Source organism: Terrabacter sp. 2TAF16 (genome assembly GCF_052115065.1).
GTDB lineage: Bacteria > Actinomycetota > Actinomycetes > Actinomycetales > Dermatophilaceae > Terrabacter.
The window spans coordinates 1-112,257 of sequence record NZ_JBFRFZ010000010.1; the positions used below are offsets into that span (position 1 = coordinate 1).

109 protein-coding genes and 2 pseudogenes (1 of these 111 only partly in view) are annotated in these 112,257 nt (G+C 72.6%); 45 read left to right on the plus strand and 66 right to left on the minus strand.

The genetic code is table 11. From position 1 onward, the window contains the following. From AB4Z14_RS15725 to AB4Z14_RS15735, 3 genes are all read left to right on the plus strand, one after another. A partial coding sequence (locus AB4Z14_RS15725; protein WP_442276004.1) for a hypothetical protein occupies positions 1-300 on the plus strand: 300 nt, incomplete at its 5' end. Positions 301-411: 111 nt separating this feature from the next. Beyond that, positions 412-2,181, plus strand: coding sequence for an alpha-amylase family glycosyl hydrolase (locus AB4Z14_RS15730; RefSeq protein ID WP_442276005.1), 1,770 nt, complete (start codon positions 412-414; stop codon positions 2,179-2,181). Positions 2,182-2,274: 93 nt separating this feature from the next. Beyond that, on the plus strand, positions 2,275-2,826 hold the full coding sequence (locus AB4Z14_RS15735; RefSeq protein ID WP_442276006.1) for a DM13 domain-containing protein: 552 nt from the start codon (positions 2,275-2,277) through the stop codon (positions 2,824-2,826). Positions 2,827-2,995: 169 nt separating this feature from the next. Here AB4Z14_RS15735 and AB4Z14_RS15740 read toward each other — a convergent pair whose 3' ends face one another. Continuing rightward, complete coding sequence (locus tag AB4Z14_RS15740) at positions 2,996-4,264, minus strand: NAD(P)/FAD-dependent oxidoreductase (RefSeq protein WP_442276007.1); 1,269 nt, start codon at positions 4,262-4,264, stop codon at positions 2,996-2,998. Between the two features lie 140 nt (positions 4,265-4,404). Between AB4Z14_RS15740 and AB4Z14_RS15745 the strand changes: the two genes are divergently transcribed. Both AB4Z14_RS15745 and AB4Z14_RS15750 read left to right on the plus strand, forming a co-directional pair. After that, complete coding sequence (locus AB4Z14_RS15745) at positions 4,405-6,039, plus strand: PucR family transcriptional regulator (RefSeq protein WP_442276008.1); 1,635 nt, start codon at positions 4,405-4,407, stop codon at positions 6,037-6,039. A 28-nt stretch (positions 6,040-6,067) separates the two neighbouring features. Further along, positions 6,068-6,751, plus strand: coding sequence for a nucleotidyltransferase domain-containing protein (locus AB4Z14_RS15750; protein ID WP_442276009.1), 684 nt, complete (start codon positions 6,068-6,070; stop codon positions 6,749-6,751). Here the strand turns inward: AB4Z14_RS15750 and AB4Z14_RS15755 are convergent. Continuing rightward, entirely contained in the window at positions 6,748-7,191 is a 444-nt protein-coding gene (locus AB4Z14_RS15755; RefSeq protein ID WP_056771939.1) for a VOC family protein, read from the minus strand. The genes AB4Z14_RS15750 and AB4Z14_RS15755 overlap by 4 nt on opposite strands. Before the next feature lie 137 nt (positions 7,192-7,328). Here AB4Z14_RS15755 and AB4Z14_RS15760 point away from each other — a divergent pair, with 137 nt between their 5' ends. Next, positions 7,329-7,796 (plus strand): hypothetical protein, encoded by a 468-nt coding sequence (locus AB4Z14_RS15760; RefSeq protein ID WP_442276010.1) that lies wholly within the window; start codon positions 7,329-7,331, stop codon positions 7,794-7,796. Positions 7,797-7,894: 98 nt separating this feature from the next. On the opposite strand, the gene AB4Z14_RS15765 is transcribed toward AB4Z14_RS15760, so the two are convergent. Next, a complete protein-coding gene (locus tag AB4Z14_RS15765; protein WP_045191048.1) occupies positions 7,895-8,086 on the minus strand; it encodes a BldC family transcriptional regulator in 192 nt (63 codons plus the stop codon). A 431-nt stretch (positions 8,087-8,517) separates the two neighbouring features. Between AB4Z14_RS15765 and AB4Z14_RS15770 the strand changes: the two genes are divergently transcribed. Then, on the plus strand, positions 8,518-8,712 hold the full coding sequence (locus AB4Z14_RS15770; protein ID WP_020142456.1) for a DUF3073 domain-containing protein: 195 nt from the start codon (positions 8,518-8,520) through the stop codon (positions 8,710-8,712). A 180-nt stretch (positions 8,713-8,892) separates the two neighbouring features. On the opposite strand, the gene purM is transcribed toward AB4Z14_RS15770, so the two are convergent. Beyond that, a complete protein-coding gene (gene purM / locus AB4Z14_RS15775; RefSeq protein WP_442276011.1) occupies positions 8,893-10,023 on the minus strand; it encodes a phosphoribosylformylglycinamidine cyclo-ligase in 1,131 nt (376 codons plus the stop codon). Between the two features lie 191 nt (positions 10,024-10,214). On the opposite strand from purM, the gene AB4Z14_RS15780 reads away from it, so the two are divergent. Further along, positions 10,215-11,153: a hypothetical protein gene (locus AB4Z14_RS15780; protein WP_442276012.1), complete on the plus strand. Its 939-nt coding sequence runs from the start codon at positions 10,215-10,217 to the stop codon at positions 11,151-11,153. A 25-nt stretch (positions 11,154-11,178) separates the two neighbouring features. On the opposite strand, the gene purF is transcribed toward AB4Z14_RS15780, so the two are convergent. Genes purF through AB4Z14_RS15810 form a run of 6 tightly spaced genes read right to left on the minus strand, consistent with a single transcriptional unit; the run spans position 11,179 to position 16,090 of the window. After that, a complete protein-coding gene (gene purF / locus AB4Z14_RS15785) occupies positions 11,179-12,741 on the minus strand; it encodes an amidophosphoribosyltransferase (protein ID WP_442276013.1) in 1,563 nt (520 codons plus the stop codon). A 42-nt stretch (positions 12,742-12,783) separates the two neighbouring features. Beyond that, positions 12,784-13,344 (minus strand): RNA 2',3'-cyclic phosphodiesterase, encoded by a 561-nt coding sequence (thpR, locus tag AB4Z14_RS15790; protein WP_442276014.1) that lies wholly within the window; start codon positions 13,342-13,344, stop codon positions 12,784-12,786. Continuing rightward, positions 13,341-14,513, minus strand: a complete 1,173-nt coding sequence (locus AB4Z14_RS15795) for a CaiB/BaiF CoA transferase family protein (RefSeq protein ID WP_442276015.1) — start codon at positions 14,511-14,513, stop codon at positions 13,341-13,343. The genes thpR and AB4Z14_RS15795 overlap by 4 nt, the downstream gene beginning before the upstream one ends. A 26-nt stretch (positions 14,514-14,539) precedes the next feature. Next, complete coding sequence (locus AB4Z14_RS15800; RefSeq protein ID WP_056771955.1) at positions 14,540-14,788, minus strand: hypothetical protein; 249 nt, start codon at positions 14,786-14,788, stop codon at positions 14,540-14,542. After that, the gene (locus AB4Z14_RS15805; RefSeq protein WP_442276016.1) at positions 14,785-15,165 is read right to left on the minus strand and encodes a sterol carrier family protein; all 381 of its coding nucleotides are present in this window, start codon (positions 15,163-15,165) and stop codon (positions 14,785-14,787) included. Before AB4Z14_RS15805 ends, AB4Z14_RS15800 begins: the two co-directional genes overlap by 4 nt. A 43-nt stretch (positions 15,166-15,208) precedes the next feature. Beyond that, a complete protein-coding gene (locus AB4Z14_RS15810; RefSeq protein WP_442276017.1) occupies positions 15,209-16,090 on the minus strand; it encodes an LLM class flavin-dependent oxidoreductase in 882 nt (293 codons plus the stop codon). A gap of 88 nt (positions 16,091-16,178) precedes the next feature. Between AB4Z14_RS15810 and AB4Z14_RS15815 the strand changes: the two genes are divergently transcribed. From AB4Z14_RS15815 to AB4Z14_RS15825, 3 genes are read left to right on the plus strand one after another with little or no spacing between them, the layout of a single operon-like run. Beyond that, a complete protein-coding gene (locus AB4Z14_RS15815) occupies positions 16,179-16,607 on the plus strand; it encodes a VOC family protein (protein WP_442276018.1) in 429 nt (142 codons plus the stop codon). Then, a complete protein-coding gene (locus AB4Z14_RS15820; RefSeq protein ID WP_442276019.1) occupies positions 16,600-17,415 on the plus strand; it encodes a GNAT family N-acetyltransferase in 816 nt (271 codons plus the stop codon). The genes AB4Z14_RS15815 and AB4Z14_RS15820 overlap by 8 nt, the downstream gene beginning before the upstream one ends. Next, a complete protein-coding gene (locus AB4Z14_RS15825) occupies positions 17,412-18,230 on the plus strand; it encodes a spermidine synthase (protein WP_442276020.1) in 819 nt (272 codons plus the stop codon). Before AB4Z14_RS15820 ends, AB4Z14_RS15825 begins: the two co-directional genes overlap by 4 nt. Positions 18,231-18,248: 18 nt before the next feature. Here the strand turns inward: AB4Z14_RS15825 and purL are convergent, their stop codons facing one another. The 4 genes and pseudogenes from purL to AB4Z14_RS15845 form a co-directional block, all read right to left on the minus strand. Further along, positions 18,249-20,549: a phosphoribosylformylglycinamidine synthase subunit PurL gene (gene purL / locus AB4Z14_RS15830; RefSeq protein WP_442276021.1), complete on the minus strand. Its 2,301-nt coding sequence runs from the start codon at positions 20,547-20,549 to the stop codon at positions 18,249-18,251. Then, a complete protein-coding gene (purQ, locus tag AB4Z14_RS15835; RefSeq protein ID WP_442276022.1) occupies positions 20,546-21,241 on the minus strand; it encodes a phosphoribosylformylglycinamidine synthase subunit PurQ in 696 nt (231 codons plus the stop codon). The genes purL and purQ overlap by 4 nt, the downstream gene beginning before the upstream one ends. 104 nt (positions 21,242-21,345) lie before the next feature. After that, positions 21,346-21,594, minus strand: a pseudogene (gene purS, locus AB4Z14_RS15840) (phosphoribosylformylglycinamidine synthase subunit PurS); the annotation flags it as partial. A gap of 94 nt (positions 21,595-21,688) precedes the next feature. Continuing rightward, a complete protein-coding gene (locus tag AB4Z14_RS15845; RefSeq protein ID WP_442276023.1) occupies positions 21,689-22,318 on the minus strand; it encodes a hypothetical protein in 630 nt (209 codons plus the stop codon). A gap of 390 nt (positions 22,319-22,708) precedes the next feature. Here AB4Z14_RS15845 and AB4Z14_RS15850 point away from each other — a divergent pair, with 390 nt between their 5' ends. Further along, complete coding sequence (locus AB4Z14_RS15850; RefSeq protein ID WP_442276024.1) at positions 22,709-24,451, plus strand: HNH endonuclease; 1,743 nt, start codon at positions 22,709-22,711, stop codon at positions 24,449-24,451. Positions 24,452-24,454: 3 nt separating this feature from the next. Here AB4Z14_RS15850 and AB4Z14_RS15855 read toward each other — a convergent pair whose 3' ends face one another. Genes AB4Z14_RS15855 through purD form a run of 4 tightly spaced genes read right to left on the minus strand, consistent with a single transcriptional unit; the run spans position 24,455 to position 27,875 of the window. Then, positions 24,455-24,940, minus strand: a complete 486-nt coding sequence (locus AB4Z14_RS15855; protein ID WP_442276025.1) for a GNAT family N-acetyltransferase — start codon at positions 24,938-24,940, stop codon at positions 24,455-24,457. A gap of 23 nt (positions 24,941-24,963) precedes the next feature. Then, positions 24,964-25,869 (minus strand): phosphoribosylaminoimidazolesuccinocarboxamide synthase, encoded by a 906-nt coding sequence (locus AB4Z14_RS15860; RefSeq protein ID WP_442276155.1) that lies wholly within the window; start codon positions 25,867-25,869, stop codon positions 24,964-24,966. A 56-nt stretch (positions 25,870-25,925) separates the two neighbouring features. After that, a complete protein-coding gene (locus tag AB4Z14_RS15865) occupies positions 25,926-26,561 on the minus strand; it encodes an RNA polymerase sigma factor (RefSeq protein WP_442276026.1) in 636 nt (211 codons plus the stop codon). Between the two features lie 36 nt (positions 26,562-26,597). Beyond that, positions 26,598-27,875, minus strand: coding sequence for a phosphoribosylamine--glycine ligase (gene purD, locus AB4Z14_RS15870; RefSeq protein WP_442276027.1), 1,278 nt, complete (start codon positions 27,873-27,875; stop codon positions 26,598-26,600). Here purD and AB4Z14_RS15875 point away from each other — a divergent pair. Both AB4Z14_RS15875 and AB4Z14_RS15880 read left to right on the plus strand, forming a co-directional pair. Then, positions 27,837-28,046, plus strand: a pseudogene (locus AB4Z14_RS15875) (hypothetical protein); the annotation flags it as partial. The gene purD and the pseudogene AB4Z14_RS15875 overlap by 39 nt on opposite strands. Further along, on the plus strand, positions 27,955-28,530 hold the full coding sequence (locus tag AB4Z14_RS15880; RefSeq protein ID WP_442276028.1) for a mycothiol transferase: 576 nt from the start codon (positions 27,955-27,957) through the stop codon (positions 28,528-28,530). The pseudogene AB4Z14_RS15875 and the gene AB4Z14_RS15880, both read left to right, overlap by 92 nt. On the opposite strand, the gene AB4Z14_RS15885 is transcribed toward AB4Z14_RS15880, so the two are convergent. Beyond that, positions 28,415-29,047: a GNAT family N-acetyltransferase gene (locus AB4Z14_RS15885; protein ID WP_442276029.1), complete on the minus strand. Its 633-nt coding sequence runs from the start codon at positions 29,045-29,047 to the stop codon at positions 28,415-28,417. The two genes, AB4Z14_RS15880 and AB4Z14_RS15885, sit on opposite strands and share 116 nt — an antisense overlap. A gap of 59 nt (positions 29,048-29,106) precedes the next feature. On the opposite strand from AB4Z14_RS15885, the gene AB4Z14_RS15890 reads away from it, so the two are divergent. Both AB4Z14_RS15890 and AB4Z14_RS15895 read left to right on the plus strand, forming a co-directional pair. After that, positions 29,107-31,425, plus strand: coding sequence for a HelD family protein (locus AB4Z14_RS15890; RefSeq protein ID WP_442276030.1), 2,319 nt, complete (start codon positions 29,107-29,109; stop codon positions 31,423-31,425). A gap of 582 nt (positions 31,426-32,007) precedes the next feature. Next, positions 32,008-33,585, plus strand: a complete 1,578-nt coding sequence (locus AB4Z14_RS15895) for a M4 family metallopeptidase (RefSeq protein WP_442276031.1) — start codon at positions 32,008-32,010, stop codon at positions 33,583-33,585. Positions 33,586-33,650: 65 nt separating this feature from the next. Here the strand turns inward: AB4Z14_RS15895 and lysS are convergent, their stop codons facing one another. The 7 genes from lysS to AB4Z14_RS15930 form a co-directional block, all read right to left on the minus strand. Next, positions 33,651-35,435 (minus strand): lysine--tRNA ligase, encoded by a 1,785-nt coding sequence (gene lysS, locus AB4Z14_RS15900; RefSeq protein WP_442276032.1) that lies wholly within the window; start codon positions 35,433-35,435, stop codon positions 33,651-33,653. A gap of 59 nt (positions 35,436-35,494) precedes the next feature. After that, complete coding sequence (locus AB4Z14_RS15905; RefSeq protein WP_442276033.1) at positions 35,495-36,805, minus strand: adenylosuccinate synthase; 1,311 nt, start codon at positions 36,803-36,805, stop codon at positions 35,495-35,497. Positions 36,806-37,076: 271 nt separating this feature from the next. After that, positions 37,077-37,880, minus strand: coding sequence for a Cof-type HAD-IIB family hydrolase (locus AB4Z14_RS15910; RefSeq protein WP_442276034.1), 804 nt, complete (start codon positions 37,878-37,880; stop codon positions 37,077-37,079). A gap of 25 nt (positions 37,881-37,905) precedes the next feature. After that, a complete protein-coding gene (locus AB4Z14_RS15915) occupies positions 37,906-38,313 on the minus strand; it encodes a DUF3151 domain-containing protein (protein ID WP_056751827.1) in 408 nt (135 codons plus the stop codon). Further along, positions 38,310-39,338, minus strand: coding sequence for a class II fructose-bisphosphate aldolase (gene fbaA, locus AB4Z14_RS15920; RefSeq protein WP_442276035.1), 1,029 nt, complete (start codon positions 39,336-39,338; stop codon positions 38,310-38,312). The genes AB4Z14_RS15915 and fbaA overlap by 4 nt, the downstream gene beginning before the upstream one ends. 102 nt (positions 39,339-39,440) lie before the next feature. Then, positions 39,441-40,229, minus strand: a complete 789-nt coding sequence (locus AB4Z14_RS15925; protein ID WP_442276036.1) for a hypothetical protein — start codon at positions 40,227-40,229, stop codon at positions 39,441-39,443. 13 nt (positions 40,230-40,242) lie between these two features. Continuing rightward, on the minus strand, positions 40,243-41,088 hold the full coding sequence (locus tag AB4Z14_RS15930) for a GNAT family N-acetyltransferase (RefSeq protein WP_442276037.1): 846 nt from the start codon (positions 41,086-41,088) through the stop codon (positions 40,243-40,245). Positions 41,089-41,117: 29 nt separating this feature from the next. On the opposite strand from AB4Z14_RS15930, the gene AB4Z14_RS15935 reads away from it, so the two are divergent. Further along, positions 41,118-42,530, plus strand: coding sequence for an NAD(P)/FAD-dependent oxidoreductase (locus AB4Z14_RS15935; protein WP_442276038.1), 1,413 nt, complete (start codon positions 41,118-41,120; stop codon positions 42,528-42,530). Positions 42,531-42,605: 75 nt separating this feature from the next. Here AB4Z14_RS15935 and AB4Z14_RS15940 read toward each other — a convergent pair whose 3' ends face one another. Beyond that, on the minus strand, positions 42,606-43,733 hold the full coding sequence (locus tag AB4Z14_RS15940) for a M24 family metallopeptidase (RefSeq protein ID WP_442276039.1): 1,128 nt from the start codon (positions 43,731-43,733) through the stop codon (positions 42,606-42,608). A gap of 78 nt (positions 43,734-43,811) precedes the next feature. Here AB4Z14_RS15940 and AB4Z14_RS15945 point away from each other — a divergent pair, with 78 nt between their 5' ends. Genes AB4Z14_RS15945 through AB4Z14_RS15960 form a run of 4 tightly spaced genes read left to right on the plus strand, consistent with a single transcriptional unit; the run spans position 43,812 to position 48,110 of the window. Continuing rightward, positions 43,812-45,200, plus strand: a complete 1,389-nt coding sequence (locus tag AB4Z14_RS15945; RefSeq protein WP_442276040.1) for a sensor histidine kinase — start codon at positions 43,812-43,814, stop codon at positions 45,198-45,200. Further along, positions 45,197-45,901, plus strand: a complete 705-nt coding sequence (locus tag AB4Z14_RS15950) for a response regulator transcription factor (protein WP_442276041.1) — start codon at positions 45,197-45,199, stop codon at positions 45,899-45,901. The genes AB4Z14_RS15945 and AB4Z14_RS15950 overlap by 4 nt, the downstream gene beginning before the upstream one ends. Positions 45,902-45,936: 35 nt before the next feature. Further along, on the plus strand, positions 45,937-46,863 hold the full coding sequence (locus AB4Z14_RS15955) for an ABC transporter ATP-binding protein (RefSeq protein WP_442276042.1): 927 nt from the start codon (positions 45,937-45,939) through the stop codon (positions 46,861-46,863). Continuing rightward, positions 46,860-48,110 (plus strand): ABC transporter permease, encoded by a 1,251-nt coding sequence (locus AB4Z14_RS15960; RefSeq protein WP_442276043.1) that lies wholly within the window; start codon positions 46,860-46,862, stop codon positions 48,108-48,110. The genes AB4Z14_RS15955 and AB4Z14_RS15960 overlap by 4 nt, the downstream gene beginning before the upstream one ends. 2 nt (positions 48,111-48,112) lie before the next feature. Here the strand turns inward: AB4Z14_RS15960 and AB4Z14_RS15965 are convergent, their stop codons facing one another. Continuing rightward, the gene (locus AB4Z14_RS15965) at positions 48,113-49,393 is read right to left on the minus strand and encodes an MFS transporter (protein WP_442276044.1); all 1,281 of its coding nucleotides are present in this window, start codon (positions 49,391-49,393) and stop codon (positions 48,113-48,115) included. Between the two features lie 213 nt (positions 49,394-49,606). Then, a complete protein-coding gene (locus tag AB4Z14_RS15970; protein WP_442276045.1) occupies positions 49,607-50,779 on the minus strand; it encodes a citrate/2-methylcitrate synthase in 1,173 nt (390 codons plus the stop codon). 118 nt (positions 50,780-50,897) lie between these two features. Between AB4Z14_RS15970 and AB4Z14_RS15975 the strand changes: the two genes are divergently transcribed. Continuing rightward, on the plus strand, positions 50,898-52,076 hold the full coding sequence (locus tag AB4Z14_RS15975) for a citrate/2-methylcitrate synthase (protein WP_442276046.1): 1,179 nt from the start codon (positions 50,898-50,900) through the stop codon (positions 52,074-52,076). A gap of 1 nt (position 52,077) precedes the next feature. Here AB4Z14_RS15975 and AB4Z14_RS15980 read toward each other — a convergent pair whose 3' ends face one another. Continuing rightward, the gene (locus AB4Z14_RS15980) at positions 52,078-52,746 is read right to left on the minus strand and encodes a TrmH family RNA methyltransferase (RefSeq protein ID WP_442276047.1); all 669 of its coding nucleotides are present in this window, start codon (positions 52,744-52,746) and stop codon (positions 52,078-52,080) included. A 177-nt stretch (positions 52,747-52,923) separates the two neighbouring features. Between AB4Z14_RS15980 and AB4Z14_RS15985 the strand changes: the two genes are divergently transcribed. The 4 genes from AB4Z14_RS15985 to AB4Z14_RS16000 all read left to right on the plus strand — a co-directional run bounded on the left by AB4Z14_RS15985 (position 52,924) and on the right by AB4Z14_RS16000 (position 56,490). Continuing rightward, positions 52,924-53,838 carry an SPFH domain-containing protein gene (locus AB4Z14_RS15985; protein WP_442276048.1) on the plus strand — a complete coding sequence of 305 codons (915 nt, stop codon included), beginning with the start codon at positions 52,924-52,926 and terminating at the stop codon, positions 53,836-53,838. Beyond that, positions 53,835-54,461: a hypothetical protein gene (locus tag AB4Z14_RS15990; protein WP_442276049.1), complete on the plus strand. Its 627-nt coding sequence runs from the start codon at positions 53,835-53,837 to the stop codon at positions 54,459-54,461. The genes AB4Z14_RS15985 and AB4Z14_RS15990 overlap by 4 nt, the downstream gene beginning before the upstream one ends. Before the next feature lie 258 nt (positions 54,462-54,719). Then, positions 54,720-55,448, plus strand: coding sequence for a DedA family protein (locus AB4Z14_RS15995; RefSeq protein ID WP_442276050.1), 729 nt, complete (start codon positions 54,720-54,722; stop codon positions 55,446-55,448). Between the two features lie 91 nt (positions 55,449-55,539). Then, positions 55,540-56,490, plus strand: a complete 951-nt coding sequence (locus AB4Z14_RS16000; protein ID WP_442276051.1) for a TIGR03086 family metal-binding protein — start codon at positions 55,540-55,542, stop codon at positions 56,488-56,490. Between the two features lie 18 nt (positions 56,491-56,508). On the opposite strand, the gene AB4Z14_RS16005 is transcribed toward AB4Z14_RS16000, so the two are convergent. Then, positions 56,509-57,249, minus strand: coding sequence for a LemA family protein (locus tag AB4Z14_RS16005; protein WP_442276052.1), 741 nt, complete (start codon positions 57,247-57,249; stop codon positions 56,509-56,511). A gap of 143 nt (positions 57,250-57,392) precedes the next feature. On the opposite strand from AB4Z14_RS16005, the gene AB4Z14_RS16010 reads away from it, so the two are divergent. Beyond that, positions 57,393-57,686, plus strand: a complete 294-nt coding sequence (locus AB4Z14_RS16010) for a DUF1905 domain-containing protein (RefSeq protein ID WP_056772051.1) — start codon at positions 57,393-57,395, stop codon at positions 57,684-57,686. Beyond that, entirely contained in the window at positions 57,683-58,363 is a 681-nt protein-coding gene (locus AB4Z14_RS16015; RefSeq protein ID WP_442276053.1) for a hypothetical protein, read from the plus strand. The genes AB4Z14_RS16010 and AB4Z14_RS16015 overlap by 4 nt, the downstream gene beginning before the upstream one ends. Here AB4Z14_RS16015 and pyrE read toward each other — a convergent pair. Beyond that, the gene (gene pyrE / locus AB4Z14_RS16020) at positions 58,327-58,890 is read right to left on the minus strand and encodes an orotate phosphoribosyltransferase (RefSeq protein WP_442276054.1); all 564 of its coding nucleotides are present in this window, start codon (positions 58,888-58,890) and stop codon (positions 58,327-58,329) included. The genes AB4Z14_RS16015 and pyrE overlap by 37 nt on opposite strands. A gap of 81 nt (positions 58,891-58,971) precedes the next feature. On the opposite strand from pyrE, the gene AB4Z14_RS16025 reads away from it, so the two are divergent. From AB4Z14_RS16025 to AB4Z14_RS16040, 4 genes are all read left to right on the plus strand, one after another. Next, positions 58,972-59,745, plus strand: coding sequence for a maleylpyruvate isomerase N-terminal domain-containing protein (locus AB4Z14_RS16025; protein WP_442276055.1), 774 nt, complete (start codon positions 58,972-58,974; stop codon positions 59,743-59,745). A 121-nt stretch (positions 59,746-59,866) separates the two neighbouring features. Then, positions 59,867-61,327 (plus strand): right-handed parallel beta-helix repeat-containing protein, encoded by a 1,461-nt coding sequence (locus AB4Z14_RS16030; RefSeq protein WP_442276056.1) that lies wholly within the window; start codon positions 59,867-59,869, stop codon positions 61,325-61,327. Further along, on the plus strand, positions 61,324-61,794 hold the full coding sequence (locus AB4Z14_RS16035; protein WP_442276057.1) for a hypothetical protein: 471 nt from the start codon (positions 61,324-61,326) through the stop codon (positions 61,792-61,794). The genes AB4Z14_RS16030 and AB4Z14_RS16035 overlap by 4 nt, the downstream gene beginning before the upstream one ends. A gap of 77 nt (positions 61,795-61,871) precedes the next feature. Further along, positions 61,872-63,461 carry a Rieske 2Fe-2S domain-containing protein gene (locus tag AB4Z14_RS16040; RefSeq protein WP_442276058.1) on the plus strand — a complete coding sequence of 530 codons (1,590 nt, stop codon included), beginning with the start codon at positions 61,872-61,874 and terminating at the stop codon, positions 63,459-63,461. 42 nt (positions 63,462-63,503) lie between these two features. On the opposite strand, the gene AB4Z14_RS16045 is transcribed toward AB4Z14_RS16040, so the two are convergent. The 16 genes from AB4Z14_RS16045 to AB4Z14_RS16120 form a co-directional block, all read right to left on the minus strand. Further along, entirely contained in the window at positions 63,504-64,148 is a 645-nt protein-coding gene (locus tag AB4Z14_RS16045; RefSeq protein ID WP_442276156.1) for a sugar transferase, read from the minus strand. Beyond that, positions 64,145-65,155, minus strand: coding sequence for a hypothetical protein (locus AB4Z14_RS16050; protein WP_442276059.1), 1,011 nt, complete (start codon positions 65,153-65,155; stop codon positions 64,145-64,147). The genes AB4Z14_RS16045 and AB4Z14_RS16050 overlap by 4 nt, the downstream gene beginning before the upstream one ends. Then, on the minus strand, positions 65,152-66,438 hold the full coding sequence (locus AB4Z14_RS16055) for a lipopolysaccharide biosynthesis protein (protein ID WP_442276060.1): 1,287 nt from the start codon (positions 66,436-66,438) through the stop codon (positions 65,152-65,154). The genes AB4Z14_RS16050 and AB4Z14_RS16055 overlap by 4 nt, the downstream gene beginning before the upstream one ends. Before the next feature lies 1 nt (position 66,439). After that, a complete protein-coding gene (locus AB4Z14_RS16060; protein WP_442276061.1) occupies positions 66,440-67,831 on the minus strand; it encodes an O-antigen ligase family protein in 1,392 nt (463 codons plus the stop codon). Beyond that, positions 67,828-68,829 carry a phosphotransferase family protein gene (locus AB4Z14_RS16065; protein WP_442276062.1) on the minus strand — a complete coding sequence of 334 codons (1,002 nt, stop codon included), beginning with the start codon at positions 68,827-68,829 and terminating at the stop codon, positions 67,828-67,830. The genes AB4Z14_RS16060 and AB4Z14_RS16065 overlap by 4 nt, the downstream gene beginning before the upstream one ends. Beyond that, a complete protein-coding gene (locus tag AB4Z14_RS16070) occupies positions 68,826-69,248 on the minus strand; it encodes a hypothetical protein (RefSeq protein WP_442276063.1) in 423 nt (140 codons plus the stop codon). Before AB4Z14_RS16070 ends, AB4Z14_RS16065 begins: the two co-directional genes overlap by 4 nt. After that, complete coding sequence (locus AB4Z14_RS16075) at positions 69,245-70,420, minus strand: glycosyltransferase (RefSeq protein WP_442276064.1); 1,176 nt, start codon at positions 70,418-70,420, stop codon at positions 69,245-69,247. Before AB4Z14_RS16075 ends, AB4Z14_RS16070 begins: the two co-directional genes overlap by 4 nt. Continuing rightward, positions 70,417-71,475: a hypothetical protein gene (locus AB4Z14_RS16080; RefSeq protein ID WP_442276065.1), complete on the minus strand. Its 1,059-nt coding sequence runs from the start codon at positions 71,473-71,475 to the stop codon at positions 70,417-70,419. The genes AB4Z14_RS16075 and AB4Z14_RS16080 overlap by 4 nt, the downstream gene beginning before the upstream one ends. Beyond that, on the minus strand, positions 71,472-72,824 hold the full coding sequence (locus AB4Z14_RS16085; RefSeq protein ID WP_442276066.1) for a hypothetical protein: 1,353 nt from the start codon (positions 72,822-72,824) through the stop codon (positions 71,472-71,474). Before AB4Z14_RS16085 ends, AB4Z14_RS16080 begins: the two co-directional genes overlap by 4 nt. 28 nt (positions 72,825-72,852) lie before the next feature. Further along, on the minus strand, positions 72,853-74,316 hold the full coding sequence (locus AB4Z14_RS16090) for an RtcB family protein (protein ID WP_442276067.1): 1,464 nt from the start codon (positions 74,314-74,316) through the stop codon (positions 72,853-72,855). A 34-nt stretch (positions 74,317-74,350) separates the two neighbouring features. Beyond that, positions 74,351-75,844 carry a polysaccharide biosynthesis protein gene (locus tag AB4Z14_RS16095; protein WP_442276068.1) on the minus strand — a complete coding sequence of 498 codons (1,494 nt, stop codon included), beginning with the start codon at positions 75,842-75,844 and terminating at the stop codon, positions 74,351-74,353. Further along, positions 75,841-77,028 (minus strand): DegT/DnrJ/EryC1/StrS family aminotransferase, encoded by a 1,188-nt coding sequence (locus AB4Z14_RS16100; RefSeq protein ID WP_442276069.1) that lies wholly within the window; start codon positions 77,026-77,028, stop codon positions 75,841-75,843. Before AB4Z14_RS16100 ends, AB4Z14_RS16095 begins: the two co-directional genes overlap by 4 nt. Before the next feature lie 92 nt (positions 77,029-77,120). Beyond that, positions 77,121-77,828: a response regulator transcription factor gene (locus AB4Z14_RS16105; protein ID WP_442276070.1), complete on the minus strand. Its 708-nt coding sequence runs from the start codon at positions 77,826-77,828 to the stop codon at positions 77,121-77,123. Between the two features lie 85 nt (positions 77,829-77,913). Further along, on the minus strand, positions 77,914-78,564 hold the full coding sequence (locus AB4Z14_RS16110; protein WP_442276071.1) for a response regulator: 651 nt from the start codon (positions 78,562-78,564) through the stop codon (positions 77,914-77,916). Then, positions 78,561-79,241, minus strand: a complete 681-nt coding sequence (locus tag AB4Z14_RS16115) for a sensor histidine kinase (protein ID WP_442276072.1) — start codon at positions 79,239-79,241, stop codon at positions 78,561-78,563. Before AB4Z14_RS16115 ends, AB4Z14_RS16110 begins: the two co-directional genes overlap by 4 nt. Positions 79,242-79,686: 445 nt before the next feature. Continuing rightward, a complete protein-coding gene (locus AB4Z14_RS16120) occupies positions 79,687-80,463 on the minus strand; it encodes an SDR family NAD(P)-dependent oxidoreductase (protein ID WP_442276073.1) in 777 nt (258 codons plus the stop codon). Between the two features lie 52 nt (positions 80,464-80,515). On the opposite strand from AB4Z14_RS16120, the gene AB4Z14_RS16125 reads away from it, so the two are divergent. Next, positions 80,516-81,340 carry an exodeoxyribonuclease III gene (locus AB4Z14_RS16125; RefSeq protein ID WP_442276074.1) on the plus strand — a complete coding sequence of 275 codons (825 nt, stop codon included), beginning with the start codon at positions 80,516-80,518 and terminating at the stop codon, positions 81,338-81,340. A gap of 51 nt (positions 81,341-81,391) precedes the next feature. Further along, positions 81,392-82,228: an alpha/beta fold hydrolase gene (locus AB4Z14_RS16130; RefSeq protein WP_442276075.1), complete on the plus strand. Its 837-nt coding sequence runs from the start codon at positions 81,392-81,394 to the stop codon at positions 82,226-82,228. Positions 82,229-82,259: 31 nt separating this feature from the next. On the opposite strand, the gene AB4Z14_RS16135 is transcribed toward AB4Z14_RS16130, so the two are convergent. After that, positions 82,260-84,011, minus strand: coding sequence for an MFS transporter (locus tag AB4Z14_RS16135; RefSeq protein ID WP_442276076.1), 1,752 nt, complete (start codon positions 84,009-84,011; stop codon positions 82,260-82,262). Between the two features lie 7 nt (positions 84,012-84,018). Beyond that, the gene (locus AB4Z14_RS16140; protein ID WP_442276077.1) at positions 84,019-84,729 is read right to left on the minus strand and encodes an LppX_LprAFG lipoprotein; all 711 of its coding nucleotides are present in this window, start codon (positions 84,727-84,729) and stop codon (positions 84,019-84,021) included. 120 nt (positions 84,730-84,849) lie between these two features. Here AB4Z14_RS16140 and AB4Z14_RS16145 point away from each other — a divergent pair, with 120 nt between their 5' ends. Both AB4Z14_RS16145 and AB4Z14_RS16150 read left to right on the plus strand, forming a co-directional pair. After that, positions 84,850-85,509 carry a hypothetical protein gene (locus tag AB4Z14_RS16145; RefSeq protein ID WP_442276078.1) on the plus strand — a complete coding sequence of 220 codons (660 nt, stop codon included), beginning with the start codon at positions 84,850-84,852 and terminating at the stop codon, positions 85,507-85,509. Continuing rightward, positions 85,506-86,102, plus strand: a complete 597-nt coding sequence (locus AB4Z14_RS16150; protein WP_442276079.1) for an HAD family hydrolase — start codon at positions 85,506-85,508, stop codon at positions 86,100-86,102. Before AB4Z14_RS16145 ends, AB4Z14_RS16150 begins: the two co-directional genes overlap by 4 nt. A gap of 10 nt (positions 86,103-86,112) precedes the next feature. Here the strand turns inward: AB4Z14_RS16150 and clpB are convergent, their stop codons facing one another. The 10 genes from clpB to AB4Z14_RS16200 form a co-directional block, all read right to left on the minus strand. Next, entirely contained in the window at positions 86,113-88,674 is a 2,562-nt protein-coding gene (gene clpB / locus AB4Z14_RS16155; RefSeq protein WP_442276080.1) for an ATP-dependent chaperone ClpB, read from the minus strand. Positions 88,675-88,772: 98 nt separating this feature from the next. Next, positions 88,773-89,204, minus strand: coding sequence for a VOC family protein (locus tag AB4Z14_RS16160; RefSeq protein ID WP_442276081.1), 432 nt, complete (start codon positions 89,202-89,204; stop codon positions 88,773-88,775). Between the two features lie 9 nt (positions 89,205-89,213). Further along, positions 89,214-89,471: a hypothetical protein gene (locus AB4Z14_RS16165; RefSeq protein ID WP_442276082.1), complete on the minus strand. Its 258-nt coding sequence runs from the start codon at positions 89,469-89,471 to the stop codon at positions 89,214-89,216. Between the two features lie 9 nt (positions 89,472-89,480). After that, a complete protein-coding gene (locus tag AB4Z14_RS16170) occupies positions 89,481-90,170 on the minus strand; it encodes an ANTAR domain-containing protein (RefSeq protein ID WP_442276083.1) in 690 nt (229 codons plus the stop codon). Positions 90,171-90,367: 197 nt separating this feature from the next. Beyond that, entirely contained in the window at positions 90,368-93,514 is a 3,147-nt protein-coding gene (locus AB4Z14_RS16175) for an ATP-binding protein (protein ID WP_442276084.1), read from the minus strand. 117 nt (positions 93,515-93,631) lie between these two features. After that, entirely contained in the window at positions 93,632-94,084 is a 453-nt protein-coding gene (locus AB4Z14_RS16180; RefSeq protein ID WP_442276085.1) for a heat shock protein transcriptional repressor HspR, read from the minus strand. 17 nt (positions 94,085-94,101) lie between these two features. Continuing rightward, positions 94,102-95,112, minus strand: a complete 1,011-nt coding sequence (locus AB4Z14_RS16185) for a DnaJ C-terminal domain-containing protein (protein ID WP_442276086.1) — start codon at positions 95,110-95,112, stop codon at positions 94,102-94,104. Positions 95,113-95,201: 89 nt separating this feature from the next. Next, positions 95,202-95,897, minus strand: a complete 696-nt coding sequence (locus AB4Z14_RS16190) for a nucleotide exchange factor GrpE (RefSeq protein WP_442276087.1) — start codon at positions 95,895-95,897, stop codon at positions 95,202-95,204. Beyond that, positions 95,894-97,807 (minus strand): molecular chaperone DnaK, encoded by a 1,914-nt coding sequence (gene dnaK, locus AB4Z14_RS16195; protein WP_442276088.1) that lies wholly within the window; start codon positions 97,805-97,807, stop codon positions 95,894-95,896. The genes AB4Z14_RS16190 and dnaK overlap by 4 nt, the downstream gene beginning before the upstream one ends. Before the next feature lie 181 nt (positions 97,808-97,988). After that, positions 97,989-98,339 (minus strand): hypothetical protein, encoded by a 351-nt coding sequence (locus AB4Z14_RS16200; RefSeq protein ID WP_442276089.1) that lies wholly within the window; start codon positions 98,337-98,339, stop codon positions 97,989-97,991. Between AB4Z14_RS16200 and AB4Z14_RS16205 the strand changes: the two genes are divergently transcribed. From AB4Z14_RS16205 to AB4Z14_RS16215, 3 genes are all read left to right on the plus strand, one after another. Further along, entirely contained in the window at positions 98,317-99,315 is a 999-nt protein-coding gene (locus AB4Z14_RS16205) for a PQQ-dependent sugar dehydrogenase (protein WP_442276090.1), read from the plus strand. The genes AB4Z14_RS16200 and AB4Z14_RS16205 overlap by 23 nt on opposite strands. Before the next feature lie 61 nt (positions 99,316-99,376). Then, positions 99,377-99,832, plus strand: a complete 456-nt coding sequence (locus tag AB4Z14_RS16210; RefSeq protein WP_442276091.1) for a MarR family winged helix-turn-helix transcriptional regulator — start codon at positions 99,377-99,379, stop codon at positions 99,830-99,832. Next, complete coding sequence (locus AB4Z14_RS16215; RefSeq protein WP_442276092.1) at positions 99,829-101,262, plus strand: MFS transporter; 1,434 nt, start codon at positions 99,829-99,831, stop codon at positions 101,260-101,262. The genes AB4Z14_RS16210 and AB4Z14_RS16215 overlap by 4 nt, the downstream gene beginning before the upstream one ends. A gap of 20 nt (positions 101,263-101,282) precedes the next feature. Here AB4Z14_RS16215 and AB4Z14_RS16220 read toward each other — a convergent pair whose 3' ends face one another. From AB4Z14_RS16220 to AB4Z14_RS16230, 3 genes are read right to left on the minus strand one after another with little or no spacing between them, the layout of a single operon-like run. Further along, the gene (locus AB4Z14_RS16220) at positions 101,283-102,125 is read right to left on the minus strand and encodes a hypothetical protein (protein WP_442276093.1); all 843 of its coding nucleotides are present in this window, start codon (positions 102,123-102,125) and stop codon (positions 101,283-101,285) included. 4 nt (positions 102,126-102,129) lie between these two features. Continuing rightward, complete coding sequence (locus AB4Z14_RS16225; protein WP_442276094.1) at positions 102,130-103,815, minus strand: alkaline phosphatase D family protein; 1,686 nt, start codon at positions 103,813-103,815, stop codon at positions 102,130-102,132. Next, positions 103,812-104,552, minus strand: coding sequence for a dienelactone hydrolase family protein (locus tag AB4Z14_RS16230; RefSeq protein WP_442276095.1), 741 nt, complete (start codon positions 104,550-104,552; stop codon positions 103,812-103,814). Before AB4Z14_RS16230 ends, AB4Z14_RS16225 begins: the two co-directional genes overlap by 4 nt. A gap of 49 nt (positions 104,553-104,601) precedes the next feature. On the opposite strand from AB4Z14_RS16230, the gene AB4Z14_RS16235 reads away from it, so the two are divergent. After that, positions 104,602-105,438: a DUF3626 domain-containing protein gene (locus AB4Z14_RS16235; protein WP_442276096.1), complete on the plus strand. Its 837-nt coding sequence runs from the start codon at positions 104,602-104,604 to the stop codon at positions 105,436-105,438. On the opposite strand, the gene AB4Z14_RS16240 is transcribed toward AB4Z14_RS16235, so the two are convergent. Next, positions 105,405-106,055: a hypothetical protein gene (locus AB4Z14_RS16240; protein WP_442276097.1), complete on the minus strand. Its 651-nt coding sequence runs from the start codon at positions 106,053-106,055 to the stop codon at positions 105,405-105,407. The two genes, AB4Z14_RS16235 and AB4Z14_RS16240, sit on opposite strands and share 34 nt — an antisense overlap. A 32-nt stretch (positions 106,056-106,087) precedes the next feature. Further along, positions 106,088-107,788, minus strand: coding sequence for an alpha/beta hydrolase (locus AB4Z14_RS16245; protein ID WP_442276098.1), 1,701 nt, complete (start codon positions 107,786-107,788; stop codon positions 106,088-106,090). Between the two features lie 127 nt (positions 107,789-107,915). On the opposite strand from AB4Z14_RS16245, the gene AB4Z14_RS16250 reads away from it, so the two are divergent. The 5 genes from AB4Z14_RS16250 to AB4Z14_RS16270 all read left to right on the plus strand — a co-directional run bounded on the left by AB4Z14_RS16250 (position 107,916) and on the right by AB4Z14_RS16270 (position 111,703). Further along, on the plus strand, positions 107,916-108,755 hold the full coding sequence (locus AB4Z14_RS16250) for an alpha/beta fold hydrolase (RefSeq protein ID WP_442276099.1): 840 nt from the start codon (positions 107,916-107,918) through the stop codon (positions 108,753-108,755). 85 nt (positions 108,756-108,840) lie between these two features. After that, positions 108,841-109,557, plus strand: coding sequence for a DsbA family oxidoreductase (locus AB4Z14_RS16255; protein ID WP_442276100.1), 717 nt, complete (start codon positions 108,841-108,843; stop codon positions 109,555-109,557). A gap of 38 nt (positions 109,558-109,595) precedes the next feature. Further along, entirely contained in the window at positions 109,596-110,003 is a 408-nt protein-coding gene (locus tag AB4Z14_RS16260) for an MmcQ/YjbR family DNA-binding protein (protein ID WP_442276101.1), read from the plus strand. A 75-nt stretch (positions 110,004-110,078) separates the two neighbouring features. Then, complete coding sequence (locus AB4Z14_RS16265) at positions 110,079-110,861, plus strand: CAP domain-containing protein (protein WP_442276102.1); 783 nt, start codon at positions 110,079-110,081, stop codon at positions 110,859-110,861. Between the two features lie 20 nt (positions 110,862-110,881). Beyond that, positions 110,882-111,703, plus strand: coding sequence for a 2-phosphosulfolactate phosphatase (locus tag AB4Z14_RS16270; RefSeq protein WP_442276103.1), 822 nt, complete (start codon positions 110,882-110,884; stop codon positions 111,701-111,703). Positions 111,704-111,749: 46 nt separating this feature from the next. Here the strand turns inward: AB4Z14_RS16270 and AB4Z14_RS16275 are convergent, their stop codons facing one another. Next, positions 111,750-112,257 carry the 3' end of an NAD(P)/FAD-dependent oxidoreductase gene (locus tag AB4Z14_RS16275; RefSeq protein ID WP_442276104.1) on the minus strand. Its footprint extends 875 nt past the window's final position, so only the last 508 of its 1,383 coding nucleotides appear in the window; its start codon lies off the right edge, out of view; it ends in the stop codon at positions 111,750-111,752.

Below are 112,257 nucleotides of genomic sequence, written 5' to 3' on the forward strand. Positions count from 1 at the left end.
ACCGCGATCGCCGCCGGCGCCTCGCTCACCATCAAGGTCGCCGGCGTCACCGGGTCACCCGTCCCAGCCGGGGCCACCGCCGCCGCGATCAACCTCACCGCCACCTCACCCCGGGCGGCCGGCTTCCTCAGCGCCGACTCGACCGCCACCACCGGCAGCTCCACCGCCAACTTCGCCGCCGGCCAGACCGTCGCCAACCTCCTCGTCGGCCGGCTCACCACCTCCGGCACGCTGACGATCGTCAACCACTCCGCCGGCACCGTGCAGGTCATCGCCGACGTCACCGGCTACCTGCGCTGACGCGGCGAGTCGACCGAGCGAGCCGGGCAGGCCGATCGGGTACGTCACGGGTCGGTTCGAGCAGCCAGGTCTACGCTCGGGCTGCCCCCTCACGACCCGACTGGAGCCCGCATGTCCGAGCACGACGCCCACCGCCCCGGACTCGGGTCGATGCCCCACGAGGGCGGGACCGCCTTCCGTGTCTGGGCCCCGAACGCCGACGCCGTCGCGGTGACGGGCGGCTTCACCGACTGGTCGGGTGACGGCCACGCGATGGTCTCCGAGGACAACGGTCACTGGTACGCCGACGTCGAGGGCGCGAGGCCCGGCGACGAGTACCAGTTCGTCATCACGAACGGCGACCAGCGCCTCATGCGGATCGACCCGCGCGCTCGCGTCGTCACGAACTCGTCCGGCAACGCCGTCGTCTACGACCGCGACGCCTTCGACTGGGGCGGTGACACGTTCGGCTGCCCGCCGCACGACGAGCTCGTCATCTACGAGACCCACATCGGATCCTTCGTCGCCACCGAGGGTGACGTCGGTGACCTCGGTGGCCTGGCGGGCAAGCTCGGCTACCTCGCCGAGCTCGGCATCAACGCCATCGAGCTGATGCCGGTCGCCGAGTTCGCCGGTGACTACTCCTGGGGCTACAACCCCTCCGACCCCTTCGCCGTCGAGAGCGGCTACGGCGGCGCCGACGCCCTCAAGGCCTTCGTCAAGGAGTCCCACCGGCACGGCATCGCCGTCATCCTCGACGTCGTCATCAACCACTACGGCCCGAGCGACCTCTCCCTCTGGCAGTTCGACGGCTGGAGCGAGGACGGCAAGGGTGGCATCTACTTCTACAACGACGAGCGCTCGTCGACCCCGTGGGGTGACACCCGCCCCGACTACGGCCGCGAGGAGGTGCGCGCCTACCTCCTCGACAACGCCCTCATGTGGCTCGAGGAGTTCCACCTCGACGGGCTCCGGTTCGACGCGACCCTCTACGTGCGCACCATCGACGGTCTCGGCAGCGGCGACCTCCCCGAGGGCTGGGACCTCATGCGCTCGATCACGACGACGATCCGTGAGCGGCACCCCGACAAGATCCTCATCGCCGAGGACCTCCAGTCCGACCCGGCGATCACCTCTTCCGACGAAGGCGGCGCGGGCTTCCACGCCCAGTGGGACACGAGCTTCGTCCACCCGGTGAGGGGGCTGCTGACCGCCGTCGACGACGCGGAGCGCTCGATGACCGAGCTCGCGGACGCCCTGCGTGGCAACGACGAGCCGTTCCGGCGGATCGTCTACACCGAGAGCCACGACGAGGTGGCCAACGGCAAGCTCCGGGTCCCCCACGAGGTCGACGGGGGTGACCCGAGCGGCTGGGCGGCGCAGAAGCGCGCGACCCTCGGCTTCGCCATCGCGCTGACGACGCCCGGCATCCCGATGCTCTTCCAGGGCCAGGAGTTCCTCGAGGACGAGTGGTTCCGCGACGACGTGCCGCTCGACTGGGAGCGGGCCGAGCAGTTCCGCGACATCGTGCGGCTCGGCCGTGACCTCATCCACCTGCGCCGCGACGTCGACGGCGTCTCACGTGGCCTGCGCGGGGAGGGCTTCGAGGTGCTCCACCTCGACGACGAGGCCAAGGCCCTCGCCTGGGCACGGCGCTCCGGCGACGACGTCGCCGTGGTCGTCGTCAACGCGAGCGCCGAGGCGCGCGACATCACGACGGGTATGCCGTCCGCCGGGCCGTGGGTGGTCCGCTTCAACTCCGACGCGGCGACCTACAGCGCCCTCTTCGCGGGCCACGAGACCCATGACGTGGACGCGGTGGACGAGCCCCTCGACGACCAGCCCGCCAGCGGCACCGTCTCGGTGGGGGCGTACACCCTCGTCGTGCTCACCCCCGCCTGACGCACGCGTCCCGGGGCGTGGCCCGTGGGGACGTCAGCACCTCGTAAGGCTCTCGTCATGGTCGGGACATCCCGGACCCGGTGGACTGGAGCCATGACACGACGTCCCTGGATCGCCGCCACCGTCGTGCTCGGGCTCGTCGCGCTGGCCGTCGGTCTCGTGCTCTTCCAGCCCTGGCGCCTGCTCACCCGCAGCGTCGTCGACGAACCGATCCCCGTGGCCGTCGCGACCGCCACGACGGTCGGCGGGGGCACGGGGCCGACCACCCGGCATACGCCCCCGGTCGCGCCAGCGGCTCCGCGCGTCGTCGGGCAGGGGCGCTTCGTCGACGGGGAGCACGCCATCTCCGGCACGGCCCGGGTGCTCGAGCTGGCCGACGGCACGACGGTCCTGCGGCTCGAGGGCTTCTCGACGAGCGACGGGCCGGACGTCGTCGTGTGGCTGACCGACCAGCCTGCGGGAGGGGACGACTGGCATCGCTACGACGACGGCCGGTTCGTCCCGCTCGGCGACCTCAAGGCCACGGACGGCAACCAGAACTACGCCGTCCCGGTGGGTACGGACCTCTCGGGTCTGACCTCGGTCGTCATCTGGTGCGACCGGTTCGACGTCGCCTTCGGATCGGCACCAATCCGGTCCGCATGACGGCTCCGAACCACGGTTGACGGCTGCCGCCGCACTGAGGGGTCCGGCGGCAGCCGCCTCCGGCGCGCGCTGACGCGCCGCCGATGCGCGGGGGGACGCGCACGGAGGCCCACCTGACGAGTGTCGTCAGGTGGGCCTTGTCCGTGTCTCCCGGCGCTGCCGGGGGCGCTCAGCGGAGCGGGTTGAAGGGCGCGAGCTGCTCGGGCGCGCGGCCCGTGACCATCTGCTCGGCGAGCAGGCGGCCGGTGACCGGGCCGAGGGTGATGCCCCACATGCCGTGGCCGCCGGCGACGAAGACCTTGGGGTTCTTCGAGGCGCCGATGAGCGGGAGCCCGTCGATGGTGCAGGGACGCGAGCCCACCCACTCGTCCTGGCGGTGGTCGAGGTCGGCTCCCTGGAGCAGCGGGCGCGCCGACTCGACGATGGCCTTGATGCGGCGCGGGTCGAGCGCGGCCTCCGGCTGGCGGAACTCCATCATGCCGGCGACGCGGAGGCGGTCACCGACGGGCGTGCAGGCGACGCGCGCAGCCGGGAAGTAGACGGGGCCGTTGGGCAGGTCGTCGACGGCGACGCTGAAGGAGTAGCCGCGGCCGGCCTGGACCACACGCTTGACGCCGAACTCCCGCGCGAGCTTGCCGAGCCACGCGCCGGTCGCGACGACGACCGCGTCGTAGTGCTCGGCCTGGCCGAAGTCGTTCGTCACGAGCACGCCGGTCGGGGTGTCGGTGATGCGCGAGACGGCACTGCCGGTGACGATCTTGCCGCCGCGGGCGGTGACCGAGTCGGCGAGCGCGGCGACGTAGGCGCCCGGGTTGATGAAGCGCTGACCGTGCAGCACGATCGCGGCGCCGATCTCGTCGGACAGGGCCGGCTCGATGGCGCGGGCCTCGTCGCCGCTCAGGACGTCGAAGGTGATGTCCCCGCCGGAGGCGTGGATGTGCTCGATCTCCTCGAGGAGGGTCTGGCGCTCCTCGGCCGTGCGGTAGGCGGCGGTGAAGGACTTCGCCTCGTAGGTGTCGGCGTCGACCCCGCCGGCCTTGAGGAGGTCGAAGCTCTGCAGCGACAGGTCGTTGACGGGCACGAGCGCACCCATGGCCTTCTTCCACGCCGTCATGGTGCTGTGGCGCGTGAAGCCGGTGACGAAGCGGAGGAAGTCCGGGCGCGCGCTCGGCGGCACGTAGACCGGCGAGCTCGGGCTGAGGACGGCGCGCAGGCCGTACTTGAGCACGGCGGGCTCGGGCAGCGGCGTCGCGATGCCGGGCGTCAGCCAGCCCGCGTTGCCCCAGGACGCACCGGCGGCCACGCCGTCGCGGTCGATGACGGTGACCTCGACGCCACGCTCCTGGAGGAACCAGGCGGTGGCGAGACCGACCATGCCGGCGCCGACGACGGCGACGCGCTCGGGGACGGGGGTACCGGCGGGGGTCACAGCGGCCATGCGATCGACTCCTGGGTCTGGTGCTCGGGTGGTGCCTTGCCTCCATGGTGGGGCCGCGCGTGAGCGGTCCCATGGTGCTGCGCTGCCAGTGTTTGCGCTCCTCGTTGTGCTGCGAGCACCACACGGGCCACAATGGTCGTATGCCGTCCGCCCCGTCCCGCTCGACCCGACGGTCCGCGACCCGCACCTCGTCGACGACCCCGGTCGGCCTGCCCATCGCACAGCTCGTCGGCACCCTCGGCGGCGGCCTGCTCACGGTGGTCGTCGACGTCGGAGGTCCGACCGTCGACGACGTCACGCTCGCCGAGCCCGGCTCGGGCGTCTTCGGTCAGGCCGGCGACCTGCTCCTCGGCGTCGGGGTCGAGCGGCCGGCCGAGGCGGCCGCCCTGCTCGAGGGCGCGGCGGCCGTCGACTGCGGCGCCGTCGTGCTGCGGCGGGCCGCGGCCCGCAACCAGCAGGTGCGCGCCGCGGCGGCCCGCTTCCGCGTCAGCCTCGTCGAGCTCGCCGACCACGCGTCGTGGGCGCACGTCGTGTGGCTGCTGCGCGGTGTCCTCGACCGCGCGGCGAGCGGACCGGCGGTGCGCGCGGAGGGCCCGGTGCTCGACGAGCTCTTCGCCCTTGCCGACGCGTGCGCGGCCCTCGTCGCGGCTCCCATCACCATCGAGGACACCCAGTCGCGGGTGCTCGCCTACTCCTCGACCCAGGACGTCGCCGACCCGGCGCGCGTCTCGACCATCGTCGGCCGGCGGGTGCCCGACGAGGTCATCGCCAACCTCCGCGGGCGCGGGGTGTTCCGTCGGCTCGCGCGCTCCGACGAGCCCTTCTTCGTCCCGGCCGGGCGCGGCCTGCGGGCCCGCGTCGTCGTGCCGGTGCGGGCCGGCACCGAGTGGCTGGGCTCGATCTGGGCCGTCGTCGACGAGGAGCCACCCGAGCAGGTCATGGGCTCGCTCGCGCAGACGGCGTCGGTCGTGGCCCTGCACCTGCTGCGCCTGCGGTCGCAGGCCGACCTCGCCCGCCGGGTCTCGGCCGACCGGCTCCGGGCCGTGCTGAGCGGCGACACGCTCGAGGCCGAGGGCTGGCTGCCGGCGGCACCGTGGCGGGTCGTCGTGCTCGCCGGTGCGCACCGGCCGCGCACCGACCCGACCGGTGAGGGCGCGCCCCGTGACACCGAGCACGAGCTCGACGTGTGGGAGTCCGCTGCTCGGCGCCGCTCGTGGCGCCAGCCGCTCCTCGCGATCTTCGACGGCGTCGCCCTGACCCTCGTGCGAGACGTGCCCGGGGACGCGTCCCCCGGCACGTGGGAGTGGCTGCTCGGCGTCGTCGAGGAGGTCGCGGGTGTCACGCCGACGGCCACGGCGAGCGCCGGCGGCCGGGTCTCGCGCACCGTCGACCTCGACCGCTCGCGACGCGAGGCCACCGAGGTGCAGCGCCTGCGCGACGTCGGCCGCGTCTCGGGCACGACGACGACGGTCGAGGACGCGTGGGCCGCCGTCACCAACGCCCGCGCCCTCGGCGGCATCTGGACCGAGGAGCTGCTCGGCCCCGTCGCCGCCCTGCGCGAGCACGACGAGGCCCACCACACGGCCTACCTCGAGACGGTCGCGGCGTGGCTCGACCACCCGGGCGACCCGCGGGCCGCTGCGGCGCGTGTCCACGTGCACCCCAACACGCTCCGCTACCGGATGCAGCGCCTGTCCGACGTCGTCGAGCTAGACCTGCACGACCCCGAGACGCGCCTCGCCCTGCGCCTCCAGTTGCGCGCACTCGGCCACTGAGGCGAGCCGCCGGCGCTAGCGTGGCGTCGTGGGCGAGCAGGAGGCGGACGAGCAGGACGAGGTGACGACCGGCGGGCAGCAGTGGCTCGCACCGGACGAGTTCCACCGGATCTACGGTCCGCAGCACTCGTGGACCCCCGCCGAGGTCCGAGACCTGCTCGCCGGGCTCGACGTGCCCTGGTGGGTGGCCGGCGGCTGGGCCCTCGAGGCCTTTACCGGCGTGGCCCGCGACCACGAGGACATCGACGTCTCGGTGCTCCGTCGCGACGTCGGCGCGATCCGAGCCCACCTCGAGCCGCACTGGCACCTGTGGTCCGCCGGCGACTCGGGCCTGCTGCACCTGCGGCCGGGACGGGAGGTGCCCGAGGACTCCGGCCAGATCTGGGTCCGCGAGCACGCGCTCGCCCCGTGGCGCGGGGAGATCCTGCTCAACCCGGACGTCGACGGACGGTGGCAGTTCAAGCGCGACCCCTCGCTCGTGGTGTCACTGGACGATGCCACCTGGGAGCGCGACGGTGTGCGCTACCTGCGCCCTGAGCTCGTCCTCGCCCACAAGGTCGCCTCGCCCCGCCCCAAGGACGACGCCGACCTCGAGGCCGCGCTCCCACTGCTCGGTGCCGCCCAGGTCGCGGTGCTCCGGCGAGTCGTCGACGCCCAGCCGGCCGGCCATCCGTGGCGGGCTCGCCTGGACGGGGTTCGAGGCGGCGCCTAGGCAGGCGCCTCGCCCAGGTGGACCGTGCCGTCGGCGTCGACCCGGAAGTTCGGGTTGTGCACGAGATCCCACCGGAAGCCGTCCGGGTCGGCCACGCACGCGCTGACCCCGCCCCACTCGCGCTCGGTCGGGGCGGAGACTGAGGTCGCGCCGGCAGCCAGCGCGGCGGCATACAACGCCTCGACCTGGCCCACCTCGGTGACGTTGTGACCCAGCGACACGGGTGGCGCCGACGAGCCGTGCGCGACGTCGCCGTACTCGCTCGGCATCTGCGCGACGTCCCACAGGGCGAGGAGCACGCCGGGGGCACCCTGGACGAAGGTGATCTCCGGCAGGTGCAGGACGGAGCGGAAGCCGAGCCCGTCGACGTAGAACGCGCGGGAGCGCTCGACGTCGCGGACGCCGAGGGTGATGGCGGTGATCTCGGGTGGGTTCGTCATCCCGCCACGATAGGACCGGCCATCGACGTCGCCGAGCCGTAAGGACCGGATAACCACCTCGTCATGGAGCGCACGACCGGGACGGGATTGACTCGGTGGTGGACCGGTCAGGGTGACCGGACGAAAGGTGGAAAGCCATGTCTCACAAGCTGACTCGCAGGACCGTCCGGTCTCTCTGCGTCGCCGCGGTCGCTCTCCCCGCCCTCGCCGCGGGCACCTCCGCCCAGGCGGGCGGCGTGTCGGGGCCAGCGTTCTACGTCGACCACCAGCTCTACCGGACGGTCGCGACGCCGACCGACCTCAGCGGCACCGGCGCACCCGCGCAGTCGTGGGACACGATCTACAGCTTCGGCGCCGTGCAGCGCAGCGTCGCCACCGCGGCCCCCGGAGACCGCGGCTACAACGGCGGACGCTGGCAGGTGCACGCCGTCTCGCTGACCAGCTCGTATGCCGCGGCGCTGGCGGCCGGCGACCGCGACGGCAACGGAGTGCTCGACGCCGCGGACGAGGTGCAGGCAGCCATCGGCGCCGGAGCCCTCGTCGACGGCGGCGTCGTGAAGTACTTCGTGTGCACGGTCAACCCCGTCCCCCACGGCCGGGCCTGACCAACACGTCCAACCACCGGTAGCAGTCGGGGGAGGAACACCGCGTGGTGCGCCTCCCCCGACGATCTGACCGGTTTACCCCCAACTTTCCGCCGAGATCAGTGCCCGCCACCCAGAAGGTCGCGCACCTCTGACTCGCGATACCTCCGGTGCCCACCAAGGGTCCGGATCGAAGTCAGCTTTCCTGCCTTGGCCCACCGCGTGACCGTCTTCGGGTCCACACGGAACAGGGCCGCAACCTCGGCAGGAGTCAGTAGCTTCTCGGTCTCGTGTCGATCCTGAGTCGTCATTGTCATATCCCCACCACCCTGTCGCTAGGTGCAGCGACACGCATGCGCCCCAATCGGGGCTCAGTAAAGCAAGGGTAAAGTCTCGGCCAGTCTAATGGCGGTTAAACACTGAAAAGAGTCAAATCGTCCCGCTTCCGAGACACAAGGTGTATACGCCCAACCGGCCGCCCGGAAGCGTGTTCCCGACCCCTGACGGTCCCTGGCGGACTCCCGGGCAACGCCCGACCGACCTCCGGCCGGTCGGCCCGGTTCGAGCAGCTGCGACGCGCCGCCGATCAGGGGGTGGGGCGGGCGCAGGATTTGCCTCACTCATGTAGCGTTAGCACCACGAGAACACACACATTCCCGGGGCCGCTACGCGGACATCGAAGAACCACCCGGTTCTCCGAGGAGCGATGCCGTCCCGGCACGACGCACGAGGGGGTCACGCCATGGGGCGCGGCCGAGCCAAAGCCAAGCAGACCAAGGTCGCACGGCAGCTCAAGTACTACACACCTGACACGGACTTGAGCGCGCTGGAGCGTGAGCTGCACGGGCCGTCGCAACGCGACGTGTCCAACCAGCCACGATCCGTCGACGACGACGAGTACGACGAATACGGGAAGTGGGCCTCGGGCGGGCGCTGAGCCTGCCTTCCTCTTCCGTCTGCACCTCGTGCGTCGGGTGTTCACACCCGGCGCGCGATCGGTGCTGCCCTCGAGGCGCCTGAGGCTCCCGCCCACGTGGCGAGAGCGTCGGGGTAACGCATCGATGCCCGCACACCCTCCGGGGTGCTGCGGGCTTCGTCATGCCCGCGTCCGGTCGGATCAGGGGGTCGGGTGCTGCCCGACGACCTGCACGGCGCCGCCGTCGACGCCCTTGGCGCCGCGCACGATCTCGGCGTCACCGGCGACGAGGCCGTCGGCGTGCGCCCGCTCCTCGGTGGCGACCTCACCGAGACGCCACGCCCGGATACCGCGGGCCTCGCTCAGCTCGATGGCGCGCTCCGCCTGCGCCTCGGGAAGCACGGCGACGAAGCCGATGCCCTGGTTGAGGGTGCGCTCGATGTCGGCCTGCGGCACGCGGCCGAGGTCCTGGACGGTGCGGAAGACGGCAGGGGGGGTCCACGTCGAGCGGTCGACCCGGGCGAAGGTGCCGGTCGGGAGCACACGGGCGAGGTTCGCGGCCAGGCCGCCGCCGGTGACGTGGCTCAGGGCGTGCACGTCGACACCCTCGGCGGCGATGAGCTCGAGCAGCGGCTTGGTGTAGATGCGGGTCGGCTCGAGCAGCTCCTCGCCGAGGGTGCGGCCGAAGTCGTCGACGTGACGGTCGAGCTGCCAGCCGGCGCTCGCGATGACGCGGCGCACGAGGCTGTAGCCGTTGCTGTGCAGGCCACTGCTCGCGAGGGCGACCACGACGTCTCCGTCGGCGACGCGCTGGGGACCCAGCACGGCGGCATACTCCACGACGCCGGTGGCGGCGCCGGCGACGTCGTACTCGTCGGGTTCGAGCAGGCCCGGGTGCTCGGCGGTCTCGCCGCCGACGAGGGCGACCCCCGCCTCCTCGCACGCGCGGGCGATGCCGCCGACGATGGCGGCGATGCGCTCCGGGACGACCTTGCCCGTCGCGATGTAGTCGGTCATGAAGAGCGGCTCGGCGCCGCACACGACGATGTCGTCGACGACCATGCCGACGAGGTCGAAGCCGATGGTGTCGTGCACGTCGAGGGCCTGGGCGATGGCGACCTTGGTGCCGACGCCGTCGGTGCTCGTGGCGAGGATCGGGCGGGTCATCCGGGCGATCGCGCTCGCGTCGAACATGCCGGCGAACCCGCCGAGGCCACCGACGACCTCTGGTCTGGTGGCGCGCCGCACCGATGCCTTCATCAGCTCGACGGCCTGGTCACCTGCCTCGACGTCGACTCCGGCCGAGGCATACGTGATGGGGGCATCGCTCACGGGCCCAGCCTACCGGCGCCCCGTCCTCCCCCTCCCCCTCCCCTCCCCGGTTCGATGTATTCCACGGTCGCCCGTGACCGCGCCATACATCGAACGAGGGGCCGTCCACAGGTGTCGGCCGGTCATGGCCCTCATCCACAGGGGCAGGACGCCCTGATGACGGCGCGTCCGATGGCGGCAAGCCTCGGGACATGGACCGCGAACGGCTTCTCCTCGCTCGCCGCATCGCCGAGGTGCAGGGCGGCGTGGCGTCCCGCCGACAGCTGTACGGCGCGGGCATGACCGAGATCCACGTGCGCCGAGCCGTCGAGTCGGGCCGCTGGCAGATGCACGGCAGGCAGACCGTGGCGGTCCACACTGCACCGCTCGACGTCGTCGCTCGTCGCTGGCGCGGCGTGTGGGAGGTCGGGGAGACGATCGCGGCCATCGACGGCGCGACCGCTCTGCAGGCGGCAGGCCTCAAGGGCTTCGAGGACGACCGCATCCACGTTTCCGCCCGCCACCACCACAACACCTCGGTCGTCGACGGCGTGACGGTGCACAAGGTGATCCGACGCGTCCCCGATGAGGTCGTGGGCGTGGGCGTGCCTCGCGTGCGCCCTGCCGTCGCTGCCATCCGGGCCGCACACTGGGCCGTGTCCGACCGACAGGCGGCGCTCGTGCTGCTCATGGCCGTCCAGCAGAACCTCACGACGCCCCGTCTGCTGGCCCAGGCACAACGTGAGGTCCGCGGCAGGACGCGTCGCGCGTTCGTCCGCGGAGTCGTGCGGGACATCGCCTTCGGCGTCGAGTCCTTGGGCGAGCTCGACTTCGCCCGGCTGTGCCGCCTCAAGGGCCTCCCCGAACCCAGCCGCCAGGTGGTCCGGCGCGGCCCTCGCGGACGCATCTACCTCGATGTTCGGTGGAGCTGCTGCGACCTCGTGGTGGAGATCGACGGCGCGCAGCACAGAGCCGGACTCAACGTCATGCTCGACAACCTTCGCCAGAACGCTCTCGTCCTGGCGGGTGATCGGGTGCTCCGCATCGACGTCGTCGGACTGCGTCTCGAAGCCGAGCTGTTCCTGCAGCAGGTCGCGGCGGGGCACCACCCCTCACGCTGCCGGTTCGATGTATCTCACGGTCACCCGTGACCGTCGAATACATCGAACCGCGGGGTCAGGGGTGCTGGAGGGCGTTCTCGCCGCCGAGGCCGACCCCGAGGGTGACCCCGTCGACGTCGACCGAGCGGTCGTGGCCGGTGCGCACCGTCAGCGGCAGCGTCTCGAGGACGTGCTTGCCGATGCGACCGTCCTCGGGCAGCTCGATGGGGTACTTCCCGGTGAAGCACGCGGAGCACAGCTCGCCGGCGGGCTGGTTCGTCGCGCCGATCATGCCCTCCTCGGAGATGTAGCCGAGGGAGTCGGCGCCGATCGAGGCCCTGATCTCCTCGACCTTGAGGCCGGTCGCGATGAGCTCGGCCCGCGTCGCGAAGTCGATGCCGTAGAAGCACGGCCACTGCACGGGCGGCGAGCTGATGCGCACGTGCACCTCGGCCGCGCCGGCCTCGCGGAGCATGCGGATCTGCGCTCGCTGGGTGTTGCCGCGCACGATCGAGTCGTCGACGACGACGAGGCGCTTGCCGCGGATCGTGTGCTCGAGCGGGTTGAGCTTGAGCCGGATGCCGAGCTGGCGCAGGGTCTGCGACGGCTGGATGAAGGTGCGTCCGACGTAGGCGTTCTTGACGAAGCCTTGGCCGAACGGGATCCCCGACTCCTGCGAGTAGCCCACGGCCGCAGGCACGCCCGACTCCGGCACACCGATGACGAGGTCGGCGTCGACGGGGTGCTCGCGCGCGAGGACGCGTCCCATCTCGACGCGGGCCTCGTGCACGACCCGGCCGCGGATGACGGCGTCGGGGCGGGCGAGGTAGACGTACTCGAACACGCAGCCCTTGGGCTGGGGCTCGGCGAACGTGTGCGAGCGCAGGCCGTCCTCGTCGATGACGATGAGCTCACCGGGCTCGACCTCGCGGATGACGGCGGCGCCGATCGTCTGCAGAGCCGCCGTCTCGGACGCGACGACCCAGCCCCGCTCGAGGCGACCGAGCGCGAGGGGACGCACGCCCCACGGGTCGCGGGCGGCATACAACGTCGTCTCGTCCATGAAGACGAAGGAGAACGCGCCCTTGAGCTTGGGCAGCAGCTCGAGGGCGGCCTGCTCGGGCGTGCGGTCCTCGTCGGCCGCGAGCAGCGTCGTGACGAGCGCGGTGTCGGAGGTGTTGCCGCGGGCGAGCTCGCCGGTGATGCGGGTGCCGCCGAAGTGCTCGTCGACGAGGGCCTTGAGCTCGACCGTGTTGATGAGGTTGCCGTTGTGGGCCAAGGCCAGCGTGCTGTGGCCGGTGCCGCCAAGGGTCGGCTGCGCGTTCTCCCACGTCGAGCCGCCGGTCGTGGAGTAGCGCGTGTGGCCGATCGCGATGTGGCCGCGCAGCGAGCTGAGCGCGGTCTCGTCGAAGACCTGCGACACGAGGCCCATGTCCTTGTAGACGAGGATCTTCTCGCCGTCACCGGTCGCGATGCCGGCCGACTCCTGCCCGCGGTGCTGCAACGCATAGAGCCCGAAATACGTCAGCTTCGCGACGTCCTCTCCGGGAGCCCAGACGCCGAAGACCCCGCAGGCGTCCTGCGGGCCTTTCTCGCCGGGGATGAGGTCATGGTTCAAACGACCGTCGCCACGTGCCACAGCGCCAGTGTCGCACACGCCGGTGGGCGACTCGTCCGCGGTTCACGACCGCAGCGGCAGCTCGGCGAGCACCTCGTAGCGCGGCCGCCGCCCCCGCCCCTCACCGAGGTGGGACTCGACGAGCGCGAGGTGGTCGACCCGCCAGGCCGGCCCCTCCCAGGCGTCGAGCGCGCGGATCCAACGGGTCGCCTCGGTGGGGTGGTGGAAGCGGCCGAGCGTCAGGTGCGGGTGGAAGCGCGTCCCGTCGGGCGTCGCCCCCGCCGCCGTCGACGCACGGCGTATGCCGCCCGCCACCGCTCCGAGGTCGCCGCGGACCTGCTCCACCCCCGCCCAGAGCACGCGGGCGGCGTACGGGTTCGGGAAGGCGCCGGCCCCGGCGAGCTGCAGGACGAGGGGATCGCGCCGTGCTGCGGAGCGCCCGAGCGCGTCGGTCAGGTCGTCGAGGCGGGCCTCCGGGACGGCGCCGAGGAAGGCGAGGGTGACGTGCCACTGGTGGCGGTCGGTCCAGCGGATCTCCGGGCCCGCCTCGCGCCGCGGCTCGACGTGCGCCTCGAGGTCGTCGAGCACGTCGTCGGGAGGGACGACGGCGACGAACAGCCTCATGGCATGGAGGCAGCGCCCGAGGCGATGAGGGCGTCGACGTCGTCGATGCCCCACGCGGCGAGGGCGGCGCGTGTGTCGGCGCCGGGTGTGGACGGTGGGGTGCCGAGTGCGGCCGGGGTGCGCGAGAAGCGGGGCGCCGGGGCCGGCTGGACGAGGCCGTGGTGCTCGACGTAGGTGCCGCGCGCGGCGAGGTGGTGGTGGCCGGGTGCCTCGGCGTAGCTGAGGACCGGCTCGACGCACGCGTCGGTGCCCTCGAAGACAGCCGTCCACTCGTCGCGGGTGCGGCTGCGGAAGGTGTCGGCGAGCAGGGCGCGCAGGGCGGGCCACGTGCGCGGGTCGAGGCGGTCGGGTGCGGTGTCGGTGAGGCCGGTCAGGCGCAGCAGCTCGGCATAGAACGCGGGCTCGAGCGGACCGACCGCGAGCCAGCCTCCGTCGCTCGTCTCGTAGACGTCGTAGAAGGGGGCGCCGGTGTCGAGGAGGTTGGTGCCGCGGCGGTCGGACCACAGCCCGGCGCCCACGAGGCTCATGACGAGCGAGGAGAGGTGGGCGGTGCCGTCGACGATCGCGGCGTCGACGACCTGTCCGCGGCCGCTCGTGCGCGCCTCGAGGAGGGCGGCGAGGACGCCGACGACGAGGTAGAGGGCTCCTCCCCCGAAGTCGCCGACGAGGTTGACGGGGACCTGCGGAGGTCCGCCGGCGCGGCCGATGGCGTGCAGCGCGCCGGTGATGGCGACGTAGCCGATGTCGTGCCCGGCGGCGTGGGCGAGCGGGCCGTCCTGCCCCCACCCGGTCATCCGGCCGTAGACGAGGCGTGGGTTGCGACCGAGGCAGTCGGTGGGCCCGAGCCCGAGCCGCTCGGCGACACCGGGCCGGTAGCCCTCGAGGATCACGTCGGCCTGCTCGACGAGCGCGAGGGTCGTCTCGAGACCGTCGGAATGCTTGAGGTCGAGGGCGACGGAGGGGCGGCCGCGGCGCAGCAGGTCGGCCTCGGGCGACAGCGGGACGGGCAGCGAGCCCTCACCGGGCCTGTCGATTCGGATGACGTCGGCGCCGAGGTCGGCGAGCAGCATCGCCGCGAAGGGCGCGGGGCCGATGCCGGCGAGCTCGACGACGCGGATGCCGGCAAGGGGTCCCGTGCGCGCGGCAGGTGCGCCCTGGGCGTCCGGCACGCCCTCAGCGTGGCCGACCGGCGGGGTCACGACTGGTCGCGACCCGACCGGTCGAGGAGGATGCCGAGGACGCCGGCCAGGCCGGTGCCGATGAAGGCGCCGAGGGCGCCGATGTAGAGGGCGCCGGTGGTCGTCGTGTAGCCCTGCACCTCGTCACCCACGATCGAGATGGCGGCACCCACGATGAAACCCAGCACGGCGCCCGTGATGAGGAAGCGCTTGAAGTTGGGGATGCGGGGACGCTCGGGGCGGGTGGTCGGCGAGGGCTGGGTCACGAGTCCAGCCTAAGTGAGGTGAGCGGAAGCAGGCCGTCGAGGTGGGCGCGCTGACCGCTGGCCCGGACCCGGGCCCCGTCGAGGGCCGCCTCCCAGGCCAGGTCGCCGACGGCGAGGCGCAGCCACGTCCCCGCGTCGGTCTCGATGACGTTGGGCGGCGTGCCGCGGGTGTGGACCGGGCCCTCGATGCACTGCACCGCACCATGCGGGGGGACGCGCACCTCGACGGTGCGGCCGGGGGCGATGGTCGCGAGCTCCTCGAGCGTGTAGCGGACCGCCGTCGCCGTGGTGCGGCGGTCGGCCTCCCAGCCCGCCTCACGGCAGGCGACGAGGGCGGCATGTCCCTCGGCGACGGGCGTACGGCGGCGTGGCGGCATACCTCGCAGGCTATCTGCGTGCGCCGACGGCCGACCGACGCCCTCAGCGCAGGCGGGGGATGACGTCGGCGACGACCTCGTCGAGGACCTCGCGGGTGGTGTGGAAGGGCTCCGTCGTGCGCGGCCAGTGGGTGATGACGTCGGTGAAGCCGAGGGCCGCGGCGCGGCCCACGGCGTCCTCGAACGCGGCAGCGCTCGACAGCGAGAAGGTCGGAGCCGAGTCGAGGTTGAGGTAGCGGCCGAAGCCCGCGGCGTCGCGGCCGGCGACCTCGAGGGCGGTGTCGACCCTCCGGCTGTGACCGGCCACGAGCTCCCACCACTCGTCGTCGGTGTCGGCGGTGCCGCCGTAGGTCATCCAGCCGTCGCCGCGCTCGACCGCCAGGCCGATCGACTTGGGGCCGTTGGCCGCGATGACGAGCGGCACCCGGTTGCCGGTGTCGCCGCCGCGGACCGGGCCGGGGAGGGTGCGCACGTCGCGGGCGGCATAGTAGCGGCCGTCGACGGTGACGTGGTCGTCACGCAGGAGGCGGTCGAGCAGGTCGGTGAACTCGGTGAAGCGGGCGACGCGGTCACGCAGCGCGAGGTCCTCGCCCATGATCCGTGAGTCGAGGTCGCCGCCCGTCCCGATGCCGAGGAGGAACCGTCCGCGCGAGATGTCGTCGAGGGCCAGCACCTCTCGCATGAACTGCACCGGGTGGTGGTTGTTGGGCGACGACACGAATGTGCCGAGACCGATGCGCTCGGTGACGGCGGCGGCCGCGGCGAGGGTCGGCACCGCGGCGAACCACGGCGACTCGGGCAGGCCGCCCCACGTCACGTGGTCGAAGGTCCAGGCGTGGTCGAAGCCCATCTGCTCGGCCGCGCGCCACATCGGCTCGGCCTCGGACCACGGGTGCTCGGGCAGGATCGCCAGACCGAATCGCATCCCCTGACGGTAGTCCAGAACCGTTGTCGCCGACCGTGCCGGGCCGTAGCGTCGGAGGGGACAACCCACGCCCGCCGAAGGAGCAGCCATGTCCAATCTCGTCGTCCACTTCGAGATCCACGGCTCGGACCCCGCGCGCCTCGCCGACTTCTACGAGCGGCTGCTCGGCTGGTCCTTCCAGCAGTTCGGCGACATGCCCTACTGGGCCATCGACACCGGCGACGAGGCGGCGAGTCAGGGAAGCGTCGGCCACGGCATCAACGGCGGCCTGACGCAGCGCCAGGGCCCCGCACCCGAGATCGGCGGGGCCGTCAACGGGGCCAACCTCGTCATCGCCGTCGACGACGTCGACGGCCTCTTCGCCCAGGGCCTCGAGCTGGGCGGGTCCGAGGCCCTCGCGCCGGCCGACATGCCAGGCGTCGGGCGCTTGGCCTACCTCCACGACCCCGACGGCAACGTCTTCGGCCTCATGTCCCCGGTCCTGTCCGACGGCACCACCGCGATGGCTGGTGCCTGAGGGCGTGGCCGCCGCGAGCGGCCGGAGCTGGGACGCGGCCGCCGTGCTCGCGGCCTCCAACGAGTGGAGCTGGGTCCCCCAGGGCGCGCCCCACGTCGCCACGGACGAGTACCTCGTCGTTGCCTACCCCGACTACTTCCTGACACCTACCTCGGCCCGCGTCTTCGGCTCCGACCGCGACGTCGCCGAGCTCGCCGACGAGATCTGCGCCGTCGCGCGCAGCTGGGGCCGCGACCGCCTGTGGTGGCGCCTGTCCGAGTTCACCCGTCCGGCCGGTCTCGAGCCCGAGCTGGTGGCCAGGGGTGCTTCCGTCGTCGACCGCATGGACGTGCTCGCGCTGACGATGCGGGACGGGTTGCCCGACCTCGCCGTGCCCGACGACGTCGAGGTCCGTCGGGTCACCGATGCGGAGACGGTGCGCGACGCGATCGTCGTCGGCAACGACGCCTTCGGCGGAGAGGACCCGACGGACGAGCAGGTCGCCTCGTCGCTGGCCGAGGTCGAGCACGGTCTCGCCGACGACTCGGGCGGACGGTGGGTGGCCTACGTCGACGGGCGTCCCGCCGGGACGGGCGGCTACACGCTGGCCGACGACGTATGCCGTCTCTGGGGCGGTGGGACGCACAGCTCGTGGCGCGGTCGCGGGGCCTACCGCGCCGTCCTCGACGCGCGCCTGCGCACGGCTCGCGCCGCCGGGGCGACCCTCGGCCTCACCCATGGCGTCGTCGGCACATCGTCGCCGATCCTGCGCCGCATCGGCTTCACCCGCCACGGCGAGGAGCGCGTGCTCGTCCTGGACCTCACGTGAGCGCGGGATCGACTGCGGCACAGCACGTCTCGCTCGAGTGGGACGAGCGCGGCGGCGTCACGGTCCACATGGACGGATCGCCGCAGTCGCACGTCCAGCCCGACGACCCGACCCTGCTCGTCTTCGAGTACGTCCAGCACCTGGCGCTCGCCATCGACGCGATGCCGCCGGGCCCGCTCGGCGTCACGCACGTCGGCGGCGCCGGACTGACGTTGCCGCGCTGGGTGGAGGCGACCCGTCCGGGCTCCCCCCAGATCGTCCTCGAGCCGGACGAGGCGCTGACCGAGCTCGTCCGTCGCGAGGTCCCCCTCCCCCGGCGGCACCGCATCCGCGTCCGCCCGGTCGACGGCTTGACGGGCGTGCGCGCCCTCAGGGACGGCTCCGCCGACGTCGTCGTGACGGACGCCTACGCGGGAGGGCGTGTGCCGGCGGAGCTCGTCGGGACGGCATACGCCCACGAGGTGGCGCGCGTCCTCAAGCCGACGGGCATCGCCCTCTGGAACCTCGCCGACGAGCCCGGGATGCGCTGGGTCGCAAGGGTGGTCGCGACGGTGGCCACGTCGCTGCCGCACGTCGCGGTGATCGCGACGCACGAGGTGCTCAAGGGCCGACGGTTCGGCAACTCGGTGCTCGTCGCCTGCGCCTCGCCGTTGCCGGCGGAGGCGCTGAGGCGTGACGTCGCCAGGGCCAACCTGCCGACCGGGCTGCGTGAAGGCGCAGCACTGACGCGTCTGCTTGCGGGCGCAAAACCCTTTGACGACAGGGGAATCCAGAGCCCGCCACCTCCCGAGGCCGGGAAGTGGCGGGCACGTTGACGAGCTGAGGCCGGGGGTTCAGGAGCCGAAGACCGCCGGGAGCGTGAACTCGTGCGCCGACGTGAGCTCGGCGACGGAGACGGCGAAGTGGCCGACGACCTCGAGGTCGCGCCCACCGGTCACGCCGATGCGCGCGTGCGGCACGTCACCGAGCATCGCCTCGAACTCGGCCGCGTGACCGGCCGGCACCGCGACGAGCGCGCGGGCGCTCGACTCGGAGAAGAGCGCCGTGAAGGCGTCGAGGGGGTTGCCCTCGGCATCGGCACCGATCGCATCGAGTCCGTCGACGGTGACACCGACGCCGTGACGCATGCACGCCTCGGCGAGGGCGATGGCGAGACCACCCTCGGAGAGGTCGTGCGCGGCCTCGACGATGCCGGTGCGCGCCGCCTCGACGAGGACCCGACCGAGGGCCTGCTCGGCCGCGAGGTCGACCTTCGGCGGGAGCCCGCCGAGGTGCTTGTGGACGACGTGCGCCCACTCGGACCCGTCGAGCTCGTCACGCGTCGTGCCCAGGAGGTAGACGTGCGCGTCGTCGCTGCGGAAGCCCGAGCCGGAGCGCTTGGAGACGTCGTCCATGACCCCGAGCACGCCGATGACGGGCGTCGGGTGGATCGCGACGTCGCCGGTCTGGTTGTAGAACGACACGTTGCCGCCCGTGACGGGGATGCCGAGGAAGCGGCACCCCTCGGCGATGCCGCGGATGGCCTCACGGAACTGCCACATGACGCCGGGGTCCTCCGGCGAGCCGAAGTTGAGGCAGTCGGTGACGGCGAGCGGGGCGGCGCCGGCGGTGGCCACGTTGCGGTAGGCCTCGGCGAGCGCGAGCTGCGCACCGGTGTACGGGTCGAGCTTGGCGAAGCGGCCGTTGCAGTCGGTCGACACGGCGACGCCGCGGCCCGTCTCCTCGTCGACGCGCACGACGCCCGAGTCATCGGGCTGCGCGAGAGCGGTGTTGCCGAGCACGTAGCGGTCGTACTGGTCGGTGATCCACGACTTGTCGCAGAGGTTGGGCGAGCCGAGCAGGGTCAGCAGCTGCGCCCGGATCTCCTCGCCCGTCTGCGGCTTGGCCAGCTCGGCCGTGCCCGCAGCGTTGAGACCGTCGAGGTATGCCGGCCGCGCCAGCGGGCGGTTGTACGTCGGGCCCTCGTGGGCGACCGAGCGCGGCGGCACGTCGACGATGACCTCGCCGTGCCAGGTGATGACGAGGTGGTCGCCGTCGGTGACCTCGCCGATGACGGTGGCCTCGACGTCCCACTTCTCGGTGATGGCCATGAACTCGTCGAGGTGCTTCGGCTCGACGACGGCCATCATGCGCTCCTGCGACTCCGACATGAGGATCTCCTGCGGCTGCAGGCTCGCGTCGCGCAGCGGGACGAGGGAGAGCTCGACCTGCATGCCGCCGTCACCGTTGGAGGCGAGCTCGCTGGTGGCACAGGAGAGCCCGGCACCGCCGAGGTCCTGGATGCCGTCGACGACGCCGGCCGCGTAGAGATCGAGACAGCACTCGATGAGCACCTTCTCGGCGAACGGGTCGCCGACCTGGACGGCGGGGCGCTTGGTCGGGCCGCCCTCGTCGAAGGTCTCGGACGCGAGCACCGAGACGCCGCCGATGCCGTCGCCGCCGGTCTTGGCGCCGAAGAGGATGACCTTGTTGCCGGGACCCGACGCCTTGGCGAGGTGGATGTCCTCGATGCGCATCGCGCCGACGCAGAGGGCGTTGACGAGCGGGTTGCCCTGGTAGCAGTCGTCGAAGACGACCTCGCCGCCGATGTTGGGCAGGCCGATGCAGTTGCCGTAGCCGCCGACGCCCGCGACGACGCCCGGCAGGACGCGCTGGGTGTCGGGGTGGTGCAGGTTGCCGAAGCGGAGCGGGTCCATGACGGCGATGGGGCGCGCACCCATCGACATGATGTCGCGGATGATGCCGCCGACGCCCGTCGCGGCGCCCTGGTAGGGCTCGACGTAGGACGGGTGGTTGTGCGACTCGACCTTGAAGGTCACGGCCCAGCCGTCCCCGATGTCGACGACGCCGGCGTTCTCACCGATGCCGACGAGGAGCTTCTCGCGCATCTCGTCGGTGGTGTTCTCGCCCCAGAGGGAGAAGTGGATCTTGCTCGACTTGTAGGAGCAGTGCTCGCTCCACATGACGGAGTACATCGCGAGCTCGGCGATGGTCGGACGGCGCCCGATGATCTCGCGGATGTTGGCGTACTCGTCGACCTTGAGGCCGAGCTCGGCCCACGGCTGCTCGACGTCGGGCGTGGCCGCGGCGTGCTCGACGGTGTCGAGGAGGGGCGCGGTCTGGGTGTCGCTCATGCGGTGGCTGCGCTCTCGAGGGTCTGCTTGATGATCGAGGTGAAGAAGCCGCGACCGTCGAGGCTCGGGCCGTAGCCCTCCTCGACGGCGTGCTCCGGGTGCGGCATCAGGCCGACGACGTTGCCGCGCTCGTTCGTGATGCCGGCGATGTGGCGGTAGGAGCCGTTGGGGTTGCGCCCCTCGGCGTCGGGGACGTAGCGGAAGACGACCCGCCCCTCGCCCTCGAGCGTGTCGAGCGTCTTCTCGTCGGCGACGAACCCGCCCTCGCCGTTCTTGAGGACGATCGTGATCTCCTGGCCGGCCTCGAAGTCGGACGTCCAGTCGGTGGAGGCGTTCTCGACGACGAGCCGCTGGTCGACGCAGTTGAACTTGCGGTGGTCGTTGCGGATCAGCGCGCCGGGGAGCAGGTGGCTCTCGGTGAGCACCTGGAAGCCGTTGCAGATGCCGAGGACGGGCAGGCCGCCCCGGGCCGCGGGCACGAGGGCGTCCATGACCGGCGCGAAGCGTGCGATGGCGCCGCACCGGAGGTAGTCGCCGTAGGAGAAGCCACCGGGCAGGATGACCGCGTCGACGCCCTTGAGGTCTGCGTCGCCGTGCCAGAGCATGACGGCCTCGCCGCCGCACTCACGGACGGCGCGCGCCGCGTCACGGTCGTCGAGCGAGCCGGGGAACGTGACGACGCCGATCCTCACTGCTCGCCGTCCTCCGCCTCGTCGGGCTCGCCGTCGGCGTCCTCTGCGGGAGCGTCGGCCTCGTCGGCAGCGCTCTGGTCGGCAGCGCCCTCGTCCGCCGCGCTCTCGTCGAGCACGTGCACGGAGACGACGTCCTCGATGACCGGGTTGGACAGCAGGGTCTCGGCGGCCTCACGGGCCGCGGCGAGGTGCTCGTCCGTGACGTCACCGTCGACGGTGAGCACGAAGCGCTTGCCCTGACGGACGTCGGTGAATCCGTTGAACCCGAGCCGCGGCAGTGCGCCACCGACGGCCTGCCCCTGGGGGTCGAGGATCTCGGGCTTGAGCATGACGTCGACGACGATGCTTCCCATCAGTGGTGCTTCTCCCTGCGCTGGATGGGGGATGGAGGCGTCCCAAGGGACGGCCAGAGTCTATCGGGCGCCGTGCAGGCCCCCGGACAGCGTCTCAGCGCGACTGCAGCGCGTCGAGCGCGACGGCCATGGCCATGCCGACGCGCCAGTCGATGGGCTTGCCGTCGGCGAGCGCCGGGAGGGTCACGTGGTAGACGTCCTTGACGCCGGCCTTCTTCGTCGAGCTGAGCGCGACCGACCCGTCCGGGGCTGCGAAGTCGAAGTGGAAGAGGAAGGGCACGGGGATGTCGCCGACGACGGGGACGATGTCCCAGAGGCGGCGCACGACGGCGAGCTTGGCGTTGCGCTCCCTGCCGATGAACTCGCGCCCGTCGGGGAGTCCGAGCGTCCACGTCGAGTTCACGAGCGAGGCCTTGAACTGCTTCTTGAACCAGCCGATCGGCTGGCCCTGGCTGTCGGTGACGTCGTAGCCGGAGCTCAGGTCGATGCGCTTGCGGGCCTTGAACCCGAAGAGCGGGTGGGTCTTGGCCGAGTCGGTGTAGAAGGTCACCTGTTCCTTGGCGGCCATCCGCTTCTGCTCGGCGAAGCACAGCAGCCCGAGCTCCTTGCCGAACTCGTCCTGACGGACGATCTCGTAGCGGTTGACCATCATGGTCAGCTTCTGGCGGAGCAGGTAGCGCTCCGCAGGGGCGTCGGAGGTGGCGTCGGCGACGGGCTCGGTCATGCGCCCAGCGTCCCACAGCGGCACCGCGCGACAGCGTGCGTATGCCGCCGGGCTCGGGGGGTGGTGATGCTCGCCGGGTGCCGGAAACGCATACGACAGCGGCCCCTCCCGTCTGGGTGGGACGGACGGCTCAGGTCGGTGCGAGCCGGGCGTGGAGGTGCATGCCAGCCGTCGGGGTGGAGCAGGGCCGACCTCCGGGTGCCCTCGAGATCGAAGCCGTTCTTGACCGCCACACGACACGACGGCTCGTTGAGCACCGAGTGCATGAGCTCGACGCGATGGAGCCCGAGGGCCGACAGAGCCACCGAGGCGGGAAAAGCATTGGCGGACATGCTGATTCGGTGTGGATAAGCATTGCAGGTCGCACGATCTCGATCTAGAATGGAACACATGTTCGAACGTGCGGGTGTCGAGGTGAGGAGAGCCGACCAGCTCGGCGACTCCGCCGCCACGTCCGCTTTGCTTCGAGAGGTGGCTTGCCTCGACGGTCGTGACCTCGACGATGCCGACCTCATCTCGGCTGTCGACGCGCTCGAGCGGGTCAAGGCAGCGTGCGCCGCGGCCCAGGCACGGCTGACGGCCCGTTTCGTCGAGTCGCAGGCCCACACCGCGACTCGGCTCCGGGCGGAGGCGGAGGCGTGCTCCGATGCCGGCGACTTCGATGGCTGGGTGGCTGCACGCGACCGGGCGCGCACCCTGGAGCTCGAGCCGGTGCCGTCCGAGACGCCGGGCCGTCGCCGTCGTCCGTCGAGGTCCGATCGCCGGACGACGCTGTCGCGCATGGGGGTGTCGGCGCAGGTCGGCCTCGCGCGTCGGGAGTCACCGTCCCGGGGCGCTCGACTCGCGAACGCCTCGGTCGCCCTCGTGCAGCACCTGCACCACACGCTGGAGGCGCTCGGCGCCGGCGTCCTCAACGAGCGTCGCGCCGAGATCGTCGTGCGCTGCACGAGCCACCTCGACCCCGAGCTCAGGACGAAGGTCGACAGCGAGGTCATCGGGGCACACCTCGACCTGTCCGACCCCACTGCGCCGGGCGGGGTCGGCTCCTGGGGTGACCGCGAGCTCGAGCGTCGCCTCCGCGCATGCGCCGACCGCCTCGACGCGACGGCCGCGGTCGAGCGGTGCCGCATCGCCGAGGGTGAGCGGCGGGTCACGATCCGACCGGTCCCCGATGCCATGGCTCTGGTCACTGCCCTGCTCCCCGTGGCCCAGGCCGTTGCGGTGCACGCCGCACTGACGCGGGCCGCCCTGTCCGGCAAGGCAGCAGGCGACGAGCGCGGCAAGGGCCAGCTGATGGCCGACACGCTCGTCGAGCTCGTCACCGGACAGTCCGTGGCCGACGACGTCCCGGTCGAGGTGCAGGTCGTCATCACCGCCCGGGCGATGCTCGCCGGAGACGAGACCCCCGCCCACGTGCCCGGCCACGGCCCGGTCCCGGCCGGCTGGGTCCGCGAGCTCCTCACCCGGCATCCCGAGCCGGAGACGGAGACGGAGACGGACGACCGTGCGCACCCCGCCACGACCGCGCGTCGCGCCGGACAGCCGCGCACCTGGCCGGCCGACGCCCCGTCGGGGATCCCGCCTGACTGCCGCGGCTCCGACGGCTCGGAACCGCGCCATTCCCCGAACGAGCGCACCGCGCAGGTCTGGGTGCGTCGACTCTTCACCCACCCGTCCACCGGGACCCTCGTGGCGATGGACAGCGGCCGCAGACTGTTCCCGGCAGCCCTGCGCCGCTTCGTCGTCGCGCGTGACGGAACCTGCCGCACGCCATGGTGCGACGCACCCATCGCGCACGCCGACCACGTCGAGCCGCACGCCGACGGCGGTCCGACGAGCGCGGCCAACGGTCAGGGCCTCTGTGTGCGCTGCAACCTCGTCAAGGAGGAGCCGGGCTGGCTCTCGGAGGTGCTGCACGACGGACTCGGTCTCACCGACGCTCGCCCGCACACCGTGCGCACCACGACGCCGACCGGGCACCGCTACGGCTCGACCGCTCCCCCGCTGCTCCCGATGCCGCCACCTGCCGCTGCACGGCCCCGAGCGGACCGGCGGGCGCGCGACGGGCAGGCCGAGGTCATCCGGCTCGAGCTCTACCGGCGCGCCGACCTCGCGGTCGAGCTCACCGGTTGACCGTCAGAGCACGAGCTTCATCCTCGGTGCACGCGTCAGGACAAAGCCGAGCCGTTGGTAGAGCCGTCGCCCGTCGGGAGTCGCGCTGAGATCCACGCGGTCCGCATCGATCGATCGGGCCCACTCGACCACGTCGCCGACGAGGAGGGTGCCGATCCCGTGCCCGCGATGCTCCGGCACGGTGATGACGTTGGCGAGCCGCACCGTGCGACCGCGCGCGCAGTACGGGTTGGGAACACCGAGCTCGAGCGTGCCGATCGCCGTCGCGACGATGACGCCGTCCACCTCTACGACCGGGAACCGAGCCGTCGCACCCTCATCGACGACGCGAACGAACCAGTCCCGCGCGGAGAGCGCCCAGCCCTGACCCAGACCGCCCTCGTCGCCGTCGCCGTCGCCGTCGCCGTCGCCGTCGCCGTCGTACACGAGCGCCCACAGCCAGAGCAGGCGCGCGAGATCGGACTCGGTGGCCGGACGGAGACGTCCCACCGACGCGCCGGCCCGGCCGCCGGTCAGAAGGTCTCTCCGGTCAGGCGCTCGTAGGCCTCGACGTACTTCGCCCGCGTCTGGTCGACGACGTGCTGGGGCAGCTCGGGTGGAGGCCCACCCGCCGTGCGGTCCCAGCCCGACTCGGGCGAGGTGAGCCAGTCGCGGACGAACTGCTTGTCGTAGGACGGCTGCGGGTGTCCGGGCTCCCACCGCTCAGCCGGCCAGAAGCGCGACGAGTCCGGGGTCAGCACCTCGTCGGCGAGCACGAGCCCGCCCGTGCCGTCGGACGACAGTCCGAACTCGACCTTCGTGTCGGCGATGAGGATGCCGCGCTCGGCGGCGATCTCGTTGCCCCGAGCGAGGATCGCCCGCGTCAGGCGCGACACCTCGGCCGCGATCTCCGCACCGAGCTCCGCCTCGACCTCGTCGGGCGCCATCGGCAGGTCGTGCTCTCCCACGGGCGCCTTGGTCGTGGGCGTGAAGACCGGGTCGGGCAGCCGCGAGCCGTCGACGAGCCCGTCGGGCAGCACGACACCGGAGACGGATCCCTTCTCGCGGTACTCCTCGAGACCCCCGCCGGTCAGGTAGGCCCGCGCGATGGCCTCCACCTTGAGCATGTCGAGCCGGCGCACGAGCACCGCACGTCCTGCGACGGCGTCGGGCACCTCGGTCGAAATGACGTGGTTGGGCACGAGGTCAGCGAGCTGGTCGAACCACCACAGCGACAGCCGGGTCAGCACGGCGCCCTTGTCGGGGATCTCCGGGGACATCATCCAGTCGTAGGCCGAGAGCCGGTTCGAGGCGACGAGCAGCAGCTGGTCCTCGACCACCTGGCCGTCGTCACCGACCGGCGCGTAGAGGTCACGCACCTTGCCGGAGTAGATGTGCTCGTAGCCGGGCAGGTCGATCGGTAGGTCGGTCACGCGCACAGCCTGCCACCTGCCCACCTGATCAGGCAGGGTGCGCTCGGGGGGAACGGGCAGGTTCATGACAGTGCCTCCTTGAGGGCATCGATCTCGATCACGGTGGACAGGCTCTGACGGGCCCGGTGGAGACGGGACTTCACGGTCCCCTCCGAGACACCGAGAGCGCCGGCCGCCTCGGCGATGGAGCAGTGCGACCAGACGACCAGCTCGATCGCCTCGCGCTGGACCCGCGGGATGAGCCTCAGGGCTCGGCGCACCTCGCTCATCTGCAGCGCGTCATCGACCCGCTCCGCCGTCGATCCGGCGTGGTCGGGCGAGACGGCACCCCCGGAGTCGGCCTCGATGCGCCCGCGCAGCAACCGCTGCCGCCGCGCCGTACGTGCGGCGTTGGCGCACTCCTGCCCCGCCATGACGAGCAGCACGGCCCGCGCCGTCTCGGACCGCAGCGCGTCCACGGTGCCGGCACGAGCCCGTCGCCAGACGGCGGTGAAGGGCGCCTGCACCACGTCCTCGGCGGCCGCCCAGGACGCCGTGCGCCGGAACGCGAAGTTGTAGACGGCGTCGCAGTGTCGCCGGTACAGCTCGGTCAGCGCCGCATCGTCGGCTCCCGCCAGCCGCGACCACAGCACGCGGTCGTCCGCCGCCATGGCGGCAGCGGACCTCGGCTCTCCTCGGCTCGTGGTCGTGGTGCTCATGCCAAGGAGAGTCCGGCTCGGCCGGAACGGTTCGCCTCAGCCGACCGTGATCTCGCCGCGCTCGGCGCGGAGCGCGATGTCGGAGCGGTGGTGCGACCCCTCGAGCTCGATGACCGCGACGGCGTCGTATGCCGCCTGGCGCGCCTTCGCCAGGGACGGCGCCACCGCGACGACGTCGAGCACACGCCCGCCCGCCGAGACGAGCGCACCCGACCCGTCGAGCGCCGTGCCGGCGTGGAGGACGACGGTGCCGGGCACCTCGGCCGCGGCGTCGAGCCCGGTGATGAGGTCGCCGGTGCGGGGTGACGCGGGGTAGTCCGAGGCAGCGATGACGACGACGACCGCGTGGTCCGACGACCAGCGCAGCCGGCCGAACTGGCCGAGCCCGCCCGTGGCCGCGGCGAGGAGCAGCTGCGCGAAGGGCGTGTCGAGGCGGGCGAGCGAGGCCTGCCCGTCGGGGTCGCCGAAGCGCGCGTTGAACTCGATGACCCGCGGCCCGCGGGACGTCAGGGCCAGGCCGACGTAGAGCACCCCGACGAAGGGCGTGCCGCGGCGGCGCATCTCGTCGATGGTGGGCTGGGCCACGCGCCGCACGATGTCGTCGGCGAGACCGTCGGGTGCCCAGTCGAGGGGCGAGTAGGCGCCCATGCCACCGGTGTTGGGCCCGGCGTCGTCGTCGCCGACGCGCTTGAAGTCCTGGGCTGGCGCGAGCGCGACGACGGTCTCGCCGTCGCTGATGCAGAAGACCGACACCTCGGGCCCGTCGAGGAACTCCTCGACGACGAGTCGACCGTCGGGCTTGGCGAGGCAGGCTCGCGCGTGCTCGACGGCCACCTCACGCGAGTCGGTGACGACGACGCCCTTGCCGGCGGCGAGACCGTCGTCCTTGACGACGTGCGGTGCGCCGAGCGCATCCAGGGCGGCCTCGACCTCGTCCATCGTCGTGCAGACGTGGGCCAGGGCGGTCGGCACGTCGGCCGCGGCCATGACCTCCTTGGCGAAGGACTTGCTGCCCTCGAGACGGGCGGCCTCCGCAGAGGGCCCGAAGACGGCGAACCCGGCCGCACGGCATACGTCGGCGACACCCGCGACGAGCGGGGCCTCGGGTCCCACGACGACGAGGTCGACGTCGTGCTCACGGGCCAGCGCGGCGACGGCAGCGCCGTCGAGGATGTCGACGGGGACGCACAGCGCGGTCGCGTCGATGCCCGGGTTGCCCGGCGCGGCGATGACCGCGTCGACCTCGGGGTCGGCAGCGACAGCCTTGACGAGAGCATGTTCACGGGCGCCGGAGCCGAGGACGAGAACCTTCACGGCGCCCACCCTATTGGCTCACCGTGCCGGCCCTGCCACGCTGTCTCGACGCCCGACACCCATCCGGCACCGGACCACGATGCGTGGCTGGTGCAGACGCTGCAGTCCCATCGCGAGGCGGTGCTGTGGAAGCTCGACGGCCTGTCGGACCACGACGTCCGCCGACCGCTCACCCCGACGGGCACCAACCTCCTCGGACTCGTCAAGCACCTCGCCCACGTCGAGTTCGGACACCGACCTCTACCGCGCGGCCTGGCGGCACGGCGAGGACACCACCGCCCTCGGTCTCGACACCATGGGTCGCGTGCCGCACTGGCCCGAGGAGCGCGCCCATGTCGACGTCCGCTTCGTGCTCGGTCACCTCGTCGCCGAGACCGCACGGCACGCGGGGCACGCCGACATCCTGCGTGCGCAGCTCGACGGGGCGGTCGGACGCTTCCGCGACCGCGACAACATGTTGGGGGGTCGACGCCGCCTGGTGGGCCGCCTACCTCACGCGCGTCCAGGCCGCCGCAGACGAGCACCGCTGAGGTCGCCCGTCAGCCGAGCCGCTCGAGCAGTCCGGCCCGCACCCGGGGCCACTCGTCGACGAGGATCGAGTGGACCGCCGAGTCGCGCCACGAGCCGTCCGCCCGCCTCACGTCGCGCCGCGTGATCCCCTCGAACGTCGCGCCGAGCTTGAGAATGGCTGCCCTCGAGCGCGCGTTGACGACGTCGGTCTGGATCTTGACCCGCCCGAAGCCGCACGTCTCGAACGCGTGCGCGAGCAGCAGGAACTTCGCCTCCGGGTTGACCGGCGTGCCCCACCAGCGCGAGCCGTACATCGTCCAGCCGAGGTGCACGTGCTCGCGGTCGGTGTCGACGTCGCCGAGCGAGCTCGACCCGACGACGGTGCCCGCCGGGCCGAGGTCGCCGTCGGCGACGAGCCTGATCGTGTATGCCGTCCGGCCCGTCCCGTGGGCACCGCGCGCCGCGACGGCGGCCGCCACGAGGGCCTCGGTCTCGGCCACCGACGTGTGCGGTCGCATCATCACGAAGCCCTGCTCGTAGCACCGCGGGTCGGAGTAGACGGCGAACAGTCCGGGGGCGTCGTCGGGGGTCGTGACGTCGAGGCGGACGAAGCGGCCGACGAGCGGCGCGCCGGTGGGCGGGACACAGACCTCGATGGGCATGAACTGACAGTAGACTTGATGGTTCCCGCGCCACCCGGCGCGTCCCTCAGAGTCCTTGGATGTCAGTGAGCACTTCGAACGCATCGTCCCAGCGGACCAGCGCGCCCGGATCGCGGGGCGCCTCGCCGGTGTCGACCAAGAGCATCCCCGACGAGCTCGCGCGCGAGATCGCGGTCGAGCAGGCCCACGTCGACCGCGTCCACGAGGAGCTGGAGAAGGCCGGCGTGCGCGCCGACAGCGTCCAGGCCGAGGGCCTGGCGCGCAGCCACTTCGGCCGTCAGGTCGAGGTCGGCGACGCCGAGGGCGCGGCACTCTTCGAGCGCGACGCGCTGATGTTCCACGCGGCCAAGCGACGCACCGCGCTCGACACGCAGTACGAAGGCCTCGTCTTCGGGCGCCTCGACATCGACCACGCGATGCTCCGTGCCGCGGCCGTCGAGTCCAACGGCAACGGCCACCGCCCCGCCGACGGCAGCTCGGGCGGGGACCGCGAGATCCGCTACATCGGCCGCCTCGGCGTCCGCGACGACGACTACGAGCCGCTCGTCATCGACTGGCGCGCCCCGGCCGCGTCGGCCTTCTACCGCGCGACCCCGACGCAGCCGATGGGCGTCCTGCGCCGCCGCGTCCTGCGCAGCCGGGGCACCGTCGTCATCGGCATCGAGGACGACCTCATGGTCCCCGAGGCTCCCGACGACCTCGTCGTCGTCGGTGACGGTGCACTCATGGCCGCCCTGACCCGCAGTCGCGGCGAGCGGATGCGCGACATCGTCGCCACGATCCAGGCCCATCAGGACGAGGCGATCCGGGCCAGCGCCCGCGGCATCACCGAGATCACGGGTGGCCCGGGCACCGGCAAGACCGTCGTCGCGCTGCACCGCGCGGCCTACCTGCTCTACTCCGACCGCCGCCGCTTCGAGTCCGGCGGCATCCTCGTCGTCGGCCCGTCCGGCGCCTACACCGCCTACATCGAGCGCGTGCTCCCCTCGCTCGGCGAGGACAGCGTCATCCTGCGCGCCCTCGGCGACGTCCTCGACGTCGTGCACACCGAGCGGTTCGACCCGCCGGCCGTCGCGCGCACCAAGGGATCGACCCGCATCCGGCCCCTGCTCGGCGCCGCCGCCCGTGGCCGCGTGCCGGGCACGCCGACCGAGTTCCGCGCCATGGTCGCGGGCCGCCCGGTCCGCCTCGAGATGCGCGAGCTCGACCGCGTGCGCGCCCAGGTGCTGCGCCAGCACCAGCGCAACACCGGCACGGCCGCCGCCCAGGACGCCCTCGGCGAGGCCGCCTGGACCTCCCTCGGTATCACGGGCGACCGGGAGGCCAAGGAGGAGTTCCTCGACAAGTGGGAGGACCACCTCGACGTCGAGGCGTTCATGCAGGTCTGGTGGCCGCAGGTCGACCCCCGCGAGGTTCTCCTGTGGCTCGGCGACCCCGAGCTCGTGCGCCGGCACGCCCGCGGCACCCTGCGCGACGACGAGATCGAGCCCCTGGCCGCCTCGTTCCGGCTCGCGCTCGAGACCGGCACGTGGTCGGTGGCCGACGTCGCGCTCGTCGACGACATCGCCGCCCGCGTCGGCCCGGTCCAGGAGGCCCCCAAGGAGGAGCGCGGCTTCTACGAGATCGAGGAGCTCGAGGACCTCAGCCAGTACGGCGTCACCGAGGTGCAGCCCGTCGTCAGCGCGGCGCGCGACGCCGGAGCCCCGCGTGTGCTCACCGACCCGCGCGACAAGCTCCTCGCCGGCCGCATCGGCAAGCCCGACGAGTACGCCCACGTCCTCGTCGACGAGGCCCAGGACCTCTCGCCCATGCAGTGGCGGATGATCGGCCGTCGCGGTCGGTATGCGTCGTGGACCGTCGTCGGCGACGCCGCGCAGGCGTCGTGGCCCGACGCCGCCGAGGCCGCCGCCGCGCGCGAGGAGGCCTTCGGGTCGCAGGCGCGCCAGCAGTTCCACATGGACACCAACTACCGCAACGCGCGCGAGATCTTCGACTACGCCGCCGAGGTCGTGCGCCGCGAGGTGCCGGACGCGGACATCCCCCAGGCCGTCCGCGAGACGGGCATCAACCCCGTGGAGGGCGTCCTCGGACCGGACGTACTGACCTCGGTCCGTGCCGCCGTCGAGTCGCTGCTCGAGCAGGTCGAGGGGGCCATCGCCGTCATCACCCCGGCCGTGCACGCCACCCTTCTCGAGCCGGTGGCCCAGCTCGGTGAGGGTCGCGTCCAGGTCATCGACCCGATGTCGACGAAGGGCCTCGAGTACGACGCCACCGTCGTCGTCGACCCCGACGAGATCACCCGCGAGTCGCCCGGCGGGATCCGGGTGCTCTACGTCGCCCTGACCCGTGCGGCGCACCGGATGACGATCCTGGCCTGACCCGCGCGGAGCGGTGGCGGTCCTCGCCCTCCGGCCTCCCGGACGAACCGACGTGATCGGTTCGTCCTGATGTCGGGGCCGTTCGGCGCAGACTTCGCCGTCTCGACGTTGCCCTGTCGCCCAATGTGGACCGGCAGCCTCGCCCGGGCGCAGGAAGGCTCGTTCCGGCCAGTTTTCTTTAGGTAAAGACTTGTTCAAGGATTCCGCGAACCGTCGACTGTGCCTCCACCCGGGGGGATGATTGCTTCAACGTCAAGGCGCGCGAACCTACCCTCCCCGCCGCCTCCTCCCCCCTGAGGCCCTTGGCGTTCGGCGAAGTCCCGCCCCCAATGTGGACGACGCACCGGGCGAGGGACGAGATGCAACCCCCCTGCATCTCGCCCCTCGCCCGCTTCCATGCCCGGGACCGTCCCATCCGCTTCCTGAGAGAAGTCTGGGAACAGCCATCGGTCCGGTTCATTTCCTGTTCAAGCACCGGCAAACATTGACCCTGCTCTCTGGCGTCGCGCCTTCAAACCGACACATGTGGCGGAACGGTCATCCGACCGCCCTCGGGGGCACCTCGGTAGCCAGGAGTACGCCTTGAAGAAGAGCTTCATCACGACGTCGGTCGCCACCGCAGCGATCGCCGCCACCGCCCTTGCGACGATCGCCACGAGCGGCGCGCAGGCAGCCACCCGGTCCGCCTCGGGAGCCGGCCTCGACCGGGCCGTCGCCGCGGCGCGGGCCCACGGTTCGGCCTTCGGCCTCGACCAGGACCAGGGCCTCACGTCCCGCAGCGTGGCCACCGACAAGGACGGCACCACGCACGTCCGCTTCGACCGCACGTTCAAGGGCCTGCCCGTCGTCGGTGGCGACCTCGTCGTCCACACCGACAAGGCGGGCGCCTGGAAGGGGGTCAACGCCGCGTCCACGTCGGTCCGGGTCGCGTCCACGACCCCCACCGTCGCCCCGGCCACGGCGGCCGCCACGGCTGCTCGCACCGTCGACCACACCGTCAGCGCATCGAAGCCGACCCTGGCCGTCTACGCGATGGGCGGCCCCGCCCGCCTCGTGTGGAAGACCCAGGTCGACGGTGTCGGCGCCCACGGTGAGCCGGCCGGCACCGTCGTCTTCGTCGACGCGCGCTCCGGCGCCGTCGTCGACCACTGGGCGACGGAGGTCAACGACGTCGGCACGGGCAACAGCCTCTACCTCGGCACCGTGACGCTCCAGACCACCGCGTCGGGCGGCCAGTGGCAGATGATCGACGCGACCCGCGGCGGGGCCCGCACCGAGGACGGCAACAACGGGTCGACGACCTCGACCACGGGCACCCTCTTCACCGACGCCGACAACGTCTGGGGCACCGCGGGCTCCACCACGAACCGGCAGACCGCCGCCGTCGACGCAGACTTCGGCGTCGGCGCCACGTGGGACTTCTACAAGAACACGTTCGGCCGCAACGGCATCAAGAACGACGGCAAGGGCGCCCGCAGCCTCGTCCACGTCGGCACCAGCTGGGTCAACGCCTCGTGGAGCGACACGTGCTTCTGCATGCGCTACGGCGACGGTGACGGCGCCAGCTACGGCCCGCTCGTCTCGCTCGACGTGGCCGGCCACGAGATGACGCACGGCGTCACCTCGGCGACGGCGGGGCTGACCTACGCCCGCGAGTCCGGCGGCCTCAACGAGTCGACCTTGGACGTCATGGGCACCATGGTCGAGTTCACCGCGAACACGAGCGGCGACCCGGGCGACTACCTCATCGGTGAGCGCTTCGCGAAGAACGGCGCGGGCCCGCTGCGCTACATGGACAAGCCGAGCAAGGACGGCGCGTCCGCGGACTGCTGGAGCAAGCGGGTCGGCACTCTCGACGTGCACTACTCGTCGGGCGTCGGCAACCACCTGTTCTACCTGCTCTCCGAGGGCAGCGGCGCCAAGACGATCAACGGCGTCAGCTACACCAGCCCGACCTGCAACGGTGGCGCGGTGACCGGCATCGGTCACGACGCAGCGGCTGCGATCTGGTATCGCGCCCTGACGACGTACTGGACCTCGTCGACGAACTACGCCGGTGCCCGCGCCGGCATGCTCTCGGCCGCCACCGACCTCTACGGCGCCGGCAGCGCCCAGTACGCCGCCACCGCCACCGCCTGGTCGGCCGTCGGCGTCAACTGACGCGCACGCCTCTCCGAGTCGAAGGAGCAGCTCGCCCAGCTCGGGCGAGCTGCTCTTTCACTGCCTCAGTGGCCGACGAGGCTGCGGACCCGGTCGGCGCCCACGGCCAGCAGCAGCGTCGGCAGGCGGGGGCCGGTGTCCTTCGACACCAGCAGCCGGTAGACGAGGACGAAGAAGGCGCGCTGGGCGGCCGACAGCTCGGGGTCCTTGACCTTGGCCTCCGGGTCGATGCCGCGCTGGATCTTCGGCACGCCGTAGACGAGGTGGGTCAGGCCGTCGAGCGACCAGTGCCCGTCCAGACCCTCGGCGAGCAGCCGGAGCGACTCCTGCTGCTGATCGTCGAGGCTGCCGAGCAGCTCCGCGTCGGGCTCGGTGCGCACGACGGTGCGGTCCTCGGCGGGCACGTAGCCGAGCATCCAGCGCTCGGCGCAGTCGAGCCGGGGCCGCAGGTCGTCGGTGGAGGCCACGGGGTTGTCGGGCTCGAGCTCGCTGAGGATGCGGACGGCCTGCTCCTCGTCACCCTGCGTCACGTCGATGACCGACGCGATGGTGCGGAAGGACATCGGTCGCGGCGTCGAGGGCAGCGGACCCGCGGCCGTCGACGTGGCGCGCAGGTGCGCGGCGAGGTCGCCTGCCTGGGCCGAGCCGTCGGCGACCTTGCGGCCCAAGGCATCCCACTCGTCGTAGAGGCGCTGGAGCTCCGGACCGAAGGCGACGTCAAAGCTCTGGTTGGGCCGGCGCCGAGCGTAGAGCCAGCGCAGCACCGGGGCCTCCATGACCTCGAGCGCGTCGGTGGGGATCGGCACGCCGCCCTTGCTCGAGCTCATCTTGGCCATCCCGGCGATGCCGACGAAGGCGTACATCGGCCCGACGGGCCGCTCCCAGCCGAAGATCGGCGCGAGGTCCTTGCCGACGACGAAGCTGCTGCCCGGGCTCTGGTGGTCGACCCCCGACGGCTCGAACATCACGTGCTCGTGCCCCCAGCGCATCGGCCAGTCGACCTTCCACACGAGCTTGCCGTTCGTGAAGGTGTCGAGGTCGACAGTCTCGGTGTGCCCGCACTTCGTGCAGTCGTAGGTCAGCTCGTGGCTGTCGTCGTCGTAGGCCGTGACGGTCGTGAAGTCGGTGCCGCACGAGGAGCAGAAGGGCTTGAACGGGTAGTAGCCGGCCTTGCCCTCGCTGCCGTCGTCCTCGGACGCCGCGCCGGAGCCGCGCTCGGCCTCGGTCGCCGCGGCGGCCTGCTCCTCGGTGAGCTTCGTCGCCTTGCCTCCGACGCCACCGCCGCCCTTGCCCTTGCCACTGGACTTCTGGCGGGCCGCCTCGACGGCCTCGAGCGTGCGGTACTGGTCGAGCACCTTGTCGATGGCGAAGCGCTCACGCATCGCGAGCAGCACCTGGTCGCGGTAGACACCGGCGCGGTACTGCTCGGTCTGGCTGATCTGGCGCACCTCGATGCCCGTGGCCACCATGGCCTCGAGGAGCGGCGCCTTGAAGTGGTCGGCCCAGCTCGCGTGCGCAGAACCCGCGGGCGCCGGGACCGAGGTCAGCGGCATACCGATGTACTGCTCCCACGAGTCGTCCACTCCCGCAAGGTTCTTCGGCACGCGGCGGAAGCGGTCGAAGTCGTCCCAGCTGAGGATGTGCTCGCAGTCGATCCCGCGCCGCTTGATCTCGTCGGCGACGAGGTGCGGCGTGATGAGCTCGCGGAAGTTGCCGAGGTGGATCGGTCCGGACGGGCTGATGCCCGACGCGCAGACGATGGTCTCGCCGGGGTGACGCTCCTGCGCCTCGGCGATCACGTCGTCGGCCAGCCGCGTGACCCAGTCGAGCGGGGTGACCTCTTCAGTCATGGGTTTCCTTCAGTTGCAGAGGCTTTCGTATGCCGTGTGCGGGCGACCGCGCGACCGCGTCAGCTCGCGACGGCCGGCTTGAGCGGGAAGCGCTCGATGATCTCGTCGCGGCCCGGGCCGACACCGATGGCCGAGACGCGGGCGCCGATGAGCTCCTCGACGCGCAGCACGTAGGCCTGGGCGTTGGCGGGCAGGTCCTCGAAGCTGCGGCAGCCGGTGATGTCCTCCCGCCAGCCGTCGAGCTCTTCGTAGATCGGCGTCGCGTGGTGGAAGTCGGTCTGGTTGACCGGCATCTCGTCGTGGCGCACGCCGCCGACGTCGTAGGCGACGCAGACCGGGACCTTCTCGAGGCCGGTGAGGACGTCGAGCTTGGTGATGACGAAGTCGGTGACGCCGTTGATCCGGGTCGCGTAACGGCCGACCACGGTGTCCATCCAGCCGCAGCGGCGCGGGCGTCCGGTCGTCGTGCCGTACTCGGCGCCGGTCTTGCGGAGGAACTCGCCGCTGTCGTCGTGCAGCTCGGTCGGGAAGGGGCCCTCGCCGACGCGGGTCGTGTAGGCCTTGAGGATCGCGATGACCGAGTCGATGCGGGTCGGCGGCACACCGGAGCCGGTGCACGCGCCGGCCGACACGGCGTTGCTCGAGGTGACGTAGGGGTAGGTGCCGTGGTCGACGTCGAGCAGGGTCGCCTGCCCCGCCTCGAAGAGCACCGTGTCGCCGCGGTCGAGCGCCTGGGTCAGCACGAGGCTCGTGTCGGCGACCATGGGTGCGAGGCGGACGGCATACGACAGCAGCTCCTCGACGACGTCGTCGACGGCGGAGGCGCGGGTGTTGTAGATCTTCGCGAGCACCTGGTTCTTCAGCTCGAGCGCGGCCTCGACCTTCTGGCGCAGGATGCCCTCGTCGTAGAGGTCCTGGATGCGGATGCCGACGCGGTTCATCTTGTCGGCGTAGGTGGGACCGATGCCGCGGCCGGTCGTGCCGATGCGGCGCTTGCCGAGGAAGCGCTCGGTCACCTTGTCGATGGTGCGGTTGTAGCTCGGGATGACGTGCGCGTTGGCGCTGACGAGCAGCTTGCTCGTGTCGACGCCGCGCGCCTCGAGACCGTCGAGCTCCTCGAAGAGGACGCCGAGGTCGATGACGACGCCGTTGCCGATGACCGGCACGCAGTTGGGGCTGAGGATGCCGGAGGGCAGCAGGTGCAGCGCGTACTTCTCGCGCTTGCCGTCCTTCTCGATGACGACGGTGTGGCCGGCGTTGTTGCCGCCGTTGAACTTGACGACGTAGTCGACGCTGCTGCCCAGCAGGTCGGTCGCCTTGCCCTTGCCCTCGTCACCCCACTGCGCTCCGACGAGCACGATTGCCGGCATCGGTCTGCCTTCCGGTTGTGGTCCAAGCCAACCGCAAGGTTATCGGTTCGAGACCCGTGCCCCGGACCCGGCTTCTCCGCACCGGCCGAGTTGTGGTGGCGGATCAGGCCTCCCGACCCGGATTCCTCCGCCCCGGCGGAGTTGTGGTGGCGGATCGGGCCACCCGACCCCGGATTCCTCCGCCTCGGCGGAGTTGTGGCGGCGACGATCGCCTCGCCACCCAGCGTGCAGCGCGCAAGCGACGGGCCGATCCGGTCCAGCTGCGCACCGGTCAGTGCGAGGCGAGCCAGTCCTCGAGGTAGGCGGCGACGCCGTCCTCGCGGTGGTGGCCCGTGACGACCGTGGCCGCGTCGAGGGCCGGGTCGACGGCGTTGGCGACGGCGACCGCGGTGCCCGCCACGGCGAAGGCCGAGACGTCGTTGTGGTTGTCACCGAAGAAGACGGTGTCGGAGACGTCGACGCCGAGCTCGTCGGCGAGGGCGCGCAGCCCGTCGCCCTTGGAGCAGGCGGCGTTGGCGATCTCGAGGTAGGTCGTCTTGGAGCGGTAGGTCACGAGGCCGGCTCGACCCGTGAGCGCCGCCTCCAGCTCGTCGACGAGCGCCGGGTCGCCCATCGCCATGACCTTGTGCGGCGGCTGCACGTCGACGCGACCGCTCGACACGTAGTCGTACGCCGACTCCGGGCTCGGGTCCACGGCGGTGATCGTCGCCTCGCGCTCGGTCCACTCGTCGGGACCCCAGGCGTACCAGTCGTCCCCGGCGAAGAAGCTCGCGTGGAGCGCGAGCCGCTCGCACACGGCATACGTGGCCCTCGCGTCGGCGGGCGTGATCGCGACGTCGGTGACGACCGAGCGGTCGGCACGCAGCACGAGCCCGCCGTTGTACGCGATGAGCGGGGTGGGCTCGACGCCGCAGAGACGCTCGAGACCCTCGAGGGACGCGGGCATGCGCGAGCTGCAGAGCACGAACGTGTGGCCGGCCTCCCGCACCGCCCGGATGGCAGCCACGGTGCGGGAGGACAGCGTGCGTCGATGGTCGAGCAGCGTGCCGTCGACGTCGGAGCAGAAGAGCGTCATGCGGTGCAGGGGCCGAGCAGACTGGTCAGAGCCCGAGCTCGCGCGCCGCCTCGGCCGAGCTGTCGCGCAGGAACTGCGTGCAGCGGGCCTCCTCGTCGCTCTCGCCGATGGCGCGCGCCGCCCGGGCGAGGGCCGCGAGGGCACGCAGGAAGCCGCGGTTGGGCTCGTGCGACCACGGCACCGGACCCTGGCCGCGCCAGCCGGACTTGCGCAGCGAGTCGAGCGCCCGGTGGTAGCCGGTGCGGGCGTACGCGTACGCCTCGACGTCGCGGTCACCGTCGGCGAGCGCGTCCTCGGCGAGGACGGCCCACGCGAGCGAGCTCGCGGGGTACGTCGCCGCCACCTGCACCGGGTCGACCCCGGCGTCGAGCTTCTCGGCGGCCGGGTCGACGGCGAGCCGGGTCTCGGGGATGCCGAGCAGGTTGTCGCTCACTGGTGCGTGCCCGCCGAGCGCAGCGCGTCGCAGGCCTCGACGACGCGCTTGGCCATGGCCTCCTCGGCCGACTTGCCCCAGGCGCGAGGGTCGTACTGCTTCTTGTTGCCGACCTCGCCGTCGATCTTGAGCACGCCGGCGTAGTTGCCGATCATCCAGCCGGCGATGTCGCGCGTGAAGGCGTACTGCGTGTCGGTGTCGACGTTCATCTTGATGACGCCGTTGTCGACGGCGGCCGAGATCTCCTCGGGCAGCGAGCCCGAGCCGCCGTGGAAGACGAGGTCGAAGGGGCGCGCATCGCCCGTCAGGCCGAGCTCCGTGGCGGCGGCGTGCTGGGCCTGCAGGAGGATCTCGGGGCGCAGCTTGACGTTGCCCGGCTTGTAGACGCCGTGGACGTTGCCGAAGGTGAGGGCCGTCAGGTAGCGGCCGTTCTCGCCGGAGCCGAGGGCCTTGATCGTCGCGATCGCGTCCTCGGGGGTCGAGTAGAGCTTGTCGTCGATGGCTCCCTCGACGCCGTCCTCCTCGCCGCCGACGACGCCGACCTCGATCTCGAGGATGACGTTCGCGGCCTTGGCGAGGGCGAGCAGCTCCTGGGCGATCGACAGGTTCTCGTCGAGCGGCACGGCCGATCCGTCCCACATGTGCGACTGGAACCACGGCGTGCCGCCGGCCTGGACGCGCTCGGTGCTCGCCGCGAGGAGCGGGCGCACGAAGGTGTCGAGCTTGTCCTTCGGGCAGTGGTCGGTGTGCAGCGCGATGTTGACGGGGTAGTTCTTGGCCACCTCGTGCGCGTAGGCCGCGAAGGCCAGCGAGCCGCTCACCATGTTCTTGATGCTCGGGCCGGAGAGGTAGTCGGCCCCACCCGTGGAGACCTGGATGATGCCGTCGGAGCCGGCGTCGGCGAAGCCCTTGAGCGCGGCGTTCAGCGTCTGCGAGCTCGAGACGTTGATGGCCGGGTACGCGAAGGAGCCTGCCTTCGCGCGGTCGAGCATGTCGGCATACACCTCGGGGGTGGCGATGGGCATTGCTACTCCTGCTGTCTGGTGAGCGGGTTCACGATCCGCCGTGAATCCTGCCACGTATGCCGCCGCGTGCCCACGGGTGCCCACCCACCGGTGAGCGCCCGCTCAGAGAAGGCGCGCGACGAGCACCGCGAGGGCCCTCTGCTGCTCCCCCGGCTGCCACCCGCTGCCGTCGAGCGTGGCCCACACGAGGTGGGCTCCGCGGCGCAGCAGGACCACCTCGGCCGAGCCGGCGCCGTACTCCGAGGGGACGGTCCCGATGCGGACGCCGACCCCGGCCACCCGGCTCGGCGACGCCTTCGCGCAGGTCGTGAACGCGGCGTCGAGGTAGGCGACGAGGCCTCCCGGGTCGCCCGCGGCGAGGTCGACGAGGCTGAAGGTGACGACCTTCGTGCCGGCCGAGCTCTCGGGCGGGGCCTGGTTGCCGGCCTGCTTGGGCATCGTCAGGAGATAGCCCTCGACGACGCGCCGCGCCCGGCTCGCCGGGATGAACGCATCGTTGAGCAGGCCGGTCCACGGCACGAGGCCGTCGCACTGCGGTCGGGAGGGCAGCTCACCGGGACACTGCGCCCGGTCGGCGGCGTCGGGACCCGGCACCGCCTCCTTGGGGGCGGAGAACGCGCTCGTCTCGGCGCCGGGGAAGACGGCGTCGAGGGGCACACGGCCCTTGCCGGTCAGCGGCCGCGTCGTGGTGCACCGCGGGGCGGCCTCGATGAAGGTCATCCCGGGATCGGGCTGGGCCGTCCCCGTCGTCGACGTGGCGCTGCGGACCGCGGGATCGGCGCTCTCCGTGGTGCACGCGCCGAGGAGCGTGGTGGCCAGCGCCCCGACGGCCAGGGCTGCCAGGGCGGCCCGAGCGGCCGTGGCTGCGCGCCGCCGTGGTGCCCGCGTCACCACCGTCGCCCCGTCAGGCCGTGGGATCGAAGACGTACGGGGTCGTCGTCGCGACGCGGTGCAGGCCGAGGCGACGGAGGATCGGCTCGGAGTCGGGCGAGGCGTCGACGCGGACGTACTCCTTGCCGCGGTCGAGGCCGAGGCGAGCCCGGTGGAGCAGCGTGGCCCGGTAGAGCCCACGGCCGCGCCACTCGGGCAGCGTCGAGCCACCCCAGAGGCCGGTGAACCCGCTCGCGTCGTACTCACCACGGGCCGCGCAGAGGACCGGGCCCTCGCGGGACTCCTCGACGACGACGACGTCCATCGAGTCGGGCCGGGCGACCCACTCGGGATAGAGCGACTCGGTCACCCAGGCGTGGTCGTCGCCCCACACCGTCTCGGACATCGTGCGCATCCGGGCGAAGTCCTCGAAGCCGTCTGCGGCACGCACGACGACGCCCTCGGGCAGCGCGAGGTCCTGCGCCGCGAGTGGGGCGGCCTCGCCGAGGATCAGCGCCTCGTCGTCCTCGCGGACGAAACCCGCAGCCTCGAGGCGCGCGCCGAGGTCGCTCGGCTCGTCGTAGTCGTAGGTCTTCCACTCGACCTTCTGGCCGCGCTCGGCGAAGAAGTCACGCACCCGGAGGACGAGACCGTCGGGGTCGTCACCGAGACCGTCCGGGCTCTCGACCATCGCGAAGTGGCCGGCCGGGTCGAGGTCGTAGTGCTTGCGCACGGGGCCGTCGAGCTCGAGCGGGCGCTCGGCCGTCCCGAGCGGGACGGGGGCGCGCGTCTGGTCGTGGAAGACCCGGAGCAGCTGCTCGGGCGGGGGCGCCGACGCCGGCGCGGCATCGCTCTGGAACGAACGGGGGTTCACAGGCACCAGCCAAGCATGGTCTGATCCGTCTCGTCATGCCTGTTTCCCCGCTCTCGCCCCGCGCCGCCACGGCTCTCGCCGACGCGCGCCCCGTCCCCTTCTGGACCGACCGTCCCGAGCGGCCCGACCCGCGGGCGCCCCTGACGGGCGCAGCGCCCCGCACCGACCTGCTCGTCGTGGGCGCAGGGTTCACCGGGCTGTGGGCCGCGATCCAGGCCAAGGAGGCCGACCCGTCGCGGGACGTCGTCGTCGTCGAGGCCGGCCGGCTGGCCGACGGCGCGTCCGGGCGCAACGGCGGCTTCATGGCGCCCTCGCTGACCCACGGGCTCGCCCAGGGCCTCGGCTGCTGGCCCGACGAGATGGAGACCCTCGACCGGCTCGCGGTCGAGAACGTCGCGGGCATCGAGAGGACGCTGACGGCATACGGCATCGACGCCGACCACCACGTGCCCGGAGAGCTGACGCTGGCACTCACCGAGCACCAGGTCCCTGCCGTCCGCGAGTCCTTCGAGCTGCACCGCGCCCACGGCGTCCCGGTCGAGCTGCTCGACGCCGCGCAGGCCCGGGCCCGCGTCGACTCGCCGCGCTACCTCGCCGGGATGTACGACCCCGAGGTCGCGCTCGTCGACCCCGCGCGCCTCGTCTGGGGGCTGGCCCGCGCGGCCGAGTCGCTCGGCGTGCGGCTCCACGAGCACACGCGTGCAACGGGATTCGACACCGAGGGCGACGGCGTGAGGGTGACGCTCGACGGCGGCTCGATCCACGCGCGACGCGTCGTCATCGGCACGAACGCGTCGCAGGGCGTGCTCAAGCGCTTCAGCGCGTGGGTGCTCCCGGTCTACGACCACGTCCTCATGACCGAACCCCTGACGCCGACCCAGCTCGACGCCATCGGCTGGAAAGAGCGCGAGGGACTCACCGACGCGGGCAACCAGTTCCACTACTACCGAAGGACGCTCGACGACCGGGTGCTCTTCGGCGGCTATGACGCGAACTACCACTTCCCCGGACGCATCGACCCGGCGCTCGAGCAGTCGGACGCCTCGCACGGGCTGCTCGCCGACCACTTCCTCGACCTCTTCCCGCAGCTCGAGGGCATCCGTTTCACGCACCGCTGGGCCGGTGTCATCGACACGACGTCCCGTTTCACGCCGGTCTTCGGCACGGCGCTCGGCGGGCGGATGGCGTACGCCGTCGGCTACACCGGGCTGGGCGTCGCCTCGACCCGCTTCGGCGCGGCCGTCGCCCTCGATCTCGTCGACGGCAAGGACACCGAGCTCACCCGCCTCGGGATGGTGCGGCGCAAACCGATCCCCTTCCCGCCCGAGCCGATCCGGTATGCCGCCGTGCGCGCCACGCGGTCGTCGCTCGCGGCCGAGGACCGCACCGGCCGGCGCAACCTGTGGCTCCGCGCGCTCGACCGGATCGGCGTGGGCTTCGACTCCTGAGGTCGGGCCACCTGGGCCCTGGGACGACGGGGCCACTCGACGCTCGAGTGGCCCCGTCGTCACACCCGTTTCAGGTCAGACGACGACGAGGTCGGTGGGTCTCGTGTTGAAGCGCTCGACACCGTCGTCGGTCACGGCGACGATGTCCTCGATGCGCGCGCCCCAGCGGCCCGCGAGGTAGACGCCCGGCTCGATGCTGAAGGTCATGCCGGGCTCGACGGGGAGGTCGTTGCCGGCGACGATGTAGGGCTCCTCGTGGCCGTCGAGCCCGATGCCGTGGCCGGTGCGGTGGATGAAGTGCTCTGCGAGACCGGCCGCCGCGAGCACGTCGCGGGCCGCGCGGTCGATGGCCTCGCACGTCACGCCGGGACGCACGGACTCGACGGATGCCTGCTGCGCCGCCTGCAGCGCGCCATACGCCTCGGCCACGCCGGGCTCGCGGGGCGACCCGACGGCATACGTGCGCGTGCTGTCGGAGCCGTAGCCCGAGGGCAGCGGGCCGCCGATGTCGACGACGACGACGTCCCCGCCCTCGATGACGCGGTCGCTGACGGAGTGGTGCGGGCTCGCGCCATTGGGTCCCGACCCGACGATGACGAATTCGGCTGTGGCGTGCCCCTCCTCGAGGATCGCAGCGGCGATGTCGGCAGCGACCTGCGCCTCGGTGCGACCGACCCGGAGCCACTCGCCGACCCGCGCGTGCACACGGTCGATCGCGGCGCCGGCCGCGCGCAGCTCCGCGAGCTCGGCCGCGTCCTTGCGCATCCGCAGCTCGCGCAGGACCGGGCCGGCGAGCTGCTGGTCCGCCGCCCCGGCGTCACGCAGGCGCAGCAGGTGCAGGGCCGGTGTCATGTCGGACACCGCGACGCGACCGGTCGGCACTCCGCCGAGCGCCAGGGCGTAGGGGTCCTCGCCGTCGACCCACGTGCGCACCTCGACGCCGAGCTCGCCGAGCGGCACGTGACCGAGACCGGCGTACTCGAGCGCAGGAGAGACGAAGACGGGGGCGACCGTCGCGTCGCTCGGCACGACGAGCGCCGTGAGCCGCTCGAACGACGAGCCCGCGATGCCGGTGAGGTAGCGCAGGTCGGAGCCGGGTGACACGACGGTCGCCGCGACGCCTGCATCTGCCGCGTGGTGTCGCAGCCGGTCGAGCCTGGAACGCATCGTCGGGACGTCGAGGACGGAGGAGGAGACACCCATGCGCCCGAACCTACCGCCGCCACGCCCTCCGCCTCGAGGGGGAACCGGCAGGGGCACCGGTCTGCCTAGGCTGGCCCCATGGACGGCCGGTGGACTGCCCTCGTGGCGCGGGTGAGGGCCTACTTCGGTGTCGACACCGACTGGGAGCGGGTCCCCGACGACTCGCCGCGCCAGCGGCGTGCCGACCTCTGGGTCGCCCTCGGCTTCCTCGTCGCGGGGTCGCTCGGCGTCGAGCTGCTGCGCAGCATCGACTCACTCGGCGCGCAGCAGGACTCGTGGGTCTGGCCGCACGTCGCCGTGGCCCTCGGCACGCTCCCCCTCATCTGGCGCCACCGGTGGCCGCTGCTCGTCGCGGCCGGACTGTCGCTGCACCTCTTCGTCTTCGGCCTGCTCATGCCGGCGGTCGCGGTGTCGATGCCGATGCAGGTCGTCTACTTCCTCGCCCTCTTCACCGGCGTCGCCTGGGCACGTGACCGGCAGGCGATGCTCGGGGTCGTCGCCGGTGTCGTGCTGCTGATGTTCGGCTGGCTCGCCTGGCAGCTCGCGGTGGGCAGCGGCGTCGAGGAGGCGATGAGCCGCGGCGACGAGCCCCTCGTCCACCAGGGACTCTTCAGCCCGGCCGGCGCCTACGTCGTCTACACCCTGCTCATCAACGTCTTCTACTTCGGCGGCGCCATCATCGGTGGCCAGGCCGCCTGGCGCGCCGCGCTCCAGCGCGACCGGCTCGCCGCCCAGGCCCGCACCATCGACGCCCAGGCCACGAGCCTCCAGCGGCAGGCCGTCGTCGAGGAGCGGCTGCGGATCGCCCGTGAGCTGCACGACGTCGTCGCCCACCACGTCTCGGTCATCGGGATCCAGGCCGCCGCGGCCCGTCGCGTGCTGCGACGCGACCCCGACGTGGCCGAGGGCGCCCTGCGGTCGGTCGAGACGTCATCGCGCGACGCCGTGGCCCAGATGCGAGGGCTGCTCGGCACGCTGCGCGCCGACGACCACGAGGGGACGTCGGACGGGTCGGGACCCGGGGGCCGCACCCGGGCGCCCGAGCCCGGCCTCGCGGACGTGACGACCCTGGCCCGTGAGGCCTCGACCCACGGCCTCGAGGTCGAGTGCCACGTCGTCGAGGACGTGCCCGGCGCGGCCGCCTCCGTCCCGGCACCCCTCGGGCTCTCGCTCTACCGCACCGCGCAAGAGGCGCTCGCCAACGTGCGGCGGCACTCGACGGCCTCGTGCGCGACGGTCTTCGTCCGCGTCGACCGGCGACCCGAGCACGGCTTCGCGCACGGCTACGCCGAGGTCGAGGTGCTCGACAGCGGGCGGCCGCGGTCGGGCACGTCGGGGACCGGCCTGGGTCTCCTCGGCGTTCGCGAGCGCCTGTCGACGCACGGCGGCGTGAGCGAGATCGGGCCCCGGGTCACCGGCGGATACCGGGTCCGCGTGCGCATGCCGCTGCCCGAGGAGGCCTCGTGAGCGCGCCCGTCCGCGTGCTGCTCGTCGACGACCAACTGCTCGTCCGGTCCGGCTTCTCGCTCATCCTCTCGGTGGAGGACGACATCGAGGTCATCGGGCAGGCGAGCGACGGTGAGGAGGCCGTGCGGCTCACCCGCGAGCTGCGACCCGACGTCGTGCTCATGGACGTGCAGATGCCGGTCATGGACGGCATCGAGGCGACCCGGCGCATCGTCGCCGACGACCTGGCCAGGGTCGTCATCCTCACCACCTTCGACCGGGACGACTACGTCTTCGCCGGCCTCGCCGCCGGGGCGAGCGGCTTCCTGCTCAAGAACGCCGACGCCGACCACCTCATCGAGGCGGTGCGGGCCGTCTCGGGTGGCCACGCCCTGCTCGCTCCGGAGGTGACGCGGCGCGTCATCGAGCAGATGACGAACGGGTCGGTCTCCGACGCCCAGGCCGCCCCACGGCGGGACGACCGCGACCCGCGGCTCGACGACCTGACGCCGCGCGAGCTCGAGGTGCTCGGTCTCGTGGGTCGGGGCCTCTCCAACGCCGAGATCGCCGGACGGCTCTTCGTCGGTGAGGCGACGGTCAAGACGCACCTGTCCAACGTCTTCGCCAAGCTGCACCTGCGCGACCGCGTCCAGGCGGTCGTGCTGGCCTACGAGGCCGGTCTCATCCTCCGGGGGGATCGGGAGGATCAACCCAGCGGCTGATCCTGGGCGCCCCCGCGCGGCCTAGCGTGGGAGGCATGAACGACGACGGGGACCGCCTGACCAGACCACGCGCCACGGCCGACATCGAGCTTCTGCACCTGAGCCGCACCTTCGGCGAGATCCGGGCCGTCGACGACATCAGCTTCACGGTCGGGGCCGGCCGGCTGACCGGCTTCGTCGGCGGCAACGGTGCCGGGAAGACCACGACGATGCGCATGGTCATGGGCGTCCTGTCGCCCAGCGGTGGCGAGGTGCTCTGGGACGGTCGCCCGATCACCGCCCTCGACCGGCGCCAGTTCGGCTACATGCCCGAGGAGCGCGGGCTCTATCCCAAGCAGGCGGTGCTCGACCAGCTCGTCTACCTCGGACGGCTCCGCGGCCTGAGCGCCTCGGCGGCCAAGGCCTCGGTGACGGCCCACCTCGAGCGCCTCGGTCTCGCCGAGCGCGCCAAGGACCACGTCGAGAAGCTCTCGCTCGGCAACCAGCAGCGGGTCCAGATCATCGCCGCGCTCATGGGCCGGCCCCGGGCGCTCGTGCTCGACGAGCCGTTCAGCGGCCTCGACCCCGCCGCCGTCGACAACATGGCCGACCTCTTGCGCGAGCACACCGCTCGCGGCGTGCCGGTCCTCTTCTCCTCCCACCAGCTCGACCTCGTCGAGCGGCTCTGCGAGCGCCTCGTCGTGCTCGCCAAGGGCCGGGTCGTCGCGTCGGGCAGCCCGGACGAGCTGCGCGCGACCTCCGTCTCGCGGCACCGGCTCGTCCTGTCGGGCGATGCAGGGTGGGTGCGCGGTGTCGGGGGCGTGCACGCCGTCGACGTCGAGGGACACACGGCGCTGCTCGAGGTCGTCGAGCACGGCGCCGAACGGGCTCTCCTCGAGGAGGCCCTGAGACGCGGCGAGGTGCACGAGTTCTCGCCGCAGCGACCCACCCTGGCCCAGATCTACCGTGAGGTGACGGCATGACCACCCTCCAGCACCGACCGGACCCCGACACCGCCGGCGCCGGCGAGGCCTCCGGGCCCGCCGACGAGCAGACGTCCGGGGGCGGGCGTCCGTGGCTCATCGTGGCTGTGCGCGAGGTCGTCGTCCGCGTCACGAACCGCACGTTCCTCTTCTCCACGCTCTTCACGCTCGTGTTCATCGCCGGCTTCGCGGCCTTCTCGGCGTGGCAGGCGGGAAAGACGACGACCTACACCGTCGCCGTGTCGTCGGCCGAGGGCACGCGCCTCGTCGAGCAGGCCGCATCGACAGCCCGCTCGACGAGTGACACCGTCGTCATCACCCCGACGACCGTCACCGGCGAGGACGCGGCGCACGCCGCCGTCGACCGGGGCGACGTCGACGCGTGGCTGCACGAGACGTCGGCCGGCTGGACGCTGACGTCCGGCGACGACGTGGGGTCGTCGCTGCGGACGCCCCTCGAGGGAGCCGTCCGCGCCGCTGCGCTCGACCGCAACGCGGCTGCGGCCGGCACGACGGTCGAGGCCCTCGAGCGCGGGGCGACCCTGGGCGCCGACCGCTTCGACGGGCAGACGACGAACCGCGGCTTCGTGCAGGCCGCCACCTTCGCCTTCGCGCTGCTCTTCTTCATGGGCGCCCTGATGTTCGGCCAGCAGATCGCCGCGAGCGTCGTCGAGGAGAAGCAGTCGCGCCTCGTCGAGATCATCGCGACGGCGATCCCCCTGCGCGCCCTGCTCGCCGGCAAGGTCGTCGGGAACTCGGTCATCGCGATGGGCCAGGTGGTGCTCTTCGCCGGGGTCGGGCTCGTGGCGGTGTCGTTCACCGAGTGGTCGTCGCTGCTGCCCGCGCTCTCGACCGCGGTCGTGTGGTTCATCCTCTTCTTCGCGGTCGGCTTCTTCGCCCTGGCCTGTCTCTTCGCCGTCGCGGGCGCGCTGGCCTCGCGCACCGAGGACCTCCAGTCGACGACCTCGCCCCTGACGACCCTGCTCATGCTCGTCTACTTCGCGAGCTTCGCCCTGAGCGGCACTGCCCTCAAGGTCGCCTCCTTCGTGCCGATCGTGTCCGTCGTGGCGATGCCGGGGCGGATCATCGCGGGCGACGCCGCCTGGTGGGAGCCCGTCGTGTCCCTCCTGCTCATGGCGGCCTTCTCCGCGGTGACCGTCGTCATCGGCGAGAAGGTCTACCGGCGGTCGCTCATGCAGACCCGTGGCCGGACGTCGTGGAAGCAGGCCCTGCGCACGGCGGACTGACCTCAGGCGCGGCGCTGCACCGGACCCTGCACCGGCCCCTCCACCGGGCGCTCACCCGGCGCCGTCACGTGACGGTACGGGGAGCTCCAGAGCAGCAGGGCCGCGACCGCGAGCCCGACCACCCCGATGGCGATGGCGACCCGGTTGCCCCACGTCGCGGCGACGAGGCCCCCGAGGGGAGCCGCGACGGCGATCGAGCCCCAGTTGAGCGACCGGATCGTCGCGTTCATCCGCCCGCGCAGCCGGTCGGGCGTCACGAGGTTGCGGTAGCTCATGTCGAGCGGGTCGCGCAGCCCCATCGCCAGGCCGAAGAGCGCGTTGGCGACGAGCGGCCACACGATGGCATACGGCCCGGGCTGCGCGAGCAGCAGGAGGGCGTATGCCGCCGGGCTCAGCCACTCCGTCGTCGTGATCACCCGGCCGGTGCCGAAGCGCACGCCGAGTCGCGGGGACAGGCCCGCTCCGAGGACGCCGGTCACGCCGGTCGCCGCAAGGACGAGCCCGACCGCGAGCGGGTCGAGGTGCAGCTCGGTCGTGGCGAAGTAGACGAGGACCGTCGTGACCATGGCGTTGGCGAAGAACCAGAGGTGCAGCGAGATGGCGTACGGGCGCAGCACCCTGTGCCGGTAGACCCAGGCCGCGCCCTCGCGCAGCTCGCGCCACACGTGCCGCTCGGGGGTGCGCTCAGGAGCCCGCTCCTCGACGCGGACCGTCATGAGCACGACGGCCGACACGGCATACGACACGGCGTCGACGAGCACCGCGACGGGCGCGGACAGCAGCCGCACCAGCGCACCGCCGACGAGCGGACCGAGCGACTGCGTCGCGGCGTAGGTCTGGGCGAGCCGGGCGTTCGCCGAGGCGAGGCGCGTCTCCGGCACAACCGTCGGCAGGAACGACAGGTGGGCGGCGCTGAAGAACATCGAGGCGGAGCCGGCACAGAAGACGAGGGCGGCGACGAGCGGCACCGTCAGGTGGCCGGTCAGGGCGAGTACCCCGATCGTGCCGACGAGCAGGGCGCACAGCAGGTCGGCCGCGACGAGCAGCGGCCGGCGCCGCACCCGGTCGACGACGACGCCGGCGAGCATGCCGAAGAGGAGGTAGGGCAGCCACGTCGCCGCCCGGACGATCCCGAGCTCGGTCTGGTCGGCGTGGAGGGTCTCGATGAGGAGGAGCTGGAGGGCGAGAGCCGAGACGAAAGTGCCGAGGTTGGAGACGGCGTCGGCGACCCAGAACCGGACGAATGCCGCATTACCGGGCGATTCGACCGACGTTCGTGGCACCCCGAGCCCCTCCTTACGCGATGCCTACCCTTCCTTGACACCACCTTGTCGAGTCCTGACCTGAACGTCGACCCGAGACACCGATTCTGTCCTACGGTGGACATGACGTTCGGAGGGCTCCGGGCGACCACCAGCGACCGGATGCTCCCCCGGTCGCGCCGAGCAGGCCCCGGCAACCGGATGCGTCGGGGTCTGCTCGATGCCCTCCCACGGTCAGGCCGGTTGCGGGGCGCGCGTGCCGGTGGGCACCGGCTGGGGCGGCGGCGGCCCGACGTAGCGTGCGGCGGGCCGGATGATCTTCGGGTCGCGGCTCTGCTCGAGGACGTTGGACGTCCAGCCGACGACGCGCGCGACGCAGAAGGTCGGCGTGAACATCGACGGGTCGAGCCCCGCGAGCTTCATGACGACGCCGGCGTAGAACTCGACGTTGGCGTGCAGCTCGCGCCCCGGCTTCAGCTCGGCCAGCGCGCGCTCGATGGCGTCCTCGACCCCGACCGCGAGGTCGACGAGCGGGTCGTCCCAGCCGCGGGCGATCTGTTTGAGCATCTCCGAGCGCGGGTCGCGCGTGCGGTAGACGGCGTGGCCGAAACCCATGATCCGGTCGCCGGACCCGATGCGGTCGCGCACCCAGCCGTCGGCCCGGTCCAGGGTGCCGATCTCGTCGAGGGCCTCGAGCGCCCGGCTCGGCGCGCCGCCGTGCTTCGGGCCCGAGAACGAGCCGATGGCCCCGACGAGGCAGGCCGCGAGGTCGGCGCCGGTGCTCGCGATGACCCGCGCGGTGAAGGTCGAGGCGTTGAAGCCGTGGTCCATCGTGGCGACGAGGTACTGCTCGACGGCGCGGGCGTCTCGCGCCGAGGGCAGCCGCCCCGTCACCATCCGCAGGTAGTCCTCGGCGTGGCCGAGGGTCGGGTCGGCCGGCACCGGCTCGAGCCCGTGGTGGAGACGGTGCGCGGCCGCGAGGATCGTCGGCGTGACGGCGACGGCCGCCAGGGAGGCCGCGGACTTCTCGTCCTCGTCGCAGTCGTAGAGCGGACGCAGGCCGGCGATGCCGCCCCACGCCGACAGCGTCGTGCGCAGCACCTGGAGCGAGTCGGTGGTCGTCGCACAGATGGCGGGGAGCAGGTCGGCGAGGCCGGGCGGCAGGACGCGTAGTCGCCCCACCTCTGCGGTGAAGGCCGCCAGCTCTGCGTCGTCGGGCAGGTGGCCTCGCTCCAGCAGGTGCCAGGCCTGCTCGAAGCCGACCTGCTCGGCGAGCTCGACGGCGGAGTACTGCCGGTAGTGGAAGAAGCCCTCGTCGCCGCGGACGTCGCCGAGCTCGGTGTCGGTGACGACGACCTTGGCGAGACCCTTCGGGACGGTGATGAATCCGGTGGGAGTGGTGGACATGGGGTCCTCCTTTCAGGTTCACTTTTCACTCTCAGCGATGTTGATCAACATCGTCAATGTTGATCTCGTCAACGGTTGACCCGATCAACGCCATCGACCAGACCCGCCCGGAGGCGACGTGACGACCGCACGAGGCACGTGGATCACGACGACGGAGGCCGCCCAGCGACTCGGCGTCAAACGGGCGACCCTCTACGCGTACGTCAGCCGCGGGCTGCTGCGGAGCGAGCGCCGGCCGGGCCAGCAGGAGAGCCTCTTCGACCGGGCGCAGATCGACGCCATCGCCTCGGCGACCCGTCCCCCGGGCGGCCCGCAGCCGGTCCTGCGCTTCCGGAGCATCGCCACCGCCGTGAGCCGACAGGCAGAAGGAGAGCTCTTCTACCGCGGCCGCGCCCTGAGCGACGTCGTCGCCCTGCGGTCGCTCGAGGAGGCAGCGGGGATCGTGCTGGGGACGACGGTGCCGCAAGGCTTCTCGGGGTTGCCGGAGACGGCCGCCATCGACCTGACGAGCCTGCCGCTCGAGCGGCGGATGCCCGTGGCCGTGCAGCTGCTCGCGGCGGCCGACCCCTTCTCCTCGGACACGGACCCCGAGCGGGTCAGGCAGGCAGCGCTGCCCGCGGTCCGGGCCGCGGTCGCCCTGGCGGGGGCCTCGTCGCCCGGCCCGGCGGACCGCGCCCGGTCCGGCGACCTCACGGCCCTGACGCTGACCGCCCTCGGCGGCGACCCGACGGCCGACGGCGACGTCGCCGTGCTCCGGGTGCTGCTCGTGGCCCTCCTCGACCACGGCCTCACCGCCTCGACCGTCGCCGCGCGCGTCGCGGCCTCGACACGCGCCGGCCTCCACGACTGCCTGTCGGCCGCGTACGCCGCGATGGCCGGCCCGCTCCACGGCGCGGCCCCCGTGGCCGCCCACGCGCTGCTCACCGAGGGCGTCGACCCGGCCGTGCTCGTGGCGCGGTCGCTGCGCGAGCGGGGCGTGGTGGCCGGCTTCGGACACTTCCTCTACCCCGAAGGCGACCCGCGGGCCGACGTCGTGCTCGAGGCCCTGTGGCGTCGGCGCGGCACCACCCGGCTGCGGCGGCGCGTCGACGCGCTCGCGGCGCTCGTCGCCGAGCGCACGGGATCGCTGCCCAACATCGACCTCGCGAGCGCCGCCGTGCTCCACGCCCTCGGCCTGCCAGCCGAGTCGGGCGAGGTGGTCTTCCAGGTCGCGAGGTCGGTCGGCGTCGCCGCCCACGTCGTCGAGGAGTATGCCGAGGAGCCCTTGCGCTGGCGCGGTCGCGACCCGCAGGGCTGAGCTACACCCGCTGGTCGAAGACGTGCCGGCGCACCCAGGCGTGCATCGCGATGGCAGCAGCCGCGCCGGCGTTGATCGAGCGGGTCGAGCCGAACTGCTCGATGTGGAGCACGGCCGTGCACTCGGCCCGCATCGGCTCGGACAGCCCGGGGCCTTCCTGGCCGAAGACGAGGACGCACCGGCGCGGCAGGTCGAACGTCTCGATGGGCACCGAGCCGGGCAGGTTGTCGACACCGACGAGGGCGAGCCCCTCGCCCCGGGCCCACGCGGCGAGCGCGGCAGCGTCCGGGTGGTGGTGCTCGTGCTGGTAGCGGTCGGTGACCATGGCCCCGCGCCGGTTCCACCTCCGCTTGCCGACGATGTGGAACGCGCGGGCGCCCATGGCGTTCGCCGTGCGGATGACCGACCCGATGTTGAAGTCGTGGCCCCAGTTCTCGACGGCCACGTGGAAGTCGTGGCGTCGGGCGTCGAGGTCGGCGACGATCGCGTCGTGGCGCCAGTACCGGTAGGCGTCGACGACGTTGCGCCGGTCGCCGTGCTCGAGCAGCTCGGGGTCCCAGTGGTCGCCGGACGGGCGCGGGCCCTGCCACGGGCCGACCCCGACCGCGACGGTCGGGCCGTTCGGTGCGTCCGGCCCGTCCGGGGTCTCACCCCCTTCAGGCGATGCCACGGGTCCCCCTTCCGGTTCAGTCTGGTGTCACATCGGATGCCCGGAAGACTAACGACCGGGCGAACGGCCGGACGACCCACCGGGGCGGTCCGGTGGCGACAGGAGACCTGCCATGCGTACCACGACCCCGGCGACCGGCTCGGTCACCACGCTCGCCGCGACCGGCCGGAGCCGGTCATGAGCACCGCCGCCACCGTGATCCTCGTCGTGCTCCTCGTGCCGATCCTCGCGATCTTCGCGTGGATGGTCGTCACGGCCTCGATGATCAAGGTGCCGGCCGGCGCCCTCGGCCTCGTGCTCAAGAACGGCCGGGCGACCGACCACTCCCTGACGCCCGGCCGGCACTGGGTGCCGCTCCTGCGCAAGACGATGGTCGTCGAGTACCCGTCGGTGGAGATGGCCTATCGCGCCGGCGAGGACGCGTCGTCGGCGGTGTCGCAGCTCGACCGCACCGGCCCCAGCCTCAGCTGCGCCCTCGGTGACCGGGCCCTGGCCGGCGTCGCGTACACGGTGCGCTACGCGATCATCCCCGAGCGGCTGCGCACGGTGCACGAGCGGTTCGGGCCCGAGGGCGTCCACGGACTGGTCCGGGACGAGAGCGGCCGGGCGATCAGCCGGGCCCTGAGCGACCCCGCCGTCACGGTCGAGACCCTCTTCGGGCGCGCCCGGTCCGACACCGAGACCCGGCTCGCCGAGGCCGTCACCGCCGCGCTGGAGGAGCACGGCCTCCGTGTCACCGGCTTCGTGCTCGGGCCCGTCGACCTCGGCCGGACGGGGGAGGTCATCCAGGCCACGGTGCGCGCCACGTTCGAGCTCGCTCTCGAGGAGGCCGAGGCCGCCACCCGGATCGCCCAGGCCCAGAACGACGGCAGGCTCGAGCAGGAGATCACGACCGCACGCGAGGACGCCTGGCGCTACCGCGAGACCGACCTGTGGCGCGACCTCGTGCAGCGTTCGGACGGCGTCCAGGTGGGCCGTCGCCGTCCCGGCTACGGTCCCGGCCGGATGGGGCTCACGGTCCGCGAGGACCCTGCCGCTGCCCAAGGCGCCGCCGCGGCCGCCGACCAGCCTCCGGGCACTGAGCAGCAATGAACCGCGAGGGCTCCTTCGTCGACCGTCTCATCGAGATGGTCACGGTGCTCGTCCTCGGGCTCGCCACGGTCGGGACGGCCTGGTGCGGCTACCAGGCGTCCCAGTGGAGCGGGGCGCAGAGCACGGCGACGAGCACGTCGACCGACCAGCGCGTCGAGGCCAGCCGGCTGTTCGGCGTCGCGACCCAGAAGGTCAGCTACGACAGCAGCATGATCGCGCAGTACGCGCAGGCGGTGCAGGCGAAGAACACCCAGCTCGTCGCCTTCTACCGCGCGACCCTGATCCGCGAGGAGCTGCTCCCCGTCATCGACCGCTGGGAGGCCGAGATCAAGGCGGGAGGCACCCCCACGAGGCTCATCGACGACACGAGCTACATGAGCGCCCAGCTCGGGCCCTACGAGGCGGCCACCGCGAAGGCGGACGCCTCGGGCAAGCAGGCGCTCCAGGCCGGGGAAACGGCGCACGACTACGTCATCAACACGATCCTGCTCGCCGTCGCGCTCTTCTTCTCCGGCGTCCTGTCGAGCTTCCGCTACCGGCCGGCGCGCCTGCTGCTCGTCGTGGCCGCCATCGCGACCGTGGCCGTGGCCGCCGTGAACCTCGCGGACCTGCCCATCGCCTGACGGCGCGGCCGCGCGCGCAACGGGATCAGGAGGAGGACGGCACGCGCGCCGTCGTGGGCGCCGCAGCGTCCACGACCCCGAGTGTCCGGCAGGTGCCGTCACTCCTCCTTCGCTCCCGCGTCCATCGTGAACCGGGTCCGCGCGCCGACGGAAGGGACGTCGTCCCATCGATATCCCTTCGAGACCCGCTCGAGACCCCACAGCGCGCTGACAGCGCGGATTCAGGCGCTCCCGGGCACACGGCATACCCTGTCACCCATGCACGCACTCGCCTCCGTCCTGCCGGCCATCGCGCCGGCCCTCGGCCCCAAGTGGATGGACCCCACCTACCTGCTCCAGCAGTACGGCGAGGCCTTCTTCTGGATCGCCGTCGCCATCGTCTTCATCGAGTGCGGCCTCCTCTTCCCGATCCTGCCCGGCGACTCCCTCCTCTTCGCGGTGGGCCTGTTCATCGCCACCGGCCAGGTGCACGTCAACCTCGGCGTGGCGATCGTGATCCTGTGCGCGTCGGCCTTCCTCGGCAACGTCGTCGGCTACGAGATCGGTCGGGCCCTCGGCACACCGCTCTATGCGCGCGACGGCAAGGTGCTCAAGAAGAAGTACTTCGACCAGACGACCGACTTCTTCGACCGGCACGGCAACAAGGCCCTCGTCATCGGGCGGTTCGTCCCGATCGTTCGCACCTACATCACCGTCGTGGCCGGCGTCAGCCGGATGGAGCGCCGCCGCTTCTTCACGTGGAGCGCCGTCGGCGCCGTCCTGTGGGCGGCCGGCATCACCCTCCTCGGCTACTTCCTCGGGCAGGCCTTCCCGTGGCTCACCGACAAGCTCGAGGTCGCGATCCTGCTCGTCGTCGCCGTGTCGCTGCTGCCGATGGTCTACGAGTTCGTCAAGCACCGCCGCAGGGCCAAGGCGCTCGCTGCCGAGACCGCCGACGCGGCGGGCGACGTCGCGAACCACGCGACGGGCAGCGACCGCGCCTCCTGACCCCGCCTCCTGACCGCGTCTTGACGTGATGTCCTGACGCGCCTCCCGAGCCCGGGGCACACTGGTGCTGCAGGGGCGATGGGAGGACGCCATGGAGGCAACGACCGAGACCCCGCACACCGGGTCCGACCTCGGCGGCGCCTACCGCCGCAGCGTGCAGTGGTGGTCGCAGCAGGTCGCCTCGGTGGCCGACGACCAGTGGGGCCTGCCGACGCCGTGCAGCGAGTGGACGGTGCGGGACCTCGTCAACCACGTGACGGGCGAGGACCTCTGGACCTCGCCGCTGATGCGCGGCCGCACCATCGCCGACGTCGGCAGCCGGCTCGACGGCGACCTCCTCGGTGAGGACGCCCGGGACGCCGCGGCGTCGGCCGCGACCGAGGCCCTCGGCACCGTCGCCGAGACGCTCCCCTCGCACGGCACCGTGCAGCTGTCCTACGGCGAGGAGTCGATGGACGAGTACGTCCGCCAGCTCGTGGCCGACCACCTCGTGCACGGCTGGGACCTCGCCGCGGCGATCGGGCAGGACCGCGCGCTCGATCCGGGGCTCGTGGCCGACGTGGCGACGTGGTTCGACCGCGTGGAGGAGGCCTACCGCTCCGGCGGGGCCGTCGGACCGCGTATGCCGTCCAGCGGCGACGCGCAGACCGACCTCCTAGCGCGCTTCGGACGGGATGCCACGTGGGGCCCGAACCATGCGGGTTTCACCGCCTTCGTCGCGGCGTTCGGACGGGGCGACGTCGACGCGATCATGTCGCTCATGACCGACGACTGCGTCTTCGAGGCCACCGGACCGGCGCCGGACGGCCTACGCCATGAGGGCGCGACCGACGTGCGCTCGGTGTGGGAGTCGCTCTTCACCGAGACGGGCAGCCCGCTCTTCACGGCCGAGGAGTCCTTCGTCGCCGGCGACCGCGGGGTGCTGCGCTGGCGCTTCTCCTGGGTCGCCCCGGACGGCTCGCCCGGCCACGTGCGCGGCATCGACGTCGTACGCCTGCGCGACGGCAAGGTCTGCGAGAAGCTCTCGTACGTCAAGGGCTGAGCCCCGAACACCCTCCGGTCAGGCGCCGGACGTGCCCGGGCCGGCCGAGTCGGACGTCGGGTCGGGCTGGGTGGCACCGGGGGCCTGTGCCTGAGGCAGCGCGCCGGGCGCGCCCCCCGGCTGGGTCGACGAGCCGCCGACGGCACCGGGCTGGGTGGACGCCGAGACGGCCGGGGTGCCGGAGCCCCCGACGGCGCTGTCGCCCCCGAAGGAGACGCTCGGGGCGACGGCCTCGGTCGCGGGGGTCTCGAAGTACTCGGCGCGCTTGACGCCGGCCATGTTGGCAACGATGTTCGAGGGGACGGACTCGACCTTGGTGTTGAGCTCGCGCACGAGGGCGTTGTAGTAGCGGCGCGAGCTCGCGATGCGGTCCTCGGTGCTCGTCAGCTCCTGCTGGAGGGCGAGGAAGTTCTGGTTGGCCTTGAGGTCGGGGTAGGCCTCGGCGACGGCCATGAGGCGACCGAGCGCCTGGCTCAGCTGGCCCTCGGCCTGCGCCGCCGCGGCGGGGGTCGACGCGCCCGACATCGCGGTGGACCGGGCCTGCATGACCTCCTCGAGCGTGCCGCGCTCGTGCGACGCGTAGCCCTTGACCGTCTCGACGAGGTTGGGGATGAGGTCGTGGCGACGCTTCAGCTCGACGTCGATCTGGCGCCAGCCCTCCTCGACCTTGTTGCGCAGGCCGATGAGGCCGTTGTACATGACGACGCCGACGACGGCGAGGAGCACGACGAGGCCGAGCAGGATCCAGACGATGATCATGGGTTCTCCCGATAGAGGGCGGCGAGTCGGTGTGCCGATCGAGCCGATCCTAGTGCTGGGCGCACGCGTGCGGACCGGGTCGCGGGTGCGACGCAGGCGCTGCCCGCCCGGTTCCTGTCGGTGCCGGGCCCTAGCGTGGACGCATGACGACGCTCCGGTTCACGGCCGACCTGTGGCGCTGGGAGGCGCAGACGGGATGGTTCTTCGTGACGGTCGGCGACGACGCGTCGGCGCGCATCCGCGAGGTCCCGCGGCCGCCGCGGGGTTTCGGCTCGGTGCGCGTCCGGGCGACCGTGGGAGCCACGTCGTGGACGACGTCCGTCTTCCCGGACGCGAGCCGGGGCGCCTACGTGCTGCCGGTCAAGAAGGCGGTCCGCCACGCCGAGGGTCTCGGCGAGGGCGACCCCGCCGACGTCGTCCTCGAGGTCCTCGAGTGAGCGGCCTCGACCCACCGGCCCGCAACCGGGTCGATCCCCTCGGCGACGTCGTCGCGGCCCCCGGGCGGGGCGACCTCATGGGCAACCGGGGCCGCCTCCACGACGGCGCCGGCACGCGCGGCGTCCGCCGGCACCACGTCGGACGCGCGTGGATCACGTGCCTGCTCGAGTTCCGCGACCGCCGCGTGCGGCAGTGGGACCCCAGCCACTACACGCCGCTCTTCTTCCTCGACGAGGCGCTCGCCCTCGCGGCCGGGCATCGTCCGTGCGCCGAGTGCCGTCGCGCCGACTTCGGCCGGTTCCGTGACCTCGTCGCGGCGAGCCATCGCACGACCCACCTGCCGGCGCCCGGTCTCGACCGGCTGCTCCACGACGAGCGCTGGGACCCGCGGCGACGCACCCGCCGGCTGCACGCGTACGCCTGGGGTGACGTGCCCGACGGCACCTACGTGCTGCTGGGTTCGGGTCCTGCCGTCGTCACCAACGGCGGCCTGCTGCCGTGGCTGCCCGACAACACGTATGCCGCCACGCCCGTCGAGCGACCCCGCGGCGGCATCGCGACGGTGATCACGCCTCCGTCGTCGGTCGAGGCGCTGCGGACGGGTTTCGAGGTGCGCGTCGGGCGGCGCCCGGGCGGCCCTCAGGCGAGCCCGAGCTCCTCCAGCGAGAAGGCGTAGCGGTACTCCACGCCGGCCTCGGCGGTGATCCGGTCGCCGGCGCCGGTGGCGCGGTCGGCGATGGTGGCGACGGCGACGACCTCGGCGCCGTCCTCACGGGCTGCCTCGACGGCGGCGAGCGGCGACGCACCGGTCGTCGTCGTGTCCTCGACGACGAGCACCTGTCGGCCCGTGATCGACGGCCCCTCGATGCGCTGCTGGAGGCCGTGCGCCTTGCCGGCCTTGCGGACGACGAAGGCGTCGAGGCGCTCACCGGCGGCCGCGGCCGCGTGCAGCATCGAGGTCGCGACGGGGTCGGCGCCGAGCGTCAGGCCACCGACGGCGGCATACGTGAGGTCCTTGGTCAGCTCGCGCATGACGATCCCGACGAGGGGCGCGGCCTCCCCGTCGAGGGAGATGCGGCGCAGGTCGACGTAGTAGTCGGCCTCCTTGCCGGAGCTGAGGGTCACGCGACCGTGGACGATCGCCTTCTCTCGGATGATCTCGAGCAGGCGGGCACGGGCAGCGGCGGTGTCAGTGACGGTCACGAGGCTCCATCGTAGGGCCCCACGTCAGTCGGACCGGAAAAGCGCTGTCGGGCGGGCCCGCCCGGGTGGTAGACATCCGGCGTGACGAGCGAGCTCGAGTTCCCCGACCTGCTGCGCCTCATCGACGAGCGGTCGCGGGCCTTCCGCTCCGCCGTCTGGACGGCGGCCAGCCTCGATGTGCCGGTCCCGACCTGTCCCGAGTGGTCGCTGCTCGACCTGGTCCACCACTTGGGCGAGGGCCGTCGGTCGTGGGCCGCCACGGTCGCGGCCGGCCCGGCCGCCACCTCCCGGGTCCGGCCGCCGTCGGACGGCGACGCGGCGGCGCCGAGCGAGCCCGACGCGCTGGACGGCTGGCTGGCGGCGTCCACCCGGCAGCTCCTCGACGCCCTGCGCGAGGCCGGGCCGGAGCGCGGCTGCTGGACGTGGTGGGGCGACTCGCAGTCGCCCGGGACGTGCGGCGCGGTCGCGCGGCACCAGCTCCAGGAGATCGCGGTGCACACGTACGACGCCCAGCTCACGGTCGGTACGCCTCGGCCGCTCCCCGACGCCGTGGCCCTCGACGGTGTCGAGGAGTTCCTCTCCACGTGCTGCGCGACGACGAGCCCGTGGCCGCACGAGCCCGCCGTCGTCGACTACGCGGCGACCGAAGGACGCTCGTGGCGGCTCTGGGTCTCCGCCGACGGCGCACGCACCGCCCCCTTGCCCGAGACCGCCGGGCCGGTCGATGCCCGCGTCACCGGCACGGCGAGCGAGATCGTCCTCGCCGCGTTCTACGGCCGCCGTCCGCTGGAGGCACTGACGATCGAGGGCGACCGAGAGGTCATCGACCGGCTCATCGCCTGGGAGCCCGAGTAGCCCGATCGGGCGCGCCTCCTGCAATGGGCGTATGCCGTCCTCCCACTTTCGGTGGGGGTGATCGTGCGGGCCGGTGGACAAACTGGAGGATCAGGCAGCCGCAGGATGGGAAGGACGAGTCATGGCCCCCCCGCACACCCCCGCTCGACGAGCCGTCCTCGCCCTCAGCACCCTCGTGGCCGGCCTGAGCCTCGCGGTCAGCTCCGTCGGGGCCGCGGCAGGCGTCGCCGCCTACCTCTACGTGGGCGGCGGCGGCTGCTCGGACACCGGTGCAGGCACGGCCGCGGTGCCGTTCTGCACCATCGCCAAGGCCGCGAAGGTCGCCGTCGCGGGGCAGACGGTGCTCGTCTCCTCGGGGACGTACACCGACGAGGTGTTCCCCTGGCACTCCGGCACCGCCGGCTCCCCCATCACCTTCCAGCCGGCCGCGGGCGCCGTCGTCACCATCGCGGGGGCCAAGCACGGTTTCACGATCTCCAACCAGAGCTGGATCACCGTGTCGGGCTTCACCGTCCGGGACACCACGAGCAACGCGTTCTACGTCTTCAACGCGACCGGCGTCCGGCTGTCGAGCAACACGGCGCGGGGGTCGGGCAGCCCGGTGTCGGGCGCCACGGCATACGGCATGTACCTCAACTCGATGACCGGCTCGGTCGTCACCGGCAACCTCGTCACCGACAACTCGGCGTCCGGCATCTACCTGACGAACGGCTCGACCGGCAACCAGATCACGGGCAACGAGAGCTCGTGGAACGCGTACGGCTACGTGCGCAACGCGGTCGGGATCGACCTGCGGGCGCCCGGCAACCTCGTGAGCGGGAACCGCGTCCACGACAACGAGGACTCCGGCATCCAGTCCTACCCGGGCGGCGACCGCAACACGATCGTCGACAACGTCAGCTACCACAACAAGGGGTTCACGACCGCTGCCCTGACCAACTGCAGCCCCCCGCCGACCGGTAACACGGCCGGGTGCATCACCGGCGACCACGGCATCGACGACTTCGGCGTCACCGGCAGCTCCGTCGTCGGCAACACCGTCTACGACAACGTGGCGGCCGGCATCAACCTCGAAGGCGTGGCGTCGGGCACCCCGAGCGGGTTCACCTTCGCCGACAACATCTCGGTCGACAACGCGGCCTCGTGCCCCAACGGCGCGGGCGGCACGGTGAAGTGTCCCCGGACGAGAGGTGACATCCGCGTCGACGCGACGTCGCAGCTCGGCACGAGACTCGACTACGACCTCGTGAACCTCAGTGTCAGCGGCACGATGATGGTGTGGGGATCGACGTCCTACACGTCCCTGGCGGCGTTCCAGGCGGCGAGCGGACAGGAGTCGCACGCACGGCAGGCCGACCCTCGCTGGAACGGCCCCGCGCAGGCTGACTTCAGCCTCCGCGCCGGGTCGCCGGCGATCGACTCGGCAGACTCGGGCGCGCCCGGCCAGCCGGCGCTCGATGCCGCCGGCCGTCCTCGGGTCGACGACCCGAGCACCACGAACAGCGGGGTCGGCGTGCGCTCCTACGACGACCGCGGCGCCTTCGAGTACCAACCTCCGACAACGAGAGGGGCGACATCATGAGCGCGTCGACGACCTCCACCCACCGCTGGCAGCTCCTGCTCGGCGTCGCTCTGACGATGGTCGTCGCGCTCGGATCAGCCTTCGTCCTCACCGGCGCGGCACGCGGGGGCGCCTCGGCCGTGCAGAGCGCCGCGTCCCAGCCGCTCGGCGGTGACTGCCCCGATATCGGGTCACTCGTCGCGGCCGCCTCGACGACGACCGCGTCGACGACCGCGTCGACGACCGCGACGACGCACGGCGCGTCCGCGGCGGCCCTCCGTGCCGGGCTCGACACCGTTCTCTCCCGGGCCAGGGGCCTCGCGAGGACGACGGCCTCCGACGACGCCCGCGAGTCCGTGCAGAACCTCGCCGACGACCTGGCTGCCTACCGGCTCAGTGTGACCCGACCGGCCACCGACCGCCACGCCGACATCGCCGCGACCGTCCGCGCCGACCTGACCGCCCTGCGTCGGCTCTGCGGACACTGAGGCTCCGTCAAACGACGTAGACGCAGGTCCGGCCCACGCGGGTGTCCGGCGGAGGCGCGGCGGCGGATCGTCGAGTCATGAACGGACCACTCGTCACCTCCCTCGGCCACGCCGGACTGCGCATCGACGCGCCCGGCCTGCGGATGCTGTGCGACCCGTGGATGTCACCACGGGGCGCCTTCCTCGGGTCGTGGTTCCCCTTCCCCGACAACGCCCACGTGCGGACGCCTGCGATGCTCGACGCGGACTGGGTCGCCATCTCACACGAGCACCTGGACCACCTGGACCTGCCACTGCTGCAAGGCCTCTCGCCATCGACACGCCTCGTCATCCCGCGCTACCCCTCGAGGGAGATGCGCAACCGCATCGCCGGCGCGGGCCTGCGCAACGTCGTCATCGAGCTGGACGCGTGGGAGCGGCTGGCGCTGAACGACCGCGGTGACTGGGTGACGGTCATCCCCGAGCTCAGCCCCATGTGCCACGACGCCGCCATCCTCGTCCACGTGGACGGGCACGCCGTGCTGCACACGAACGACGCGCGGCTCAGCGTCAGCCAGCTCCGCCGGGCTGCCGAGGAGTGCGGGCGTCCCCTGGACGTCATGGGAGTGCAGATGTCCGGGGCTTCGTGGCACCCCATCTGCTACGACTACCCGCCCGAGGTCGTCGAGCGGATCAGCTCCGAGAAGCGCTTGGGCAAGTTCCGCGCGGTGACCCGGCTGCTGCGTTCGGCGCCCCCGAAGATCGTCGTGCCGTATGCCGGGCCCCCCGCCTTCCTCGACCCAGCGGTCGCGCACCACAACGCCGCGGTCCGGGCTCCCGGCATCTTCCCCGACCAGGCCCAGGCGCTCGCGTTCCTGCGCGACCGGCTCCCGGGCCAGACCTCGCTCTACCTGCTGCCCGGCGACCGCCTCCACGTCGATTCCGGTGACGTCGAGCGCGATCCGATGTGGGCCGGCTTCTCCTTCGACGACACCTCCGAGTACCTCAGGGCGTATGCCGCCCGGCGCGCCGACGAGATCGCCGCGGTGTACGCAGAGCTGCCGGACCCCCCGCCGGAGAGCCGGCTGGGCGAGCGCTTCCGCGACCACTTCCTCGCGCTCGGAGCCCTGTCCGGCTACTTCCTGCAGAGGATCGGCATGACGGTGCGCTTCGAGGTCGTCGGCCGGGCGGGTGGCACGTGGGACGTCCGGTTGGGGCCCGAGACGACGGAGGTCGACCTGGCCCCCGTCGGTGGGACGCCCGGCTACCACCTGACGGTCGAGGCCCGCTGGCTCGATGCGGTGCTCACGGGTCGCATCCGGTGGGAGGACCTCTTCCTCTCGCTGCGCATCCGCGCCAGCCGGGATCCCGACGTCTACAACGACTACCTCGTCGGCCTGCTCAAGCACGCGGACCGGGACGCCCTCGAGGCCATCGAGGGCTACGAGACGCACCGGGACCCGACGGAGACCGTCATGCTGTCCGACGGCGAGAGCGACTACGTCGTGAGCCGCTACTGCCCGCACGCCGGGGAGGACCTCCAGTACGGCGCCGTCGTCCGCGACGGGAGACTCCGGTGCCTAGGGCACAACTTCGAGTTCGACCTCGAGACCGGGACCTGTCTCAACGCCAGGTGCGACCCGCTCCAGGTGACCCGGGCGCCGGCGCCGCTGCCGTCCGGTCGCTGAGGCAGGGACCGGAGGGCGGGTCGTCGCGTCGTCGGCGGCGGTTCACTGGGGGTGGAGCAGGTAGACCGCGGTCTCGAGCAGCACGGCCACGGTGCGCGACAGCGACGGAGCGCAGAGATAGCCGGCATCGAGGTCCACCCGGCGCGGGACGACGTGCTCCAGGTACCACGTCTCGGGGTCCGGGGCGGGCTCGGAGAAGACCGCGGCGAGCGGGAGCTCGAGCACCCGTGAGTCGCGCATCCTGATCTGCGCGGGTCCGGTCAGTCCCGGGGTGGCCTCGAGCACCCAGCGGCACCCGGACGGGTAGCGGCGCGCCAACGCGACCGTCTCGGGCCTGGGGCCGACGAGGGTCATCTCGCCGCGAAGGACGTTGAGCAGCTGCGGCAGCTCGTCGAGCGACGTGCGCCGGAGCAGGGCCCCGACCCTCGTGACGCGAGGGTCGCGCCCCATCGTGATGTCGAGACCCTCGCCACCCGAGGTCATGGTGCGCAGCTTGAGGATGGTGAAGGGGCGTCCGCCCGCGCCGACCCGCTCCTGGCGGAACAGCACGGGCCCCGGGCTCGTCGTGCGGATCGCGACCGCCGCCGCCACGACGACCGGCGCGCTCAGCACGAGGGCCACCGCGGCGACCACGACGTCAAGTACCCGACGAGCGCGGCTGACCCGAGTGGGTTCCGTCGTGCTCAGCCGGTCCCGGCCGCGACGAAGACGACGTCGAACTGGCTCGTCACCGCGCGGACGTCGTGTCCCCGGTCCACCACGTAGGCCGACGGCGTCATGTGTGTCCACAGCCGCGCTCCCTTCTTCCGCCTATGCTCCAGCGCTCTGGTCAGCGCGTTCGGGACGTCCCCCGGGTCGACGAGGGTGACGAGCTGGCCGCGGTAGTGCTGCGCCCAGGTCCAGATGTCGACCGCTCTCGCCCCCTCGGCGAGGGGGATGTCCACGTAGGTGTGCACGTCGGCCTCGGCGCTCGCGACATCGCCGGGGTACGCCCCGGGGTGAGCCAGTGCCTTGCGCGCCTGGAGGGTCACCCGGGTGCCCCACCGGCGTACGGCCTCGCGCCAGCTCTGCTGCATCGCGTCGTCGCGGGAGCTGCCCTGGGAGGCGTACCAGGCATCGTCCTGCAGACCCGGGCTGAGGTCGATGACGTCCACCCCGGAGGCGGCGTAGCCGTCGACCGCGGCGAGGCTCGCTCCGGGGCTCGTGCTCGTGGAGCCGGCACCGCACATGCGCATGACCGCCGTGGACGAGGAGGTCCACGACAGGCAGCCCAGCTCGGGGACGACCACGTCGATGAGCACCTTCGTGCCCGGCGAGGAGGCGTGGATGTCGGCGACGGTGCGCCTCAGCATGTCCGCCGCCTGTTCCGGGGTCGTGCCGTCGTGGTAGCCGAGCTCGTCGGCGACCTTGATGCCGGCCACCCCTCGGCGGCGCGCGAGAGCGAGGGCGGTGCCGAGAACCTGGCGGTAACGGGTCGGCCCTGCGAGGTAGGCCTTGACGACGTCGGACTCGACCCAGACGCCGGTCCCCGTCGCCCTGAGGTCGTCGACGAGCTCGGCGTACCGTCCGTCCGTGGGCGTCTGGGTGCCGAGGACGCTCGCCGCCCGTGGGGTCGCGCTCGGGGCCGGCGCACCGCAGCCGCAGGCGAGAAGGGCCGACGCCGCGACGACCGAGGCCAGCACGTGCCTGGTCATCGCGGGGTGCCTGCCGTGAGTCGTCGCACGACGAGCACGGTGCTGACATCGGTGACGAGGTAGGCGACGGCGCTGGCCACGGCTGCCCCGGTCACCCCGAACGACGGGATGAGGGCGAGGTCGAGTCCGAGTGTCGCGAGCAGGCCGACGGCCTGCAGCACCGAACCGGTGCCGGGGCGCCGGGTCCCCAGCAGGTAGCCGCCGGCCAGGCCTCCCGCGGGTGAGGCGCAGAGGCCGACGGCGATGATGGCGGCCGGCACGACGGACGCGACGAACTCCTGACCGTAGAGGGCCGGCAGCAGGGGTCCCGCGGCGAGCGCCAGCACGACGGCACCGACGATGCCCACGCCACCGAGCCACGGCAGCTGTCGACGCACGACCGTCGCGGAGGCCTCCGGCCCGAGGCGGGCGATCCGCGGATAGCTGACCCAGGTCACCGCGAGCGACGGCAGCCTGACGAGCTCGGCGAACTTCGAGGCCACGGCATACACGCCCAGCGGTGCCGGACCGGCGATGGAGCCCAGGACGAGGAAGTCCAGGCGCAGGTTGAGCAGGTTGACCAGGCCGCCGACCTGACCGAGCAGGCCGAACGACACGATGCTGCGCGCGAGCGGGCGGTCGGGACGCCCGGTCATCCGCATCCCCCGGCCGTGCACCTGGCGCACGAGACGAGCCCACCCCGCCCCGGCGACGACGACGTCGGCGACGATGAGCACGACGACGAGCAGCAGGGACCCGCGCAGTCCGAGCAGCCAGGCGACGCCGAAGGCGGGGAGGAAGGCTGCCTCCTCGCCGGCAGTGACCGCGTTGGACCCCTTCCGGTCGTCGAGCCCCTGGAGGCTCGACTTGGCGACGGCGAGCGGCAGCTGGGTCGCGACACTGACGCCGGCGAGGAGCATGACCAGCGTGCTCGCCGTCGGGAGCAGGACCGCGTGGATGACGGGAACGAGCAGCAGCCACACGGCGGTGCCGATCCCCATGCCGGTGCCGAGCAGCACGAGGATCGTGGGCCACAGCCGCGGGTGCCCGGCGTGCGGGCCGGCGAGGAAGTAGCCCATCGCACCCGGCAGACCACAGGCGGCGAGGACGCCGACCAGACCCGGCAGGACGCGCAGCAGGGCGAGGACCCCGACGTCCTCGGCGCCTCCGACCCGCGCGACGAGGATCGTGCCGATCCCGAGCGCGACCACGGCGACGAGCCGGGCGCCGAGGTTGTCGAGGACGGCCCGCCCCGGGATGCGGAGGCGACGGGAGGCGTGGCTCGGGTTGAGACGCACCGACACGTCATCGCCTCCCTGGAGCGGGGGCGGCCAGGACCTCCCGAGCCGGTCGCCGCGACTCGGCCACGTCCGCGAGGATCAGGTCGAGACCGGCGACGAGGCCCAGGACCGCCCACAGGTGCCGGAAGTGCAGCACCTCGTAGAAGAGGCCCGCCATGAGGAACGCCGCGCCGAGGGCGGCGAGGAAGTGCGGCGACGGGACGAGCACCGTCACCGGCCCCGGGTCGCCGCTGCGTCCCGGGACCCCCTCGGCCATGCCACGTCCGCGGCGTCCCGCGACGCGCGCCAGCCGTGCCGCCACGGACGCGAGCAGGACGACGAGGCCGACGCCTCCGATGAGGCCGAGCTCGACGAGCGTCGCCACGTAGTCGTTGTGCGCCTCCTTGACGTAGGGGGCAGGGATCGACGCCAGGGCCTCCTTCGTCCGCCCGGGGCCGACACCGACGAGAGTCCCGTCCCAGAAGAGCCGGACGCCTTCGGAGAAGAGGACCTGCCGGTCCTGGCTCGACGAGTCCCCCCGACCGAACGAGTCGTGCAGGACCGGACCACCGGCGGCGGCGCTCGCCTGCACCGACCCCCAGTCGACCGAGGTGACGACCGCCCCGGCGGCCGCCGCCAGGACGCACGCGAGCCCGGTCGCGGCGATGGCACCACGCGACCGCCATGACCCGACGACGACCCCGACGCCGAGGCCGACCACCATGCCGAGCATGGCGCCGTTCGATCCGGTGAGGACGGTCGCGACGACGAGGAGGAGGACGGTCGCGGCGCGCGCGAGGCGGCGGCGCGGGTATCGCGAGGCGAGGACGACGAACAGGCAGGCGACGAAGTAGTTGCCGGCGAGGTTGGGGTCGCCGAAGGTCAGGGCGGACCGCGAGCCGTCCCGGGTGGTCTGGCCGGCGAGCCACGGGATCCCGGCGAGGCGACCGGCCACGAGCAGGCCGGCGCTGACGATCCCGCCCCAGCACCACGTGACGCACACGAGTCGGACGAGGGAGTGGTCGGCACGCACGGCGTTGGCGATGGTGGCGGCCCAGAGCAGGAGGAACAGGTCCTGTCCGAGGACCGTGGTCGAGCGCACGTCCCGGCTGGCGAGCGCGGCGACGGCACCGGCCAGGACCAGGAGCCACATGCCGGCGGCGTACGGCACGTGGAGGCGTACGCCGTTGCTCGACAGCCAGAGGAGCACCCCACCCATCGCCAGGAGGATGGGCAGGTCCGCAGGTGAGGCGTTGCCAGGACCGGTGGGCGTGAGGACCGGCATGCACGCGATGGCTGCCGCGATGAGGAGGCGCACGGACCGTGACGCCGGGACCACGGCCCGGCGCCCCGGCAGCGGTGCGGACGCAGCGGCCCGTCCTGTCGTCGTGGGCGCGGCCGCCGCCGTCGTGGTCACGACCCCACCTCCGCGAGGAGGGACGCGTGCGCGCGGGCGAACGGCGGTGAGTCGCTCGTCGTCGCCACCTCGCCGAGACCCACGAGCACGGCGTCCCGCCAGGCCATGGTGCTCGGGTCGCGCCCGAGCGCGGGCGCGATGAAGTCGGCCACTCCGGCGGCATACCACCCCTCGCCCCTCAGCAGATGCCGCACGGGGTCACCCCACGCCCCCGCGCGGAGGCCCGCGTGCCCGTGGACCCGGGCACCGCTCGGGGTGTGCCGGTCGAGGTAGAGCGTGTAGGCGAGGGCGAAACGCACGCGGTCCCACAGCGGGGACGCACCGAAGCGAGCGTGCTCCCAGTCGACGACGCCGGTGACCCGACGACCCGTCCGCAGGAGGTTGCCGCACCAGAAGTCGCCGTGGGTGACGTGACCCGTGTCGAGGTCACCCACCCGCGCCCTGGCGCTCCGGCACACCTGCGCCGCCGCCATCCCGACCTCGTCCGGCCAGCGGCTCTCGAGCGCAGCGGCGCCGTCGGCCTCCGGCTGCGGCGAGACCGTGAGGCCGTGCAGCCGGGAGAGCCACCCGGCTGCCGCGTCGAAGTCGGCCCGCACGTCACGGCGACGACCCGTGTGGTGCCAGCGGTGGTAGTCGACCGAGAACGGCCGACCCGACGAGACCGTCGTGACGAGGAACGTGCCCGCCGCGGTCTCGTGCAGGGCGAGCAGGCGGGGGACCGTCCCGCCGACGAGACCGGGGTCGAGCTGCCCCAGCTGCTCGAGTGCGGCGGCCTCGGCACGGACCGACCGGGCGGCCCCACCGGTCAGGGCCACCTTGACCGCGAGGACCGGCGTCGTCGCACCGGAGGGCGTCGCCATGACGACCGCCTTGGGATGGTCGTCCCGCGACATGGCCACGACCGCGAGCCGGACCGTCCCGTCGCCCAGGTGCCGCCGCAGGACGTCCTCGACGGCCCCGAGGTCGGGGAACGCCGTCTGCCTCGTCGACGTGGTCATGGTCGGTGGACGATGACCATGCGCCCGGCCACGAGCGGACCGACCCACCGGACGAGGTGGCGGTTCCGGCCGAGGCACGTCGTGGCCGTGATGAGCAGGGATCCGCGCGACCTCCCCGGGGGGACGGTCGCGAAGGCGTTCCAGAACCACGTCAGGCTCTCGACCGAGTCCTCGACGACGAAGGCTGCCGTCCTCAGACCCGGCAGCACGACGAGCTCACGGTCGACGACGAGGCCGGCCTCCCGGGCGAGACGTGTCAGGCGCCTGGCGCTGAGCCGACGCCCGTCGAGGAGGACGAGCCGCTTCGCCGACGACACTCCCGCGATCGCCGCCGCCGAGCCCCGTCGGGAGCCGCGGACCTCGACCACCGGCGTGCCACCCGGCACGAGCAGGGCCAGCGCGGCCTCGATGGCGCTCACGAGGCCCTCCCCCACCCGGGCACCGGCGCCAGCAGCGGCCGGCGGACCTCGGGGTCGCCGGTGTAGACCTCCTGCAAGGTCGCGCCCAGGGTGCTCGCGTCGTAGCGGGTGCCGAGCTGGGCCGTGGCCCGCTCCGCCCAGGCCGCGGCCTGTCTCGGATGGGTGAGGGCGTGGTCGAGCGCCTGGGCCAGCTGGTCCGGGTCCTGGGGCGCCACGAGCAGACCGGTCACTCCGGGGACCACGACGTCGGAGACGGCGTTCACCGACGTCGCGACCACGGGTATGCCGCACGCCTGGGCCTCGACGATGGCGCACGGCAAGCCCTCGTAGCGGCTCGACATGGCGAAGACGTCGAACGCCGGCAGCAGCTCGGCCACGTCCGTGCGGTGACCGAGCAGCAGCACGCGACGCTCGAGGCCCGACGCCTGCGCTCGACGGGCCGTGTCCTCCAGGAGGGGACCGCCACCGACCCAGACGAGCACGGCCGGCGTCGCCATCCGGGCCAACGCCTCGAGCATGACCTCCGGCGCCTTCTGGAAGTCCATCCGTCCGACCGTGCCGACGACCGTCGCGTCCGCGGGCAGCCCGAGCAGCGCCCGCGCGCGCGCGCGTGACGCCGGCGACGCGGTGACCGACGCGGGCTCGACCGCCGGACCGATCGTGACGAGCTGCTCGGGGCGGACCACCTTGCGCCGGAGCGCCTCGACCGCGACGCCGGTGCCGATGGCGAGATAGGCGTCCGTGACGTGCGAGAGCTCGCGCTCGGTGCGGATGTAGGCATGCCGCACGGCAGCGGACTGGAAGTCGTGCCAAGGGAATCCGTGCAACGTGTGCACGATGCGGGGCACGCCTGCTCTCGAGGCCGCGACGCGTCCCAGGACGCCCGCCTTGGCGCTGTGGGTGTGCACGACGTCGAAGTCCTCAGCCCTGAGCAGCCGCGAGATCGACCGGAAGGCCCTGGCGTCCTGGGCCGGGTTGATCGGTGAGACGAGCTCCGGCACGACGACCACGTCGACGCCGCTCGAGCGGGCGACGTCGAGGAGAGCGTCACCCGACCCGACGACGAGAGTGCTCGCGTACAGCTCTCGGGGCAGGCTCACCGCCCCGCGCACGGCGACCCCGCCGGCCCCGGCGACGCACCGGGTGATGATGTGCGCCACACGCTGCGTCATGCCCGCGCCCCTGTCATCCCGGGGTTCGTCGCTCGCTCGGCTCGCGCGGTGTGCTCGGCGCGGTCGACGAGCTCGACGAGGGAGGTCCCGGGACGTGCCGGGAGGACGACCTCGACGCAGTGGAGGGACCGGGCGAGGCGCTCCGACTCGCCCACGATCGACGGATGCGCCGGGCCGAGGCCGGTGCCCAGTGCCAGCGTCGCGGCGAAGGCCCAGTACCGGCGCAGCTCACCCGCGGCATACGTGCCGGTGGCGAGGGCTCTCGCGGCGACTGCCGGCGGGACCGGCATCACGGTGGGTCGCGCACCGGAGCCACGTCGGAGCACGAGCAGCAGGGATGGCGTCATGGCGGGCAGCGTGCCGTCCCACGGCTGCTCCACCCGGCCGTGGGGCATCGACCGACGGCCGACCCGGACCGGGCCCGCGTCGACGCGTCGGGGCTCACGCAGCCCGTGGATCATCGCCCCGTCGTAGGTGCAGAGGTTGTCGCTGACCGACGCGCCCTGGTCCGGCCCGAGGCCGGCGACGAGCGTCGACTTGCCCACGCCCCCCGGCCCGGCGAGGAGCACACCCAGGCCTGCGACCTGCGCCGCCGAGACGTGCAGCGGCACGGCTCCCCCGACACCGGCCCACCACAGGGTCGGGTACTGCAGGAGCGCGGCACGCCAGAGCAGCTCGGTGCGCCCGGGAGCCACGAGGCGCAGGGCGCGGTGGGAGGGCCCCGGGCGGGAGCGTGCCGTCACCGAGAGTGCCCTCGACGACGGCTCGACGAGCAGGTCCAGGCCGCTCGCGCAGGCGTCGGTGAGCACGACGCGACGGTCGTCTGCGAAGGCACCGCGGGTGAGCGGCGTCAGGCCGTGCACCTCGAACGGCTCGCGGGAGGACTCCAGCCGCACGACGACATCGGCGTCCCGGCCCGGCTGCGGCACCTCGGCCCGGTGCGGCGCCTCCGCTCGAGGAGGTTCGCCGAGGGCGCGGTCGATGACCTGCGACCAGCCGCGTGGCACCGACCCGACCTCCAGCGTCAGGCCGCAGGACTCGGCGCGCCGGCTCACGGCATCCTCCACATCTTGTGGCTGCTCAGGGCCCCGTGGTCGACGCGACGCGGGTCGGGGACGCCGTCAGCCGGATCCACCGGGATCTCGGGGGTGACGTCGGTGAGGGGGGTGATGGGGGGACGGTGGACCCGGCCACCCTCCGCGAGCGTCTGCCGGTCGATGAGCCACCGGCGCCGGAAGGTGAGCACGCCGACGACGGGCCAGTCCATCACCGCAGCGGTGCGCGCCAGCTCCTCGAGGTGGCGCTGCGACTCGACGGTCGGGCTGAGCACGATCACGACGGGGTCGGCGGGGCGACCGACGTCCTCCGCCGGCCGCGCGACCGTCGCGTCGGGGGCGTGGTCGACGTGCAGGCCGGTGAGCGCCTCGAGCTCGGTGCAGATGCGCGCAGCCCACCGGTCGTGCTTCCGCTCGACCGGGAGCAGCAGCAACGGCCGCCCGGTGAACCGGGCGCCGAGCACGGCTGCTGCACCTCCGAACTCACGCAGGGCGCGGGCACCCCGTGGCCCCCCGAGGTCGAGCGTGGGCAGGTGCCCGAGGAGCGGGGCGCGCAGCTCGGCCGCCACCCACCGACGGCCCCGGACCCGGGGGTGGAGCGCCTCGAGGATCGCCACGAGGCCCAGAGCGAGGATCAGCGCGGCCAGACCCGCCAGAGCCACGAGCTGGCCGACCTTTGGGCCGACCGGATCAGAGGACGCCGTCGCGGGATCGAGCAAGCCGATGCTCGATCGCTCCGACGCCGCCAGGACGAGGTCGGAGCGCTGCCGCAGCAGGTCCGTGAGGCTCGGTGCCTCCGCCGCGATCCGCGCCTGCAGCTCGAGTACCGCGCCCGGGGCAGCCGTCGCCAGCTGGTGGATCAGGCCGTCTCGCTCCTTCGTGAAGCGGCTGATCTGGTGGTCGAGGGCGGTCATCTTCACGGCGTCGCTCTGGTGAGCGGTGTTGGCGTACTTGAGAGCCTGCTGGACGAGCGAGTTCGCGACGATGACCGAACGGTCCGCGTTGCCCGTGGTGACGAGGACGTCGTTGACCGTGGAGACGCCCACTCGGTTCACGACGATCGAGTGGGTGGCGAAGGGAGTCGGGTCGCCCTTGAGCCCAGCTGCGGCCATGGCGTGACGCACCATGTTGGGGGTCGTGATCACACCCTGGAGCCACTGTGTCGCAGCGTCCGCCTGGACATTGGTGCTGGCGAGACCACCGGACATCTGGACCCGCGCCGAGGCCTGGTACTGCAGGTCCTGGTTGGTGGCGTAGACGCCCGCCGCCAATGACGCCACCAGGACCAGCAACCCGATCAGCCACCAGTAACCACCGATCATGCGGCGGAAGGCTTCATCGATGCGCATGTCTTCTCTCTCTCAAGACGTCCGGGAATCAGTGCAGGACGGCGAACGGCCGCATCCGCGCCACCGGGCGGATGATCTGGTGCGAGGACAGGACCGACATCGCCGCGTTGACGCCGGCGTCGTCGAGGTGCGCCGTCTCGCTCGGGGCGGTGTCGTCGTAGCGGAACCGGAGCGTGGAGCGCCCCGCGGGATCGGGCTGGGAGGCCCCGCTCGTCGCGAACTGGTCGATGACGGTGCCCGCCCCGTGGCAGGCGGAGTGGAGGCTCTGGCCGCTGGACGGGCCGGCGACCGCGAGGTACGACGACGTCCGGTGCGTCCCGGGCAGCAGGACCGCCTGACCCGTCTGCGCGAAGGTGGTCCCGGGCACCATGAGGTGCGCCGGGTAGGCGCGGCACGAGTTGTGGCGGTGCACGACGGCACGTTCCCCGGCGACGTCCTCCTCGTAGATCGAGTTGTGGGGCGAGTCGACGACGAGCCTGCCCGGGGCGCCGCCGAAGGCGTCCGCCGCCAGCTGCCGGAGTGCCTGGTAGGTCGCCATGCGGAAGGCGAAGCCGTAGTTCATCGCCGCCGCGTTGGCGAGCATGAGCCGCTTCCCCTCGTCCGAGTCGAGACCGACCGGTGGGCACGCCGAGCTGAAGAAGAGGCGCATCCGCTCGCGGACCTGCTGGGTGGATCGCGCCGTGGCGAGGTGGAACAACGGCTTCTGGACCGCCATCGCCGCCCTCATGACGCGGGCGGTGTCACGCCGGCGGGCGAACAGGTGACCGATCTCGCCCGTCAGCACGCCGCCGCCGGCGTGGTACTGCAGCGTCACCTGGCCCTCGTGGACGCCGAGCTGCCGGGCGGCGACCGGGTCGAGGATCTCCTCGACCACCTGCAGTTCGACGAAGTGGTTCGTCGGACCCACAGTGCCGAAGCGGAGCCGGGCCAGCTGCCACGTGAGCGCGGGGACCTCGGCGACGAGACGCTCGCTGCCGCCCCACGCCGCGAGGTCGATCCGGCCGCTCTCCTCCACCCGCTCGAGCTCGGCGGGGTCGACCCCGTTCCGCTCGACGGCGAAGCCGGCGCCCTCGGTGGCGGCGGCGACCACGTCCCCATACGACAGGTCGCGCCGGTTGGTCGTGGGATAGGGGTAGCGCTCGCGCACCCGGCGGTAGAAGTCGCTGACGGCGGCATCGCTCGGTCGGTCGCAGCCCAGGGCGATGAGCGCCATGCCGCAGTTGACCGACGAGCTCGTGAGCGTCGGTCGGATCGTCCCTGCCGTCGCCACGGCGATGCTCGAGGGCATCTCCATGGCCGACTTGTGGTGGAAGTCGGGAAGCACGACCGGTGGGGCCACGAGGTCCATCCCGAGCGTGGCGGAGTTCAGCGACGCGACGAGGTCTCGGTCCGCCGGGACGCGGTCGCTGTCGAACACGCGTGCCTCGTGATGGCCTGCCGGCCGGTCCGACGTCGGCTCCGCGGCGCGACCGGCGATGACGGTGATCTTCATGGGGCGAACCTGTCCTCGTGGGGTGCGGGCTGCATCAGTAGTCGTCCGGGTACGGGGCGGACGTCTGGAGGGCGAACACGTCGCCGGGTTCGGGGCGGTAGACCGGCAGCACCGCACCGAGGGCGCGGCGCACGTCGTCCGCTGCGTTCCGCCGGGCGGCGTCGTAGAGCGCGAGCATCAGGGCGTCGAAGTGCTCGTGCACCGGGACGGCCTGCGCGCCGAAGATGCGTGGATGACTCGTGGGGAGGCATTCCTCGTCGTCGCTGAACAGCGACTCGTGGAGCTTCTCCCCGGGACGGAGCCCGGTGAACCGGATGTGGACGTCGCGGACGCCGAGCTGCCGTGCGAAGTTGGCCACGAGGTCGACGATCCGGACGGGTGAGCCCATGTCGAGCACGAACGTCTCCGAGCCGGTGGTCAGGTGCGCCGCCTCGAGCACGAGGCCGACCGCCTCCTCGATCGTCATGAAGTACCTCGTGACGTCCGGATGCGTCACGGTCACATCCCGTCCCGCCGCCATCTGGGCCACGAGCACGGGGAGGAGCGAGCCCCGGCTGCCGAGCACGTTGCCGAAGCGCACGGCCGAGACCACGGTGCGGCCTCCCGCGTGCTTCTTGACCACCTGCTCGGCCAGGGCCTTGGTCGCTCCCAGGACGGAGGTCGGGTCAGCGGCCTTGTCGGTGGAGATGGCGACGAAGCGCTCGACTCCCGCCTCGACCGCGGCGACCAGCACGTTCTCGGTGCCCTGGACGTTCGACTTCACGCCCTCGCAGGGATGCTCCTCCAGCATCGGCAGGTGCTTGAGGGCTGCCGCGTGGAAGACGACCTGCGGCTTGTACTGCCCCATGACCTGCCGCATGCGTTCGGCGTCGCGGATGTCGGCCACGACGGTGTCGTGCGACTCGAGGAACGCCTCTCCGCGCAGCTCGAGCTGGAGGCGGTGGAGGTTGGACTCGTCGTGGTCGAGCATGACGAGGCGGTGGGGCACGAAGCCGTTGACCTGACGGCACAGCTCGCTGCCGATCGAGCCACCGGCCCCGGTCACGAGCACCGTTCTGCCCGTGATGATCTCGGCAACCTCCGGTGACGCGACGTGGAGCTCGCAGCGGCCGATCAGGTTGGCGACGTCGAGCGAGCACATGTCCGTGCCCACGACGTCTCGTCGCAGCAGGGCCACGAAGGACGGCAGCCTGCGGACACTCGCCCCGACGCGGGCCGCGGCTGTGGCCAGCCTGGTCACCTCGGCCTCGGGAAGCCCCGGGATCGCGAGGACGACGACGTCGATCCGCTCGGCCGTCGCGACCTGCAGGACGTCGGCCAGCCGGCCGAGCACGGGGAGGTGGCGAACCCGGCGCTTGCTGGGGTCGTCGTCGAGGAAGCCCACGGGACACAGCCCGAAGTCGTCGACTCGCTGCAGGTCCCGCGCGAGAGCCTTGCCTGCTGCCCCGGCTCCGACGATGAGGGTCCGGAGGCTGAGTCCGGGCCCGGCGCTGCCGATCCCGGGCAGACTGACCAGCTGTGACGTCATCGCGTGCCCCCGATCCGCCAGAGCGCCGCACAGACCTCGTCGACGTCGTCATCGCTGAGGTTCTGGTCGAAGGGCAGCGACAGGGTGGTGGCGAAGACGGCGTCGGCGCCGGGAAGGCCGCCGGCAGGCACGACGCAGTGCTCGACGTGCCACGTCAGCCGGTGCAGGGGGATGAAGTGCACCGAGGTCCCGATGCCCAGGTCGTTGAGCCGGTCGATGAGCTCGTCGCGGGCGACCGGGAAGCCTGGGTGGACCCGCACCGCGTAGAGGTGCCAGGCGTGTCGACCCTCGACCGGGCGCGGCGGCAGGCTGACCCAGGGGAGGCTGCTGAGCTGCGCGTCGTAGCGCGCCGCCACCTCGCGACGGCGTGCCTGGTCGGTGTCGAACCGGCGCAGCTGCGCACGGCCGATCGCTGCCTGGACGTCCGTGAGGTTCGCCTTGAGGCCGTCGTCGGCCACGTCGTAGCGCCAGCTCGCCCCGGGCGAGTAGCGGCGCCAGGCGTCGCGGGACATCCCGTGCAACCGGGTGCGGGCCATGACCTCGGCGAAGTCCTCGTCGAGGGTCGTCACCATGCCGCCCTCCCCTATCGCCAGGTTCTTCGTGGCGTAGAAGCTGAAGCAGGTCGCGCGGGAGATCGACCCGACCGGTCGCGTCCCGACCCACGTGCCGAGCGCGTGCGCGGCGTCCTCGATGACGTGGTCGAGTCCGATCCCGGCTGCCGCGGCGGCGGCCTCCACGTCGACCGGGTTGCCGCCGAGGTGCATGACGACCATGGCCGACACACCACCGACGTCGCGCACGGCAGCGCGAATGTGCTCCTCGGTCGGGACGGCCGTCCAGGGGTCGACGTCGGCGAGGACCGGCACGAGGCCGGCATGAGTGATGGCTCCGGCCGCGCCGCAGAACGTGTTCGTCGACATCAGCACGCGCGACCCACGGGCCAGACACAGGCCCCGCAGAGCGAGCTCCAGTCCCGCCGTGCAGGAGCTGACCGCGACGCCCCGGGCGGCACCGACGTGGTCGGCGAACTCTCGCTCGAAGTCGGCGACCTGCTGCCCTGTCGTCACCCACCCCGACTCGAGGACCTGGGCGACGGCGGAGCGGGCATCGGGACCGATCACCGTGCGCGCGAAGGGAATCGAGCGAGCCGCGGCCACTCGTGGTGCGGATGTGTGGACCGTCATGGCTACCCCTGGACGTGAAGAGACTGCGAACGTGGGCGCGGGTGGTGCCCGCTCCCTCGACGGTAGGAACAGGGCGGCAGCCCCACACCCGCTCAGCGCCCGAGTCCACCTACGCCATTCGCGGTAGACGCTCCCTCGGCACTCCGGCCGAGGAGGCCGCCGCGGCGGGCCTCCGCCACGGCCGCGAGCGTCGAGTGGACCTGGAGCCGCCGCAGGATGGCTCCCACGTGCGTGCGGACGGTGTTGGGCGACATGTCGAGCAGCCGTCCCGTCTCGTCCCGCGAGCACCCGTCCATGAGGCAGCGCAGGACGTCCTGCTGACGCGGAGTCAGGCGCAGGGGAAGGCGCTTCGACGCGTCCGACGTCGTCGGGGCGCTCTGTGGGGCCAGCACGGCGGTCATCCGGGACACCGGCATGAACACCTCGTGCGCCCCGACCTCGCGAACGGCGGCCACGAGTCGGTCGAGCGACTCGTCGCTGCACACCCATCCACGGATGCCGGACTCGAGGGCATCACGCACGAGGTCGGACGCGCCCGCCTCGGTCAGGAGCACGATGCCCAGGTCGTGATCGCGTGCGAGTGCAGTGCGCACGAGGTCGGACGACAGCTCCTGGCGCGTGACCGCGTGCAGGACGAGCACGTCCACCCGGCCCGAGCCGAGGAGCTGGGGCAGACCCGCCGACGTGCTCGTGCGGCCCACCACCCGCATGCCGGGTCGCGTCTCGAGGGCCTCCGCCAACGCCTCCAGAACCAGCTGCTGTCGGGCGAAGACCGCAACCCGAACAGGTTGGGGCGCCATCGACACAGCATCGTTCGGGACGGCGCCTCCCGCACCCGCCGTCTGGACGACCTCCGGCTACGTCACATGGCCGACCGTGTCGTCCTCAGGCGCGCAGTCGCGCCGGCCAGATCGCCGCACTCCCGTGGTCGGCGAGCAGCGCTGCCGCCTCGAGCCGGGAGTGGACACCGAGCTTGGTGAGCAGGTTCTGCACGTGCGTGCGCGCCGTGCTGTTCTGTACGCCGAGCCGTTGAGCGATCTGCTGCGTCGCCAGTCCCCTCGTGATGCACCACAGCACGTCCCACTCCCGGTCGGTCAGGAAGCGGAGGGCCCAGAGCGGGTCGTGGGCGGACGGAGGCAGGAAGGCACGCTGCAGCAGCGTCGCCTCCACGGCGACCTGCCCCTCGACGGCCCGGTCGAGCATGAGGCAGATCGCATCGAGGGACATCGCCTTGCAGAGGAAGCCGGCGGCACCGACGGAGAGGGCCCCGACGACCGCCTGGGGGTCGGCCGTCGCCGAGAGGACGACGACCTTGGTGCCCGGATGGCGTGCCGTCAGGGCGCGCACCGCCTCGAGGCTCGTCCCGTCCGGGAAGTGCAGGTCGATGAGGCACACGTCAGGAGCGTGCTCGGCGACCGCGGCGACGGCGGCGTCGGGGGCCAGGGTCAGCGCCACGACGTCGTGGCCACGGGCCTCGAGGGAGGCGCCGAGAGCCTCGAGCAGGAGGCGATGGTCGTCGCAGACCACGATCCTCATCGCGCCTCGGCCCACGGCAGGAGTGGCAGCTCGACCGTCGCGACAGCGCCCCCGTGGACACCGTTCTCGAGCCGGAGCCGTCCACGACACTCCTCGAGGACCGCTGCCACCGTCACGAGACCGATGGAGTGCTGGGGCACGAGACGCCCCAGCCCCGGCCCGTCGTCGACGACCCTCAGCACGGCCCACGGTGCGTCCGTACGGACGACGACCGCCACGTGCCCGTCCGTTCCTGCGGCCCGAGCAGCGTTGTCCAGCAAGCAGATCAAGGCACGGACGAGCGAGACGCGCGACGCGAGCACGGGCACGGGCTCCTCCGCTTCGATCGTGACGGTGGACGACGTGACGAGGGCACAGCACGACACCGCGTACGTCGCGACGTCCCTCAGGTCGAGCAGTCCCGGGTCGTCTTCGGGCGCGTCCCCCAGGACGGATCCCACGAGCTCGGTGAGCCAGGCGACCTCGTGCTGGATGCGGCTCAGGCGCTCCTTGCTGTCGAGGACCTGCGGGTCGGCGAGGAGGCTGATCGTGGCCAAGGGCTGGATGAGGTCGTGGCACAGCGCGCGCATCGCGTCATCGCCACCCGGACGCCGTGGCGCCTGGTGCCCACCCTCGATGCGTACGTCGCGACGACGCTGCGCGCCACGACGGATGTAGTCCGACTTTCGGTTCGACATGTGGTCCCCCCGGACTTGTCTTGTGTACTCAGGCCGAGAACCCCGCTCGGCCCGGGTCAGGCGGTGACACGGCAGAGCACCGTCGCGTCCGGCGACGGATCATCACCCATCCCAACGGGTGACGTGACGGGATCTGACCGACGCGGCGGCAGCCGCCGGGCACCCCAGCACCCGACGCACATCCGACCCCCCAGGTCGGAAGGCTGCCGTCTCACTGTCATCACTCAGGTCCAGAACTGTAGGAGCTGAGGCCCACCCCCGACCCTCCGGCGGTCGTGGACCTAGTGGTGAGGAGTCGGCGACCTCCTGCCGTTTCACGGTAACACCGGGTTAGGGCGACTGAGCGGGATAGAGCGAGGATCGCCGAGTTCCCTTGTACGAACTGGACATCCGAGACAACTCTCCCTTGGCGGGGCGCTGAACACCGACGCCGGGGCGCCTCGACTCAGCGGCGGACGAGGCGCGCCCGGCGGCGCACGACCGATCGTGGCACCACACGGAGCAGCCCGACGATCGTCTTGTACTGCAGGCCCGGGACCGAGACGACCCGGCCCTTGTCGACGTCGTCGAGGCAGTCGGAGACGAGGCGCGACGGGTCGAGCCACATGAAGTCGGGGCCCGGCTTGCTGATCCCCGCGCGCTGCTGGAACTCGGTGTTGGTGAAGCCGGGGCACAGGGCCGTCACCGTGACCCCCGACCCGGCGAGCTCGCTCGCGAGGCCCTCGCTGAAGGTCGTGACCCACGCCTTGGCGGCGGAGTAGGACCCGGAGGCGATGAAGCCGGCCACCGACGAGACGTTGACGATGCGGCCCCGGCCGCGCTCGCGCATCGCGACACCGGCCGCGTGCGAGAGGACGAGCACCGCCCGCGTCAGCACGTCGAAGGCGGCCTCCTCGACGGCGACGTCGTTGCGCAGGAAGCTGCGGCGCTGACCGTAGCCGGCATTGTTCACGAGCACGTCGACGGGACGCTCGGGGTCGGCGACGCGGTCGGCGACCGTCTGCAGGGCCGACCGGTCCGAGAGGTCGGCGACGAGCACCTCGGCCGTGACGGCATACCTGCTCGTCAGCTCGGCGGCGACGGCGTCGAGGCGCTCACGGTCGCGCGCGACGAGGACCAGGTCGTGCTGGCGGGCGGCGAGCTGCCGCGCGAACTCGTGTCCGATGCCGGCGCTCGCGCCGGTGACGAGGGCCGTGGGTCGCGTCGTGCGCGGTGCAGTCATGTGACTCACCCTAGGGATCGGCCGTCGGCGCGGCGGTCTAGGGTGGCCGACTGTGCGCATCGCCACCTGGAACGTCAACTCCATCCGATCCCGCGTCGACCGCGTCGCCGCCTGGCTCGAGCGCAGCGAGGTCGACGTGCTCGCGATCCAGGAGACCAAGGCGCGCGCCGACCAGTTCCCGCTCGAGCGGTTCGAGGCTCTCGGCTACGAGGTCGCCCACCACGGGCTGAGCCAGTGGAACGGCGTCGCCGTCGTCTCGCGCGTCGGTCTCGAGGACGTGCAGGTCGGGTTCGACGGGATGCCGGGCTGGGGCGAGCCGGTCGCGCCCGAGGCGCGCGCCATCAGCGCGCTGTGCGACAGCGTACGCGTGTGGTCCCTCTACGTCCCGAACGGCCGCTCGCTCGACGACCCGCACCTCGCGTACAAGCTGGGCTGGCTCGAGGCGCTGGCGGCCGCCGGTCGCGGATGGCTGGCCGACGACCCCGGGGCGCAGATCGCCCTGCTCGGCGACTGGAACATCGCGCCGACCGACGCCGACGTGTGGAGCGTCCCGTACTACGAGGACAAGACCCACACCTCGCCCGGTGAGCGCGCCGCCTTCCAGGGCGTCGTCGACGCCGGCTTCAGCGACGTCGTGCGGCCGCACACGAGCGAGCCCGGCACCTTCACCTACTGGGACTACACGCAGCTGCGCTTCCAGAAGCGGCAGGGCATGCGCATCGACTTCGCGCTGTGCTCCCCCGCCCTCGCCGACCGCGTCGTCGGGGCCGCCATCGACCGCGAGGAGCGCAAGGGCAAGGGTGCCTCCGACCACGCGCCCGTCGTCTTCCAGGTCGCCGACGCCGAGCCCGTCGGGACGACGGGGTCCGAGGCGTGAGGCGCCACGACCGCCGCGGCATCGTCAACGCCCGACGGCGCCAGCCTGTCGGTGCACACCCACGTCGACCCGGAGCTGCCGGCGGACGCGCCGACCCTCGTGCTCGCACACGGCTGGGCCGTCGACCACGAGAGCTGGATGCCGGTCGTCGAGCAGCTCGCCGACGAGCCGATCCGGGTCGTGCTGTGGGACCAGCGGGGGCACGGACGCTCGACGCTCGGGCTGCGTCGGGCCGAGATCGCGTCGACGTCGGTCGGGCACACGGGACGCGACCTCGACGTCGTGCTGCGCAGTGTCGTGCCGCCCGCCTCCCCGGTGCTGCTCGCCGGACACTCGATGGGCGGCATGACCGTCATGGCGCTCGCCGAGCAGCGGCCCGACCTCTTCGGCACACGGGTACGGGCGGCACTCCTCGTCGCGACCGCGGCCTCCCACGTCGCCCTCGGCGAACGCACCGGTGAGGCGGCCGTCATGCGGCTGGCCGCCCGCGGCCTGCCGCTTCCCCCCGGCGGCAACGCCAGGATCCGCGCCCTCGTGCGCGGCCTCTTCGGCGAGGACGCCGACCCGGCGGACGTGGAGACCGCCTGCGAGCAGGTGGCCGCCACGAAGCTGACGACGTTCGCCGCCTTCTACGGCGCGCTGCTCACCGTCGACCAGCGGGCCGGCTTCCCCGCCCTCGAACGCGTGCGTGTCGCCATCGTCGCCGGTCGCCTGGACCCGCTCATGCCGGTGACGCGGGCTCGCGCGCTGCGCGTCGCCCTGCCGCACGCGACGTTCGTCGACATCCCCCGTGCCGGCCACATGCTGCCGTGGGAGGCGACCGACGTCGTCGCCGACGAGGTACGCGGCCTGCTCGCCGAGCTGCGCGCCCGGCCCGCCACCGTCTGAGTCCCGGGCAGGACGCCCGAGCGGCGTCGCCTCAGAGGGCGACGAAGCGGGGTGCGTCGGCGTCTGCAGGCTCGGCGGCGCTCGTCCGGCGGCCCACCCCGAGGGTGAACGCCACGCCCGCCCCGAGCAGGGCGGCGATCGCGCCTCCGAGGAAGACCGTCTGCACCTGCACGACGCCGGCCCCGATGAGCGCGTCCGTGTCGAGCTGGTCGGGCAGCCGGCGCACCGCGTCGAAGTAGCGGTTGAGCCCGATCGACGTGAGCAGCGCGAGCCCGACGACCATGCCGACCATCCGGGCCACGACGACGAGCGAGCTCGCGACCCCGTGCGCGTCGGCCGGTGAGTCGGCGAGCGCCGCGTTGTTGACCGGTGCGAGCGCGAGGCCCATGCCCAGGCCGACGACGACGAGGACGACGGTCGCCGGGACGGTGTCGCCGACCGACGGGAGCGTCCAGCGCGACATGACGACGAGGCCGACCCCGGCGAGGAGCAGGCCGGCGCCGGCGACGGCACCGTCCCCGAGGCGGCGCAGCGACCAGCCGCCGACGAGGGCCCCGACGGGCACGGCGAGGAGGAAACGGACGAGGACGAGCGCCGCACCGGTCTCGTCGTAGGTGTCGGTGAGCCGCGCGAGGAGCGGCACGTCGACGACGACCGAGACGAGGGCCGCCCCGACGAGGAGGCTGACGACGAGCGAGCGGCCGCCACGCGCCCCGACGACGCCACGAGGGATGAGCGGGTCGGCCGCGTGACGGTGCCACCACACGAGGGCGACGAGGGCGACGGCGCCGACGGGCAGCAGGCTGTAACCGAGCGGGCCGACGACCTCCTTCTCCGGGTCGGAGGACGCGAAGGTCAGCACCAGGCTGCCGAGCGCGACGGCCACGAGCAGCGCGCCCACGAGGTCGGCCCGCCGCAGGACGGCCCACCACCGGGGGGCCGTCAGCACCGCGACGACGACGAGCAGCGCGAGACCGACGACACCGACCGGGGTCAGCACGCGCGAGCTGCCGGCGAAGGGCACGAAGGGCGCGCCGAGGGTCACGTCGGTGACGAGCGTCTCAGGAGCAGCGAGCGCGAGCCCGGTCACGGCGAGACCGACGACGAGCAGCACGGCCGTGATCGCCGACAGGACGCGGCGGCTACCGGTGGACCTGGGGCGCGGCACGTCAGCCGACCCCTGGGTGCCCGCGCGGGGACCGAGGAGGTGGATGACGGCATACAGCACGAGGGCGGCAGCGACGTTGAGCCAGAAGATCGCCCGCCATCCGGACCACGCCAGCACGACCGCGCCGAGGACCGGTCCGAGCACCGAGCCGAGCTCCTGCACGGCGCCGACGACCCCGAGCGGCGTCCCACGACGGTGCGGCGGCCAGAGGTCCGCGACGAGGGCGAGGGTGGCCGGCACGAGACCGCCGCCACCGATGCCCTGGAGCACCCGACCGGTCACGAGCACCGGCATCTCGACGGCGAGCGCCGTGACGGCCGAGCCGGCGACGAAGACGAGGAGGCACCCGAGCAGGATGCGACGACGGTCGAGCAGGTCGGAGAGCCGGCCGATGAGGGGCAGCACCGCGATGTAGCCGAGGAGGAAGCCGGAGATGATCGGTGTCGCCCGTTGGAGGGCGTCGATGCCGATGCCGACGCCGGCCATCATGTCGGTGAGCGCGAGGACGACGACGTACGTGTCGGCGGCGGCCAGCGCGACCGCAGCGGACGCGGCCGAGAGCAGCGCGAGCCGATGGGTGCCGGGAGCGGCCCCGGACGGGTGTGGTGTCGTCACCGGCGCGTCAGGGCTTGGTGATGGTGACGGGCTGGCCGTACTGGTCGAGCGTCAGGGTGTAGGTCGACGTCGTGCCGGCGCCGAAGAACGGACCCGTGATGACGACCTGGCGCAGCTCCTGCGAGTCCGTGAGGCCGTAGGTCACCTGGAACGTGCCGTTGGGGTCGCCGATGAGGAAGAGGTCGGTGACGGCCTTGCCGGGCACGGTGCCCTTGATCGTCGTCAGCACCTCGGAGCCCTGGCGCACCTTCTCGCCCGCGACCGGGGAGGTCGTCGCGGTGAGGAGCGTCGTCAGCCCCTTGTCGGGTGAGAAGAGGACGGCCGGGTCGGGAAGGCCGAAGGTCTTGGGGTCGATCTTGTTGGTGCCCGGGACGAGCGGCAGCTTGGCGTAGACGTCGCCGTCGAGCGAGGTGATCTCGGCATCGGCCTGGATGCCCTTGAGCGTCACCTTGAAGGTGCCCTTGAAGGCCGGTGGGTGCTTGCCCCAGCCGTCGGCCGACACGACACCGCTCGCACCCTGCGGGACGTTGCTGCTCGCGAGCTTGAGGTGCACGGACGGTGCGGCGTCGACCTTCGCCTTGGCGGCCGAGAGCTCCTGGGCCGGCGAGAGCTGCGACGCGCTGGGCGTCGACCCGTCCGGGCTGCTCGAGCAGGAGGCCACCCCGACGACGCAGAGCGCCGAGAGGGCAGCGGCGGCGAGCGTTCCCGTGATGCGCATGGGGGTCAGGCTAACCGAGGGCGCCCCTCCCCTCGGTCCGCCACGGCAATGTGGGTATGGCTAGGGTCGGGGACGATCACGGCGGGACAACCCTGCCACCAGACGAAGGAGCACGAACCCATGGCCCTGCTCGGAGTGATCCTGCTGCTCGTCGGCGCCGGAGTCGGCGTCGTCTCCTACCTGGCGACCCACGCCGCTGCCGGGACGGTCGCCGTCACGGCCTTCGGCTTCACGCGCAACGCGACGCCGCTCGAGCTCGTCGTCTACGGCGCCGCCGCGGTCCTGCTCTTCGCGCTCGGCTGGGCCATGGTCTCGGCCGCCGCCCGTCGCCGTGCCCGCCTGCGCCGCGAGGACAAGGAGGCGACCCGCGTCACCGAGCTCGAGGAGAACGCCGAGGCCGCGCGCCTCGACCACGAGCGCCGCTTCCAGGAGGCCGGCCTGCGGGACGAGGACCTGCGCCGCCGCGAGAGCGAGCTGTCGGCCCGGCACGAGGGCCTCGACACCCGTGAGGCCGAGCTGTCGCGCCGCGAGGCGGAGTGGCGCGAGCGCGAGGGCCCGTCGGTCGCCGACGTCGTGACCGGCCGCGCCGACGGGAGCGTCAACGAGGGCACCGCGTCGTGGGCGGACGAGCCGCGTTCGACCGGCAGCGTCGAGCGCCCCGCCGAGACGCGGGGCAGCCGTCGCGCCGACCGCACCGACGCGCTCGACCCGGCTGACACGGCTGACACGGCTGACACCAGCTCCTCCGACGAGCGCGAGCAGCGCGACTCGACGGTGTGAGGGACCACACCGCCTACGTCTTCGACCTTGACGGCGTAGTCCGGGACTTCGCCCCGGGCGACGCCGACCCCGCGATCGAGGCAGCGCTCGGGCTGCCCGCGGGGCACGTCTCGGCGACGGCGTTCCGCAGCGAGCTGCTCCTGCCGACCATCACAGGTCGGCGCACCTTCGACGAGTGGTATGCCGCCATCTGCGCCGCCCTCGAGGAGGTCGTCCCCGAGCCGGCGCGGGTGCGCGAGCACATGGCGCAGTGGCACGCGAACCGCGGCACGGTCATCGACGAGACCGTCGAGCGCCTCGAGCAGCTGCGTGCGGGCGGCCACCGCACGTACGTCTTCACCAACGGCACCGACCAGGTGCCGCAGGAGATGGAGCTGCTCGGGATCACCCGGCTCTTCGACGGCCTGCTCAACACCGCCGACTTCGGCGTGGCCAAGCCCGACCCGATGGCGTATGCCGCCGCCCACCGCGCCATCGAGGCCGACCTCGGGCGCGTGGTGGCCCGAGCCGAGGTCTGGTTCACCGACGACCGCGAGGACAACGTCGCGGCCGCCCGTGAGTTCGGTTGGGACGCAGAGCTCTTCACGCGCTGAGTGCCGTGTGTCAGACCAGGTCGAGCGCCTCGCCGTCGGCGTCGACACCCACGGTGACCGTCGACCCGTCGCGCACGTCGCCCGAGAGCAGGCCCCGGGCCAGTCGGTCGCCGATCTCCCGCTGCACGAGCCGGCGCAGCGGCCGGGCGCCGTAGGCCGGGTCGTAGCCGCGGGCCGCCAGCCACTGGCGTGCGTCGTCGGTGACCTCGAGGGTGATGCGCCGGTCGGAGAGCCGCTCGGCGAACGCCCGCACCTGCAGGTCGACGATGTGGGCGAGGTCGTCGCGGCTCAGGGCGTCGAAGACGACGACCTCGTCGAGGCGGTTGAGGAACTCGGGCTTGAACGACGAGCGCACCACACCCATGACCGACTCCCGGCGCGCGTCGGGGCTCAGCGTCGGGTCGGTGAGGAACTGCGAGCCGAGGTTGGAGGTCAGCACGAGGATGACGTTGCGGAAGTCGACGGTGCGGCCCTGGCCGTCGGTGAGGCGCCCGTCGTCGAGGACCTGGAGCAGGATGTCGAACGTCTCGGGGTGGGCCTTCTCGACCTCGTCGAGGAGGATCACGGAGTAGGGACGACGGCGGACGGCCTCGGTGAGCTGGCCACCCTCTTCGTAGCCGACGTAGCCGGGGGGCGCCCCGATGAGGCGCGCGACGGAGTGCCGTTCGGAGTACTCCGACATGTCGATGCGGACCATGGCCCGCTCGTCGTCGAAGAGGAAGTCGGCAAGGCTCTTGGCCAGCTCGGTCTTGCCGACACCGGTGGGTCCGAGGAAGAGGAAGCTGCCCGTCGGCCGGTCGGGGTCGGAGACCCCGGCGCGCGTGCGGCGCACCGCGTCGGAGACCGCACGCACCGCCTCGGCCTGGCCGATGAGCCGGGCGCCGATGTGCTGCTCCATGTGCAGCAGCTTCTCGGACTCGCCCTCCATGAGCCGGCCGGCGGGGATGCCGGTCCAGGCGGAGATGACGTCGGCGATGTCGTCGGCGCCGACCTCCTCCTTGACCATCGGCTCCTCGTCGCCGGTCGTGGCCGCGGCCTCGCGCTCCTGGGCGGTCGCGAGCTCCTTCTCGAGGGTCGGGATGTCGCCGTAGAGGATCTTGGAGGCGGCGCCGAGGTCGCCCTCGCGCTGGAGCCGGTCGGCCTGGGTGCGCAGGTCGTCGACGCGGGCCTTGAGGTCACCGACGGCGTTGAGACCGGACTTCTCGGCCTCCCACCGGGCATTGAGGGCGGCGAGCTCCTCGGAGCGGTCGGCGAGGTCCTTGCGCAGACGCTCGAGGCGGTCCTTGCTCGCCGCGTCGCTCTCCTGCTCGAGGGCGAACTCCTCCATCTTGAGCCGGTCGACGGCACGCCGGAGCTCGTCGATCTCGACGGGGCTCGAGTCGATCTCCATGCGCAACCGGGAGGCGGCCTCGTCGATGAGGTCGATGGCCTTGTCAGGCAGCTGGCGACCGCTGATGTAGCGGTCGGACAGGCTGGCCGCGGCGACGAGCGCCGAGTCGGCGATCGTCACCTTGTGGTGGCCCTCGTAGCGCTCCTTGAGCCCACGGAGGATGGCGATGGTGTCCTCGACGGAGGGCTCGCCGACGAAGACCTGCTGGAAGCGGCGCTCGAGGGCGGCGTCCTTCTCGATGTGCTTGCGGTACTCGTCGAGGGTCGTCGCGCCGACGAGACGCAGCTCGCCGCGGGCGAGCATCGGCTTGAGCATGTTGCCGGCGTCCATCGCGCCCTCGCCTCCGGCGCCCGCGCCGACGACGGTGTGGATCTCGTCGATGAAGGTGACGATCTGGCCGTCACTGCCCTTGATCTCCTCGAGGACGGCCTTGAGCCGCTCCTCGAACTCGCCGCGGTACTTCGCCCCGGCGATCATCGAGCCGAGGTCGAGGCTGTAGAGAGTCTTGTCGCGCAGGCTCTCGGGCACGTCGCCCTCGACGATGCGCTGGGCGAGGCCCTCGACGACGGCGGTCTTGCCGACGCCCGGCTCGCCGATGAGGACGGGGTTGTTCTTCGTCCGGCGCGAGAGGACCTGGACGACGCGGCGGATCTCGGCGTCCCGGCCGATGACGGGGTCGAGCTTGCCCTCTCGCGCGCGGGCGGTGAGGTCGGTGCCGTACTTCGACAGCGCCTCGAAGGTGCCCTCGGGGTTGTCGGACGTCACGGGACGCCCCCCGCGCAGCTCGGGGACGGCCGCCTCGATGGCGTCGGCGTCGAGGCCGAACTGCCCCGTGCGCGCGAGCGCGAGCAGCAGGTGGTCGGTGGAGACGTAGGAGTCGCCCATCGCCGTCATGTACTGCTGGGCCTGCTGGACGACGCGTCCCGCCGTGGCCGAGAGCTGCGGCTGCTGGGCGCCGCCGGTGACCTGCGGCATCGCGGCCATGGCCCGCTCGGCGACGGCGGTCGCGGCAGCGACGCTCGAGCCACCAGCGGTGAGCAGGGCCGGGGTGGTCGTGCCGCTCTGGGCTGCCAACGCCAGCAACAGGTGTGCCGGCTCGATGTTCGGGTGGTGCTTGCCCGTCGCGGTCGTCGCGGCCTGGGCGAAGGCCTCCTGAGCCTTGTTGGTCAGCTGTAGGTCCATACGTACTCCTGGTGAGGGGATCGGTTCACTGGGGTCAACTGGCGCTGACTTGAGTCTATTCCACTCAACTTCGTGCCTGACCTGACGGTGGCCGGCCTTCAGGTCAGGCAGAACTCGTTGCCCTCGGGGTCCTGCATGACGAGGTAGTGGTCCACCTCCGTGAGCGTCTCGCGCACCACCGTGGCGCCGAGGGCGACGAGTCGGTCGGCCTCTGACTGCAGCTGCTCGCCCTTGCCCTCGGCAGGACCCGGCACCCCGCTGACCCGGACGTCGAGGTGCAGGCGGTTCTTCGCCGTCTTGCCCTCCGGCACCTTCTGGAGGAAGACCCGCGGCCCGGCCCCGTCAGGGTCCACGACGGCATACGCGTCGTTGTGGCGCTCGGGCGGCAGCCCCCAGGCGGTGAGCGCTTCGGTCCACGTCGCGAAGCCGGGCGGCGGCGCGTCCTCGACGTAGCCGAGCACCTCGGCCCAGAAGCCGCCGAGGGCGCGGGGGTCGCTGCTGTCGATGGTCACCTGGAACGCGCGGGACATCGCCACTCCTCAGTCGTGCGGATCGGGGTCGTACCAGCCGTCGTGGGCGGCGGCCAGCGCCTGGAAGCGGACGGCATACGCCGGGTCGGCCGGGGTGCGGACGTAGACGGCCCACTCGTGGGCCTCGGAGTCGTCCTCGCCCGCGAGCGCCTCACGCACGACGCGGACGTCGGCCAGCCCCTCGGCCTCGAGCTCCTCGGCGAGATCCTCGGCGCCGTCACGCTCCGGCAGCACGATGAGGTGCTGGGTCTCGTCCGTCGGGCTCACACGTCCAGCCTAGGACCGACCGACGACCTCGTCCGGCTCGGCGCCGGTCTCGATGACGCGCTGGGCGACCTCGCGCAGCTTGACGTTGTGGTCCTGGGAGGCGCGGCGGAGCACGTCGAAGGCCTCCTCCGACACGATCCGGTGTCGCTCGATGAGGATGCCCATGGCCTGGCCCACGAGCCGGTGGCTCTCGACGGCGCGCTCGAGGTTGGCCTCGTTCTGCCGGAAACGGTCGACCGTGACGATCCGGTCCACCGCCTGCGCCAACGAGTGCAGGAGCAGCTCCGCGACGGTCCGCTCGACCCCCTCGGCAGACGGCGTCCGGCCGACGCCGGCCCACACCCGGCACGTGGCGTGGATCCCCGACGACTCCATGAGGATGCCGCGGGTCCCGGCGTCAGCCGGGTCCATCGTCGCCCCGTCGAGGTCGACGGGTCCGGCGAGCACCTCGCGGACGGCCGGGGGCAGCGCGGACGGCGGCACGACACCGGAGGCGCCGGCGAGCAGGTCGTGCTGGGTCGCGGTCACCCGGATCACGGCCTCGCCGACGAGCGCCTCACCGATGGCGGACGCGGCGAGGGAGAGCGCCTCCTCGAGGTCCTCGGAGCGGACCATCAGCCGCGCTGCGGCGGTGATCCGCGCCGCGGCGTCGAGCCCGCGGTCGTCGTTCGCTGCGGTCGCCGGACGCAGGTCGGTCACCGGGCCTCCAGGGTATGCGTGGGAAGGCCCGCGAACTTGGAGGCAGGACAGTGTTGCATCTCGTGACGCCGCCGGACAAAGCACGACACGAGGCAATTGCCGTTCTCGACCGATTCCCCCGGGGCCCAAGGCCGCACGCGCTCGACCTCCGGAGCCCGCGGCTTCGGAGGTCGAGTCTCGGGTCTTGACGTCGATGGTCAGGCCTGGTCGGGGTCCTGTCCGCTCTCGACGACGCGCGCCGCGATCTCGCGCAGCTTGACGTTGCGGTTGAGCGAGGCCTGCCGCAGCATCTCGAAGCTCTGCGTCGCCGTGATGCGGTGGCGCTCGATGAGGACGCCGACGGCGTGACCGATGAGCCGGTGGCTCTCGATGGCCTGCTCGAGCTGGAGCTCCTTCTGCGCGCGCGCCTGCCGCGCGACGACGCGGTCGACGGCCTGGCCGAGCGACTGCGCGAGCAGGTCGCCGACGATGAGCTCGTCGCTCGAGACGAGACGCGGCTCGTCGAACTGCACCCAGGTCCGGCAGTCCGACTCGTGCGCCGTCGGGAGGAGCAGCAGGCCCTCCCGCTTGTCGTCGACCAGGACGTCGTGGCGGTGCGGCGAGGAGTCGAGCCCCTGCCGGATGCCCGGTTCGAGGTCGTCGACGGCCACCCGTCCGCGCGGGGACAGCACGACCGGCTGCCCCTTCGTCGGTGAGACGCGCAGGGTCACCGCACCGTCGAAGAGCACGGTGAAGCCGGTGACGGCCGTGGCGAGCACCTGGTCGAGCTCCTCCGCGGTGGCGAGGTCGACGGCGATCCGGGCGGCGAGCTCGCGCCGCAGACGGGACTCGCGCTCGCGCGTCTCGTCCCGGACGACGACGATGACGAAGCCGTCGTGCTCCGCCGTGCCCGGCACGCTCGCCGACCGGACGTGGACCCAGGCCTCACCGCCACCGCGCCGGAGGATGCGGTAGCGGTCGTCCTCGACGGGTCGGCCGGACCGGAGCATCTCCATGCGTCGCTGGTGCTGGTGGTGCTCGTCGGAGGACTCCGACTCCCGGATCCACCACGGGTACGGCGGCACGAGCGGGCCGTCCGCGAGCGACCAGCCGAAGGTCCGGGTGAACACGTCGTTGACCTGGACGACGAGGCCCTCGGCGTCGACGACGACGAACGGCTCCTGGATGGCTCCGAGGATCGCCCGCAGCCACGCGGCGTCGCGCGACCGCGATCGGGCCCGCACGAGGTTGGCGGCGAGGCGCGCGCGGAGCTCCTGGGGCTGGAACGGCTTGATGACGTAGTCGTCGGCACCCTCGAGCAGCCCCGTGGTGCTGGCCTCGACGCCGGCCCGCGCGGAGAGCAGGACGACGGGCAGGTCGCGCAGGCTCGCGTCGGCCCGGATCTCGCGCACGAGGGTCAGGCCGTCCATGCGGGGCATCATGACGTCGGCGAGGACGATCGACGGACGTCGGGCGCGCAGGTGCTCGAGGGCCTCGACCCCGTCGCGCACCGACACGACGTCGTAGTCCACGACGCAGTGGCGCGCGATGTAGTCGCGCATGTCGTGGTTGTCCTCGACGACGAGCAGGGTCGGACGCACGCCGTCCGGCTGCGTGGCCGGCGACATCGGCCCGCGGAGCGGCTCGGGGTCCGCGGACGACGCCTGCATCTCGGCCGCGACCGCGTCGCGCACGACCCAGCTGCTCGCCTCGTGGATGAAGGACTCGGCCGAGCGCGGCGTGATCGAGGGGCGCAGCGCGGCCCGCTCCGCGGGCCGGCCCCACGGGAAGGACACGGTGAAGATGCTGCCCCTCCCCTGCCGTGACTGCACGGCGACGCGGCCGCCGAGCAGGTCGACGAGCTGGCGCACGAGCGACAGGCCGATGCCGGCGCCCTCGCGCGATCGTCGGTCGTCGCCGCGGTCGAGCTGCCGGAAGCGGTCGAAGACGAGGTCGAGGTCCTTCTCGGCGATGCCGATGCCGGTGTCGGTGACCGAGACGGCGAACCCGGTGTCGGTCCCGCCCAGGTGGAGCGAGATGCGTCCGCGCGTCGTGAACTTCAGGGCGTTCGACAGCAGGTTGAGCACGATGCGCTCGAACATGTCGACGTCGACGTAGGCCTCGTGGTCGAGGTCGTCGCATACCACCTCGAACTCGAGTCCCGTGCGCTCGATGGCCGGGCGGAAGTTCGCTCCGATGCCGGCGACGAGCTCCTCGACGTCGGCCCGGACCCAGTGCGGCTCGACGGCCCCGGCCTCGAGCCTCGTGAGGTCGAGGATGCGGTCGACGAGGCCCGCGAGTCGGTCGGTGTTGCGGAGGATCAGCTCGAAGCGCTGGCGCTGCTCGGGGTCGAGGCCGTCGGCGGCGAGGGCGTCCTGCACCGGTCCGGCGATGAGGGTCAGCGGCGTGCGCAGCTCGTGGCTGACGTTGGCGAAGAAGTCGGACTTGGCGACGTCGAGCTCGGCCAGAGCCTCGGACCGGTGACGCTCCTCCTGGAGGCGGCGGATGCCGCTCAGCGCCATCGCGACGTGCGCGGCGCACAGCTCGGCGTAGACCTGGAGCTGGGCGTCCCACGGGCGGCGGGGGTTCTCGGTCAGCAGCAGGTGCGCGGTGGGCTCGAGCAGCCCGGGCTCGACGACGGGGACGACGTGCACGACCTCTCCGTCGACGGCTCCGCTCGGCGGCTCGTCCCCCTCGACGTGCCACCGGATGTCGCTCGCGAGGTGGTCGTTGACCTGGGAGCCGAGCACCTCCAGCGCGCGGATGCGCACGTCCTCGGGCGTGTCGGCGTCGGCCAACGCCGCCACGAGCCGGGCCGACATCTCGTCGCGCCGCTCGGCGAGCACCTTGGCGGTGGTCTCGGTGGCGATGTCGACGACGCCGACAACCTGGCCGTCGTCATCGTGGATCGCGCCGAAGGACCACGTGAAGTACGCCTCCTCCAGGAAGCCGTACCGGTCGACGACCAGCAGCTCGTCCTCGACCCAGGTCGCGGGACCGCCACTGACGACGCCATGGAGCATCGGTCCGATGACGTCCCAGATCTCGGGCCACACCTCACGGATGGGGCGACCCCACGCGCCGGGGTGCTTGCTCTCGCCGAGGAGGCCGCGGTAGCCGTCGTTGTAGAGCATGGAGAGCTCCGGACCCCAGCAGACCAGCATGGGGAAGCGCGACGACAGGCAGACGTCGACGAGGACGCGCAGGTTGGCCGGCCAGGACTCGACGGGCCCCAGCGAGGTGGCCGACCAGTCGGTGCGCAGGAAGAGGTCACGCATCCCCGTCGGGGACGAGGGCACGCCGCCGCTCGAGGCGTTCGTCGTGGGGGCGCCGGGCAGGCCGCCCTCAGGGTGGTGCGGGGTCACACGACCTCCGGGACTGGGGTCAAGAAACTGCCTCCGGCGGCATTCCACAGCGGCGCGCCCCGTCTGCTTGAGGCGAGCACAGTCTGACACACACAGACGGCTCGGTGAGGCGCGAACCTAGCGCTCGGGCCGCCACACGACGAGCGCCTGCGACGACGGGGCGCGGGGCGGGCGCTGGCCGGGTCGGACCGCCACGACCTCGCCACGTGGACCGACCGCGAAGACCCGGGCGCCGGCCGACAGAGCCGCCTGGGCCGCCGCCAGGTCGGCGGCGAGCTCCTCGACCCGTGACCGGAGGGCGGTCACGTGGTTCTCGAGGTCGAGGATGCGCTGGATGCCGGCCAGCGAGACACCCTCCTGTGACAGGCGCTGCACCTCGCGGAGCAGCTCGACGTCGCGCGTGCTGTAGCGCCGTCCGCCCCCGCGCGTGCGCGACGGTGAGACGAGGCCGAGCCGGTCGTACTGCCGCAGCGTCTGGGCGTGCATGCCGGCCAGCTCGGCCGCGACGGAGATGACGAAGACGGGTGCGTCGTCGTCGTGCCCACCGGGGCGGGCGCTCTTGCGGGCCATCGTCGTCACCTCGCTCGTCAGGCTCGGGCGCGCTGGAAGAGGTCGGCCCGGGGGTCGTGGCCGTTCTCGGCCGCAGCCATCCGCTCGATGGCCTCGCGGGCCTCGTCGGTCAGCCGTTGCGGCACGACCACCTGCACGCGGGCCAGCAGGTCGCCGGCGTGGTCGCCCCGTTTGACGCCGCGCCCCTTGACCCGCAGGACGCGGCCGCTCGGGGTGCCCGGCGCCACCTTGACCTTGACCGACCCGCCGTCGAGCGTCGGGACCGCGACGGTCGCGCCGAGCGCGGCCTCCGCGAAGGTGACGGGCAGGTCGAGGGTGAGGTTGTCGCCGTCACGTCCGTAGACCGGGTGCTTGTCGACCCCCACCGTGAGGATGAGGTCACCGGCCGGTGCGCCGGCGTCGCCCTGGCGACCCTTGCCGCGCAGGCGGATCCGCTGCCCGTCCTTGACGCCCGCAGGGATGCGGGCATTGATGCGACCGAGATCGGGGGAGCTGAGCGAGACCGTCGAGCCCTCGACGGCGTCGCGGAAGCCGATGCGCGTGTTGGCCTGAACGTCGGCTCCGGGGCGTGGACCGGCCGTCGCGCCGTAGCCGCCGTAGCCGGCGCCGGGTGCACCACCGCCGAACATCTGCCCGAGGATGTCCTCGAGGTTGGGCTGGCCGCCTGCGCCACCGGTGTCGAAGCGCACGCGCTGCCCACCGGGACCACCCGCCCCGCCGAAGGCGGAGAAGATGTCCTCGAAACCCGCGCCCTGGCCGCCCGCGCCGCCCGCGGTGAAGCGGGCACCGCCGTGCGACATGGCGCGGATCGCGTCGTACTCGCGCCGCTTCTCGGGGTCGGACAGGACGGCATACGCCTCCCCGACCTCCTTGAAGCGCTCCTCGGCCTTGGGGTCGCCGACGTTGTGGTCGGGGTGCATGGTGCGCGCGACCTTGCGGTACGTCTTCTTGATCGTCGCGGCGTCGGCGTCCTGGGGCACGCCGAGGATCGCGTAGAAGTCCTTCTCGAACCAGTCCTGACTAGCCATGGCGCACCTCCTCGTTCACGGTGACTCTCACGCTGCTCCCATCATCGGGTATGCCGCCGGGCTGCGTGCGCAGCCCGGCGGCGGACGTCTCAGGCGGGGTCGGCAACCGAGACCCGGGCGGCGCGGACGAGCCGGTCGCCGATGCGGTAGCCCGGCTGGAGCACCTGGACGACGGTCGTGCCAGTCGCCCCCTCGGGCAGCTCGGCCTCGACGTGCATGAGGGCCTCGTGCACGTTGGGGTCGAACTCCTGGCCGGCCTCGCCGACGCGTTCGACGCCGAAGCGACCGAGGGTCGCCTCGAGCTTGTCGGCGATCGCGGCGAAGGGGCCACCGGCGAGGTCGCCGGCCTGGCGGGCCATGTGGATGTCGTCGAGGACCGGGAGCAGCGACTCGACGACGCTGCCGACCGCGGTGTGGCGGATGACCTCACGGTCGCGGTCGACGCGCTTCTTGTAGTTGACGTACTCGGCCTGCAGCCGCTGCAGGTCGGCGAGCAGCGTCGCGGCCATGGTGTCCTCCTCGGCGAGGGCCACGCCCTCGGTCTCCGAGGACTCGCCGGCGTCGCCGGTCTCGTTGGAATCGGTTGCGGTGTGGTCGAACTCGTCCTCACCACCGGGCTCGGACGACGCGCCCGCGCCGCCCTCGTAGTACGTGTGATGGCGCTCGCCGTGGGCGGAGCCTGCCCGCGGCGGGGTGCCGGCGGCGTCGCCGCCGGCACCCGTCGCGCCCGTCGCGGTCACGTCAGGCTGTTCGCCGGGCGTGCCGTGCTTCGGGGACTCGGTCACTTGGCGTCCTTGACCTCGTCGTCGTCGACGACCTCGGCGTCGACGACGTCGTCGTCGTCCGTGCCGGACCCACCGGGCGTGGTGTCGTCGGCGGGGGCGCCGTCCTGCGCCCCGGCGGCGCCCGCGGCGTTCGCGGTGGCCTGCTCGGTGGCGTACACGGCCTGGCCCATGGCCTGCGACTTCGTGTTGAGGTCCTCGACCTTGGCCTTGATGTCGTCGGCGCTGGCCTCGGACCCCTCGGCGATGGCGGCCTTGAGGTCGGCGAGCGACTCCTCGACCGGCGTCTTGACGTCGGCCGGGACCTTGTCGCCCGACTCCTTGAGGAAGGACTCGGTCGAGAAGACGAGCTGCTCGGCCTGGTTCCTGACCTCGGCCTCCTCGCGACGCTTCTTGTCCTCGTCGGCGTGCGCCTCGGCGTCCTTGACCATCTTGTCGATCTCCTCCTTCGACAGGGCCGAGCCGCCGGTGATCGTCATCTTCTGCTCCTTGCCGGTGCCCTGGTCCTTGGCGGAGACGTTGACGATGCCGTTGGCGTCGATGTCGAAGGTGACCTCGATCTTCGGCACACCGCGCGGCGCCGGCGCGATGCCGGTCAGCTCGAAGGTGCCGAGCGACTTGTTGTGCTGCGCGATCTCACGCTCACCCTGGAAGACCTGGATGAGGACGGACGGCTGGTTGTCGTCGGCGGTGCTGAAGATCTCGGAGCGCTTCGTCGGGATCGCGGTGTTGCGCTCGATGAGCTTGGTGAACAGGCCACCCTTGGTCTCGATGCCGAGCGAGAGCGGCGTGACGTCGATGAGCAGGACGTCCTTGCGCTCACCCTTGAGGACACCGGCCTGCAGGCTCGCGCCCATGGCGACGACCTCGTCGGGGTTGACGCCCTTGTTGGGGGCCTTGCCGCCGGTCAGCTCGGTGACGAGGGCGGTGACGGCCGGCATGCGGGTGGAGCCACCGACGAGCACGACGTGGTCGATGTCGGCGACCTTGATGCCGGCATCCTCGATGACCTTGTGGAACGGCGCCTTGGTGCGGTCGAGGAGCGACTTGGTCATCTGCTCGAACTGTGCGCGGGTGAGGTTCTCGTCGAGGTGGATCGGGCCCTCGGGCGTCATCGAGATGTACTGCGCCGAGATGTTGGTGCTCGTCGCGGTGGAGAGCTCCTTCTTGGCGCGCTCGGCCTCGTCGCGGAGGCGCTGCATCGCGATCTTGTCCTTGGACAGGTCCTGGCCGGTCTTGTTCTTCACCTGCGTGATGAGGTGCTGGACGACCACGTCGTCCCAGTCGTCACCACCGAGGTGGTTGTCACCGTTGGTGGCGCGCACCTGGATCGTGGCGAAGCCGTCCTCGGCGTCCTTGCCGACCTCGAGGAGGGACACGTCGAACGTGCCGCCACCGAGGTCGAAGACGAGGATGAGCTCGTCCTCCTTGCCCTTGTCGAGGCCGTAGGCGAGCGCGGCCGCGGTGGGCTCGTTGACGATGCGCAGGACGTTGAGGCCCGCGATCTCACCGGCCTCCTTCGTGGCCTGGCGCTCGGCGTCGTCGAAGTACGCGGGGACGGTGATCACGGCGTCCGTGACGGTCTCACCGAGGTAGGACTCGGCGTCGCGCTTCAGCTTCTGCAGGATGCGCGCGCTGATCTCCTGGGCGGTGTAGGTCTTGCCGTCGATCTCGGGCGACTTCCAGTCGGTGCCCATGTGGCGCTTGACCGAGCGGATCGTGCGGTCGACGTTCGTGACGGCCTGGCGCTTGGCGACCTCGCCGACGAGAACCTCGCCGTTCTTGGAGAACGCGACGACGGAGGGGGTGGTGCGCCCGCCCTCGGCGTTCGCGATGATGCTCGGCTCGCCGCCCTCGAGGACGGAGACGGCCGAGTTGGTGGTACCGAGGTCGATTCCGACGGCACGTGCCATGGGTGACTCCTTGATGATCTAGGTGGAGACCGTGGTGCTGGTGGTCCGGGTGAAACAGGTCCTCGCTCAATCTGCTCCCGCTCCGACGTGATTGTCAAAACCGGACTCGCAAATCTTGCGTTCACCCGACTCAACTCTGGGCTCTCGCGGATTGTTCCCGTCCGGGACACAGTCTTGGTGGCTAGCGTCGTGACCGGAGGTGCCTCATGCCGACGCACACGACTCGCACCGCGCTCGCATCGACCATCGCCGTCGGCCTGAGCACGCTCTCGCTGGCCGCCTGCTCCGCCGGCGCGCCGAGCTCTGCATTCGCCACCTCCGCGGGCACGTCCTCGACGTCGTCTCCGGCCGCCTCGACGGTGGCGACGACCAGCGCGACGACCGGCGCCGCGACCACCTCCCCGACCACCTCACCGACCACGGGGACGACGCGTACGCCCTCGGCGACCTCGAGCAGGCCGGCCACCCCGACGGGTGCGCCACCCACCTCGACGCCGGGGCGGGCGACCGTGACGGCGACGGTGGTGCGCACCCTGGCCACCGGGATCGACGTGCCGTGGGGCCTGGCGCGGCTGCCCGACGGGACCGTCCTCGTCTCGGCGCGCGACAGCTTCCGGGTCTACCGCCTCGACGTCGCCGCGGCCCGGCTGGGCCGGGTCGGCACGGTGCCGGGCGTCGTCTCGAACGTCGCACAGCAGGGTGAGGCAGGCCTGCTCGGCATCGCCGTCTCGCCCACCTTCCCCCGCGACCACCTCGTCTACGCCTACTACTCCACGGCGGGCGACAACCGCATCGCGGCGATCCCGTGGGACCCGTCCGCGCCGGCAGGTCGCCAGCTCCGGACGCCACGGGTGCTCGTCAGGGGCATCCCCCACAACGTGCACCACAACGGCGGCCGGATCGCGTTCGGGCCGGACGGCTACCTCTACGCGACGACCGGGGAGGCGCAGCAGCCGGCGCTCGCCCAGGACAAGGGCTCGCTCGGCGGCAAGATCCTGCGGATGACGACCGCCGGGCGCCCGGCCCCGGGCAACCCGTTCGGGACGCTCGTGTGGTCCTACGGCCACCGCAACGTCCAGGGCATCGCCTGGGACGCCGCCGGTCGCCTCTGGGCGTCCGAGTTCGGTGACCACAGCGAGGACGAGCTCAACCTCATCCGCCCCGGCCGCAACTACGGCTGGCCGCAGACGGAGGGGCGCACGAGCCGGGCGGGCATCACGGGCCCGGTCGCCCAGTGGGGCCCACCGGAGGACTCGCCGAGCGGCATCGCGATCGCGCAGGGATCGGTGTGGATGGCGGCCCTGCGCGGGCAGCGGCTGTGGCGCATCCCGCTCGACGGCTCGGCGACCGCGGCGACGCCCCAGGACTTCCTCGTCGGTCGCTACGGGCGGCTGCGCAGCGTGCTCGCCGTCGGACCGGACACCCTGCTCGTGACGACGAGCAACCGCGACGGGCGGCAGAGCCCGGGGGCGGGGGACGACCGCATCCTGCTCGTCCGGGTGACCTGAGCCTCCTCAGATCGACAGTCGAGACTGGACAGTCTGGACTGATGAGTTCTACGGTCGGGTCATGGCACCACGCACCGGCTCGCACGCGATCGCGCCGACGGCCGCGCGCGCGGCCCACGACATCCGGGTCACCTTCAGCCGGCTGCGGCGCCGCCTGCGCGACGTCGCCGAGCTCGATGGCCTCACCCCCTCCCAGACCGCCGTCCTGAGCCGGCTCCTGGGCGACGGCGACGCCACGGCCAGCGCCCTCGCCGCGGGCGAGCAGGTGCGACCGCAGTCGATGGCGGCGACCCTGGGGGTGCTCGAGGAGCGTGGACTCGTCGAGCGCCGCCCCGACCCCACCGACGGCCGCCGCCAGCTCGTCGCCCTCACGCGGGAGGGTCGCAGCCGCATCGACGTCAGCCGGGCGGCTCGGGAGGAGTGGCTCTCCCGAGCCCTCACCGACCACTTCACCGAGGCCGAGCGACACACCGTCCTCGAGGCGATGGTGCTGCTCGACCGCCTCTCGCGCCGATGACGCGTCCACCCTCCTCCGGCCGCTTCGACCGGCGTCTCGTCGCGCCGATGGTCCTCGGGTCGGTCCTCAACCCGGTCAACTCCTCGATGCTCGCCGTCGCGCTCGTCCCGATCGGCCTCGCGCTCGACGCTCCCCCGTCGGAGACCATCTGGCTCGTCTCGGCGCTCTACCTCGCCACCGCCGTCGGGCAGCCGGTCGTCGGGCGGCTCGTCGACCTCCACGGCCCCCGACGCCTCTACCTCGCGGGCACCGCGCTCGTCGGCCTGGCCGGCATCCTCGGCGCGCTCGCGCCGTCACTCGGGGTCCTCGTGCTCGCCCGGGTGCTCCTCGGCATCGGCACCTGCGCGGCCTATCCCGCCTCGATGGTGCTCATCCGCAGCGAGTCGGTGCGCACCGGCACCGACTCGCCGGCCGGGGTCCTCGCCGCGCTCTCGGTCGCCAACCAGACGGTGGCCGTCATCGGCCCGACGCTCGGCGGACTGCTCATCGGGCTCGGTGGCTGGCGCACGATCTTCATAGTCAACGTGCCGCTCGCGATCGCCTGCCTCGTCCTCGGCTCGCTGCGCCTCCCCCGCGACGAGCAGCTGCACCGCGACGCCGATGCGACCCGACCCCGCGGGCTGGACGTCGCAGGCATGGTCCTGTTCGCCGTCACGCTGACCGCGCTGCTGCTCTTCCTCATGGAGCCCGCGGTGACGCACTGGCCGCTGCTGCTCGTCATCGCCGTCGCCGGTGCGGGACTGGTGGTGCGCGAGCGGCGCGCCGACGACCCCTTCATCGACGTGCGCGTCCTCGCCGGCAACGGCCCCCTGCTCGCGACGTACGTCCGGCAGCTGCTCGCCTTCACCGTGAGCTACGCCTTCCTCTACGGCTTCACGCAGTGGCTCGAGCAGGGTCGTGGTCTCTCCGCCACCGGCGCCGGGCTCGCGCTGCTGCCGATGTTCGTCGTCGCCATCACCGTCACGTCGGTCTTCGGCCGACGCGAGCAGGTCCGCGGCAAGCTCCTCGTCGGCGGGGCGCTCCAGGTCCTCGCCTGCCTGGGGCTTCTCCTGCTCCACGACGACTCCCCCCTCTGGCTCGTCGTCGCCGTCGTCGTCGTGGTCGGGGTGCCGCAGGGACTCATCGGCCTGGCGAACCAGACCGCCCTCTACCGTCAGGCCGACCCCGACCGCCTGGGCTCGTCCGCCGGCCTGCTGCGCACGTTCATGTACCTCGGCGCCATGCTCGCCGCCGCCGCCAACGCGGCGGCCTTCCCCGACCGCGCCGACACCGCGGGCCTGCACGGACTCGCCGTCGTGCTCACCGTCGTCGCCGTCCTGCTCCTGCTCATGTCGGCCCTCGACCGCTCCCTGGGTCGCCGTCGACCCACCGGCTCGTCCGTCCCCAGCACCCACGCGACGTCCCCGACCCGAGAGGCAAGCCACCCCTGACCTCGGCGCCCCCAGCCCGGCTAGCTCCCGACGACGCGCCGCCGCTCGAACGCCGCTCGCAACGGGCCGACGTCGGCCTCGGGCACCCGCTCGTGCGCGAGGTCGTACGTCTCCTCGACGAGGGCGACCAGGGTCGCGACCGCGTCGTGCGGGGACGCGACGAGGAGAGACCGGATGCGCTCGACGAGACGGTCGGGCCGGTGGGCGAGCAGGGTGGCCTCGCGGTCCAGCCACTTGTGGAAGGGATGGGGCATCCACACCCGGTTGACGGCGAAGAGCGCGTCGAGCACCCCCTGCACGCCGTCGAGCAGGTCGCGGTGGAGCAGCACGACGTCGTCCCGGGCCGCGAGCATCTCGAGCCGCTCGCGGGGCCTCAGGTCGAGGGCCTCGAGCACCTGGGCGACGGCCAGCGCCTCCGGGTAGACGTCGCACCGCGTCCGCCACGCCTCGATGACCGCGTGGCCCTGCAGGGGTATGCCGTCGCGCAGGGCCGTGACGCGCACCTGCAGCTCCGCGTCGGTGTCGCCCGCGAGCACGCGGTCGAGATAGGTGTCGATGGTCGACGTGACGAAGCCGCTGACGTCGGTCTTGACGCCGCCGACGAGCAGGCCGTCGGCCCACTCGTGGTCGTCCTCCTCCGCATAGACGCGGGTGAGCCCGGCGCCCTCGATCGCCGCCTCGCGGTCGGCGACGGTCGGCGGGGAGGACCAGTAGACGTCGAGCTCGATGTCGGACGACGCGTCGGCGAGCCCGCGCGCCACGGACCCGCCGATGAGCGCCGCTGCGACCTTGGGGTTCGCGGCATACGCCCGGACAGCCTTGCGCGCCAACGCGATCCGTCGTTCGATAGCGTCCACGGACATCCCGTCAGCCTGCTGCAGGGATGCGCACGCTCGACACCGTGGTCAGCACCGGGTGGGCGTCGTCGCCGTCGCGGACCTCGCCGCCACGCCAGACGATCGAGAGGTCCCGACCCTGGACGGTGAGCTCGGCGAGACAGTTGTCGAACCACGGACCGTCGGTGACGACCCACGGGTAGGCCGGGTCGGGCACGTGCTTCGAGCGCTCGGCGACGAACCGCATGGGGCGCACCAGCCCACGGGCGAAGGCGGACATCATGACGCGCACCATCCGCGGCATGGGGTTGCGGATCGGCGAGCAGACGGCCTGGATGACGCGGGACGTCGCACCGTGGCGGGTCCTCGCGTCGACGACCTCGGCGACGTAGGAGTTGTGGACGTCGCCCGAGAGGAAGACGACGCTGGCCGGAGCCGCACCGCGCTCGCCCCGCGCCACCTGCATCACCATGTCGAAGACCTCGACGAAGCCGTCGTTGAAGGCGGCCCAGTGCTCGAGGTCGATGGACTGCCGGACCTTCTCGGCCCGGTCGGCGACGACACGTCCGTGCGTGCCCATGGCGAGCACCTCGTCGATCGCCTCGAGGTCGTGCAGCCCGGGAGGGAGCATGAACGGCAGGGACGTCCCGATGAGCAGGTGCTCGACGTCGCCGGTCAGCTGCTCGTCGAGCCAGCTCATCTCGTCGGGGTCGAGCATCGAGCGGTGCTTCGGCTCGAGGACCCGGGCGGCGCGCGAGTCGACGACGACGAGCCGGACGTCACCGAGATCGCGCCGGAAGCTCCAGCGGTAGACCTCGGGGTGGCGGTCGGAACGGCGGGCGAGGTCGAAGACGGCCTCGGTCAGGTCGAGCTCCTCACCGCCGGGGTCGGCGCCGGCGAGGACCTGCGCGTAGATCTCGTCGTCGGCGAGCTGCGACGGGGAGAGGTTGCCGATGTGCTGGTAGACCCAGTACGAGGAGAGGCCGCCCATGAGCCGCTCGTGCCACCACGGGGTGCGGTTGATCTCCTCGTGCCAGGTCCACGACGTGTTCCAGTCGTCGCGGATGTCGTGGTCGTCGAAGATCATGCAGCTCGGCACCGTCGAGAGGAGCCAGCGGTTCGCCGCGTCGCCCCACGCGAGCCCGTAGAGGTGGGCGTACTCCTCGTAGTCCTTGATCTCCTCACCCGGTGGCTCGGTGATGTCGCGGCGGGAGGCGATGAACTCGCGCATCGCCTCGGACGTCTCGTCGGCGTAGACCTGGTCACCGAGGAAGGCCACGAGGTCGGGCCACACCTCCTCGCCCCGGGCCAGGGCGAGCGCGAGCGTGCGCAGCGCGTCGACGCCGTTCGTGCGGTGCCCCTCACGGTCGTGCGGCACGGTGGTGCGGCAGGAGCCGAAGAGCAGCCGCGTGGGTCGGCCGCGGTCGATGGTGCGGATGCGTGGGGGTGGGAAGGCGCTGTCGGGCTGGGGCCAGACCAGTGTGTCGTCGATGCTGACGGTGTAGTCCCACGACCCGCCCGGCTCGAGGCCGTCGACGACGACGAGCGCGTAGTGGTGGCCCTTGACGGCGAAGGTCGGGGCCGTCCAGTCGCGACCGTCGGCGTGCACCGCGACGACTCCCGGACCGGAGGTCTCGACCCACACCGTCGCATCGGTCTCACCGATGTAGCGCAGCATCGGGCCGAGGACGAGCGGCGCGATCTCGTGGCCGGTCACGACGGCAGGTTCTCGTCGAAGAAGGCGAGCGTCCGGTCCCACGCGTCGGCCGCCACCTCGGCGTTGTACTTCGACGGCGAGGTGTCGTTGAAGAAGGCGTGCCCGACGCCGTGGTAGACGCGCGCCGTGAAGTCGACGCCCGCCTGCTCCATCCGTGACTCGAGCTCGGGCACTCCGTCGGTGATGCCGTGGTCGTCCTCGCCGTAGAAGGCGAGGACGGGGCACCCGATCGTCGCAGGGTCGGCGTTCTCGGGGAAGTGGCCGTAGAAGGGCACCGCCGCGCGCAGCCGCGGGTCCGCAGCCGCGAGGGCGAAGGCGTACGTCCCGCCGAAGCAGAAGCCGACGACGCCCACCCGGCCGTCGACGCCCGGCTCGTCGACGAGCGCGTCGACGACGGCGCGCAGGGCGGGCACGGCCCACGTGGCGAACTCCGGCTGCCGGGCCGGCGTGGTGGCTGCGCGCATCTGCGGCTGGGCCGCGAGCCGGTCCTCCTCCGACGCGCTGAACATCAGCTCGAAGATCCGCGCGCCCACCTCGGGCGTCAGCCCGACGTGACCGAGCAGGTCGGGCGCGACGGCGACGTAGCCCTGTGCGGCGACGCGGTCGGTGACGTCCTTGATGTGGTCGGCCAGCCCCCAGATCTCCTGGATGACGACCACAGCGCCGCGCGGCGTCCCGCTCGGGTCGGCGCGGTACGCGGTGAGGTCGTGCTCGGGGAGGTCGATCATCGTGCCCATGCCCCATTCCTACCCCCTGGTGCCGGGTCGCGGGTGTGAGGATGGCGTCGTGCCCACCCAGCCCGCCGCCGTCACGAGGGCGCTCGCGCACGTGCGCGGCCTCTCGACGGGACGCCCGCTCGACCCGACGTTGGGCGTCACCCTCAACTTCCACCCGGACCGGCTCGTGCGCGGCGAGCCGGTCCTCGCCGTCATGGCCCGCGACGGCGTCTACCGCTCCCAGTTCGAGACGGGCACGGGCAACGGTGGGCTGACGGCGCACCCCGGTGGGGACCGGTGGCGCTGGGAGAGCCGGATCTTCGGCGGCGCCTACGACGACGCCGAGCCGGCGCTGCGGCCGAAGTACGGCGCCCTCGACCTGCGCCGGAGCCCGTACGGCGCCGCGCCACGCTTCGGGTCGGCCCACGTGCGGCTGGCGGCGCACACGCTGGACCGGACGACGTTCTGCTTCCCCGACAGCGTCTTCGAGCCCGAGCACTTCGGCACCGCAACGGCCTTCGCGCTCGGCGAGCATGCCGAGGCCGCCGACCACGACCTCCTCGACGACTACGTCGAGGCCCACGCCCACGGGGTGCTCGACCTCGCCCGTGACGTCGAGGCGCTCGTGCTCGACCCCGGTTATCGGGGCACCGACGTCGAGGCCGACGCGCTCCGGCTCGGCGTGCCCGTCGAGTGGCACCCGGGCTACCGGCTCGACGTCGGGACCCTCCGCGCCCACCCGGGCTACCGTGGGCCGGAGTTCGTCGCGCTCGGTGAGTCGCTCGCCGTCGACGGCGTCGTCACCCCGCAGGTCATCGGGGACGCCTCACGAGCAGGGCGGCACGACGAGCAGTCCCTCAAGCGGGTCTGGCACTACGTCGCGCGGTTCGGATCCGTTTCTGCCTGAAGGGTGCCCGCCTCGTCGCCGGTGACCACGGTCGTCACGACCGATGTCACCGACGGGCGGCGAGGCGTCGACGAGAAGCCGAACCGGCAGGGCGGGTCGACCGGCGCGAGGCCACCCAGCACCGCACCGTCGAAGCAGCCGTCGAGCGCCGTCACGGCGTGCAGGTCGGTGGCTCCGTAGAACTCCTGACGGCCCTCGAGCGCCGTGCCGCGGGTGCGGACCCCGCGCAGGACGACCCGGGCGACGGGGTCGACGACCGTCGCCCACCTCGGACTCGACGCGACGCGCGCGGGCACGGCCCGCAGGAGCCGGCCGAGCGGCCTACGCCCTCCGACCGTGAGGTCGAGGGACAGGGAGGGCGAGCTGACCTGCCAGCGGTCGCGGCTGGCGCGCACGGTGATCGGCTCGAACCGCACCTCGTCGAAGGCGTACGTCGCCCCGATGAACGTCGCGACCTCCGGGGTCGGGGCGACGAGCACCCGGTGCCCGTCGGCCGTCTCGACCATCGCGTCGCCGAACGACCCGAGCGGCGTGCGCAGCCACGACCCGACGACGATCCGGACGCCGGACGTGGAGCCGACGCCGGCGATCTGCCCGTGGAAACGCTGCGCTGGCACGGTCCGAGCGTAGGTCAGCCGCGGAGCCGCACTCACTCGACCCGCGAGACGGTCTCCTCGATCCCTGCGACGAGCTTCGAGTAGTCGTCGGTGGGCGAGCCGCCGAGGACCGAGCCCCACGCCGGGACGAGCTCGGGACCGTAGCGGTGGCCGTAGCCGTCGGGCGGGTCGTGGCCGACGGCCATGTCGGTGGTCAGCTGCCAGAAGGTCACGAAGGGGATCCACGTGACGTCGGGGTTGACGTCGTGACCCCGCGGCTCGCGCAGCCAGTCGGGCTCGGCGCCGAGCAGGGCAGGGTTCCACCAGACGACGGGGTCGGACGGGTGCTGGGCGTAGACGAAGCGCGGGAAGTCCCACGCGCCGTAGTCGCGACCGTAGTAGTCGTGGGTCAGCTGGTCGCCGCTCGCCGCGAAACGGATGTGCAGGCCCGCGTCGACGACCGGGACGATCTCGGGCGACCCCTCGTTGCGTCGGGCGGTCAGCGACTCCGCGATGTCGGTGAAGCTCGGGGTGCCGACCCAGACTCCGCCCTGCGCACGGGCCAGCATGTCGTCGGCGTCCTTGAACGCCGCCTGCCCGCCGTAGGACCCGAGCGACTCCCCGCCGACGACGAGCTGCGGACGGTCGTCGGTCGGCAGCGTGCGCCACACGGCATACACCTTGTCGAAGAGCGCCTTGCCCGCCTCGCGAGGAGTGTCGCGGTCGGTCATCATCGACATCGCGCTCGGCAGGTAGGAGTACTGCATCGCAGCGATCGCGCTGTCGCCGTTGCTGAGGTACTCGACGGACTGGGCCGACCAGTCGTCGACCCACCCGGTGCCCGTCGTCGTGAAGACCGCGAGCACCCGGCGGTTGAAGGCTTTGGTGCGCTTGAGCTCGGCGACCACGGCATCGGCGACGTCGGAGACCGTGCGGTCGGGCGTCCGGCCGGCATAGACCCGGATCGGCTCGATCGCGCCACGGTCGGTCGCCGCCGTGATCTGCGCGGCCGTGGGCGCGCTCGTGACGAACATCTGGCCCTGGAAGCCGAGGCTGTCCCACGACTCGAGCGACCCCGGACCGCCCGACCGCAGGGGCGACGTCGGCGCGGCCCGACCGGTCGGGGCGGTGTTGACCTGGGCCGCGACGCCGGCGAAGGCCTGCATGCCGCGGTGGAAGAGCACGCTGTCGGTCACCCACGCCGCCGCGAGGGCCACGACGACGACGGCGGTGAGCGTCGCGATCGTCTTGGGCAGCACGTGACCGGCGGCCTCGGCGAGCTGGTGGGTCGCGCCGCGCAGACCCCGCGCGATCGCGAGGAAGAGGACGGCGACCACGGCCGCGAGCGCGAGCGCCAGGGCCCAGTCGACCGGGTCGAGGGGCGTCAGCCGGACGAACGCCGCCGTGCGCGCCTGCGAACGCACGTTCGCGACCGTCAGCCCGAGGACCGCCACCGCTCCGAAGACCGGCGCTGCGACGAGCAGCCAGTGCCGGGCCTCCCCGCTCACCGTGACGTGCAGGTCGATGAGGCGGGCCACCCGACGGACGACCCACGCGACGAAGACACCGAGCGCGTAGCCGACCACGGCGCACAGGCCGCTGATGAGGCCCTGGTAGTACCACGTGCGCGGCAGCAGGCTCGGGGCCATCGACGTGAGGAAGTAGGCGGCGCCGAAGAACAGCCCGGTGCGCGACACGTGCCACCAGGCCCGGCTCGCGCCGGGCTGGATGCGCTGGTCGGACACGTCGGGCATGGATCCACAGTAGGTCGCACCGCTGTCGCGCCGCCTCGGGTTTGACCCCTAGGTCACGACCCTGACCGGGCACCCTCACCGGGCACCCTGCCGGGCACCCGCCGGCCCGCCGGGGCACGATGGGGACATGCGAGCCCTCGAGAGCCGGATCACGACCTGCAGCCGCGACGGGCTGCGCTTCGACGTGACCGACGCGGGGCCCCTGGGCGGTGACGTCGTCGTGCTGCTCCACGGCTTCCCGACCGACCGCACGAGCTGGGACCGGGTCGCCGCCCGGCTGCACGAGGCAGGGCTGCGCACCCTCGCCCCGGACCAGCGCGGCTACTCCCCCACGGCCTGCCCGCCGGGCCGGGACGCCTACCGCCTCGACGAGCTCGTCGCCGACGTCGTCGGTCTCATCGAGGCCTCCGGGCGGGAGCGGGTCCACCTCGTCGGCCACGACTGGGGCGGCGCCCTCGCGTGGCTCGTCGCCGGCAACCACCCGACCCGCATCGCGTCGCTGACCGTCCTGTCGACGCCGCACCCGGCCGCGATGTCGCGGGCCTGGCGGTCCGGCACCGAGCAGAAGCGCAAGTCCTGGTACATGGCGGCCTTCCAGGTGCCGAGGCTGCCCGAGCGGGCCCTCGCCGCCCGCTTCGACCGCCTCATGGCCCGTTCGGGCCTGCCGGCCGCCGACCGGAGCAGGTATGCCGTCCGGCTCGGTCACGCCGAGGCGCTCACCGGGCCGATCAACTGGTACCGCGCGGCCCGGCACTCCGGCGTCGCGGCGCACCGCGTCGAGGTGCCGACGACCTACGTCTGGGGCTCGCGCGACCCGTTCCTCGGCCGGACCGCGGCCGAGCTGACCCGCGAGCACGTGACGGGCGACTACGAGCTCGTCGAGCTCGACGCGGGGCACTGGCTGCCCGAGACCCGGGATGCGGAGTCCGCCGCGGCGATCCTGCACCGGGTCGCGCGAGCCGGCTGAACGGCATACGCCCGCTCACCCGGAGGGTGACCGACGCCTCGCCCGATGCGGGGAACACGGGCGCGCGCGGGTAGGTTGCACGACCGTGAAGATCGACATCTGGTCCGACATCGTGTGCCCGTTCTGCTACCTCGGCAAGCGCCGCCTCGAGGGCGCGCTCGCGCAGTTCGAGCACGCCGACGAGGTCGAGGTGACGTGGCACAGCTTCGAGCTCGACCGCAACGCCGAGCCGGCGTCGGACGTCGCGCTCGTCGACCTCGTCGCCGCCAAGTACGGCACGACGCGCGAGCAGGCCGTCGCGCAGCACCGGTCGATGGCCGCGGCGGCTGCCGAGCTGGGCCTCGCGTTCAACTGGGAGCAGGCCCGCTACGGCAACACCTTCGACGCCCACCGGGTCGTCCATCTCGCCGCCGAGCAGGGCCTGGCCGACGCCGCCCACGAGCGCCTCATGCGCGCCTACTTCACCGACGGCGTCGCGGTCGGTGACCGCGACGTGCTCGTGCGGCTCGCGACCGAGATCGGTCTCGACGAGGGCGCCGTGCGGGCCATGCTCGAGTCGGACGACTACGGCAACCACGTGCGCAGCGACGAGGCCACGGCCAAGATGCTCGGCATCGAGTCCGTCCCCTTCTTCGTCTTCGACCGGAAGTACGGCGTCTCGGGCGCCCAGCCCGTCGAGGTCTTCACCCAGGCCCTCCAGACCGCGTGGTCGACCCGGCACGAGGTGCCGGAGCCGGTCGCTGCCGGCGGCGGCTGCGGGGGCGGCTGCGGCGCGGGTGGCTGCGGCGGGGTCTGCGGCTGAGGCACCTCTGAGGGGTGCCGGAGCCCTACCGTGGTCGGGTGGCCCACCCCCTGATGTTCGACGGCGCGGACCCCTATCTGGCCCGGGTCCGCGAGATCTGTCTGGCGCTGCCGGGCGCCGACGAGAAGGTGTCGCACGGGCGGCCGAGCTTCTTCACGACGAAGGTCTTCGTCACCTACGGCGGCACCGTCAAGGGCGACCACGACCCGGAGCCCTACCGCCAGTCCGTCCTCGTGCTCCCCGACGCCGCCGAGCGGCCGGCCCTGCTCGGTGACGCACGCTTCTACGAGCCTGCCTACGTGGGTCCGTCCGGCTGGGTCGGGCTCGACCTGCGTGCGTGCGGCCCGCCGGAGGAGGTCGACTGGCAGGAGGTCGCCGAGCTCGTCGACGCCTCCTACCGGCTGACGGCACCGGCCCGCCTCGTGCGCGAGCTCGACGCCGGCTGAGCGCGGGCGCGCCCATCGTCCACCCGCAGCCGCGGGGCGCGTAAGGTACCGCTCGCTGGACGACGAAAGGCGCACATGGGACGGCACACCGATCCCGCGGCCATGGGGTCGCGGCGCGCCGCGGTGGTGACCCTGACGGTGTCCGCACTGCTCGTCATGGGCGGCTTCGCGATCCTCCACGAGTCCGGTGGGCTGCGTCCCGGCCACCGGTCGACGCCCTCCACGCCCTCGGTGCCGGTGGTCACCCCGAGCAGCCGCGTCGCCGACGCCACCGAGCCCGGACGCACGCCCTCGACCTCGCCGACGACACCATCGACGTCGACGTCGTCACCCCAGCCCTCGCTCACCACCCGCGCCCCGGCTCCTCTCGTCACCGCCCAGCAGCCGGCTCCGACCTCCTCCCCGCAGCCGTCGGGGACGGCCGGCCCGAGCCCGATCGGTCCAGCGCCCTCGACGAGGCCGGCGCCGCCGGAACGGGCCGGCGTCGCCCGGCAGGTCGTGGCCCTCGTCAACGTCGAGCGCTCCCGCGCGCGCTGCGGCCCGGTGTCGGCGAACGTCGGCCTCCGACGCGCCGCGCAGGGTCACAGCGACGACATGGCGAGCCGCGACTACTTCTCGCACACGAGCCCCGACGGGGTGACCTTCGCCCAGCGGATCCGCGCCGCGGGCTACGACGGCGGCGCCATCGCCGAGAACATCGCGGCCGGCCAGACGAGCGCCAAGGAGGTCATGCGTGCCTGGATGGCGAGTCCCGGGCACCGGGCGAACATCCTCGACTGCGCCTACCGGGACCTCGGCGTCGGCTACGCGACGGGCGGCACCTACGGCACGTACTGGACCCAGGCGTTCGGCGGCTGAGCCACCCCTAGGTTGGTGCCATGCAGCCGTGGCACGCGCAGGACCGGCACGTCGTCCGACTCGACTGGGGACCCGGCGCCGCCGAGGCCCAGACGGCGTATGCCGTCGCCGCGGGCTCGCCCGTGTGCGCGGTCGTCGTCGACGTCCTCAGCTTCACGACGTGCGTGTCCGTCGCCGTCGACGCGGGCGTCCGGGTGCACCCCTACCGCTGGAAGGACGGGTCGGCCCGGGCCTTCGCCGACGGGATCGGCGCGACGCTCGCCCGAGGTCGGTCCGAGGCCCGCGTCGACGGCGGGGTCAGCCTGTCCCCGGCCTCGATCCGAGCGGCCGGACCGCTGGGCGACCTCGTCCTGCCCTCGCCCAACGGCTCGACGACCACCGCCGTGCTGGCCGGCGCCGGGGCCGACGTCGTGGCGGCCTCGCTGCGCAACCGCGCTGCGGTGGCTGGCTGGATCGTCGACTGGCTCGACGCGTCCCGGCGCTATCACGGTCCGGCGTCGCAGCCGGCGGTCCTCGTCGTCCCGGCCGGTGAGCGCTGGCCCGACGGGTCCCTGCGCCCGGCCGTCGAGGACCTGTGGGGTGCGGGAGCGGTCGTCGCCGCCCTGGCCGGCCTCCTCGAGCACCGAGGCGGACCCCTCCTGCTCAGCCCCGAGGCCGAGGCCGCCGGCGCGGCGTGGCTCGCCGTGGAGCACCGGGTCGACGAGGCCCTGCACGCGTGCGCGAGCGGGCTCGAGCTCGTCGAGCAGGGCTGGCCCGACGACGTGGCGGTCGCGGCCGAGCTCGATGCGTCGTCGCTCGTGCCGGTGCTGACGGACGGCGCCTACACCGCGCACCGCGCCTGAGCCGACCAACGCGGCGGCACGGCACTCGGCATGCGGACCGCCGGCCCTACTGGCCGAGCGCCGTCCAGAAGGCCGAGGCGGCCCGGGAGGGGCGGCCGGTGCGGCGCTCCGACCAGTCGGCCGAGGTCATGAGCGCGGTGACGGCGTTAACGCCGAGCCAGCGCAGCGGCTCGGGCTCCCAGTCGCGCGATGTGCGCCCCGCCCAGGGCAGCGTCGCCAGGCCCTCGGGGTCGTCGCCGCGGATCATCGCGGCCAGCGTGCGGCCCGCGAGCGCCGAGGTGGCCACGCCGTCCCCGACGTAGCCGCCCGCGAAGGCAAGCCCGGTGTGGCGGTCGTGACGGACCGATGGGAACCAGTCGCGCGGCACGCCGAGGTTGCCGCCCCAGGCATGCGTGAAGGTGACGCCGTCGAGGACGGGGAAGAGCTCGAGGAGGATCCGGCGCAGGGCTGCGTGGACGCGCTCGTCGCGGTCGTAGAGCGGGGAGACCTTGGACGCGTAGTGGTAGGGAGCGCCCCTGCCGCCGAAGGCGATCCGTCCGTCCCGGGTGCGCTGG

What these genes read in the sequence shown, in the direction of transcription:
- AB4Z14_RS15730 (WP_442276005.1), top strand. Translation starts at nt 412, where the DNA reads ATGTCCGAGCACGACGCCCACCGCCCCGGACTCGGGTCGATGCCCCAC.
- AB4Z14_RS15735 (WP_442276006.1), top strand. Translation starts at nt 2,275, where the DNA reads ATGACACGACGTCCCTGGATCGCCGCCACCGTCGTGCTCGGGCTCGTC.
- AB4Z14_RS15740 (WP_442276007.1), bottom strand. Translation starts at nt 4,264, where the DNA reads ATGGCCGCTGTGACCCCCGCCGGTACCCCCGTCCCCGAGCGCGTCGCC.
- AB4Z14_RS15745 (WP_442276008.1), top strand. Translation starts at nt 4,405, where the DNA reads ATGCCGTCCGCCCCGTCCCGCTCGACCCGACGGTCCGCGACCCGCACC.
- AB4Z14_RS15755 (WP_056771939.1), bottom strand. Translation starts at nt 7,191, where the DNA reads ATGACGAACCCACCCGAGATCACCGCCATCACCCTCGGCGTCCGCGAC.
- AB4Z14_RS15760 (WP_442276010.1), top strand. Translation starts at nt 7,329, where the DNA reads ATGTCTCACAAGCTGACTCGCAGGACCGTCCGGTCTCTCTGCGTCGCC.
- AB4Z14_RS15765 (WP_045191048.1), bottom strand. Translation starts at nt 8,086, where the DNA reads ATGACGACTCAGGATCGACACGAGACCGAGAAGCTACTGACTCCTGCC.
- AB4Z14_RS15770 (WP_020142456.1), top strand. Translation starts at nt 8,518, where the DNA reads ATGGGGCGCGGCCGAGCCAAAGCCAAGCAGACCAAGGTCGCACGGCAG.
- AB4Z14_RS15780 (WP_442276012.1), top strand. Translation starts at nt 10,215, where the DNA reads ATGGACCGCGAACGGCTTCTCCTCGCTCGCCGCATCGCCGAGGTGCAG.
- thpR (WP_442276014.1), bottom strand. Translation starts at nt 13,344, where the DNA reads ATGAGGCTGTTCGTCGCCGTCGTCCCTCCCGACGACGTGCTCGACGAC.
- AB4Z14_RS15805 (WP_442276016.1), bottom strand. Translation starts at nt 15,165, where the DNA reads ATGCCGCCACGCCGCCGTACGCCCGTCGCCGAGGGACATGCCGCCCTC.
- AB4Z14_RS15810 (WP_442276017.1), bottom strand. Translation starts at nt 16,090, where the DNA reads ATGCGATTCGGTCTGGCGATCCTGCCCGAGCACCCGTGGTCCGAGGCC.
- AB4Z14_RS15815 (WP_442276018.1), top strand. Translation starts at nt 16,179, where the DNA reads ATGTCCAATCTCGTCGTCCACTTCGAGATCCACGGCTCGGACCCCGCG.
- purL (WP_442276021.1), bottom strand. Translation starts at nt 20,549, where the DNA reads ATGAGCGACACCCAGACCGCGCCCCTCCTCGACACCGTCGAGCACGCC.
- AB4Z14_RS15845 (WP_442276023.1), bottom strand. Translation starts at nt 22,318, where the DNA reads ATGACCGAGCCCGTCGCCGACGCCACCTCCGACGCCCCTGCGGAGCGC.
- AB4Z14_RS15850 (WP_442276024.1), top strand. Translation starts at nt 22,709, where the DNA reads ATGTTCGAACGTGCGGGTGTCGAGGTGAGGAGAGCCGACCAGCTCGGC.
- AB4Z14_RS15865 (WP_442276026.1), bottom strand. Translation starts at nt 26,561, where the DNA reads ATGAGCACCACGACCACGAGCCGAGGAGAGCCGAGGTCCGCTGCCGCC.
- AB4Z14_RS15880 (WP_442276028.1), top strand. Translation starts at nt 27,955, where the DNA reads ATGCGTGGCTGGTGCAGACGCTGCAGTCCCATCGCGAGGCGGTGCTGT.
- AB4Z14_RS15885 (WP_442276029.1), bottom strand. Translation starts at nt 29,047, where the DNA reads ATGCCCATCGAGGTCTGTGTCCCGCCCACCGGCGCGCCGCTCGTCGGC.
- AB4Z14_RS15890 (WP_442276030.1), top strand. Translation starts at nt 29,107, where the DNA reads ATGTCAGTGAGCACTTCGAACGCATCGTCCCAGCGGACCAGCGCGCCC.
- lysS (WP_442276032.1), bottom strand. Translation starts at nt 35,435, where the DNA reads ATGACTGAAGAGGTCACCCCGCTCGACTGGGTCACGCGGCTGGCCGAC.
- AB4Z14_RS15905 (WP_442276033.1), bottom strand. Translation starts at nt 36,805, where the DNA reads ATGCCGGCAATCGTGCTCGTCGGAGCGCAGTGGGGTGACGAGGGCAAG.
- AB4Z14_RS15910 (WP_442276034.1), bottom strand. Translation starts at nt 37,880, where the DNA reads ATGACGCTCTTCTGCTCCGACGTCGACGGCACGCTGCTCGACCATCGA.
- fbaA (WP_442276035.1), bottom strand. Translation starts at nt 39,338, where the DNA reads ATGCCCATCGCCACCCCCGAGGTGTATGCCGACATGCTCGACCGCGCG.
- AB4Z14_RS15935 (WP_442276038.1), top strand. Translation starts at nt 41,118, where the DNA reads ATGCCTGTTTCCCCGCTCTCGCCCCGCGCCGCCACGGCTCTCGCCGAC.
- AB4Z14_RS15940 (WP_442276039.1), bottom strand. Translation starts at nt 43,733, where the DNA reads ATGGGTGTCTCCTCCTCCGTCCTCGACGTCCCGACGATGCGTTCCAGG.
- AB4Z14_RS15945 (WP_442276040.1), top strand. Translation starts at nt 43,812, where the DNA reads ATGGACGGCCGGTGGACTGCCCTCGTGGCGCGGGTGAGGGCCTACTTC.
- AB4Z14_RS15955 (WP_442276042.1), top strand. Translation starts at nt 45,937, where the DNA reads ATGAACGACGACGGGGACCGCCTGACCAGACCACGCGCCACGGCCGAC.
- AB4Z14_RS15960 (WP_442276043.1), top strand. Translation starts at nt 46,860, where the DNA reads ATGACCACCCTCCAGCACCGACCGGACCCCGACACCGCCGGCGCCGGC.
- AB4Z14_RS15970 (WP_442276045.1), bottom strand. Translation starts at nt 50,779, where the DNA reads ATGTCCACCACTCCCACCGGATTCATCACCGTCCCGAAGGGTCTCGCC.
- AB4Z14_RS15985 (WP_442276048.1), top strand. Translation starts at nt 52,924, where the DNA reads ATGAGCACCGCCGCCACCGTGATCCTCGTCGTGCTCCTCGTGCCGATC.
- AB4Z14_RS15990 (WP_442276049.1), top strand. Translation starts at nt 53,835, where the DNA reads ATGAACCGCGAGGGCTCCTTCGTCGACCGTCTCATCGAGATGGTCACG.
- AB4Z14_RS15995 (WP_442276050.1), top strand. Translation starts at nt 54,720, where the DNA reads ATGCACGCACTCGCCTCCGTCCTGCCGGCCATCGCGCCGGCCCTCGGC.
- AB4Z14_RS16000 (WP_442276051.1), top strand. Translation starts at nt 55,540, where the DNA reads ATGGAGGCAACGACCGAGACCCCGCACACCGGGTCCGACCTCGGCGGC.
- AB4Z14_RS16005 (WP_442276052.1), bottom strand. Translation starts at nt 57,249, where the DNA reads ATGATCATCGTCTGGATCCTGCTCGGCCTCGTCGTGCTCCTCGCCGTC.
- AB4Z14_RS16010 (WP_056772051.1), top strand. Translation starts at nt 57,393, where the DNA reads ATGACGACGCTCCGGTTCACGGCCGACCTGTGGCGCTGGGAGGCGCAG.
- AB4Z14_RS16030 (WP_442276056.1), top strand. Translation starts at nt 59,867, where the DNA reads ATGGCCCCCCCGCACACCCCCGCTCGACGAGCCGTCCTCGCCCTCAGC.
- AB4Z14_RS16035 (WP_442276057.1), top strand. Translation starts at nt 61,324, where the DNA reads ATGAGCGCGTCGACGACCTCCACCCACCGCTGGCAGCTCCTGCTCGGC.
- AB4Z14_RS16040 (WP_442276058.1), top strand. Translation starts at nt 61,872, where the DNA reads ATGAACGGACCACTCGTCACCTCCCTCGGCCACGCCGGACTGCGCATC.
- AB4Z14_RS16050 (WP_442276059.1), bottom strand. Translation starts at nt 65,155, where the DNA reads ATGACCAGGCACGTGCTGGCCTCGGTCGTCGCGGCGTCGGCCCTTCTC.
- AB4Z14_RS16065 (WP_442276062.1), bottom strand. Translation starts at nt 68,829, where the DNA reads ATGACCACGTCGACGAGGCAGACGGCGTTCCCCGACCTCGGGGCCGTC.
- AB4Z14_RS16075 (WP_442276064.1), bottom strand. Translation starts at nt 70,420, where the DNA reads ATGACGCAGCGTGTGGCGCACATCATCACCCGGTGCGTCGCCGGGGCC.
- AB4Z14_RS16085 (WP_442276066.1), bottom strand. Translation starts at nt 72,824, where the DNA reads ATGCGCATCGATGAAGCCTTCCGCCGCATGATCGGTGGTTACTGGTGG.
- AB4Z14_RS16090 (WP_442276067.1), bottom strand. Translation starts at nt 74,316, where the DNA reads ATGAAGATCACCGTCATCGCCGGTCGCGCCGCGGAGCCGACGTCGGAC.
- AB4Z14_RS16095 (WP_442276068.1), bottom strand. Translation starts at nt 75,844, where the DNA reads ATGACGTCACAGCTGGTCAGTCTGCCCGGGATCGGCAGCGCCGGGCCC.
- AB4Z14_RS16100 (WP_442276069.1), bottom strand. Translation starts at nt 77,028, where the DNA reads ATGACGGTCCACACATCCGCACCACGAGTGGCCGCGGCTCGCTCGATT.
- AB4Z14_RS16105 (WP_442276070.1), bottom strand. Translation starts at nt 77,828, where the DNA reads ATGGCGCCCCAACCTGTTCGGGTTGCGGTCTTCGCCCGACAGCAGCTG.
- AB4Z14_RS16110 (WP_442276071.1), bottom strand. Translation starts at nt 78,564, where the DNA reads ATGAGGATCGTGGTCTGCGACGACCATCGCCTCCTGCTCGAGGCTCTC.
- AB4Z14_RS16115 (WP_442276072.1), bottom strand. Translation starts at nt 79,241, where the DNA reads ATGTCGAACCGAAAGTCGGACTACATCCGTCGTGGCGCGCAGCGTCGT.
- AB4Z14_RS16120 (WP_442276073.1), bottom strand. Translation starts at nt 80,463, where the DNA reads ATGACTGCACCGCGCACGACGCGACCCACGGCCCTCGTCACCGGCGCG.
- AB4Z14_RS16140 (WP_442276077.1), bottom strand. Translation starts at nt 84,729, where the DNA reads ATGCGCATCACGGGAACGCTCGCCGCCGCTGCCCTCTCGGCGCTCTGC.
- AB4Z14_RS16145 (WP_442276078.1), top strand. Translation starts at nt 84,850, where the DNA reads ATGGCCCTGCTCGGAGTGATCCTGCTGCTCGTCGGCGCCGGAGTCGGC.
- clpB (WP_442276080.1), bottom strand. Translation starts at nt 88,674, where the DNA reads ATGGACCTACAGCTGACCAACAAGGCTCAGGAGGCCTTCGCCCAGGCC.
- AB4Z14_RS16160 (WP_442276081.1), bottom strand. Translation starts at nt 89,204, where the DNA reads ATGTCCCGCGCGTTCCAGGTGACCATCGACAGCAGCGACCCCCGCGCC.
- AB4Z14_RS16180 (WP_442276085.1), bottom strand. Translation starts at nt 94,084, where the DNA reads ATGGCCCGCAAGAGCGCCCGCCCCGGTGGGCACGACGACGACGCACCC.
- AB4Z14_RS16185 (WP_442276086.1), bottom strand. Translation starts at nt 95,112, where the DNA reads ATGGCTAGTCAGGACTGGTTCGAGAAGGACTTCTACGCGATCCTCGGC.
- dnaK (WP_442276088.1), bottom strand. Translation starts at nt 97,807, where the DNA reads ATGGCACGTGCCGTCGGAATCGACCTCGGTACCACCAACTCGGCCGTC.
- AB4Z14_RS16210 (WP_442276091.1), top strand. Translation starts at nt 99,377, where the DNA reads ATGGCACCACGCACCGGCTCGCACGCGATCGCGCCGACGGCCGCGCGC.
- AB4Z14_RS16215 (WP_442276092.1), top strand. Translation starts at nt 99,829, where the DNA reads ATGACGCGTCCACCCTCCTCCGGCCGCTTCGACCGGCGTCTCGTCGCG.
- AB4Z14_RS16220 (WP_442276093.1), bottom strand. Translation starts at nt 102,125, where the DNA reads ATGTCCGTGGACGCTATCGAACGACGGATCGCGTTGGCGCGCAAGGCT.
- AB4Z14_RS16230 (WP_442276095.1), bottom strand. Translation starts at nt 104,552, where the DNA reads ATGGGCACGATGATCGACCTCCCCGAGCACGACCTCACCGCGTACCGC.
- AB4Z14_RS16245 (WP_442276098.1), bottom strand. Translation starts at nt 107,788, where the DNA reads ATGCCCGACGTGTCCGACCAGCGCATCCAGCCCGGCGCGAGCCGGGCC.
- AB4Z14_RS16250 (WP_442276099.1), top strand. Translation starts at nt 107,916, where the DNA reads ATGCGAGCCCTCGAGAGCCGGATCACGACCTGCAGCCGCGACGGGCTG.
- AB4Z14_RS16265 (WP_442276102.1), top strand. Translation starts at nt 110,079, where the DNA reads ATGGGACGGCACACCGATCCCGCGGCCATGGGGTCGCGGCGCGCCGCG.
- AB4Z14_RS16270 (WP_442276103.1), top strand. Translation starts at nt 110,882, where the DNA reads ATGCAGCCGTGGCACGCGCAGGACCGGCACGTCGTCCGACTCGACTGG.